This window comes from Streptomyces noursei ATCC 11455, assembly GCF_001704275.1.
Taxonomy (GTDB): Bacteria; Actinomycetota; Actinomycetes; order Streptomycetales; family Streptomycetaceae; genus Streptomyces; species Streptomyces noursei.
Genome location: NZ_CP011533.1, coordinates 7,065,189 through 7,179,245, shown reverse-complemented (window position 1 = coordinate 7,179,245; position 114,057 = coordinate 7,065,189). Strand labels below are relative to the sequence as shown.

Here is a 114,057-nt window from a genome sequence, read left to right as displayed (position 1 = left end):
GCCATCGCCATCAGCGCGATGGCCGCGCAGCGCTGACCGGCCGTCAGCCCGCGGGCCGGGCCGGACCCCCAGCACGCCGCCGCCGCGCCGGCCAGCAGCGCCGCCTCGACCAGCAGGGCCACCGGGAACCACGGCCGCCGACGGGTGGCCAGCACGGACTCCAGCCGGGCCCCGGCGACCGCCCCGACCAGGAACGCGCCGAGCGAGACCACCGTCGCGACCACCGGCAGCCCGCCCTGCCCGGCGATGCCGAAGCCGAGGAAGAGCAGATTGCCGGTCTGGGTCGCGGTGAAGACATGACCGAGGGTCAGGAAGCTGGCGGCGTCGAGCACGCCGGTCACCACGGTCAGGCACACCATGACCACCGTCAGGGCGGCTCCGCTCGGCGGCTCCACGGGATCGGCTCCTTCCACCGGGCACCTCGGATCGGCGTCTGCCAGTCTCCGGAGGGCCGGCGCGGCACCGGGCCCATTGCGCCGTCAGTGGGCGCCCCGCCCGGACGGCCCCTCAGCGGCGGCCGGTGGCAATTGCTCCCCCGGGCGCCGTTCTCGCCCGGGACGCGTCCCGGTGCTCGCCCCCCGCCCCGCACATCACCAGCAGCAGCACCAGCGCGGCTACCCCGACCACCACCGCCACCCCGAAGGCCGTCCCCTGGCGCCCCCGCAGGCGCCCGCCGCTCGCTCGCTCCGGCCCGTCCGGCCGCCCCTGACGTTCCCCACCTCGACGTCGCACGGCGGACCACCCTAGGACGGGTCCGACGGGCGCGCACAGGGCGCGTTCCGGCGCGCGCACCGCCCGCGGACAACCGGTCCGGCGCCGGGCGGGCGGCGTGGCTCGGATAATCCTTGTACGCGGGCGGCCGGTCTGGCGGATCATGCCGGTATGTGTGCCGATCGGGTCCCGTCCTCCCGCGCCGAGGAATCCCTGCCGCTCCGGCTGACGATGGACGACAGCGACTCCCCGTCCGATGTCGTCGACGCGCTCTTCTTGGGCCGGTTCGCCAACGGCGAGCAGCCGTACGCCCGGAGCCGCACGGTCGACCGGGTGAAGTCCGGGCGGACGCTGCTGCCGCCCGGGGTCCGGATCCTGCGCTCGGCCCGGGACGACGACCGCGGCGCCACCCTCGCCGAGGGCGACGGCTTCACGCTGCTGGTCTCCCGCTGGAACCGCGGCGCCGACGTGACGGTCACCGCGGTCACCGACGAACTCGCCGAGAAGGTGCTCGGGCAGGCCACGGAGGGCGCCGAGGACGCCCCCGACCCCCAGCCGGAGAACGTCCCGATGGGCTTTTGGTACTACTCCCCGCGCCGCGGCCCGCACCGCACCACCCGGCAGATCGGCGCCGGGACGTGGGAGGAGATCCGCGCCAACTACACCGCGCCGGTGGCCGCGGAGCTGGACCGGCTGATGACGGTCTCCCCCGAGGAGATCGCCGGGCGGCTGCTGTTGCTGCACGGCCCGCCCGGCACGGGCAAGACCTCCGCGCTGCGCACCCTCGCCCGGTCCTGGCGGGAGTGGTGCCAGGTGGACTGCGTACTGGACCCGGAGCGGCTGTTCGGCGACATCGGCTATCTGATGGACATCGCCATCGGGGAGGACGACGCCACCGGCCGCAGCCGCTGGCGGCTGCTCCTGCTGGAGGACTGCGACGAACTGATCCGCGGCGAGGCCAAGCACGCCGCGGGCCAGGCGCTCTCCCGCCTGCTCAACCTCACCGACGGCCTCCTGGGCCAGGGCCGCAACGTCCTGGTCGGCGTCACCACCAACGAGGACCTGGAGCGGATGCACCCCGCGGTGGTCCGCCCCGGCCGCTGCCTGGCCCGGATCGAGATCGGCCCGCTGACCCGCCCGGAGGCCGTCGCCTGGCTCGGCACCGAGGAGGGCGTCGGCCGCGACGGCGCCACCCTGGCCGAGCTCTACGCCCTCCGCCGCGGCACCCGGCCCGCCGGGCTGCCGACCCAGCCCCGGGGCACGGCGTCGGGGCTGTATCTGTAACGCCGTTACGGGGAGCGGGAGTCGGGCGTCGGTGCCCGCGGCGAGGGCGAGGTCGGCGCCCATCAGCGGGGTGAAGGTGGTGCCGGGCGAGGCGGCGCCGTCCAGTTCGCCGAGGATGACGGTGGCGCGGTGGGCGTCGGGCAGGGCGACCCACAGCCGGGCGCACGGCCCAGGTTGGGCAGCAGACGGCGGACCAGGGTGCTCTCGCCGAGCGGGACCTGTTTGCCGGCCTGGAGTTCGCGGACCGGGCCGGTGTGGCGGTTGCCGCCGCAGCGGGTGGGGGTGGGGCGGAGGTCGAGGTTGCTCATGGGGCGAGGATGCCCGCTGCCGCGTCGCGCGGATGATGTTCCGTCAGCTCCGCTGGTGCGGTGCGCCGCTCACTCCGTCAGTTCGCGCAGGCGCACCGACAGGCAGGTGACACAGCCCTCCCGCTTCTCGAACTCGCTGATGTCGACGGGCACCGGGCGGTAGCCGAGGCGGGTGAACAGCTGGGCGGTCCGGGGTGCGGAGGCGGCCATCAGCAGCGCGTCGCCGCCCAGGAGGACGACGTGCGCCCCGGCCTCCTCCAGGACCGGGCGGAAGTGCGGGAAGACCGACGAGTCCTCGACCAGCGGCGGGTAGCCGATGACGGTGCCGTCGGGGAGGGCGGTGACCGCCGACTTCAGGTGCAGCACCCGGCTGACCGGTACGGCGATCACCCGGGCGCCCAACGGCTCGAAGGCGGCGCGGAGTTGCCGGACCCCGTCGATGTTGGTGCGGCAGCCGCGGCCCACGTACAGGGTGTCCCCGACCTTCAGGACGTCGCCGCCGTCGAGCGTGCCGGGGGCGCGGACCGCGTTGAGGGAGCAGCCGAGCGCCTCGGCGGCCTCGCGGGCGGCCGGGAGCTCGGGTCTGCGGGAGCCGGCGCCGGAGCGGGCGAGCAGGGCGACGTTGCGGAAGACGACCATGGTGTCCTCGACGAAGACCGCGTCCGGGCAGTCGTCGGCGGGCGCCACCTCGGTGGTCCGCCAGCCGTGGTCGTGCAGCACCTGGACGTACGCCTCCCACTGGCGCAGCGCCAGCGCGACGTCCACCGGCCGCCGGTCCATATGGGTGACCAGGCCCTCGGCGAGGCGGGGACCGGGGCGTCGGACGAGGGCGTGCCGACTGGGCATGGGCTCCTCCGGGGCTGGTGCGGGGCTGGTGCGGGCCGGGTCGGCGGGTCGGGGCGGCCCGCCGGGTTTCGGGTGCCGGTGCGGTCAGTCCCCGCTGTCGTAGCTGGCGCGCAGGGCGTCGGTGACGGCGGCGAGCGCGGCGGCGCGGTCCAGGCCCAGGCGCTGGGCGCGGTGGGCGTAGACCGCGGCGGCCGCGGCGGCCTCCTTGGCGGCGGCGTCACCGGCCGCGGCGACGAAGCTGCCGTTGCGGCCGCGGGTCTCGATCACGCCGTCGGTCTCCAGGGCGCGGTACGCCTTGGCGACGGTGTTGGCGGCCAGGCCCAGTTCCTCGGCGAGGCCGCGGACGGTGGGCAGTTTGTGGCCGACCGGCAGGGTGCCGGTCCGGGCCTGGTCGGCGATCTGGGTGCGGACCTGCTCGAACGGGGCCTCGGCCGCCGCCGGGTCGATGGTGATCGTCAGCGTCTGCGGGGACACGGTGGCGCTCCTGGTGCTGGTGGTGGCGCGGTCGGCGGGCGCGCGGGGTGCGCGGATCCGCCGGCGCGGGTGCGCGGTTTTGTCGCATCCATTGTGCGCCAGGAGCGGCCACCGTGCCCGGGGACTGCGGAAGTCCGCGGCCTACAGCTCCAGGGTGGTGCCGGTGGTGCGCAACCAGGCATCCATGCCGAGGACGAGTTCGGCGCCCGGGCGGATGTCCTGGTCGGCGCCGTCGGCGGTGGCTTCGGCGAGCACCCCGGAATCCAGCAGCGGGCGGACCGGGGCGTCGCGGTCGGCGGTCAGTTCCCTGAGTTCGTCGCGCAGCGCCTCGTTGTAGCCGGGGTCCTGGGTGCTGGGGTAGGGGCTCTTGACGCGGTCGGCGACCACGTCGGGCAGCACGTCGCGGGTGGCGGCCCGCAGCAGCGACTTCTCCCGGCCGTCGAACGTCTTCATCGCCCAGGGGGTGTTGAAGACGTAGTCGACCAGGCGGTGGTCGCAGAACGGGACCCGGACCTCCAGTCCGACGGCCATGCTGGCGCGGTCCTTGCGGTCCAGCAGGATCTGCACGAAGCGGGTCAGGTGCAGATAGCTGACCTCGCGCATCCGGCGCTGGTGGCCGATGTCGTCGTCCAGGTAGGGGACTTCGGCGAGCGCCTCGCGGTAGCGGCGGCGCTCGTAGCCGGGCAGGTCGAGCCGCTTGAGCAGGGCGCGGTCGAGCAGCGCCTCGCGGACCGCGTTGCCGCCGGCGAACCGGCCGGAGACTCCCGCGGCGACCCAGGGGAAGGTGTCGGCGTTCACCGACTCCGGGTCGTGGAACCAGCGGTAGCCGCCGAACACCTCGTCCGCTGACTCGCCGGAGAGGGCGACCGTGGACTGCTCGCGGACCGCCTTGAACAGCAGGTAGAGCGAGGTGTCGCCGTCGCCGAACCCGTTGGGCAGGTCGCGGGCGGCCAGGACCGCGGCGCGGTGCGCCGGGTCCATCAGGGCCGTGGTGTCCAGCACGATGTCGTGGTGGTCGGAGCGGACGTGCTCGGCCAGGGCGTGCGCGTACGGCCCGTCGGGGGTGCCACGCAGGTCGTCGGGCTTGAAGTTCTCGGTGTAGCCGGTGAAGTCGACGGCGAACGAGCGGACCGGGCCGCTGCCCTGGGCCCCCAGCGCCTTGGCGGCGAGCGCGGTGATGGCCGAGGAGTCCAGGCCGCCGGAGAGCAGGGTGCACAAGGGGACGTCGGCGATCAGCTGGCGGGCGACGATGTCGTCGAGGAGTTCGCGGACCCGGGCGACGGTGGTGTCGAGGTCGTCGGTGTGCTCGCGGGCCTCCAGGGCCCAGTAGCGGCTGACGTGGACGCCGTTGCGGTCGATGCGCACCAGGTGGCCGGGGCGGACCTCGTGCAGCCCCTTGTAGACGCCGTGGCCGGGGGTCTTGGTGAAGGTGATCAGCTCGGCCAGGCCCTCGGCGTCGACGGCCGGGCGGACGTCGGGGTGGGCGTGCACCGCCTTGGGCTCGGAGCCGAACAGGACGCCGTCGCGGGTCGGGTAGTAGAAGAGCGGCTTGATGCCCATCCGGTCGCGGACCAGCAGGAGTTGCTCGGTGCGCGGGTCCCAGAGCGCGAAGGCGTACATGCCGTTGAGGCGCTCGACGAACGCCTCGCCCCACTGGAGGTAGGCGTGCAGCACGACCTCGGTGTCGCTGTTCGTCCGGAAGGCATGGCCCAGCCGGGTCAACTCGGCGCGGAGTTCGCGGTAGTTGTAGACCTCGCCGCTGTAGGTGGTGACGACCAGGGTGCGGCCGTCCTGCTCGACACTCATCGGCTGCCTGCCGCCGTCGATGTCGATGACGGCGAGCCGGCGGTGCCCGAACGCGGCGTGCGGGGCGAGCCATATGCCGCCGGCGTCCGGACCGCGGCAGGCCATGGTCCGGGTCATCGCCTCAAGGATGGGGCGCTGCGTGGTGAGGTCGTTGTCGTAGGAGATCCATCCGGTGATTCCGCACATGCTCGCGGCTCCTCCTTCGGGTTACGGCGGGCCGCCGCGCTCCCGGCGGCGCCCGGCGCGATCACCGTACGCCCAGGTAGTTGCAGGCACCACCTATACATCTGGGCGACCGTCCGGAATGAGCCACACCCCCACCGCCCACCGGAAGACCGCCGTCAACTCCCTTGTCCCGCACGGCGGAAACCGCCCCCGGTCGCCACCGGCGCCCGGAAATCGGGCGGCGGAACGGACCGCGCCGGCGTACCGTCCGCGCCATGGCCCTCACCCTGCGCGACTTCCGCCCCTCCGACGCGAAGCCCGTCGCCGACCTGCGACGGGCCGCCCTGCGGTTCCTCCTCGCGACCCCACAGGGCGTCGCCTGGCAGATCGCCGCCGCGCCCCCGGCGAAGCGGCTGCGGTCGCTGGTCGCGGTGCGCGACGGACAGGTGATCGGCCAGATCAATGCCTCGCTGCTGCACGACAGCAACCGGCCCGGACAGGGCATGGCCACTCCCCTCGTCCACCCCGACCACCGGGGGCACGGCGCAGGCAGCGCGCTGCTGGCGGCCGGCGAGGAACACCTGGCCGCGGTCGGCGTCGGTCACGCGTACGCCTGGACGGTCGACGAGCCCGGCTCACTGGCCTTCGCCGCCCGGCACGGCTACCGCCCCACCCGCCGCGCCGACTTCCTCCGGCTCGACCTGGCACACACCGCGCTGCCGCCGCTGCCGGCCGCCCTGCCCCCCGGCGTCCGGCTGTGCACCGGCGCGGACTTCGGCGCCGATCCACGCCCCCTGTACGAGGCGGACGCCGAGGCCGGCGCGGACGAACCGGCCGACGTCGCCGCGGACGCCGTCACCTACCCCGACTGGCTCCGCACCACCTGGGAGAACCCCGACCTCGACCTGGGCCTGACCACCGTGGTCACCGTCGACGGCGAGGTCGCCGCGTACACCCTCGCCGCCACCGACGGCCGGGGCCGCTATCTGACCGCGATGACCGGCTGCCGGCGCGCCTTCCGCGGCCGGGGCCTGGCGAAGCTCGCCAAGACCGACGCCCTGCACCGCGCCCGCGACGCCGGCTGCACCGAAGCCTTCACCGGCAACGACACCGACAACGCCCCGATGCGCGCCATCAACCGCGGCTTCGGCTACCGGGGGTGCGGCGGGGAGGTGCGGCATGTGCGGGAGTTGGGGCGGAAGTGATGTCGATCACGCCGGGTGCCGGGGCGCGACACGGACGACCACCGCATACCGCTCGTCGGAGACCTCCCGGCCCCACAGCGTCGGGTCGTCGGAGAGGGGTATCAGCTCCGTGCGGGACGCCAACGGTGCGGTCAGGGCGGTGAGTTCGGCGGCGGTCAGGCCCATCGGGGCGGACTCGCCCCAGCGGCCCTCCACCAGCACCAGTCGGCCGCCGGGGGCGAGCAGTGCCGCCCAGTGGTGCAGGGCCGCCGACGGGTCCGGCAGCGCCCACAGCACGTGGCGCACCAGGACGGCGTCGAACCGGCGCTCCCCCACGGGTGGTTGGGCGGCGTCGCCGACGACGAAGGTGGCGGGCCGCCCGGCGAGCTTCGTGCGGGCGCGGTCGACCATGGCCGGTGAGCGGTCGACGCCGGTGACCCGGTGGCCCTGCTCGGTGGCGAGCAGGGCCAGGCTGCCGGTGCCGCAGCCCAGGTCGAGGACGTCGCCGGGGGCGGCCGGCAGCCAGGTGCGCAGCCGGGCGGCCCAGGCGGCGCGGACCGCCGGGTCGCCGAGGCCGTGGTCGGGCTCGTCGTCGTAGGTCGCGGCGGCGGCCTGCCAGTAGGCGGCGGACGGGTCGGGCAGGGGCGGTGTCGCCGGGGCGGCCGGGGTGTCGGTGCTCATGTCCGTCAGGGTGCCAGCTGCCACTGACAACCGCCGGTGACCTGCGGGAGAGGGCCGCCGGCCGCGGCCGCTGGGCAAGCGCCCCGACAGGTTCCGGGAGTACCGTTGAAGGCGCTGGTGGTACACGGTGGCGAGCCGGTGGCAGGGCCGTCGCGGGGCCTTGCGCCGGCATTGGAACGGTCTTGTATGAGTGCCTCGCCGAGCAACCGCCTCCCCGGAGACGGAGCCTTCGACCTCACCCGGACCGCCGTGGTGATGGCCGATCGGACGGGGGTGGTACGGGGCTGGACCGCGGGCGCCGAGCGGCTGCTCGGTCATCCGGCCTCATGGGCCGTCGGCCGTCCGCTGGCGGAGCTGTTCGCCCCGGCGAACCCGCAGGCGGCGTCCGGGCAGCAGGTCTGGGCGGACCGGCTGGCGGCGGAGGGCGGCTGGAGCGGGCTGGCGGCGGTGCGCGACCGCGCGGGGCAGCGGCTCGACCTGGAGGTGCGGGTGCTGCCGGTGCTGACCGGCCGGGAACCCGCCGCGCGGCTGGTGCTGGCCTCGGAGATGGCCCGGACGCCCTGGACGGGGGCGGCCCGGTCGCTGCTGAACGGCATCCTGGGGGAGTCGCCGATCGGGGTGGCGATGCTCGACCGCGAGCTGCGGTACGTCTGGCTCAACGACGCCCTGGAACGGATGGGCGGCACCGCGCGCCCGGATCGGCTGGGCAGGCGGCTGGGCGAGGTGCTGCCGGGCCTGGCGGTGGAGTCCGTCGAGGCGGAGATGCGGCGGGTGCTGCGGACCGGGGTGCCCTCCCTGGGCTACGAGTACCTCGGGCGCCCGGAGTCCGATCCGCAGCGCGAGCACGCCTACTCGACGTCCTTCTTCCGGTTGGAGGACGAGTCCGGCGGGGTCCTCGGCGTCTGCTACATGGTCCTCGACGTCACCGACGGCTACCGCGCCCGGCAGCGGATGGCGCTGCTCAACCGCGCCGGGGAGCGGATCGGCGGATCCCTGGACGTCTGGCAGACCGCCCAGGAACTGGCGGACGTGGCGGTCCCGGACCTCGCCGACTTCGTCACCGTCGACCTGCTGGAGGCGATGCTCACCGGCGAGGAGCCCGCGCCCGGGCCGATCGATCCCGCCACCCTGTTCACCATGCGCCGGGCCGGTCAGCAGTCCGTGCGGGAGGGCTGCCCGGAGGCGGTGATCGCGGTCGGGGAGCGGGCCGCCTACCCTCCGTCGGCGCCGGTGGTGCTGAGCCTGACCGAGGGCGAGTCGGTGCTGATCCCGGCCCTGGACCTGGACCAGGCCGACTGGGCGGCCGACGATCCGGTCCGGGCCGGGCAACTGCGCGCGCTCGGCTTCCACTCGCTGATGGTGGTGCCGCTGCGGGCCCGGGGCAACTTCCTGGGCGCGGCGGCGTTCGCGCGCTGGCGGCCCACCGGCCCCTTCCACCCCGACGACCTGGTCCTGGCCGAGGAGTTCGTCACCCGCGCGGCGAACTCCATCGACAACGCCCGCCGGTACACCCGGGAGCACGCCGCGGCGCTCACCCTCCAGCGCAGCCTGCTGCCGCGCGACCTGCCCGAACAGAGCGCGGTGGAGGCGGCGTACCGCTATCTGCCGGCCGACTCGCGGTCCGGGGTGGGCGGTGACTGGTTCGATGTGATCCCGCTGTCCGGGGCACGGGTGGCGCTGGTGGTCGGCGACGTGGTCGGGCACGGGGTGCACGCCGCGGCCACGATGGGCCGGCTGCGCGCCGCCGTGCAGGCGCTGGCCGATCTGGACCTGTCCCCCGAGGAGGTGCTGGCCCACCTGGACGACATGGTCAACCGGGTCGCGCACGACGCGCACAGCGACGACGGGGTGGTCGGGGCGACCTGCCTGTACGCGGTCTACGACCCGGTCGGCTGCTCCTGCGTCCTGGCCCGGGCCGGGCACCCCGCGCCGCTGCTGGTCAGTCCGGCGGGCGGCTGCCAGCTGCTGGAGCTGCCGACCGGGCCGCCGCTGGGGCTGGGCGGGATGCCCTTCGAGTCCGTCGAACTGCCGCTGTCCGAGGGCAGTTTGCTGGCGCTCTACACCAACGGGCTGCTGCTGGGGAAGGCGCTCGACCTGGACGGCGGGATCACCCGGCTGCGGACCGCGCTGTCCGATCCGCAGGCCCCGTTGGAGGAGATCTGCGAACGGGTCGTCAACTCCCTGCCCGGCGCCCGGCCGGTGGACGACGTGGCGCTGCTGCTGGCCCGCACCCGGGCGCTGCCGCAGGAGCAGTTGGCCACCTGGGACATCCCCGCGGACCCGTCGGCGGTCGGGGAGGCCCGTCGGTCCGCCGCCGACCAGTTGGCCCGGTGGGGGCTGACGGAGCTGGAGTTCTCCACCGAACTGATCGTCAGCGAGCTGGTCACCAACGCCATCCGGCACGCTTCCGGACCGATCGGGCTGCGGATGATCCGGGCGGAGTCGCTGATCTGCGAGGTCTCCGACGGCAGCAGCACCGCGCCGCACCTGCGGCACGCCCGGACCACCGACGAGGGCGGCCGGGGGCTCTTCCTGATCGCCGGGTACGCCCGGCGGTGGGGCGCCCGCTACACCCCGCAGGGCAAGTTCATCTGGGCCGAACTCCCGCTGGACAACGGCCCGGACGCCGCCGCGGAGGCGTTCGGCGCACTCGCCGACGGCCTCGACGGCCCGCCGACCGGCCCGCGTTCCGGCGCCCCCGCTTAGAGGCTCCTTACCCGCCCCTTAACGGCGCCATAAGGATCCGCCGGATCGGCCTTCGGGCCTCAAATCCGCTGCTCAGGGCGGCTAGCGTCAGCTCCGCACGGCGGGTTCGCGGGCCGGCCGGTGCCGTTCGCCGGAGGGCGGCACCGGTGCCGTTCGCCGCCCGACCCCCCACCGCCCGCCGCCCCTCCGCGCGCGGCGCACCGCCCCGCGCTCCCCCGGAGCGGGGACCCCCTCGGTGCGCCGCGCGCCCGCAACGGACACACCCGATGAAGGAGACCCCCACGATGACCGCTCGCCGCAACGTCACGGTGCTCGCGCTGCTCGGCGTCGCCCCCCTGGCGCTCACCGTGCTCACCGCGACCCCGGCCGCCGCGCACGGGTCGATGTCGGACCCGGTCAGCCGCGTCGCGGCCTGCTACGCCGAGGGCCCCGAGCACCCCACGTCCGCCGCGTGCAAGGCCGCCGTGCAGGTCGGCAGCGCCCAGGCGCTCTACGACTGGAACGCCGTCCGGGACGGCAACGCCGGCGGCAGGTCGAAGGAGCGGATCCCGGACGGCAAGCTGTGCAGCGCCGGCAACGACGAGTACAAGGGGCTGGACCTGCCGCGCGCCGACTGGCCGTCCACCCCGATGAAGGCGGGCAAGCACACCTTCCACTACAAGGCGACCGCGCCGCACAAGGGCACGTTCGAGCTGTACCTCACCAAGGCCGGCTACGACCCGAAGAAGCCGCTGAAGTGGTCGGACCTGGAGGCCCGGCCGTTCGCGAAGGCCACCGACCCGACGCTGACCAACGGGGAGTACGTCTTCGACGGCACCGTGCCCGCCCGGTCCGGCCGCCACCTCGTCTACAGCATCTGGCAGCGCTCGGACAGCCCGGAAGCCTTCTACACCTGCTCCGACGTGGTCTTCGGCAAGGGCAACGGCGGCGCCGGGAGCCCGTCGGCGTCCGCGCCGACCGACCGGCAGATCGCCGCGGGCGCCGACAGGTCCTCGATGGACATGGGCCACCACGACCACGCCATGGGCGGCGACCGGCCGGCCGGCGCCCAGGCCCCGGCTGCCGCGCCCGCGGATGCCGGATCCGGCGCGGGCGGGCCGCACCCGGACGGCGCGACGCGTCCGGTCGGCGGGAAGCACCTGGCCGAGACCGGTGGCGACGGCAGCACCGCGCCGCTGGCCGTCGGGGGCGCCGCGGTGCTCGCCCTGGGTGCCGGGGTGCTGTTCCTGGCCACCCGCCGGAAGGCCGCCCGCCACCAGGGCTGAGGTCGTCCGCCGCTGCCGCCCGTCCGGTCCCGTCAGGGCCGCTCGGGCGGCAGCGGCTCGATGATGTCGTTGGCGACATGCTGGTAGATCACCGAGCTGCGGCAGTCGACGACTTCGCGGCGCTTGAAGATCCGGTCCATCAGCAGGGCGTGCAGCCGGTCCACGTCCGGGACGGCGACGTGCACCAGGAAGTCGTCGCCGCCCGCGACGACATAGACGGTGAGCACCTCGGGCAGGGAGGTCAGGAACGCCTTGAACCGCTCGATCACCTCGCGGTTCATGGGCCGGATCCGGACCGTCAGCAGCGCCTGTACGGGGCGGTTGAGGGCGCGCAGGTCCACGGTGGCGCGGTAGCCGGTGATCACCCCTCGGGCGCGCAGGGCGCGGACCCGCTCCAGACAGGTGGAGGGGGCGATGTTCAGTTTGCCGGCCAGTTCGCGGTTGGTCTGCCGTGCATCGCGCTGCAGTTCCCGGACAATCGCCGAATCAATGTCGTCCATGCCCCCATGGTGCCGGTCGCCGTCGAATTTCGTTCGGCCACAGCCCCGTTTGATCAACTTTCCGGCTAGCGTCTGCGGCCGTGTCCGTACAAGAAACATCTCTCACTGCTGCTGCACGGCCGGATGTACGGCGGCTGGGTATCGGGGGCGGTACCGCGCTGTGCGCCGGCGCCGTCCTGGGGCCCGGTGTGCTGACGCTGCCGTCGCTGGCCGCCGCCGCGGCCGGTCCCGCCTCCCTGCTGGCCTGGGTCGTGCTGCTGGCCATGTGCGTGCCGGTGGCCGCGTCGTTCGCGGCGCTGGGCGCGCGGTTCCCCGACGGCGGCGGCGTGGCGACCTTCGTGCACCGGGCGATCGGGCCGCGGGCCGCGGCGGTGGTCGGGTGGTGGTTCTACGGGGCGGTGCCGCTGGGCGTGGTCTCGGCCTCCTGGATCGGCGGCACGTACGTGGCCGACGCGGCCGGTTGGGGCCGGACCGGCGCGGCCGTGGTCGGCGCCGTGGTGCTGGTCGGCGCGCTGGCCTCCAACGCGGTCGGGCTGCGGATGTCGGGGCGGGTCCAACTGCTGCTCGGCGGGCTGCTGGCGGCGGTGCTGCTGTGCGCGGTGCTGGCCGCCGCGCCGCGGGTGTCCGCGGCGCACTTCACGCCGTTCCTGCCGGGCGGCTGGGCGTCGGTGGGGTCGGCGGCCTCGGTGCTGTTCTTCGCGTTCGCCGGGTGGGAGGCGGCCAGCCACCTCTCCGGGGAGTTCGCCGATCCGGCGCGGGACCTGCCGCGGGTGACCCGCCGTACGCTCGCCGTGATCACCGTGCTCTACCTGGGGCTGGCGGTCACCACCATCGGCGCGCTGGGGCCGGCCGCCGCGCGGACCGACACCCCGCTGACCGCGCTGCTCGCGCAGAGCGTGGGGACCGCGGCCCGCCCGGTGGCGGCAGCGGCGGCGCTGTTCCTCACCTTCGGGGCGGTCAACTCCTATCTGGCCGGGGCCTCCCGGCTCGGCGCGGCGCTCGGCCGGGACGGCGCGGCGCCGCGCTGGCTGGCCAAGGGCGGCGCGCCGGGCGAGGTGCCGCGCCGGGCGCTGGCGGTGCTGGGCGTGGTGGCGGCGGGGCTGGCGGTGCCGGCCGCCACCGGCGCCGCCGACCTGGACCTGCTGATGCGGGCCACCGCGACCTGCCTGGCCGCGGTGACCCTGGCGGGGCTGGCCGCCGCGCTGGTGCTGCTGCCGCGGCGCACCCCGCTGTGGTGCGGCGGGCTGGCCAGTGCCGTGCTGACCGCGGGGGTGCTCGCCTTCTCCGGGTGGCTGCTGCTGATCCCGGCGGCGCTGGCGGTCGCCGCGGTCGGCTTCCTGACGCTGCGTCGGACGGGCCGGGGCACCCGCTGAACCGCGGGCGGGTGCGCCCGGCCCGGGGCCCGGCCCGCGCGCCGACCGCGGGCCGGGACGGCGCAGGGTCCGGCGCGCGGCCGAACGGCCCTAGGGCCTGTCCGATGGGTCAGGCCCTAACTCGCGGCGGAGGCGCAGGTGGTCGGGGTGGCGTGCGCCGGGTCGAGCGCGTTGGCCGTCTCGTGGAAGGCGATCCGGTCGAGGGTCCCGATGGCCACGTGATCGGAGAGGTCGACCGCGCACAGGTCCTGGAGCATGACGTTGTGGACGTCGGGGCCGTTGAGGAACCCGGAGGCGTAGGGCGTGACGACCTCGTCGTACCGGGTGGCGATGACGGTGTAGTGGATGCCGGGGACGGTGTCGCCGCCGGCGTTGAGGCGGTTGAGGAGGTCGGACCCGATGGCCTGGTCGGTCAGGCCCGGGGTGAACTTGTCGAGGTACTGCTTGGCGCCGGGGAAGAGGTCCAGCAGTTTGGTCAGGCCGTCGAGGGTGGTGCCGTGGTTGTCGGGGGCCAGCCCGACCAGCGTGTGCACCTTGTCCGCGCCGCCGTGGAACTTCAGGTAGACCCGCGGCATCATGCCGCCCTGCGAGTGCCCGACGAGGTCCACCTTGTCCGAGCCGGTCGCGGCCCGCACCTGGTCGACGTACGTGGCGAGTTGCTGTGCCGAGGCGTCGATCGGGCCGAGCCCGTGGAAGACCGGGACGCCGGGCAGTTGGCCGTAGTCCAGGGAGAAGACGCAGTAGCCGCGGGCGACCAAGTAGGGTGCGAGGCCGACCCAGTTGTCGATTGCGTTGCCGAAGGTGCCGTGGACGAGGACGACGGGGCGGGGGTGGGCGCTGGAGGGCTTGCAGGAGAAGTCGTTCCATCCGCTGCTGACGGTGGGGGACGCCGCCGCGGGGGTTGCCGTGGTGAGACCCAGGGCCAGGGCGACCGCCGGGAGGGCGGCGCGCAGTCTCGACCAACGCAGCTTCATACGGTGCTCCTTGCGGGGTGAGGGGACTCCGAGGTGCTCGGTGAGCCGTTCACCTGCGATCCGGATCGCAAGGGCCAGCGTGGTGACTTGCAAGTAAGTTACGAGCGGGTAAGCACGGCGTACCAGTGGCGTGACGGTGAAGGAAGACGCACCGGATCCGCACCGCACGACCGGGTGCGCAACTCCGGTTGTGTGTCGGGGAAATGCCGGCCGACGGCGGTGGTGCCTACGAGCGGGCCGGGCGGCGCGGCGGGGTCCGCCCCGGGGCCGGTCCGAACGCCCCGGCGGGACGTACCGCCGTGGCGCCGAAGCGGGCCCGGGCGCGGTCGACGGCCGCTTCGATGCGGTGCGCCTTGTCGTCGACGGGGTCGAAGGTCAGCTGGCGGGCGGCGCGTTCGGCGCGGCACAGGTCCTCGGCCCGCAGGGCCAGCGTGCGCACCCGGGCCCGCTGGAGGCCGAGTGCGGTGTGCAGCGCGTAGGCGGCCGCGGTCAGCGCGGGGCCGTGCGCGGTCGGCGCGTCCAGCCGCCGGGTGCGGGTCGTGGTGGAGCGGTCGGCGTAGCGGACGGTGAGGGTGAGCGCGCGGGCCGCCTGTCCGCTCGCCCGCAGCCGGGTGCCGAGTTCGTCGGCGAGCGAGAGCAGCGCCCGGCGGCGCCGGTCCGGGTCCAACTCGTCGTGGGCGAAGCGGTGTTCGGCGGCGATCGAGCGGGCCGCCGCGTTGGGGGTGACGGGGGTGGGGTCGATTCCGCGGGCCCGCTCGAAGACCGCGCGGCCGGCCCGGGCGCCCAGGATCCGCTGGAGGGTGGCGGGCGGGGCGGCGGCGATCCTGCCGATGCTGTCGAGCCCGTAGGCGGACAGCGCGCGGGCGGCCGACGGCCCGACGCCGTACAGCGCGGAGGCCGGGCGGCGGTCGAGGAAGGCGGCGACGGCCCGGGGGTCGGCGGGCACCGACCGGATCCCGCCGGGCGGGGCGTCCTGGGCCGCGATCCGGGCGAGCTGCGGGTTGTCGCCGACGCCGATGGTGCACCGCACGCCGTGCCAGGCCAGCGCGCGCAGCCGGATCAGCGCGGCGATGCCCGCCGCGTCCCGGTCGAAGTAGCGCAGCGCGCCGCGGACGTCGACGAGCGCGGCGTCCGGCGGCAGCGCCTGCACGACGGGGGTGAACCGGCCTATCAGGCCGAGCAGTTGCTCGTACTGGCGCGCGTCGACGGGCCCGTCGGCGGCGGTCCGGAAACGGACGTACAGCGTGCCGGGCGAGCGCCGGGCGCCGGGCGGGGTCATCCGGCGCTCCCGGGGCTGGCGTGCCACAGCCTGCGGCCGGTGGCGGCGCGTTCACCTGGCGGCCGGAGGTCCGCCCACGGGTGCATCTCGTAGCCGGTCTCCAGGCGGATGGTGCGGCCGGGGCCGGCAAGGGGGGCGGCGTCAGCAGCTCCGGTGATTGGGGCCTCCCCTGTTCGAGCGGATTCGAGAACTTGGGGAACGGCGCCCGCGTCGGACGGCTCCGGCGCGGCGGCGAGCCGGGCGGTGACCGCCTCCAGGCCGCCGGTGCGGCGGAGTTCGGCCAGTTCGGCGAGGTTCCAGGCGGCGCTGCCGACCACGCTGAAGCTGCGCGGGCCGCGCCGCTGGACCGTGCCGCGCACCAGCAGCAGCCAGGAGTGGAAGACGGTACGGGCGCACGCCTCGTGACTGTCTTCGAAGAAGGCGCAGTCGACCAGGCCGGTGCTGTCGTCCAGGGTGGTGAAGATGACCCGGCGGCCGGAGCGGATCGGCGGTGTCTGGGTGGCCGCCTTGGCCCCGGCGACCAGCACCGTCTCGCCGTGCCGGGCGTCGCGCAGCCGCCGGGCCGGCACCGCGCCGAGTTCGGCGAGGAACTCCCGGTGATCGGCCATCAGATGGCGGGAGGTGTCCATGCCGAGGACGCCCAGTTCGGCGCTGAGCCGTTCCACGTCGTCGAGGTCGGGCAGGCCGGCCGGCTCGACCGGCTCGACCCCCGAGTTCCCGGCTCCGCCCGATCGGGGAGGGATCCCCATCGCCCGGTCGTCCAGGTGGAGCGTCAACTGCCCGCCGGGGACGCCGTGTCCGTGCCGGTGCAGTTCGGCGAGGTGCAGCAGCAGGTCCCGGCGGTTGGCGCCGAAGGCGTCCAACGCGCCGACCCGGGCGAGGCGTTCGGCCACCGGGCGGCTCGGCCGGGCCCGCTGCCAGAGGTCCTGGAGCGAGCGGTAGGGCTGGCCGTCCGCGATCCGCCGGGCCTCGACCTGGCTCATTCCGTACACGTCGGAGAGGGCCAGCCGCAGCCCCCAGGCGTCCGGAGCACCCTCCCGACCGGACACCAGTTCGATCCGGTGGGTGACCGCCGACCGGTTCACGTCCAGCGGCAGCACCGGCACCCCGCGCCGCCGGGCGTCGGCGAGCAGCAGCCGCTTGGGGTACATCCCGGGGTCGTGGGTGAGCAGCCCGGCGTAGAAGGCCGCGGGGTGGTGCGCCTTGAGCCAGGCGGACTGATAGGTGGGCACCGCGAACGCCACCGCGTGCGCCTTGCAGAAGCCGTACGCGCCGAACGCCTCGACGATCTCCCAGGTGTGCGCGACGACGTCGGGCGGGTAGCCGCGGCCGCCGGCCCGGCGGGCGAACCAGGCGCGCACCCGGGGCTGCTCCTCCGGGTCGGCCAGGGCGCGCCGCCGCTCGTCCGCCTCGTCCCGCCGGCAGCCGGTCATGATCCGCAGGATCTCGATGATCTGCTCGTGGAACACCACCACCCCGTAGGTCTCGCGCAGCGGTTCCTCCAGGTCGGGGTGCGGGTAGCGGACGGCCGCGCGGCCGTGCCGGGCGTCGATGAAGGGGCGCACCATGTCGGCGGCGACCGGGCCCGGCCGGAAGAGCGAGATGTCCACGACCAGGTCGTGGAAGGTGGCGGGCTGGAGCCGGCCGACCAGGTCGCGCTGCCCGGGCGACTCGATCTGGAAGCAGCCCAGCGTCTCGGTCGAGCGGATCAGGCCGTAGGTGGCCGGGTCGCCGGGCGGCACCTGCGCCGGGTCGTCCAGGTCGAGGCGGACCCCGGTGGCCCGACCGATCTCGGCGACCGCGTGCGCCATCGCGGACTGCATCCGCACGCCCAGCACGTCGAGCTTGAGCAGCCCGAGGGCCTCCACGTCGTCCTTGTCGAACTGGGACATCGCGAGGGGGGTGCCTCCCGTGCCCTTGAGGCCATGGGGGATCTCGCCGCCGGTGGGCACGACGGGGGTGCGGTCCAGCAGCGTGGCGTCGGAGAGCAGCACCCCGCACGGGTGCATGGCCATCCCGCGGGGCAGCGCGTCCAGCGCCTCGACCAGCTGCCACAGCCGTTCGTCGGCGCCCTCCCGCACCCCGCGCAGCTCGGGGAGTTCGGCCAGCGCGGCGCGGGCGTCCCGGGCCCGGATGTGCGGGAACGCCTTGGCGAGGTGGTCCACCCGCGCCGGGTCCAGGCCGAGCGCGGCGCCCACGTCCCGTACGGCGTGCCGGACGCGGTAGGTCTCGGGCATCGAGACGGTCGCCACCCGCTCGGCGCCGAAGCGGTCGAAGATCGCGTGGTAGACCTCCAGCCGACGGGCCGACTCGACGTCGATGTCGATGTCCGGCAGCACGGCCCGCCGCTCGGACAGGAACCGCTCCATCAGCAGCCCGTGTTCGACCGGGTCGGCGTGGGCGATGCCCAGCAGGTGGTTGACCAGGGACCCGGCGCCGGAGCCCCGGGCGGCCACCCGGATCCCCCGCTGCCGGATGTCGTCCACGACCTGAGCCACCGTCAGGAAGTACGAGGGGTAGCCGAGCCGTTCGACGGTGCGCAGTTCGTCGTGCAGCCGGGCCCAGCGGGTGCGGTCGCGGTCGTAGCCGCGCAGCACCATCGCGGCGGCGCAGCGGGAGCGCAGCACCCGGGCGGCGGTGCGGTGTTCGGCGCCGACCAGCCGGGGCTCGGGGAAGTGGATGCGGCCCAGCCCGATGTCGCCCCGGGGGTCCACCAAGCACTCCCCGGCGGTCTGTTCGGTCATGGCGAGCAGCCGGTGGGCGAGGTCCCGCCGGTGGCCGGCCGCCTCGGCGATCCGCTCGGCGGTGCGGCCCATCGCGGCGGCGTCCTTGAGCCAGCGCTCGCCGCTGTCCCAGGTCTCGGGGCGGTGCCGGTCCACCGGCACCAGGCGGCGGGCGGAGTCCAGTACGTCGGCGACCGGGCCCTGGCCGGGGTCGGCGTAGCGGACCGCGTTGGTCAGGACGGCGCGGACGCCCTGGTCGACGGCGAAGCCGAGGGTGCGGGCGGCCAGCCGCGGGGAGCCGGGGCCGCTGCCGGGGCGGTGGTGGTCGACGACCTCCAGGCGGAGCGCGTCGCCGTACCGCTCGCGCCAGGGGGCGAGGAGCTTCGCGGCGTGGTCCGGGCGGCCGGCGGCCAGCGCCCGGCCGACCTCGGAGTCCGGTCCGAGCAGGACGGTCAGCCCGTCGGCGGCGGAGTCCAGGGCGCTCCAGGGGGCGACGGGCCGGGCGGGGCGGGCCGCGTGGGCGGCCGAGACCAGTCGGCACAGGGCGGCCCAGCCGGCGGCGCCGTCCCGGGCCAGGAAGACGGCGCGGGCGGCGGACTCGTCCCGGAAGGCGCCGCCGTGCACCGGGGTGCGGGGACGGATGGCGGGCCGGGGCGCCGGTTCCCGCTCCGCGACGGCCAGTTCGGCGCCGAACAGGGGGCGGACGCCGGCCTCGGCGGCGGCCTTGGCGAACCGTACGGCGCCGGAGAGCCCGTCCCGGTCGGTCAGCGCGAGGGCGTCCATCCCGCGCTCGGCGGCGCGCTCAGCCAGCCGCTCGGGGTGGGAGGCGCCGTAGCGCAGCGAGAAGCCCGAAGCGGTGTGCAGATGCGTGAACCCGGGCATCCGCACCTCCTGCACCTCATACGCCCCCCGGCTGTATTCGCGTCCCTCGTTTCACTTCCTCCACCATAACGCTTCTTTCGAACATCCATGCGAACACACGCCCGGAGATCACGCCGGCCGGGAGATATCGACCGAAAGAGATATAAAACCCCTGAACAGCTGCGAATCCCAGAACGGAGCGGCGCATGGGCACGACCGACGACGGCACCCGCCCCACCCTCGCCGAGGAGGTGAAGAGCGCGGTGACGACCCGGGCGGCGCTCCTGGTGATCGGGGTGCTGGGCCTGATGGTCGCGTTCATCACGTCGTACGCCGGTGCCTTCCACCACCCGAAGCCGGACCGGGTGCCGCTCGGCGTGGTCGCCCCCGCCCAGGTCCGCGCGGAGCTGGTGCGCACCCTCGACCGGCTCCCGGGCGCGCCGCTGGACCCGCGCCCGGTCGCCTCCGAACAGGCCGCCCGGCGCCGGATCGAGGACCGCACCCTCGACGCCGCGCTGCTCGTCGACCCGCGCGGCACCACCGACCGACTGCTGGTCGCCAGCGGCGGCGGCGCCTCGCTCTCACAGGCGGTCGAGGCGGTGGTGACGGCGGCCGAGAAGCAGCGGCAGCGGACCGTGCGCACCGAGGACGTGGTCCCGGCCGATGCCGGCGACGGCCGCAGCCTGTCGTCCTTCTACCTGGTCGTGGGGTGGTGCGTGGGCGGCTACCTGTGCGCCGCGATCCTGGCGATCAGCGCCGGGGCGCGCCCGGCCAACCGGCAGCGGGCGGTCATCCGGCTGGCCGCGCTGGCGCTCTACGCGATCGCCGCCGGGCTGGCCGGGGCACTCGTGGTCGGCCCGGTCCTCGGCGCGCTGCCCGGCAGCCTCTTCGGGCTGTGGGGGCTGGGCGCGCTGACCGTCTTCGCGGTGGGCGCCACCACCCTGGCCTTCCAGGGGCTGCTGGGCATCATCGGCATCGGCCTGGCGATCCTGGTGATCGTGGTGTTCGGCAACCCGAGCGCGGGCGGCGCCTATCCGTATCCGCTGCTGCCGCCGTTCTGGCGGGCGATCGGGCCCGCGCTGCCGCCGGGCGCAGGCACCTGGGCGGCGCGCTCGATCGCGTACTTCCGGGGCCAAGCGCTGACCGGACCGCTGCTGGTGCTCTCCGCCTGGGCGGTGGGCGGCGCACTGGTCACCGTCGTCCTGGCGACGCTGCACCGGACGGCCGACGAGCGGGCCGACGGCGAGCGGGCCGACGACGCGACGGCCGGCGTCGGGGAGCGCCCGCCGGCCTGAGCCCGGGCGCCCGGCACCGACGAGAAGCGCCCCGCGCCTGCCACGCCCCTCCCGACGCGGCACGCACGAGGCGCCGTTGCCCATTCTCCCGCGCGGCCGGCGCGACCCGCGGGTGATCCCCTACGGGCCGTCAGTTCCCGGCCATCGTGGATCCGTCACATGTGCGTGCCACCGTCGATGCGGATCTCGGTGCCGGTGATGAACGCACCGTCCTCCGACGCGAGCATCGCGATCACGCCGGCGACGGTCTCCGGGCCGGCGAAGCCCTGCCCGATGGCCGGGGCGAGCTTCATGAACAGGCTCATGTCGGCGTCCTCGGGCAGCCCCGGGCCGCGGCCGGTGGTCATGTTGCTGGCGATCGAGCCCGGCGCCACGCACACCGCCCGCAGCCCCTGCTTGCTGTACTCGCTGGCGATGGCGTGGGTCATCGACTGGACGCCGCCCTTGCTGGCCGCGTACGCCGCCATGTACGGGTGGGCGAACGAGGCGGAGGTGGAGCTGAAGTTGACGATCACCGGCGCCTGCCCCTCCAGCAGGGCCGGCAGCGCCTCGCGGATCATCAGGAAGGTGCCGGTCAGATTGACCGAGACGACCTTGTTGAAGAACTCCAGCGTGGTCGCGTGGGTGTGCGCGGAGCGCAGGATGCCGGCCGCGTTGACCAGCACGTCCAGCCCGCCCAGGTGTGCCACCGCGGCGGCCACGCCGGACCGCACCCCGGCCTCGTCCGCGATGTCCAGCCGCGCGGTCTCCAGGCGGTCGGCGGTGCCGTCCGCGGCGGCCCGCTCGGCGGTGGCCGCCAGGCCCGCCTCGTCGACGTCCACCGCGACGACCCGGCCGCCCTCGGCGAGGATCCGGTGGACGGTGGCCTGTCCGATGCCCGAGCCGGCGCCGGTGATCAGTGCGCGGCGTCCGTCAAAGCGGTTCATGGTGCTGCTCCGTTCGTGAAGTGTCTCTGGAGGCTGTGCCCGCACCGTACGCCCACTTGGCACGATGTGCCAGATTCGCACTACATGCCGATGCGCCATCGCGCTCCGTAAGCTGGCCCCATGCCCACCGCACCACGCCCCACAGCCGCACCCACCCCCGCGCGTCCCTCCCTCACCGAGCGCCGCAAGGCCGAGACCCAGCTGGAGATCGCCCGCACCGCGGCGGCCCTGTTCGCGGACCGCGGCCCCGGGGTCACCGCCGACGAGATCGCCCGCGCCTCGGGCGTCGCGCTGCGCACCTTCTACCGGTACTTCCGGACCAAGGAGGACGCCGTGGCCCCGCTGCTCGCGGTCGGCGTCCGGCAGTGGATCGGCGACCTGGCCGCCACCACCGCCGGGCCGGGCGCCCCGTCGCCCCGGGTGGCGCTGGAGCGGGCCGCCCGGCGGGCGCTGACCCCCGCCGACGAGCCGGCGAAGGAGGCGCTGCGCTGGACCCGCGGGCTGCTGCGGGCGATGCCCGGCGAACCGGCGCTGCGCGCGGTCTGGCACCGCGTGCACCACGACTCCGAGGAGGAGTTGCGGCCGGTCCTGGCGCGGCTCACCGGCGCCGATCCGCTGGTGGTGCGGCTGGCCGCGGCCGCCGCGAACACCGCGCTGCGGGTGGCGGTCGAGGAGTGGGCCGCGGGCGACGAGCCGGCGGACGGCCCGCACGGCCCCGCCGAGCTGGTCGTCCGCGGGATGCGGGCGCTCACTGCGGGGCTGCCCGAACTGGACGGCCGCCCCGGCGGCCGCGGCGAGGGGGGCGCGGGCGCCCCCGAAGGGCCCGCCCACCCCTGATCCCCTGATCCACCGGGCAAGGCCCCGGGCGGTCCAGGCCCCGGCCTTCGGCCAATCACCGGAGATCGAAGCCCGTCCGAACGGACGGTCGGCGGCCGGATTCACCCCGCCCGGAGGCGCTCCGGGCCCCGCCGGGCGGCTCTCATCCGCGCTGGCCGGGACCGCTCCCGGACGCCCCGCTCCCCCACCCTTCGAACACCTTTCGCGCCATTACCCTCAGCTTTCATCTATCGACCGAAAGTGAACGGGCCGCGTGCGTTTGAGATGCGGTTGGGCCAGACTCCCGTCCGGCATCTTCACCCACGAACAAGGGAGTTCGTCATGCGGCACATCACTGGGGCGATCGCACTCGGCGCGGCGCTGGTCCTGGGCGCGCTGTCCACCACCGCGCACGCCGCCGCCGCGCCGGCCCAACCCGCCCGGACCGGCGGCCTCTACGCACCCACCGAAATGGTCCTGACGATCGGTCAGGGCGACAGCCGCGCGACCACCACGTCACTGCGCGCGGCGACGCTGAGCTGTATGCCGACGGCATCCGGCAGCCACCCGTACGCGAAAGCCGCCTGCGCCCAACTGCGTACGGCCTCCGGCGACTTCAACAAGGTCACCGAGGTCGCGAGCGAGCGGATCTGCAACAAGATCTGGGCCCCCGTCGTGGTCACCGCGGACGGTGTCTGGCAGGGCCGCCGGATCGCGTACACCCACGTCTTCGCCAACTCCTGTGAGATGACGGACGGAAAGGGCTCGGTCTTCGAGTTCTGATCCGGCGAGTCGATGCGTCGACGCAACGACGCGCCGATGCGGCGGAACGGCACCGGCCCCCGGACGAGGAGAGCGTCCGGGGGCCGGTTCGCGCCGTGGGCCGGAGCCGATCGGCCGTGCGGGTCAGCCGATCTGCGTGCCCGTCGCCTGGAGGGCGGCCGGCACCGGCTGGAAGAAGGTCTCGCCGCCGTTGCTGCAGTCGCCGCTGCCGCCGGAGGTGAGGCCGAGGGCGCTCTCGCCGTCGAAGAGGGCGCCGCCGCTGTCACCGGGCTCGGCGCAGACGTCGGTGTCGATCAGCCCTTCGACCGAGCCCTCCTGGTAGTTGACGGTGGCGTTCAGCGCCTTGACGGTGCCGTCGTGCACCTGGGTGGTGCTGCCACTGCGCTGGACCTTCTCGCCGACGGTGGCGTCCGCGGCCTTGGTGATCTTCTGGGTGCTGCCGTTGTAGAGGTCGACCTCGCTGGGGTGGTCGATGCTGGCGCCGTCGGCGTACTTGGCGATCGAGTAGTCGTTGCCGGGGAACTTGGAGGTCTCGGTGGTCGCGATCGTCTGGCCGCCCTGCTGGTCGGACCACTCCTGGACGGCGTTGCCGCAGTGGCCGGCGGTCAGGATGTACGGCTGGCCGCCCTTGGTGACGTTGAACCCGAGCGAGCAGCGGGCGCCGCTGCCCCAGATCGCGTCGCCACCGGCGATGAGGGGCTTGAACGCGCCCTTGGAGTGGCGGATCTCGACGGTGTCGCCGAGGCCCTTGGCGACCTTGGCGAGCCGGTCCAGCTTGGCGCCGGTGACCGTGCGGTCGGCGGTCACCACGACCTTGTTGGCCCTGGGGTCCATGGCCCAGGCGGTGCCGGGGATGGTCGCCTTGGTCTTCAGCGTCTGCCGGGCCGCGTCGAGTTGGGCCATCGAGTGCTGGACGATTCTGGCCTCCGCGCCCTTGGCCCGGACGGCCGCGGCGGACGCCTCGTCCACCACGTTGACGACCAGCTTGTGCGCCTTGGCGTCGTAGAACGCGCCGGCCGTACCGGTCTTGAGCTGCGACGCCAGGGTGGTCGCCGCGGCCGGGGAGAGCGTGGCCGCCGAGGGGGCGGGGGCGGCGTGCGCGTTGGCGAGGGTGACGGTCGCGGTGGCGGCGAGCGCGAGCGCGCCCGCGCTGGCCACTATCGTGCGGCGGCGGGGTATGCGTCGGTGCTTCAACTCAGTGCCTCCCGTGGGGGGATGGGCCCTGACCGTGGGGAGTCGCGCGGGCCCGAGAGTGAGGTGTGAGGTACCGAGCACGGACGGGTCGGCCCCGTGGCAGCCGCCGCAGGGCGTCGCGTCCATGCCAACGAAGCCGAGTATTCCCATCCGCCCCACTCGTGCACAAGACCGGGTTCCGGTCTCAGGTGCGGGAGTTCACGTTTTCGGCACACGTCGTTCACACCGATATCCGCGCGGCCGAGTCCCGAGTGTGGACATCAGAGGGCACGCGGACCACCCCGGAGGCACGCGAAGTGTGAGGGCCACACCTGTCCGGAAAGCGACCCCACCACCGCGAACGGGACCGACGACAGCGGGCCGACGGCACGGGGCCGGCAGCATCGGGCGGCACGGAACCGCCGCGCGGAGGGGCGCGGCGGTCGTCTATGACGGTGTTACAGGGCGGCGAACGCTGCGAACGGGAGAGGGACGGCGGGGCCCACGGGGGCCCGCCGGGGACCTAGGTGAGCTTCTCCGCCTCCGGGAGGTCCTCCAGCGCCGGCAGGGCGTCGCTCACCTGGCCGTTCTCCACCGGGGCCGGGGACGGGGCGGCGTCGCGGGGCGCCGGCCGCTGCGCGCGGACCCGTTCGGTCTCCGCCTCCACCTGCTCGGTCTGCGCCTGGGCCTGGAGTCCGGAGCGCTCCAGGAACCGCAGCAGCTCCACGGGGAAGGGCAGGACGAGGGTGGAGTTCTTCTCCGCGGCGACCGCCACCACGGTCTGGAGCAGCCGCAGTTGCAGCGCGGCGGGCTGGTCGGACATGGCCGCGGCGGCCTCGGCCAGCTTCCGCGACGCCTGGAGCTCGGCATCGGCGTTGATCACCCGGGCCCGGCGGTCCCGGGTGGCCTCCGCCTGCCGGGCCATCGAGCGCTTCATCGTCTCCGGCAGCGAGACGTCCTTGATCTCGACCCGGTCGACGCTCACGCCCCAGCCGATGGCCGGGCTGTCCATCATCAGCTCCAGGCCCTGGTTGAGCTTCTCGCGGTTGGACAGCAGATCGTCCAGCTCGCTCTTGCCGATGATCGACCGCAGCGAGGTCTGCGCCATCTGGGAGACCGCGAAGCGGTAGTCCTCGACCCGGATGACCGCGTCGGCCGCGTCCACGACCTTGAAGTAGACCACCGCGTCGACCCGGACGGTGACGTTGTCCCGGGTGATGCCCTCCTGTGCGGGCACCGGCATCGTGACGATCTGCATGTTGACCTTACGCATCCGGTCGACGGCCGGGATGATCATGGTGAAACCCGGGCTGCGCACCGGGGAGGTCAGCCGCCCCAGCCGGAGCACCACGCCGCGCTCGTACTGCTTGACCACCCGCGCCGCGGCCATCAGATAGACCGTCCCCGCGGAGGCCAGCGCCACTCCTGCCGCCACCAGTTCTCCGACCATCACGGCCCCCTGAAGTGTGCCGTTACGTCGCCCGAGTCGCCTTTGTCTCCCATGGTAGGCCCGGCCCACGGACCGGTCGAGGCTCGCGGCACTGACGTAGGGGCCCCCGCCGGTCGGCGGGGCCCCTACGTCAGTGCGGCCGTTCGGTCCTTCGCCGGTCAGTAGACGCTCACGCCGTACGCGCTGAGCGCCTCGGTGACGGGCTGGAAGAAGGTGGTGCCGCCGCTGGTGCAGTCGCCGCTGCCGCCGGAGGTCAGGCCGAGCGCCTTGGTGCCCGCGTAGAGGGGGCCGCCGCTGTCGCCGGGCTCGGCGCAGACCGTGGTCTGGATGAGGCCGGAGACGATCTCGCCGTTGCCGTAGTTCACCGTGGCGTTCAGGCCGGTGACCTTGCCGCTGTGGACGCCGGTGGTGGAACCGCGGCGGGTGACCGTCTGGCCGACCGTGGGGTTCCCGGCGCTGGTGATGTCCTGGCTGCCGACCGTACCGGCGTGCGCCACCGAGGAGTTGGTGTACTTGACGATGCCGTAGTCGTTGCCGGGGAAGCTGGAGCCGGTGGTCGGCCCGATGCTGGTGCTGCCGGAGGAGTCGGTGTACCAGGGGGGTTTGCCGTCGGTGCAGTGACCGGCCGTCAGGAAGTAATAGGTGCTGCCGCTGCGGACGTTGAAGCCGAGCGAGCAGCGCCAGCTCGGCGCGTAGATGGCGTCGCCGCCGGAGATCAGCTTGCGGATCCTGCCCGCGGTGCGCTCTATCCGGACCGCGCCCGCGGTGCTCCCCGCGGCCTGTCGGATCCTGGCGATCTGGGCCGTGGAGACGGTGCTGTCGGCGGTGACGACCAGGGTGCGGGTCGCCGGGTCCACCCGCCAGGCGGTGCCCGCGACGTCCGCGCCGCGGACCGCGTTGCTCGCGGCGGTGAGCTGGGCGGCGCCGAACGTCGTGGCGGGGGCGGGGGTCTGGGCGCCGGCGGCGGTCGGGATGGTGACGGCACCGAGGGCCACCAGTCCGGACGCCACGGCGATCAGCCGGGTGCGTCTAGCGCCGCTGCGGGGGGTGGTGCGCTCGTTCCTCACTGATTCCTCCGAGGGGGATCGGGGGCCGCCGAGGGGCGGCCGGTGAGGCGCAGCCGAAGGGCACACCGACGCACGAGGGAGGGAACACCCCCGCGTCCTTTGCGTGCCCCTGACAAACGCTCCTGACCGGGAATGTCCGGTGCGCCGACCCCGTGGCGCAAGAGGGCCGCCCCGATTCCACACCCCTCGCACCACCCCGCCGGGCGCCCCCAACGCGCCGCCCCGGAAGCCGAGTTGACGGCTTCCGGGGCGGTGCGCTCCGCGGGCGGGGCGGTCTCCGGCTCAGCGGACGAGTGCGTTCCGCTCCCCCGCCCGCAGGGCGAACGGCAGGGTGTTGCCGGGCGGCGGGAAGGGGCAGATGAAGTGGTCGGCGAAGGCGCAGGGCGGCAGCTGGGTGCGGTTGAGGTCCACCGGCACGGTGCCGTCGGCGGCCGGCGCGGGCGGGCGCAGGAAGCGGAAGCGATAGCTGTCGGTGCCGCTGGTGGCGTCGGCCAGCACCGCCCACAGCGAGCCGTCCGGCTCCACCGCGACCTGGAGGGTGTGCTCGTCGCCGTCGAGGGTGAAGGCCAGCTCCCCGCCGAGGACGAAGCCCCGCTCCTGCCCGTCGGCGTTGGCCACCTGGACGGTCCGCCGCTCGCCGTACGGGCGGAACAGGCCCGGCCGCACCCAGCGCTCCTCGTAGGGGTAGGCGTCGATCCCGGCGAAGGCGCGCCGGGCCGGGGCGTCCGGGTCGAAGTCGCGGACCGCCCACAGCCCCTCGCGGCGCAGCACCACCAGGCGGCGCGCCCCGTGGCCGACCCGGGCCGCCGCCGGCCCGGCGTCCTGGTCGAGCCGGTACGCACCGGCCGCCGGCGCGCCGTCCACGGTGAGCCCGTCCTCGGGCCCGGCCTCCAGGAGCACCGCGGCGCCGTCGGCGGGGACCGTCCAGCGGCCCGGCAGCCCCGCGATCCGGCCGTCGGGGTGGTCGGCGAGCCAGTGCGTGCCGGCGAGCGCGAGCGGACCGTGCGGACCGGTGACCGCGGCCAGGCGTCCCTCGCGCCACTCCTGCCACTCCTGGACGGCGTCCGGCTGCGTTGTGCTGGTCATCTCAGTCCTTCCGTGCGGGGCGCGCCGGATCCGGCAGCCCCAAGTGGGAGCGCAGGGTGGTCCCGGTGTATTCCGTGCGGTGGACGCCGCGCTCCTGGAGCAGCGGAACGACCCGCTCCACGAACGGGTCGAGCCCCTCGGGCGTGAGGTGCGGCACCAGGATGAAGCCGTCGGCGGCGTCGCTCTGCACGAAGTGGTCCATCTCGCGGGCGACGCTGTCCGGGGTGCCGACGAAGGACTGCCGCCCGGTGGTCTCGATGACGGTCTCCCGGATGGACAGCCCCTTGGCGCGGGAGAGCGCCCGCCACCGGTCGGCGACGGCCTGCGGGTCGGCGATCCGGACCCGGCCCTGGGCCAGCTCGCCGTGCGGATCCGGGTCGATGTCCGGCAGCGGCCCGTCCGGGTCGTAGGAGGACAGGTCCACGCCCCAGACCTGCTCCAGGGTGAGCAGCGCGGTCTGCGGGGAGACCTGCTGCCGGCGGATCTCGACGGCTCGCTCCTGGGCCTCGGCGAGGGTGTCGCCGAGGACGAAGGTGACACCCGGCATGATCTTGAGGTCCTCGGGCCGTCGCCCGTACGCCGGGAGCCGGCGCTTGACGTCCGCGTAGAAGGCCCGGCCGGCCTCCGGCCCGCTGTGCCGGGTGAAGATCACGTCGGCGGCGGAGGCGGCGAACTCCCGGCCCTCGGCGGAGTCCCCGGCCTGGATGACGACGGGGTGGCCCTGCGGGCTGCGTGCGACGCCGAACTCGCCGCGGACGGCGAAGTGCCGGCCGCGGTGGTCCACCCGGCGCGGCGGCCCGCCGGCCGGCCCGGAGTCCCACAACGCGTGTGCGGTGGCGAGGAATTCGGCGGCGCGGGTGTAGCGGTCGGCGTGGTCGAGATAGCCGCCGCGCCGGAAGTTCTCCCCGGTGAAGGCGTCGGAGGTGGTGACGATGTTCCAGGCGGCCCGGCCGCCGCTGAGGTGGTCCAGGGAGGCGAACCGGCGGGCGAGTTCGTAGGGCTCGTTGAAGGTGGCGCTGACCGTGCCGGCCAGGCCCAGCCGCTCGGTGACCGCCGCCAGGGCGTTCAGCACGGTGAGCGTCTCGGGCCGGCCGAGCACGTCGAGGTCGTGGATCCGGCCCTTGTGCTCGCGCAGCCGCAGCCCCTCGGCCAGGAAGAAGAAGTCGAACCGGCCGCGCTCCGCGGTCCGCGCCAGATGCACGAAGGAGGCGAAGTCGATCTGGCTCCCGAGGGCGGAGCCGGGCGAAGTCCCTCCTGCCGGGGCGGTGGTCGGACGGAGGGTGGGCGGGTCGGCCCAGACGGTGGTGTTGTTGACGCCGGGGAAGTGCGCGGCGAGGTGGATCTGCTTGCGGGGACGGGGGTCGGGGCTCATCGGGCGGCCTCCCGGGCGAGGGCGTAGATGCTGGCGGGGCGCGGCAGACCGAGGTGCTCGCGCAGGGTCGTGCCCTCGTAGGAGCGACGGAGCAGGCCGCGCTCCCGAAGGAGCGGGACGGTGCCCTCGACGAGCCGGGGCAGGTCCCGGACGGGGTCGGCGAGGCGCAGGTGGAAGCCGTCCGCGACGCCCTGGGCGAACCAGTCGCCGAGCAGGGCGGCGAGCCCGGCGGCGTCGCCGGACGACTCCAGCTCGACGGGCAGCGAGGCCAGCACCAGCGGCCCGCCGGGGGCGCGGCCGTGCGCCCGGGCACGGGCGAGCAGGTCGGCGCGGGCGGCGCCGGCGGTCTGCGGATCCTCGGCCCTGACCAGCGCGACATCGGCCCGGGCGGCGGCCACCTCCCGGCGGGCCGAGGGACCCCGGTCCGGCCCGCCGGTCTCCCCGGTCACCTCGACGACGGTCACCGGGCGGCCCTGCGGCGGCCGGGGGACGATGGACGGCCCGCGGACCGAGAAGGCGCGGCCGGTGAAGTCGACGTGGTGGAGCTTGGCGCGGTCCACGAAGCGGCCGGTGGCCCGGTCGCGGATCTCCGCGTCGTCCTCCCAGCTGTCCCACAGCCGCCCGGCGACGTCGGCGACCTCGCCGGCCTCCGACCAGACCTCGGCGGGCGGAGCTGCCTTGCGGAGCCCGACGAGCGCGGCCTCGGCCTCGGTGGTGGACACCTCCACCGTCCAGCCGGCCCGGCCGCGGCTGACCCAGTCCAGGGTGGCCACGGCGGTGGAGACGTGGAACGGCTCGGTGTGGGTGGTGGTCACCGTGGGGACCAGGCCGATCCGTTCGGTGTCCGGGGCGATCCGGGCGAGCACCGCGAGGGCGTCCGGGCCGGGGCCGCCGAACCGGTCGCCGAGGGTGACGAAGTCCAGGGTGCCGTGTTCGGCGAGCCGGGCGAGGGCGGTGTAGTGGGCGGCGTCGTGGCGGGGCGGGACGCCCGGGGCGTCCAGGGCGACGGCCAACCGCGGCGGGTGGTGCGGTTCGGGCATGGGGTGGGGCCTTCCTGTGCGAGGGGTCGGGGGCGGTCAGGCCCTAGGGCCTGACCCGTCGGACAGGCCCTAGTCGGCGGTCCTGGGCAGGCCGGGCGGATTGATCCGTGAGGTCGTCACGGCCTCGCCGGACAGCCCCCAGCGGGCCAGCACCTTGGCGTAGCGGCCGTCGTCGATGACCTTGCGCAGGGCGGCGGCGTACGCCCCGACCAGGCCGCTGCCCTTGCGGGTGGTGGCGGCGATCTCGCCCCTGAGGTGGGCGCCGCCGCCGGAGAAGGTGCCGGCGCTCTCGGTCCCGCCGGCGGTGGCGACGTGGTAGGCGACGGTCGGGTTGGGGCCGAAGTAGCCGTCGATCCGGCCCGATTGGAGCGCGAGGTAGACGTCCGAGGGCTTCTGGAAGTACTTGACGTCCACCGGCTTGCGGCCGGCCCGCTCGTCCTCCTTGCTCCAGTCGAGCAGGATCTTCTCCTGGTTGGTGCCGGAGCCGACCGCGACGGTCCGGCCCGCCACGTCCGCGGCGCCGCGGACCTTCCAGCCGCTGCCCTTCTTCGTCTCCATGGCCAACTGGTCGAGCCGGTAGGTGGCGAAGTCGTACTTGTCCTTGCGCTCCTCGGTGACGGTGACATTGGCGAAGACCGCGTCGAGCTTGCCGCTGTCCAGGCCGACGAAGAGGTTCTCCCAGGACAGCGGCTCGAAGTGCGGCTTCAGCCCCAAGGTGTCGGCGACGAGGGTGGCCAGGTCCTCCTCGACGCCGATCAGGGTCTTGTCGTCGGTGGCGTAGAAGCTCAGCGGGGGGCTGCTCTCGGCGCCCACCCCGATCCGCAGTTCGCCGGTGCGCCGGACGCCGGCGGGCACCAGCGCGGCGCTCCTGGGGTCCTCGGTGCCGCGGACACGGTGCTGGTCGGGTCCGACGTTGATCTTCGTGCCGGCGTTCCCGACGCCGACCTCCGCGCTCGCCGCGTCACCGCTGCCGCAGCCGGTGAGCAGGGCGGAGCCGGCGGCGAGGGCGAGGGCGGCGGCGAGCGCGCGGCGGATCACGGGGGATCTCCTTCGGAACGGTGCGGGCGGTGACGGGACGGCGGGCGCGGCGGACCCGACGGGGACGGCGGGCACGGTCACAGGACCTTGGAGAGGAAGGAGCGGGTGCGCTCGTGGCGCGGGTGGTCGAGCACCTGCGCGGGCGGGCCCTGCTCGACGATCCGCCCGCCGTCCATGAAGACGACGGTGTCGGCGACCTCGCGGGCGAAGCCGATCTCATGGGTGACGACGATCATGGTGGTGCCCTGGTGCGCCAAGTCCTTGATGACGTCCAGGACTTCCCCGACCAGCTCGGGGTCGAGCGCCGAGGTCGGCTCGTCGAACAACAGCAGCTTGGGTTCCAGGGCGAGCGCCCGGGCGATGGCGACCCGCTGCTGCTGTCCGCCGGAGAGCTGCCGGGGATAGGCGTCCGCCTTCTCCGCCAGGCCCACCCGCGCCAGCAGCCGGCGGGCGGTGGCCTCGGCCTCCTTGCGCGGGCGGCGCTGCACCGCCAGCGGCGCCTCGACGAGGTTCTCCAGCACCGTCAGATGGGGGAAGAGGTTGAAGTTCTGGAAGACGAACCCGATCCCGGTGCGCTGCTTGAGGATCTCCCGCTCCCGCAACTCGTACAGCTTGTCGCCGGACTTCCGGTAGCCGACCAGCGCCCCGTCCACGCTGATCCAGCCGCGGTCGACCTTCTCCAGGTGGTTGATGGTGCGCAGCAGCGTGGACTTGCCCGACCCGGACGGGCCGAGCACCACCGTCACCCGGCCGGCCGCGACCTCCAGATCGATGCCGCGCAGCACCTCGACGGAACCGAAGCTCTTGTGGACGGAACGGATCTCGACCATCGCGCTCATCGCGCTGCCCCCTTGGCGTAGTGGCGTTCGACGTAGTACTGGAGGACGGAGAGCACGGTGGTGAGGAGGATGTACCAGGCGGTGGCGACCATCAGCAGGGGCACCACCCGGCCGTTCCGTCCGTAGACGACCTGGACCTGGTAGAAGAGTTCGCCGATCGCCATCACCGAGACGATCGAGGTGCCCTTGAAGAGGGAGATCACCTCGTTGGTGGCGTTCGGCAGGATCGAGCGCATCGCCTGCGGCAGCACGATCCGGCGCAGTCGGCGGGCCCGCGGCAGGCCGAGCGCGGCGGCGGCCTCCAACTGGCCGGCGTCCACGGCCTGCACGCCGGCCCGGACGATCTCGGCGGCGTAGGCGGCCTGGTGCAGCGCCAGCCCGAGCACCGCCGCGCCCATCGCGCCGACCAGCCCCATGGTGTCGAAGTGGAAGAGGCCGGGACCGAACGGGATCCCGAAGTCCAACCGCTTGTAGAGATAGGCGAGGTTGAACCAGAACAGCAGCTGGACGATGAGCGGGATGGACCGGAAGGCCCAGATGTAGCCGAAGGCCACCCAGCGCAGGAACGGGCTGGCGGACAGCCGCATCAGGGCCAGCACCAGGCCCAGCGCGAAGCCGAGGGCGGTGCCGTAGACGGTGAGTTGGAGGGTGGTCCCGACCGACTTCAGGATCGTTCCGTTGGCGAAGAACCGGGCGAACACCCCCCATTCCCAGGCGGGGTTGGTGATCAGACCGTGCGCGAACTGGGCGAGCAGCACCGCGGTCACCGCCACCCCCGCCCAGCGCCAGGGATGGCGCACGGGGACGACCTTCAGGTCCGCCGGGTCGTCGTCGGCCCCCGGTGGCCCGGCGCGCCGCGGGACGGGGCGGGTGGTCGCGGCCGGTCCGGCGGGGGGATCGCCGGTGACGGCGGGGTCACTGGTCAACGGCATGGTCAGTCCTCGGGGTGAGTGCGGGGACCGGGACCGGTGGGGCGGTGCGGTCGCGGAGGAAGGTGAGCAGGGCCCGCGCGGTCGCGTCGTTCTGCCGGAAGGCGGGCGCGTTGGTGCGGGGGCGGGCGAAGGCCCCGCCGGCGCGGGCGTCGGTGTGCGGGCCGAGGGCGAACCGGCGCGGGTGCGGGCGGCCGGCCCGGTCCAGGATCCGGCCGTCGGCCGGGTCGACGGCCAGCAGGCCGCCGGCCGTGGCACGGGCGCCGTCGGCGTGCAGGGCGTGCAGCAGCCGGTCCCGGGTGCGGGCCACGGACGGTTCCGGCAGCCGCGCCTCCACCAGCGCCCGGGCCTCGGTCCGCTCCCCCGGCACGCTGACGGACTCGGCGCGGAACACCCCGCGGGCCTCGTCGGCGGTGACGGTGAGGCCGGCGCCCAGGAAGCGCACCACCCCGGCCCGGGACAGCGCCAGCAGCTGCCGCAGCCGGGGCCCGGGCGGCCCGGAGGCGAGGAAGCTGAAGAAGCCGTGCCACCAGGGCCCGTGGTCGCCGAGCCGGGTCAGCTGGCCGTAGACCGACAGCAGCGCGAGGAAGACCGCCAGGTCGGGGCTGTGCGCGGGGTCGTGCCGGCGCGCCAGGTCGGCCTCGACGTGGCCGCGCAACCCCGCCTGGAGGGCCGCGCCGTCGGCGTAGCGGATGCCGTCCAGCGGGTGGTCCAGCGCGTCCAGGTCGAGCCGGTCGGCCGGGTCGGGGACGGCGGCGCGGACCAGCGCCTGGAGGGCGGCGCCGCCCGGCTCGCCGGCGGCGTACTCCTCCTCGAAGTCCGGCCACGCCATCCGGGTGCGCGCGGGGTGCGCGGTGAACAGCCGGTGGTAGTGGGCGAAGCCCAACTCCTTGTCGATCAGCGGTCGGACGTCCCGGTCGAAGTCGATCCCCCCGGGGCGGGCGAGCAGCGCCTCGACCTCGGCAGGCCCGAAGAACCGCGGCAGCGGCGGCCGTTCGCCGGACGGCGGGTAGCCGATCTTGGAGTGGTAGGGGACGCCGCGCCGGGACCCGACGTGCAGCACCGGTTCACGGCCGGAGGGGTGGTAGGTCAAGACGCCGTCGCGGCCGGTGGTGTACTTCCCGCCGCGCCCCTCGGTCAGCAGCACCATCAGGTCGACGAAGGCCAGCCCGAAGCCGCGCACCAGCACCGGTTCGCCGGGCCGCAGCGCGCCCAGGTCACTGTCGGCGGTGAACGCCGGCGGCAGGTACGTCAGCCCGTGCCGGGCCGCGAACCCGGCGAACTCCCGGTCCTGTGCGGCGGGTTGGGACTCCAGATGGCCCAGCGTCAGCACCACCAGGTCGGCGAGGAGCGGGGCGCGGCGGCCCGCCAGCCACACCCGCTGGCGCCCCTCGCGCGCCCCGGAGACCCGCAGCGCGGTGGCCCGGTGCTCGTGCACGGCGACCCGGGGCGGCAGCGCGGCCACCGCGTCCTCGTGGACCCAGCGCAGATAGCCGCTGAGCAGCCGCCGGCCGGCGAAGTCCCGCGGGCCCAGCGCCGCCACGGCGTCGGCGAGGCCGGGCGGGGCGGGGCGCTCCCCGTCCCGCACCGCGCGGGCCCACGCGGCGAGCGAGGGGCCGGGCCGCACCGGACCGGCCTGCTCGACGGTCTCGTCGGTGAACATGGTGACGTCCTCGGCCGTGGAGTTCATCCACAGCAGCGGGGACTGCTCATGGCGCCAGATCCGGCCGCCGCCGGGCGGGTGCGGATCGACCAGGTGCAGGTCCAGGGGTGCGTCGCCCCACAGCTCGGGGGCGTTGGCGGCGATCCGCTCCAGCACCCCGGTGCCCCGCGGGCCGGCGCCCACGATCACCACGGACGGCCGGCGGGGGTTCGGCGCGCTCACCGGGCACCGGCCGTCCCGCGGGCGTAGTGCCGCTCGACGTGGCGCTGACCGACGCTCAGGACCGAGGTGACCAGGACGTACCAGAGGGTCGCCACCAGCAGCAGCGGGATGACCTGATAGGTGCGGTGGTAGACCAACTGGACGGAGTAGAGCAGGTCCTGGACGGCGATGACACTGACGATGGAGGTGCCCTTGAGGGTGCCGATCAGCATGTTCCCGGCCGGCGGCACGATCGACCGCATCGCCTGCGGCAGCACGATCCGCCGCAGCCGCCGCCCGGCCCCCAGGCCCAGCGCCTGGGCGGCCTCCAACTGGCCCTTGTCGACGGAGAGCACACCGCCGCGGACCACCTCCGCGGCGTACGCGGCCTCGTGCAGGGTGAGCCCGATGACCGCGACGGCCACCGGCGAGAGCAGATCGACGGTCTTGACGCCGAGGACGACCGGGTACAGCGCCCCGATGTTGAACCAGAACAGCAGCTGCACCAGGATCGGCATCGACCGGAAAAGCCAGACGTAGCCCCAACCGATGCCGCGCAGCACGGGGTTGGCGGACAGCCGCAGGACCGCGAGCAGGGTGCCCAGCGCGAAACCGAGCGCCATCACCACGGCGGTCAGCCAGAGCGTCAGCCCCAGGCCGCGCAGCACGGCGGAGGTCAGGAAGTAGTCGGCGACCACGTCCCACTGGAAGGCGGGGTTGCGGACGACGGAGACGAGGGCCAGCGCCAGCAGGGCGAGGAGGACGGCGGCGGACGCCCACTGGCCGGTGCGGCGGCGCGGCACGATGCGCGGGGCGGCGCGGTCCGGTTCACCGGGCGGCGCCGCGGACACGGCGGGGGCGTCGAGAATGTCGGAAGGCATGCGAAGGCTCCGTGGACGCTTCAGATCGAGCACGGGAGTCGAGCGCCTTCACACAGGCGGAACGGGTCGCGCCCCTCAGCACGACCGGCCTTTGAGGCTATGCGGTGAACACGGCCGGTTGTCAAGGGGTGTTCGGGCGGCGTCCACGCGGTGAGCGATGCGTCACGTCGCGGTTGACGCGGAAACGGATGCCTGTTCCACTTGGTCGCATGTATCCACGGCAGCGGCTGGTCACCCGTGACCACATCGACTTCGGTCGCGTGTGGTCGTCGTCCTGTTGAGCTGACCCCCTGCCCTTGAGGCCCGTCGCCGCAGGCCGGGCCGTTCCCGCGGTTCTCCTTCCTTCCCGCCGCGCGCCTTCACACCTCCACGCGCCGTTCGGCGCGCCCCTCCCCTCGCTCTACGGTTCCACCGTTCCTCGCTGCTCTCCCCTATTCCTCCCTGTTCTCCCTCGTCCATCCGGCGCGCTCGGACGCCCGAGTGTCGCCGCCGGCCACGGAGGCGCCCCGATGACCGCCGCGCCACGGCCGCCCCGCGCGGCCTGCCTGACGATCCATCACACCGCCGTCACCGACCCGCTCGCCCGCCCCCTGCTGGACGAGCTCACCCACGAATACAGCACCCGTTACGGCCGTCCCGTCGACCTGGACCTGGAGTACCCGGCCGCCGAATTCGGCCCGCCCGGGGGCGCGTTCCTGCTGCTCCTGGAGGACGGCGAGCCGGTCGCCGGCGGCGCCTACCGCCGCTACGACCCGGACACCGCCGAGCTCAAACGGATCTGGACGCACCACGCGCACCGCCGCCGCGGGCTGGCCCGCCGCGTCCTGACCGCCCTGGAGCAGCACGCCGCCGGCCGCGGCTACACCCGGCTCTACCTGACCACCGGCCCCCGCCAACCGGAGGCCAAACACCTCTACCTCGCGGCGGGTTACCGCCCCCTGTTCGACCTGACCGCCGACCCGGAGTCGATCGGCCCCCTGCCGTTCGAGAAGCACCTGGAGATTCCGCGCCCATGACCACCACCCGTCCGTCCGCCACCGCGCTGCGCACCGCGGCGCTCCTGGTCACCGCGGCCCTGACGGTCACCGCCTGCGGTGCGGGCGGCGCCGCCCCCGACACCCGGGACGCCGGACCGGCCGCGGCGAGCGCCCGGATCCCCACCACCGACGTGGTCTCCGGCGTGCGCGAGGACCCGGCCGCCGCCGCGCTGCTGCCCGCCGACGTCCGCGCCCGCGGCACCCTCGCCCTGGCCAGCAGCGTCGGCACCCCGCCCGGCGCCACCTACCTGCCCGACGGCAAAACCCTGGCCGGCCAGGACATCGACTTCGCGGACGCGGTCGGCAAGGTCCTCGGCCTGAAACTCACCCGCGAGGTGGCCGGCTTCGAGGCGATCCTGCCGGCGCTGGACAGCGGCAAGTACGACGTGGGCACCGGCAACTTCGGCGTCACCGACGAACGCCGCAGGATCCTCGACTTCGTCACCTACGTCAACGACGGCCAGGGCTTCGCGGCCCGCCGGGACAGCCCGCTGAAGAAGGTCACCACGCTGACCCGGCTGTGCGGCCTGACGGTGGCCACCGGCGCCGGCACCACCTTCGAGACGACCCTGGAGGAGAACAAGCACCGGTGCGCGGACGCCGGCGAGCAGCCCTACGACGTCAAGACCTACGCCGACCAGGGCGCCCTGTGGGTCTCGCTCCAACAGGGCCGCAGCGACGTGGTGATGAGCACCATCAACGGGCTGCGCTACGCGGTGCAGCAACAGCCGGGCCTGCGCTTCCTCAACGAGTTCAAACGGTTGGACGTCGGCTTCGCCTTCAAGAAGGGGACACTGCTGGCACCCGCCTTCCAAGCCGCGGTCAACCGGCTGAAGAAGGACGGGACCTACGACAGGATCCTGAAGAAGTGGGGCACCACCCCCTCGGCCATCGCGACATCGCGGATCAGCCCACCGGAGATCCGCTGACCCCGCACCGCGCCCCGGCACCCGTCGGCGGCCGGGCCCGGATCGCGGCGCCCCGCGCCGGGCCCCCGCCGGACGGGCACGCCCCCCGCGCCCGCGCCACAGGCCCCTCCCCGCCCGACGACGCTCCGCGGGGTCCGCCACCCGGTGATCGGGCGACGTCCACGCCGGTCGCCCGGACCGACATACGCCCTGGTCCCGCCCCCGTACCTCCTCGCGCGTGGGCCCGATCCGGAGCAGTCAACTTGTCGACACCATGACGCGGGTACCTACCGTGATGCCTTTCGTACTGTCAGTTCACCGCCAGGGCACGCGAGCTGACGGCGCACCACCCTCTTTGCACCAGATATGTCACGAACCCCCCGTGCGGCGGCTATCCGCTTGGCACACCCTCGCCCTCATGGACGACGATAGGGAGAACGGAACGCACACGCCGCGGGTGAGAGGAGGCGTCAATGGGATCGGTACGCAAGGCGAGTGCCTGGCTTGGCCTCGTGGACGACAACGATGACGAGCGCTACTACGACGACGACTACGCCGAGGGGCCCGAGTCCGCCGACTCGGGCGGCAACCCCTGGGTGACCGACCCCCGGGTCCAGGTGGCCGACGAGGCCGCCCAGAGCCAGGGCACCCGCATCGCCACGATCACCCCGGCCTCCTTCCGGGACGCCCGCGGCATCGGGGAGCTCTTCCGGGACGGCGTCCCGGTGATCGTCAACCTGACGGCCATGGAGTCCGCCGACGCCAAGCGGGTGGTGGACTTCGCCGCCGGCCTGACCTTCGGCCTGCGCGGCTCCATCGAGCGGGTCGCCACCCGGGTGTTCCTGCTCACCCCCGCCGACTACAAGGTCGTCACCGGCGAGGCCCGCGGCCACCGCAACGGCGGTTTCTTCAACCAGAGTTGAGGAGGGCGCGGGATCCGTTCCGGCCGGGGGCCGGCCGGCGGCAGGGCCGCGGCCGGTTACCGCGTCCCCCGGGAAGCGCCGGGCCCGGCGCCCGGCGAGGGGCTCACCGGAAGGCGTCCAGACCGGTGAGCGCCTTGCCCAGCACCAGTTGGTGCATCTCCGCGGTGCCCTCGTAGGTCAGCACCGACTCCAGGTTGGTGGCGTGCCGCATGACCGGGTATTCGAGGGAGATCCCGTTGGCGCCGAGGATCGTCCGCGCGGTGCGGCAGATGTCGAGCGCCTCGCGGACGTTGTTGAGCTTGCCGAAGCTGATCTGCTCCGGCAGCAGCCGCCGGGCGTCGAACCGCCGCCCGAGGTGGTGGGCGAGCAGCACGCCCTTGTGGAGTTCCAGCGCCATGTCGGCGAGCTTGGCCTGGGTGAGCTGGAAGGCACCGATGGGCTTGCCGAACTGCTCGCGGGTGCGGGCGTAGTCGAGCGCCGCCTCGAAGCAGGACCGCGCCGCCCCCATCGAGCCCCAGACGATCCCGTAGCGGGCGTGGCTCAGGCACCGCAGCGGGCCGCCCAGCCCCCGGGCCTCCGGCAGCAGCGCGTCGGCGGGCAGCCGCACCTCGTCCAGCACCAACTCGCTGGTGACCGAGGCGCGCAGCGACCACTTGTGCTTGATCTCGGGGGCGGAGAAGCCCGCGCTGTCCGTGGGGACGACGAAGCCGCGGATGCCGTCGTCGGTGCGGGCCCAGACCACCGCGACGCCGGCCACCGACCCGTTGGTGATCCACATCTTGCGCCCGGTCAGCACCCAGTCCGTGCCGTCCCGCTTGGCGTAGGTGCGCATGCCCGCCGGGTCGGAGCCGTGGTCCGGCTCGGTCAGCCCGAAGCAGCCGATGACCTCGCCGGAGGCCATCCGCGGCAGCCACTGCCGCTTCTGCTCCTCCGAACCGAAGCGCCAGATCGCGTACATGGCCAGCGAGCCCTGGACGGAGACCAGCGAGCGGATGCCGGAGTCGGCGGCCTCCAGCTCCAGGCAGGCCAGTCCGTACTGGACGTGCGAGGCGCCGGCGCAGCCGTAGCCGGTCAGGGACATGCCCAGGGCGCCGATCGCGCCCAGCTCCCGGGCGAGTTCACGGATGTCGGGGAGTTCGCCGCGCTCGTACCAGTCGGCGATGTGCGGCAGGACCCGGTCGGCGGCCCACTGGCGGACGGTGGAGCGGACCGCGCGGTCCTCGTCGGTGAGCAGGTCGTCCAGGCCCAGGGGGTCACCGGGATCGAACGGCGGAAGCGGGGACGGCGTTGCGGGCATGGCGGGCCTCCGGCGGGTTCAGCGCTCGCGCGAAAAACTAGCAGTGGTAGTTACGCGCGTCCGACGGTACGGTCCCCGGCACCGCCCGGCAAGGGTCCCCGCCGCGCGGTGCGGCGAGCGGGTGCCGCCCGGCTCAGCGGCCGGTGCTCGCGGGAGCCGGCGTCCCCTCGCACCCCACGGCCGGAGCGCTCTCCTCGGCGGCCGTCGCCCCCTCCTCGGCGGCGTCCCGCTCCACGGACTCCGCCGCGGCCCGGCGCGGCAGCCGCAGCGCGATCCCGGCGCCGACCAGCAGCAGCACGGCGCTGGCGACGAGGGTGACCCGCAGGCCGTGGACGAAGGAGTCCCGGGCGGCCACCCGCAGCGCCTCCCGGGCGTGCTCGCCCAGTCCGGCGGCGACCTTGTACGCCTCGCCGAGCGAGTGCGAGGCCGAGCGGGCGGCCCGGTCGGAGACCCCCTCGACGCGGCCCAGCCCCGGCGCGTAGGCGGCGTTCATCACGCTGCCGAGCAGCGCCACACCGATCCCGGCGCCCAACTGGTAGGCGGTCTCGCCGAGCGCCGCCGCACCGCCGGACTGCGCGGCCGGGGCCTCGCTGAGCATCGACTCGTACGCGCCGAACAGCGTGGACTGGAAGCCGAAGCCGAGCAGCACGAAGCCGAGGGACAGCTGCCAGAAGTGGTCCTGGGAACCCAGCGCGGTCAGCGAGAGCACCGCGAGCGCGGTGAGGGTGAAGCCGCCGACGACCATCACCCGCGGGCCGAGGGCCTGGAGCAGCTTGGAGCCGGTCAGGCCGGCGGCCATCGCGGAGAACACCAGCGGCAGCATCCGCAGCCCGGTCTCCAACGGGCTCAGATGCAGCACCAGCTGGAGGTACTGGACGGCGATCAGCTGGAGGCCGACGAGCGCGAGCATGGCGAGCACGATGCAGCCGATGGAGGTGCCGAACGCCGGCCGGGCGAACAGCCGCATGTCGATCAGCGGATGGGCGCGACGCCCCTGCCGACGGACGAAGAGGATCAGCAGCACGACCCCGATGACGATCGGCAGCAGCGTCGTCACCCCGACCACCGGGGCACCGCTGCCCAGCCGCTTGACGCCGAAGACGATGCCCAGCACGCCGAGCGCCGCGATCACCGCGCCGAGCAGGTCCCAGGGACCGTTGCGCTCGCCCCGGGACTCCGGCAGCAGCCAGCGCCCTATCAGGAACATCGCCGCCATCATCGGGATGTTGATCAGGAAGACCGAGCCCCACCAGAAGTTCTCGACCAGGAAGCCGCCGAGCACCGGGCCGACCGCGGCGCCGACCGCGGCCACCGCGCTCCACACCCCGATCGCGACCGCCCGCTCCCGCCGGTCGGGGAAGACCTGACGCAGGATCGACAGCGTCGCGGGCATGATCATGGCGCCGCCGATGCCGAGCAGCGCGCGGGCCGCCATCAGGATCTGCGGGTTGGGCGCGAGCGCGGCGGCGGCCGAGGCCAGGGCGAAGAGCCCGTAGCCGAGCAGCAGGACGCGGCGGCGACCGACGCGGTCGCCCAGCGTGCCGAAGAGGATCAGCAGCGAGGCCGCGATCAGCGGGTAGACGTCGACGATCCACAACAGCTCGACCGGTCCGGGGCGCAGGTCCTCGGTGATGGAGGGCACCGCCACGTAGAGGATGGTGGTGTCCAGCGCGACGAAGAGCAGGCTGACGCAGAGCACGGTCAGCACCGTCCAGCGGTTCACACCGCCGCCTGTGTGCCGGGGAACACCAGCCGTCCGCCCCCTGCCGGACGCGGTCGTCCCTGACATCCAGAACCTCCTGTCATGCGCTCGCCGTGCTGCTCTCGCGGCCCCGGTCCCGGGCGCGACGACACGCCGGCGGAACCGGCGGTACGGGCGAGTTGAGACGTCAGACTACGCGAGTCCCCGTGGGACCCGCGTGGCCCACCTCACGGTGAGACGCTCGTCGCAGCCCCGACGTTCCCGTGGTCGTGCCAGACGGTCGCGTCCGCGCCACCTGGATAATCGACCGGGTGAACGATCTTGCCTCCACCGCCGCACCCGGCCGGGCCCTGTGTCCGCCCGCCGTCCGTGCCGCGCTCCGCCGTGCCGTCCCCGGCCTGGCGGCGTACGCGGCGATCCGGCTGCTGGGGCTGGTCGCGCTCGGGGCGTGGTCGGCCGCCGAGGGCAAGGACTGGCACGTCCTGCTGACCGCCCGTTGGGACTCCCTCTGGTACACCCGGGTCGCCGAACGGGGCTACGGCTACACCGTCCACCTGGCCAACGGCGACGTCCACTCCAACCTGGCGTTCTTCCCGCTGCTGCCCTGGCTGGAGCGGGGCCTGTCGGCACTGACCCCGCTGTCCGCCGCGGACGCCGGGATGGCGGTGGCCTGGCTGGCGTCGCTGGCCGCGGCGCTGGCGCTCTACCTCACCGGGGAGCGGCTGCACGGGCCGCGGGCCGGGGTGCTGCTGGCCGCGCTGTGGGCCGCGCTGCCGGTCGGCGTCGTCCAGTCGATGGCCTACTCGGAGTCGCTGTTCACCGCCCTCGCGGCGTGGGGCGTCTACTGCGTGCTGACCGGCCGCTGGGTGGCGGCGGGCGCGCTGGCCTCCCTGGCCGGGCTGACCCGGCCGGTGGGCGCCGCGGTGGTCGCCGCGGTGTGGATCACCGCGGCGGCGACGGTGGCGAACGAGCGGGCCGGCGGGGTCCGGCCGCGCGCCTTCCTGCGCGGCCGGCACCGGCGGATGCTGCTCGGCGTGCTGCTGGCACCGCTGGGCTGGTGCGGCTACGTCCTGTGGGTCAGCGTCCGCCAGGGGTCGCTCACCGGCTATCTGGACGTCCAGGCCGGCTGGCACAACGGCTTCGACGGCGGGATCGCCTTCGGCACCTTCGTCTGGCACCAGCTCACCGGACCCGCCTTCGCCGCCGGCCTCGGCCTGCTGCTCGGCGTCGCGCTGGTGATCTGGCTGTACGTGCACGGCGTACGGAAGGGCCAGCCGCTGCCGCTGGCCGTCTACGGCGGGACGGTGCTACTGATCGCGCTCACCGCCAAGGGCTATTTCGGGTCGAAGCCGCGGCTGATGATGCCCGCCTTCCCGCTGCTGCTGCCGCTCGCCGCGGGGCTGGCCCGCTGGCGCCCGGTGCGGGCGTGGCTGGTCATCGGGGTGGTGGCGGTCGGCTCGGCGGTCTATGGCGCGTTCTGGCTCAACGGCTCCGGCCCGCCGTGACCGGAAGATCCCGCTCCGTAATCGCCGCCCCGAAGAAAACGCGCTGCGACACCCGTGCGAATGACAGATAAACTCCGCCGGCGAAAAACAGATAAGCGTCTATGGCGGCGACACGCGGATGGCCGGAACGGAATCCAGTACCCAAGAAATTCTCTTCGAAATCCCGGGAACCCGGCCCGGATTGAGACCCATTCCACATCACATCGTCATTACAAAGCGCACGGTTTGACCAAGTGCATACATCACAGGCGGTAACGTCGTTTGAGTGCGTACCGATGACAAGCTCGACCAGATGGAGGAGCGCCTCCCGACCGATCGCGTCAGACCGCCGCGCATGACCCGGACCCGGCTGTGGCTGTTCTGGGGCACGCTGGCGGTGTACGCGGCGATCGTCGTCGGGGTACTGGCCGACACCTCCCTGGTCACGATCGACTGGCAGCTCATGCTGTTCCGGCCGTACAAGCAGTGGCCGGAGATCCATGCCTTCCTCGACTACTTCGTCGTGCTGGGGCAGCGCGGCCCGACCGCGGTGGCGGTCGCGGCGTGGCTGGGCTGGCGCTGCTGGCGGCAGCGCAACCTCCACCCGCTGCTGGTGCTGGGCGCCTCGCTGCTGCTGCTCAACATCACCGTCGGCGCCGCCAAGCTCGGCATGGGCCGCCTCGGCCCGCACTACGCGACGACGGTCGGCTCCAACGAGATGTGGCTCGGCGGCGACATATTCCCCTCCGGCCACACCGCGAACGCCGTCGTCACCTGGGGCGTGCTGGCCTATCTGGCGACCACCCCGCTGCGCCGCCGCACCCTGTCGGTGATCGCCGCGCTGGGCGCGCTGGGCGTCGGGATGACCACGGTCTACCTCGGCACCCACTGGGTCAGCGACGTCCTGCTGGGCTGGGCCGCGGGGCTGCTGGTGCTGCTGGCGATGCCGTGGCTGGAGCCCGGCATCACCTGGGTCGAGGACCGGCTCATGGGCATCCTGCTGCGGCTGTGGCTGCGGCTCCGCCCCGACTCGCTGCGCGGCCCGCTGCCCGCCGGCGCACTGGCCTCCGAGGTCGCCCGGCAGCGGATCGCCCCGGAGGGCGGGGAGGTCCTGGTGCGGGAGGCGGTCGGCGCCGCCACCGGCCCTCGCACCGCGCACGCGCCCGACGGCTGGCCGCACCACCCGCCGCGCCCGCACACCTCGCGCGCCGAGCGCACCCCGGTCACCCCGACGGGCAGCCGCCGGCCGCCGCACGCGGACCGCGTCCCGCGCGGCGCCGCACCGTTCGGCCCGACCGCCGGCCGCCCCCGCAACGGCGCCGGCTGACCGCTCCCGGGGCCCGGTACGCACACCCCGGCCCCGCACGAAGGCCCCGGCCGCTCCACCTCGGAGCGGCCGGGGCCTTCGCCGTGTCGGCAGGGCGGGGGGCGGTCCGTCAGCCCTCCCAGCCGCGTACCACCACGCCGTCCTCGACCTCGAAATTGATCCGGCCGACGAGGTAGTCCATGGTGATCATCGCCCCCGGTGGGACCGCCCGGACGGTGGTCCAGCCCCGGGTCCGGGCCCGCTCCTCGGCCGCTTCCTGGGTCAGACCGGCGTACGTCTCGGGGTCGTCCTGTATTTCCGGCAGGTCGCCGGGAAGGTTCGGTTCGGGTGCCATGGCAGCCACCGTAGGCGCCCGCGGCGGCGCGTGGAAGGCCCGTCACCTGCACATCGCCGTGCCGTGGCGGTCCGTCATTGGTCACACTTCTGTCACAGCGAACGCTCCTGCGTTTGCCGGAACCCCTCACCCTTACGCGCCGTACGTCACCGCGGCCGGGCGGAAAACAAAGCGGCCGGAATTCTCTCTTGATCAGATGCGGAAGGGCGTGTCGACGGTTCGGGCAAGGCCGGACAGCGCGCCGGAATTAATCGTCCGGCTCCTCCGGATTCCCCTTACCCGACGCCCTTTTCCGGCCGTCCAGGAATTGGCGAACGAGACACATTCCACACACATTTCCCGCACATCGCCCCGCGGACCGGGTCACCACCGGACGGATGCCACCGGAACGGACCGGAGCGTCCCCTCGCACTGCGCCCCGCGCCCGAGGATCATGACCGGGCACCGAAACACCCCCGCCGAGCGAGGTGGAGCCGATGGTCAGCGAGATCTCCCGGGAGCACACCAGGCGGCGCCGGACCCGACGCCGCGGGGCGGTGCTGGCGGACTGGCTGTCGACCACCGACCACAAGAAGATCGGGCACCTCTACCTGATCACGTCGTTCGGGTTCTTCCTCGTGGGCGGGCTGCTGGCACTGGTGATGCGGGCCGAGCTGGCCCGCCCCGGCCTCCAGTTCATCAGCGCCGACCAGTTCAACCAGGCGGTGACCCTGCACGGCACGATCATGCTGCTGCTCTTCGCCACCCCGGCCTTCGCCGGCTTCGCCAACGAGATCATGCCGCTCCAGATCGGCTCCCCGGACGTCGCCTTCCCGCGGCTGAACATGCTCTCGTACTGGTTCTTCCTCTTCGGCGGCCTGATGGTGCTGGGCGGCCTGCTCACCCCGGAGGGCGGACCCTCCTACGGGTGGACCGCGTACGCCCCGCTCAACTCCACGGTCCGGATGCCCGGCATCGGCACCGACCTGTGGATCATGGGGCTGGCGTTCGCCGGCTTCGGCACCATCCTCGGCGCGGTCAACTTCATCGCCACGATCATCACCCTGCGGGCGCCGGGCATGACGATGTTCCGCATGCCGGTGTTCACCTGGAACGTCCTGTTCACCTCGGTCCTGGTGCTGATGGCGTTCCCCGTGCTGGCCGCGGCCCTGCTGGTGCTGGAGGCGGACCGGAAGTTCGGCGCGGTGGTCTTCGACGCCCGCTGGGGCGGGGCGCTGCTGTGGCAGCACCTCTTCTGGTTCTTCGGCCACCCCGAGGTCTACATCATCGCGCTGCCGTTCTTCGGCGTGATCACCGAGATCATCCCGGTCTTCTCCCGCAAACCGATCTTCGGCTACGTCACGCTGATCGGCGCGACGATGGCCATCACGGCGCTGTCGGCGATGGTCTGGGCCCACCACATGTTCGCGACCGGCGCGGTGCTGCTGCCGTTCTTCTCCCTGCTGTCGTTCCTGATCGCGGTGCCGACCGGGGTGAAGTTCTTCAACTGGATCGGGACCATGTGGCGCGGCTCGGTCTCCTTCGAGACCCCGATGCTGTGGTCGGTGGGCTTCCTGGTGAGCTTCCTGTTCGGCGGGCTCACCGGCGTCATCCTGGCCTCCCCGCCACTGGACTTCCACGTCACCGACAGCTACTTCGTCGTCGGCCATTTCCACTACGTGGTCTTCGGCACGGTGACCTTCGCGACCTTCGCCGGCTTCTACTTCTGGTGGCCCAAGTTCACCGGCAGGATGCTCGACGAGCGCCTGGGGAAGATCCACTTCTGGATGCTCTTCACCGGCTTCCACACCACCTTCCTCGTCCAGCACTGGCTGGGCGTGGCGGGCATGCCGCGCCGCTACGCCGACTACCTCGCCGCCGACGGCTTCACCGCGCTCAACACCCTCTCCACCGTCGGCGCCTTCCTGCTCGGCGCCTCCACCCTGCCGTTCCTCTACAACGTCTGGCGGACCCGGCACTACGGCGCCCGGGTCACCGTGGACGACCCCTGGGGCTTCGGCCGCTCCCTGGAGTGGGCCACCTCCTGCCCGCCGCCGCGCCACAACTTCGCCGCCCTGCCCCGGATCCGCTCCGAGTCCCCGGCCTTCGACCTGCACCACCCGGAGTTGACCGAACGGGCCGCCGGCATCCCGGCACCCGGGAACTCCAGGGCCTAGGTCGAGTGCCGCAAAGGCCCGACGCGGCGCCTTCTCGGCCTCAGGGCCCGGCGGTCCCCCCGGCTCCGGTCGGCACCCCGGCCCCGAGGCCGGCGACCAGCCAGTCGTGCGCGGCCCCCATCGACGGGGCCTCCGCACCGGCCACCTCGCCGGCGTACCGCCAGTACGCCCGCATCCGCGGATCGTCGCCGGCCGCCAGGGCCGCCCGCAGCCCGGCGCGGAAGGCGACGCCGTCCCGCCGCCGGTACGCACGGGCGTGCGCGGCCACGAAGGAGTCCACCTCGGCCCCGGGCGCCGGCCGGCGGCCCGCGGCGAGCGCCGCCCCGGCCAGCGCGTACGCCTCGCCCAGTCCCTCGTAGAGCACCACCGGATCCGTCTCCCCCGGCAGCGCGGCGGCCGCGCGCACCCGGCGGCAGCGCGCGGCCAGCCCGCCGTCGCGGTCCATGGCGAGCGCGTGGAGCCGGGCGTAGCCGACGACCTGGGCGGGCCGGGGGTCGGCGGGCGGGGCGGGCACCGCGGCCTCGACCACGGCGGCGCGCACCGCGGGCGGCAGCGCACGGGGCAACTGCCGGTGCCAGAACCGGACCAGCGCGTCGCTGGTGGGCGGCTGCGGCAGACCGCCCAGCAGGCGCAGCAGCTCCGGACGACGCTCCTCGGGGGCGGCGGTCAGCGCGCGCAGCGCGGCCTCCCGCCAGCGCAGCGCGGTCAACTGGCCGCCGACGGCGTCGAGTTGGGCGGCCAGGGCATGCTCCAAGGAACCGCCCGCCAGCGCCTGGGCCACGGCGGGCAGCGGCATCCCGACGGCCCGCAGATCGCGGATCCGGTGCAGCCGGTCCAGGTCGTCCAGACCGTAGCGGCGGTGCCCGCCGGCGCTGCGGTCGGCCTCCGGCAGCAGCCCGGCGTCGGAGTAGTGCCGCACGGTCTTGACCGTCACCCCCGCGCGGCGGGCCAACTCCCCGATCCCCAGCGGCGCCGCACCGCACTCCCCTTCCACGGGCCGCCCCTACTCCCGGCCGACCGGACCGGTGACCCGTACGGCCAGGTCGTTGTCGAGCGTGTAGTACGGGCCGATCCTGAGCTCCCCGGCCGGTGCCGGCACCGGCCGCGCCGGATAGCTGAACACCTGCTCCTTCTCCGGGACGTCGTCCAGGAGCCGGGCGATCCGGACCGGCGGCAGGTCCTCGGCGGGGCACAGCCACAGGTCCCAGGGCTCGCTGCCGCGCCGCCAGTGGGCGGCCAACTCCCCGTAGGGGAGGGTGAAGCGGAAGGTCGGTCCCTCGACGGTCAGCGGGACGGCGACCGGGTCCTGGCCGGCGCGGCGGGCGCGGGCCTCCGCATGGGCGTCGGCCGCCGGACTCGCCCCGTACAGGCGGCCGGTGACGGTGATGCCCTCGGGGCCGACCAGGATGTCGCCGGCCTCGGCGTGCGGCCCGCGCAGCCAGCTGCGCAGTGCGAGGTTGCCCAGCTTGGTGGCGTAGGGGATGCGCACGCCGAGTCGGCCGATGGCCGCCAGCGGCCGGCGGTCCACCAGCGACCGCAGATCGTTGACGCCGGGCAGCAGCCGGCGCGGGTCGGCGCCGTCTCCGAGGTCGGCGAAGGCGTGCCAGCGCCCCTCGGCGAGGGCGACGGTGCTGGGCAGGACGGCGCGCAGCCGACCGGGGCCGTTGGGTCCGAGCGGCAGCCGCACCTCGTTGTCGGCGGCGGTGCCGTCCGGGCCGCCGGCGGCGGTGCCGGTGTCGTCGGTACCGGCCCGCAGCCGCAGCACCAGGGCCGCGCTCCAGGTGGTGCCGGTGCCCTGGGGGACGTTCAGATCGAAGGTGAGGCCGCCCGCGGAGTCCGCGATGCAGTCGGCCTTCAGGTCCACGGGCACCGGCGCCCCTCCTCCTGCCGCGGCGGTCCGCCGCGGTCGGTCGGCCGCTCCGGGCCCGGTCACGGGTGACTGCGTCGAGGCGTTCATACCGTCCGCACCCCTCTCACCGCGGCGCGGGCCGCATCCTTGGTGGCGTAGGCGCCGCCGATCAGGGTTCCCCGTACGCGGTGCAGGGAGCCGCGCAGTCCGCTGCCGCGCCGCCGGTCGAGCAGTTCGCCGAAGAGCGCGGCGTGCCGCCCGGCGACCGCGGCCGGGTCGAAGCGGTCGGACGCGGCGAGGGCGGCAGCGCCCATCCGGGTCCGGCGGGCGGTGTCGCCGATCAGCTCCAGCAGGGCCGCGGCCAGCGCCGAGGGGTGGCCGGCGGGCACCAGCCGGCCGGTGACCCCGTCCTCGACGAGCTCGCCCGGCCCGTAGGGGCTGTCGGTGGCGACGGCGGGCAGTCCGCAGCGCAGCGCCTCGGCGAGGACCGTCCCGGCGGGCTCCCGGTCGGCGGGGTCCACGGCGACGGCGCCCTTGGCCCACTCGGACTCCAGCGGGCCGGCCGGCCCCATCAGGAAGACGTGGTTGTAGAGGTCGAGTTCGTCGATCAGGGCGCGCAGCGCGGGCTTCTCCGGCCCGCCGCCGTAGATCCGCAGGCGCCAGTCGGGGCGTTCGGCGACCACCGCGGCGAAGGCCCGGACGAGTACGTCGTAGCGCTTGGCCCGGGTGAGCCGGCCGGCGGCGACCACCCACCGGCCGGTGCCGTCGGCGGGCGCCAGCCGCGGTGCCGGGACCGCGCGGGGCACCGCCGCGACGCGGACGCCGGGCAGCCGCAGCCGGCGCAGGTGGGCGCGGGCGTCCGCCTCCGTGGCGGTGACCAGCGCGTCCAACCGCGGGTAGGCGCCGCGCAGCGCCAACCGCAGCTGCCGGCCGTGGGCGGCCAGGCAGTGCGACTCCTGACCGACCCGGAGCGGCCCGCGGCGGGTCTGCCGGGCGATGTGCACGGTGAGGCCGGGCCGGGTGCCGATCACCACGTCGGCCTCGGTCCGGCGCAGGTGTGCGGCGATCCGGCGGTCGGTGAGCTCGCTGTACTGGCCGAAGCACGGTTCGGCGGCCGGGAAGACCTTGGCGGGCCGGGCGTGCGCCGGGTCCGTCCGGTCCCCGGCCGGGGCGTGCTCGCGGAGGTCCACCAGGTGCCGCAGCGCGACCCGGGGGGCGAGGTCGAGCGCCGGGGCGTCGCGGTGCCGCAGGACGGAGACGATCTCCACGTCGTGGTGGACGGCGAGGGCGTCCGCCAGGCTGAAGGTGGCGCGGGCCGTCTCACCGGCGCCGTAGGCATGGTGAAGCAGGAATGAGATGTGCATCCGTCCCGGTGCCCCCTGGTCCCTCGCGCTCTTCCTGGTCCCCCCGCGATCCGGACGGCCGCCCTGGTGGCGGCGCCCGGCGTCCGGCTGTTGAAAGATAAGACCGCAAAACGGTCTTCGGGGTTGGGGGTATTGGCCAAGTCGTGCCGAAAAAGTTAGGGCATCGGTATGGCGCGGCGGGAACTCTTTCCGGGGAGCGGGGCGCCGTTCCCCGGATGCCGTGCGGGGCTCAGTCGAGCGCGAGCCGGATGCCGACGGTCAGGTGCCTCGGGTCGTCCCCGATGGCCTCCCGGTTCGCCTGGTACAGCGCCCGCCAGCCGCCCTTGACGTGGCGCCGGCGCGCGATCCCGGCGAGGGTGTCGCCGCGGCGGACGACGTGGCCGTGATCGTCGAGATCGTCGAGGAGGCCGTAGCGCCGGGCGCACGTGGGCCAGGCGCCCCAGCCCTGGTCGGCCTGGACCCGCTTGGCGATCTCGATCTGCTCGTCCCGGCTGGCGAGGTCGGCCCGGTCGGCGTACTTCAGGCCGCCGTACCGCTCCCAGGTGGGCTGCCAGAACTGGAGCCCACCGTAGTAGTCGTTGCCGGTGTTGATGTGCCAGTCGCCGCCGCTCTCGCACTCGGCGAGGCAGCCCCAGGGCCACTGGTCTTCGGCGCAGGCGTAGGACGGCCGACCGCCGTCGTCCCCACCGCCGTCCCCGCCCGGCGCCCCGTCGGCGGCGGCACCGCCGGGCAGGCACAGGATCAGTGCGGCGGCCGTCGCGATCAACAGCCCGACGGATTCCACGCGGCGCCGCGGCGCCGAAGAGATGTCCGACATAGCCGGTGACGGTAGGCAGCGGGTCGCCGGGTGCCGGCACGCCGCGCCCTTCCAGGGGACGACCCCACCCCGTCCGGTGTACAGAACGCGGCCACCTGCGCCAAGTTCTGCGCAGGAATTGGCGGTGCGTGACCATCCCGATGACGGCTTTTCACCGGTTCTCCGCCGGGGGCCGCTTGGTTCGATTCTGTTCGCGTCCGCGCGTGACTCTGCCGGGGGTCGCCCGTTGTCCTTGTACGAGCCGGGAGACCGCCCGGCAGCCGCTCATGAAGATCGAGGAGCCACCCGTGCCGCGCATGCTCGACGTCAGCGACGACGTTCGCGCCGAGATCGGCGACGAAGAAGCCGACCGCCTGCTGGCCGGAGAAGACGCCCCCGGCAGCTATGACTGCACCTCGTGCCGCACGCCCGGCAACAGCGAGCAGGAGCGCACCAGCACCGTCCTGTTCGTCGGCGAGGAGACCGCGGTGCTCGCGTTCGCCCATGCCACGTGCATCCCGTCGCAGGTCGTGCCGGTCGCCGAGGAGCAGCTCCGCGGGGCCGTGCGCTCCATCACCGGCGACAACTCCGCCGGTGCCCCGGCCGCCCCGATCCCCACCAACGACCGCCAGGCCACCCTGGGCATCACCTGCGGCCTGGTGCTGATCAGGGACGAGCTGCACCCCGCCCTCGTGGTCGAGCCCAACGGCCCGATCGCCCGCCCGGGTTCGACCAGCCTGGACGACGACTTCCTGCCGCTCCTCCTGGAGCACGGCTTCACCCCGGTGCGGGACATGAACACGCCCCCCGCCCCGATCGAGGGCTGGTCCGCGCTGCTGGCCATGGGCAAGCTGCACGCCGTGCTCCAGCCCGGCACGGCCGGCAGCCAGTCCGCCTGGTGGCAGGCCCATCAGCCGCTGGCCGTCTCGGACGGCTGGCGCACCGCGGCCAACAAGGCCCGGACCGTGCTGATGTACGCCGCGCCCTCGGGAACCATCGGCCATCAGCCGCGCGAGGACCTGATGCGCCAGGCGCTGGAGCAGGCGGCGGCCAAGGGCCTGCTGGTCGCGGCCTCGATGCCGCTGGCCGGAACCTGACCGTCCGGCAATCCGATCGCGGGAGCATGACCGTCCAATGGGGCGGGATTGCGCCCGCGATCGGCCATTTCCTCCCGAAAGCCGCATCCCGGGGGCACCGGGGTCGTTGGCACCTACGTGCACGCATACGAGCCCCCCTCCCGCGCCCCGTTCCCCCACCCCATCCCCGGCATGCGTCCGTCCCGGGAAGCCGCGGCGCCGCGCGGCGTCGACCGCGGTTCGGCCACGCCGATCTATGACGCGCTGTACGCCGAGTACCGCCGCGCCTTCCGGGCGCTGCCCGGGGACCGTACGGACGAGCCGGAGGTGCCGGAAGCGTTGCGCGGCGGCAACTGGGGCGGCGGCGCGGCGGCACCGACGCAGTGGGAGGTGGTGGGCCGGCAGCCGTTCCGGCCGCGGGGGCAGTTGCCGGCGGCGCTGCCGCCGGGGCCGCGGGACGGTTCCCGACGCCACGGCGGCCGCTGACACCGGCCGGGCCGCCGCGGGGTCGGATCGTCGCTGCTACTTCTTCTTGCTGTTCTTGGTGCCGCGCTTCTCGCGCACCCGCACCGAGATGTGGATCGGCGTCCCCTCGAAGCCGAATTCCTCGCGCAGCCGGCGCTCGACGAAGCGACGGTAGCCCGCCTCCAGGAAGCCCGAGGCGAAGAGCACGAAGCGCGGCGGCTTGGTGCCGGCCTGGGTGCCGAAGAGGATCCGGGGCTGCTTGCCGCCGCGGATCGGGTGCGGGTGGGAGGACACGATCTCGCCGAGGAAGGCGTTCAGCCGCCCGGTGGGGATCCGGGTCTCCCAGCCGGCCAGCGCGGTCTCGATCGCCGGCACGAGCTTCTCCATGTGCCGGCCGGTGCGCGCGGAGACGTTGACCCGCATCGCCCACGGGATCTGGACGAGGTCCCGCTCGATCTCCCGCTCCAGGTAGAAGCGGCGCTCCTCGTCGAGGTTGTCCCACTTGTTGTAGGCGATGACCAGGGCCCGGCCGGCCTCCACGGCCATCGTGATGATCCGCTGGTCCTGGACGCTGATGGACTCGCCGGCGTCGATCAGGACAACCGCCACCTCGGCCTTCTCCACGGCCGCGGCGGTGCGCAGCGAGGCGTAGTAGTCGGCGCCCTCCTGGAGGTGCACCCGGCGGCGGATGCCGGCGGTGTCCACGAACTTCCAGGTCTTGCCGCCCAGTTCGATCAGCTCGTCGACCGGGTCGCGGGTGGTGCCGGCGAGCTCGTTGACGACCACCCGCTCCTCGCGGGCGAGCTTGTTCAGCAGCGACGACTTGCCGACGTTCGGGCGGCCGATCAGGGCGATCCGGCGGGGGCCGCCGACGCCGCCGCCGAAGGTCTGCGCGGGCGCCTCGGGGAGCGCGTCCAGCGCCGCGTCGAGCATGTCGCCGGTGCCCCGGCCGTGCAGCGCGGAGACCGGGTACGGCTCGCCCAGGCCCAGCGACCAGAGCATGGCGGCGTCGGCCTCGCCGGACGCGCCGTCGACCTTGTTGGCGACCAGGACCACCGGCTTGCCGGAGCGGCGCAGCAGCTTGACCACGGCCTCATCGGTGTCGGTGGCGCCGACCTTGGAGTCCACCACGAAGACCACCGCGTCGGCGGCCTCGATGGCGAACTCGGCCTGCATCGCGACCGACGCGTCGATGCCGAGGACGTCCTGCTCCCAGCCGCCGGTGTCGACGACCTTGAAGCGGCGGCCGTTCCAGTCGGCCTCGTAGGTGACCCGGTCGCGGGTGACGCCCGGCCGGTCCTCGACGACCGCCTCGCGGCGGCCGATGATGCGGTTCACCAGCGTCGACTTGCCGACGTTGGGGCGGCCGATGACGGCGAGGACCGGGAGCGGGCCGTGGCCGGCCGCGGCGATGTCGCCCTCGACCTCCTCCAGGTCGAAGCCCTCTTCCGCGGCGAGCTCCATGAACTCCGCGTACTCGGCGTCGCCCAGCGCACCGTGCTCGTCGCCGGCGGGGATCTGCTCGTTCATGAAGTCCGTTCCTCGTTCATCCATGTGGTCGGTGGGCCGCTTGGTGGAGGGCCCACTGCTCAAGTGTCGGTCAGCGCCCGGTAAGGCGCCGGGCCTGTGCCAGGTGGGCGGTCAACCGCTCCTGGATCCGTACGGTCGCCTCGTCCAGCGCCTTACGGGTGCGCCGCCCGCTGCCGTCGCCCGCCTCGAAGGCGTCGCCGAAGACGACGTCGATGCGGCCGCGCAGCCGCGGCACGGCCGGGCTGAGCCGGCTGGGGTGGTCGGTGCTGCCGAGCACCGCCACCGGGACGACCTGGGCGCCGGAGCGCACCGCGAAGTACGCGAGGCCGGCCCGCAGGGAGGCGAAGTCGCCCTCGCCGCGGGTGCCCTCCGGGAAGATCCCCAGCACTCCGCCGCCCGCCAGCACGTCGAGCGCGTCGGTGATCGCCTTGCGGTCGGCTGCCTGACGGTCCACCTTCAGCTGGCCGATGCCCCGCAGGAACGGGTCCAGCGGGCCGGCGAAGGCTTCCTTCTTGATCAGGAAGTGCACCGGTCGGGGTGCGGTGCCCATCAGCATCGGGCCGTCGATGCCGTGGGAGTGGTTGACGGCGAGGATGACCGGTCCGGAGGCCGGCACCCGCCAGGCGCCCAGCACCCGCGGCTTCCACAGGCCGTACATCAGCCCGATGCCGATCCGCCGGCCGATCGCGGCCCCGCGGGGGCTCGGCGCCTTGCCGCCGTCGGTCACCGGATGTCCCGCCCCGCCTTCTCGGCGCTGACACCCTCGATGAGGGTGACCACGCACTCGATGACCTGATCCAGCGTCAGGTCGGTGGTGTCGACCTCGACGGCGTCGTCCGCCTTGGCCAGCGGCGAGGTCTTGCGGGAGGAGTCGGCGGCGTCCCGCTTGATCAGCGCCTCGCGGGTGGCGGCCAGGTCGCCGGCCTCCTCGCCCTTGAGCTCGCCGTTGCGACGGGCCGCCCGGGCCTCCGCGGAGGCGGTGAGGAAGATCTTGAGATCGGCGTCCGGCAGGACGGTTATGCCGATGTCCCGGCCCTCGACGACGATGCCCAGCGGCGCCTCGGCGGCAATGCTGCGCTGGAGGTCGGTGATCGCGGCACGCACCTCGGGGACCGCGCTGACCGCGCTGACCGCGGCGGTGACCTCCGCGCTGCGGATCGGGCCTGCGGCGTCCGCCCCGTCCACGGTGATGGTCGGCGCCGCCGGGTCGGTGCCGGAGACGATCACCGGCTTGGCACAGGCGTCGGCCACCGCGACCGGGTCGTTGACGTCGATGCCGTTGGTCAACATCCACCAGGTGATCGCGCGGTACTGCGCGCCGGTGTCGAGGTAGCCCAGGCCCAGCTTGCCGGCGACGGCCTTGGACGTGCTGGACTTGCCCGTGCCTGCGGGGCCGTCGATGGCGACAATCACTGCAGCCGGGGCGGTCCGATCGGCGGTTTCCACGGTGACGAACACCTTTCTTGATACACACGGGGCGCGGTCCAGGGCGCCAGGTCCGGTCGTCGACCGGCGGTCGGGAGAGCCACGAAGAGCCGACGAAGGGGCCGACGAAGGGACTGGGGCCTCGGACAAGGTTACTGGCTCGGCCGCAGCGCGCCGTCCACGGTGTCACTGCCGGATCGACCACCCCCGCTCCCGCAGCTCCGCGGTCAGCGCCGGGACCGCCTGCGGCTCGACCATCAGCTGGATGAAGCCGGCCTGCTGGCCGGTGGCGTGCTCGATGCGGACGTCCTCGATGTTGACCCCGACGCGGCCGGCGTCGGCGAAGATCCGGGCCAGCTCACCGGGCTGGTCGCCGATGTAGACCGCGACGACGTCGTAGACGGACGGGGCGGCGCCGTGCTTGCCGGGGACCCGCTCGCGGCCGGCGTTGCCGCGGCGGAGCACGTCCTCGATGCCGTGGGCGCCGCTGCCGCGCTTCTCGTCGTCGGCGGACTGGAGGGAGCGCAGCGACCGGACCGTGGCGTCCAGGTCGGCGGCGACCTCGGCCAGGACGTCGGCGACCGGGCCGGGGTTGGCGGAGAGGATGTCGATCCACATCGCGGGGTCGGAGGCGGCGATCCGCGTCACGTCCCGGATGCCCTGGCCGCAGAGCCGGACGGCGGTCTCGTCGGCGCCCTTGAGGCGGGCCGCGACCAGGCTGGAGACCAGCTGCGGGGTGTGCGAGACCAGGGCGACGGCGCGGTCGTGCGCGTCCGCGTCCATCACCACCGGGACGGCCCGGCACAGCGCGACCAGCTCCAGGGCGAGGTTGAGCACCTCGGTGTCGCCGCCGGGGGACGGGGTGAGCACCCAGGGGCGGCCCTCGAAGAGGTCGGCCGTCGCGGCCAGCGGGCCGGAGCGCTCCTTGCCGGCCATCGGGTGCGTGCCGAGGTAGCCGGACAGGTCGCAGCCGAGCGCCTCCAGCTCGCGGCGCGGGCCGCCCTTGACGCTGGCGACGTCGATGTACGCCCGGGCCGCACCGCGCCGGATCGCCTCGGCGAGCGCCGCCGCGACGTGCGCCGGTGGCACGGCCACGATGGCGAGGTCCACGGTGTCCTGCGGCGGCTCGGCGGTGCCGGCGCCGAGCGCGGCGGCCGTCAGGGCCTGGGCGTGGTCGTGGTCCGCCAGGTGGACCTGCACGCCGCGGGCGCTGAGCGCGAGGGCGGCCGAGGTGCCGATCAGGCCCGTTCCGATGACGAGTGCGGTTCTCACTGGGCGATGTCCTTCCGGAGCGCCGCGGCCGCGCCGAGGTAGACGTGGGCGATCTCGGGCTTGGACCGCCCGGTCTCGACGTGGGCGAGCACCCGCACCACCCGTGCCATGGCACCGGCCACGTCCAGCTCCTGGGCGCAGAGCAGCGGGACGTCCGTGATGCCCAGGGCGCGCGCGGCGGCGGCCGGGAAGTCGCTGTGCAGATCGGGGGTGGCGGTGAACCACATGCTGATCAGGTCGTCCGGCGCCAGGCCGTTGCGCTCCAGTAGCGCGGTGAGCAGCGCGCCGACCTGCTCCCGCATGTGCTCCGCGTCGTCCCGCTCCAGCTGGACGGCCCCGCGCACGGCCCGTACCGCCACGTCCCTGCTCCCCTGCGTCGTGTGCCGCGTACACGTCCGCGTACGCACTGCTCAGCGTAACCAGCGCCACCGACAACCGTGTCCCGAGCTCTTGGGAATCCGGTGGCCCCCGGCGCCCCCGCCCGGCGACAATCCCCGACATGTCGACCGCTCCTCCCGCCCCCTCCGGTCATGAACTCGTCACCGGGCACACCGTCTATGCGTGTGTGATGGGCTCGCGCGCCTTCGGTCTGGCCACCGAGGCCAGCGACACCGACCGGCGCGGGGTCTATCTCGCGCCCACCGCCCTCTTCTGGCGGTTCGAGAAGCCGCCGACGCACGTGGAGGGGCCGCGCGAGGAGGAGTTCTCCTGGGAGCTGGAACGGTTCTGCGGGCTGGCGCTGCGCGCCAACCCCACCGCCCTGGAGTGCCTGCACTCCCCCCTGGTGGAACGCGCCGACGCCACCGGCCGCGAGCTGCTCGCGCTGCGCGACGCGTTCCTCTCCCGCGAGGTGCACGGCACCTATGTCCGCTACGCCACCGGCCAGTTGAAGCAGCTGCGGTCCGACCGGGCGCGGCACGGCGCACCCCGCTGGAAGCAGGCGATGCACCTGCTGCGCCTCCTGGCCTGCGCCCGTGACCTGCTGCGTACCGGCGAGCTGACCCTGGAGGTCGGCGCGGCCCGGGAGGAGTTGCTGGCGGTGCGCCGCGGCGAGGTGCCCTGGGAGACGGTGGAGCGCCGGCTGGCGGTGCTGTCGGCGGAGGCGGAGGCGGCGCTGCCCGGCTCGCCGCTGCCCGCCGGGCCGGACCGGGCCCGGGTCGCGGACTTCCTGCACCGGACGCGCCGGACCTCGGCGCTGCGCGGCTGACGCCGCCGTCCGTACGGACCGTGCCAGTCGGTCGAACCGGTCGATCGGGCCGGTCAGTCGGTCGGGCCCGTTCAGCCGCCGGCCGCGGCACCGTCCAGCCGGGCCCGCACCACCAGGTCGTGCAGCGCGTCCCGGCCGGCCGGCGCGTCCGGCAGGGCGGTGGCGGCCTGCGCGGCGTCCAGCCGGGCGTGCAGCGCCTCGATGTCGGCGCGCAGCCGGTCCGGGGGCACCAGGTCGCCGGTCGGCCCGTGTTCGGCCGCCTCCTTGGCCGCGACCAGTTCCGGCACGTAGGCGGGGGCGTCCGGCCCGCCGGCCAGGGTGGGCAGGTGGGCCACCAGCCGGCCGGTGGCCATGAGGTGGATGCCGGTCAGCAGGACCCGCAGCGTGTACAGCAGCGGCTTCAGCTCGCCGGTCTTCTCGAAGAGCCGCCACTGGGTGCCCGCGAAGCCCCGGTAGTGGTGGGCGTGGTGGGAGGTGAACAGGCCGGGGGCGAGCGCGACCAGCTCCTCGTGGACGGGCGTGCTGTGCACGACCAGAGGGGAGAGCAGCTGCTCCAGGACGTAGCCGTTGCGGCGCAGCAGCAGCCGAACGAACTTCCGCAGGTCGTGCGTGACGAGATCCGTCTCGACGCCGTCGTGCTCCCCCATCAGCGTCCTGGTCTCCGCCGGCTCCCGCAGCCCCACGAGGTCGGCCACCGGCAGCAGGTGGACGCCGCGCAGGTCCACGTCGGAGTCGCGGGAGGGGAAGCCGTACAGGTGCGCGCCGGAGACCGTGGCGAAGAGCAGCGGATCGCGCTGCCGCGCGAGGAGGGCGTCCAGGTCGACGGCGGGGATTCCGGCGGCCCGCAGGACCGCGTCCCGGCCGGCGGCGGGGGCCACGGACGTCTCAGGCATCCCAGGCCGCCCCGAGGGCGAGGAGTTCCGCGCGGTACTCGATGCGGGCGGCCCACTCCTGCGGCCAGGCGCCGGCGCCGAGCGCGGCGCCCGCGAACGCGCCGGCGAGGCAGGCGAGCGAGTCGGAGTCCCCGGAGCTGCAGGCGGCCCGGCGCAGCGCGGTGACCGGCTCGTCGGGGAAGAGCAGGAAGCAGAGCAGGCCGGTGGCCAGCGCCTCCTCGGCGATCCAGCCGGCGCCGGTGGCCAGGCACGGGTCGGCCTCCCGGTCCGGTGCGGCGAGCGCCGCGTCGAGCCGGTCCAGGACGCCCAGGCAGTCGTCCCAGCCGCGGGCGATGAACGCCGTCGGGGACGGGTCCTGGGAGCGCCGCCAGAGGTCGCCGAGCCAGTCCTCGCGGTAGGTGGTGCGCTGGGCGTGGGCGTGGGCCCGCAGCAGGCCGGGCAGTTCGGCGGGGCGGGCGCCGTCGGCGAGGACGCGCACGGCGTACGCGGTGAGGTCGCTGGCGGCGAGCGCGGTGGGGTGTCCGTGGGTCAGCGCGGACTGGAGCTGGGCGGCGCCGGAGCGCTGCTCCGGGGTCAGTCCGGGCACCAGCCCGAGGGGCGCCACCCGCATGTTGGCGCCGCACCCCTTGGACCCGATCTGGCTGGCGTCGGCCCAGGGCCGGTGCTCGTCGCTGAGGAGTTGGCAGGCACGAAGACAGGTGAAGCCCGGTGCCCGGTTGTTCTCGGGCGAGCGCCACCAGGCCACGTACGCGCGCCGGACCGGCGGTTCGAGCGTGGCGGCGGTCAGCTCGCCGCCGTCCAGGGCGGTGCGCAGTCCGTGCCCCAGGGCCAGCGTCATCTGGGTGTCGTCGGTGACGAGGGCGGGCTCGGGCAGGTCCATCTCCCGCCAGGGACCGCACTTCGCGAGGATCGCCGGTACGTCGTTGAACTCCATCGGGAAGCCGAGCGCGTCACCGAGCGCCAGCCCGACCAGCGATCCGGTCGCCGTCATCGATGCCCCCATGAAAACCACCCCTTAATCGTCACGATGACATTAAGGGGTGGTGGCCGGCCACCGCAAGCGACGGCCGGCCCGGACGGACCGCGGCGGGCCGGACCTTAGAGGTCCACCTCGCGCATCAGCATCCCGACCTCGGTGTTGGTCATCCGGCGCAGCCAGCCCGACTTCTGGTCGCCCAGGGCGATCGGGCCGAAGTGCGTCCGGACCAGCTTGTCCACCGGGAAGCCGGCCTCGGCCAGCATCCGGCGCACGATGTGCTTGCGGCCCTCGTGGAGGGTGACCTCGACGAGATAGTTCTTGCCGGTGTTCTCCACGACCCGGAAGTGGTCGGCGCGGGCGTAGCCGTCCTCCAGCGGGATGCCGTCCTTGAGCCGCTTGCCCAGGTCGCGCGGGAGCGGGCCCTGGATGGCGGCCAGGTAGGTCTTGGTGACGCCGTAGCGCGGGTGCGTGAGGCGGTGGGCCAGCTCACCGTGGTTGGTGAGCAGGATGATGCCCTCGGTCTCGGTGTCCAGCCGGCCGACGTGGAACAGCCGGGTCTCCCGGTTGGTCACGTAGTCGCCCAGGCACTGGCGGCCGTCCGGGTCCTCCATCGTGGAGACCACACCGGCGGGCTTGTTCAGCGCGAAGAAGAGGTACGACTGGGTGGCGACCGTCAGGCCGTCGACCTTGATCTCGTCCTTCTCCGGGTCGACCCGGACGCCCTGCTCCATGACGATCTTGCCGTTGACCTCGACCCGGGCCTGGTCGATCAGCTCCTCGCAGGCGCGCCGGGAGCCCATACCTGCCCTGGCCAGCACCTTCTGCAGCCGCTCGCCCTCCTGGTCACCGAAGGTCTTGGGGGTCTTGACCTGCGGCTTGTTCTCGTAGCGGGCGCGGTTGCGCTCCTCGATCTTGGCGTCGTACTCGCGGGGCCGCGCGGGGGCCTGGCCGCGGCCGCGCTGCTGACCGCCCGCGCCACCGGCGCCGCCCGGCCGCCCGCCCCGGGACGCGCCCGTGCGGGGGCCGCCCTTGGCGCCGCCGCGGGCCGCCTCGCCCCGGGCGCCGCTCTTGCCGCCGCTCCGGCGCTCGTCGCCGCCCTGGGACCCGCCCACGTCGTAGCGGCGCTCCTCGGGACGGGGGCGGCCCGTGCGCTGCTGCTTCTCGTCCCGCTTGTTGCCCGCGCCGCGGTAGTTGCCCCTGCCGCCGCCGCTGCCCCTGCTGTTACTACCGCTGCTTCGCATCAATGATCCGTCTGAGAGTTGCCGCTGTCGTCTACGTCGAACGACGGGATGCCTTCCGCGGAGTCGCCCTCGACCGCGTCCGCCTCCGGGAGGAACGGTGCGAGCTCAGGGAGCTCGTCAAGGCCGCGCAGGCCCATCCGCTCCAGGAAGTAATTCGTCGTCCTGTACAGGATCGCACCTGTTTCAGGTTCCGTCCCCGCCTCCTCCACCAGGCCGCGCTGCAGAAGCGTGCGCATCACGCCGTCGCAGTTGACCCCGCGGACGGCCGAGACGCGGGAACGGCTGACCGGCTGACGGTACGCGACCACGGCCAGAGTCTCCAATGCGGCCTGGGTCAGCCGGGCCTGCTGGCCGTCCAGGACGAAGCCCTCCACCGCGTCCGCGTAGGCCGCCCGGGAGTAGAACCGCCAGCCACCGGCCACCAGCCGCAGGTCGAAGCCGCGGCCCTGGCGGGTGTAGTCCTCGGACAGCTCGCGCAGCGCCAGCGCCACCGCCCGGCGGGACCGCTGGAGCACCCTGGCCAGGTGCTCCTCGGTCGCCGGCTCGTCGACGACCATGAGGACGGCCTCCAGCGCGGGCTTCAGCTCCAGGTCGGCCACGCCCAGCGCGCCGGCCGGCGGCTCCTGGGGCGCGCGGTGCTCCCCCGGCCCCTGCTCGGTGATCTCGTATCCCGTGCCGCTCACGCCGGCTCCTCCTGTTCCTCCGCCTCCGGGCGGTCCGTCGCGTCCGCGCCGGCGTCCTTGTCGGCCCCTTCGCCCGGTTCCCGGTCGAACTCGTCGGTGACCTGTGGGGCGGCCCCCTCCGCGCCCGTCCAGCGGGCCGTCAGCGTCCCCAGCGCCTCCTCCTGGTCCAGGGCGACCACCCGCTCCCGGTAGAGCTCCAGCAGGGCCAGGAAGCGCGCGACGACGGTGAGGGTGTCGGGGGCGTCGGCGACCAGTTCCCGGAAGTCGGCGGCGCCGGTCGTGCGCAGCCGGGCCACCACCACCTCGGCCTGCTCCCGGACGCTGACCAGCGGCGCGTGGATGTGGTCGACGTAGACCTGCGGCTTCGCCCTGGGCTGCATCGCCCGCACCGCGAGCCGGGCGAACCCCTCCGCCCCGATCCCGAGGACGACCTCGGGCAGCAGCTCCGCGTGGTGCGGCTCCAGCCCCACGGTTCGGGGATGGCAGCGCGTCTCCTCGGCCAGCCGCCCGCTGAAGATCTCCGCGATCCGCTTGTACGCGCGGTACTGGAGCAGACGGGCGAAGAGCAGGTCGCGGGCCTCCAGGAGGGCGAGGTCGGCCTCGTCCTCCACTTCGGCGACGGGCAGCAGCCGGGCCGCCTTGAGGTCGAGCAGGGTGGCCGCGACGACCAGGAACTCGGTGGTCTGGTCGAGGTCCCAGTCCGGCCCCATGGCCCGGATGTGCGCCATGAACTCGTCGGTCACCTTGGACAGCGCGACCTCGGTGACGTCCAGCTTGTGCCGGGAGATGAGCTGGAGCAGGAGGTCGAAGGGCCCCTCGAAGTTGTCCAGCCGGAGCGTGAACCGGCCGTCCCCGGGGGGCGCCGCGGCGGCCCCGCCACCGTCTGCCTCCGGCCTCTCCGCCGTCTCCACGGCCTCGTCCGCGGTCGCCCCCGCGGCCTGCTCGACCGGAGCCGGGGCGGCGTCCACCACGTCCATCACGTCCGGCGCGGGGGCCTCCAGGGCGCTGTCCGGCCCCCGCCCGAGAGCGCGGCGGGTGCGGCGCGGGGCGGGGACGGTCTCGTCGGCGGCGTCGGTCGGCATGGCGGTCCAGTGTGCTGCGGTCCCGCGCCGGGGCGGCGGGTCGGTCACGGGCGGGACACCCCGCCGAAGAGGCAGGCTATCCCGCCACGCGCCGGGGACCGGCCCCCAGGGCGTGTCGGGCGGCCTAGCGGCCTGTCCGATGGGTCAGGGTCGGCAAGGCCGCGGCGTCTGGTGCGGTGCGTCGCAAGGCGCCGGAGCGGCTCGATAGCGGAGCTATTGGGGCGTTTCGGCAACGCCGCGAGGGGCCGTACCAGACGCCGCGGACCCGGCCATGATCCACATCGGACAGGCCCTAGCGGCCGCGGAGCCGCCGGACCAGGATGCTGGCGTCCCCGCGCGACTCCAGGTCGGCGAGGACCACGGCCACCGCCTCGCGGACGATCCGGCCGCGGTCGACCGCCAGGCCGTGCTCGCCGCGCAGCACCAGGCGGGCGTGTTCGAGGTCCATGAGCTCCTCGGCGGAGACATAGACGGTGATCTTCTCGTCGTGCCGTTCCCGGCCGCTGGGACGGCGGTTGGCGCCGCGCCCCCGGCGGCGGCCCGACGCACCGGCCGGCGCCGCGGCCTCCCGCTCGGCGCGGGCCGCCCGGCCGGCCGTCGTCCGGTGCCCGGCGGAAGCCTCCGACTCCGCCTCGCGGCCGCCGTGCTCGGCCGACGCCGTGCGCGCCGCGCCCGCGGCACCGTCGTCGGCCGCCGGGGCATCGGCGTCCGCGCCGGCCCCGGCCCGCGACCGGCGCGCCCCGGGGGTGTCCTCGGCCGCGTCCGACGTGGGGTCCGACTCGCCGGCCGGGGCGGGCACCCGGACGTCCTCGCCGCCGGCCGGACCGCCGTTCGTACGGCGGGGAGTGGACGACTGCAGGCCCACTCCCCCGGTGGTGCGGAACAGTTCGTCGGCTCCGGGCAGACTCACTCGGCGTGACACCGGGCGAGCACCTCCCTGGCGAGCTGGCGATAGGCCGCGGCCCCCACGGAGTTGGAGGCGTAGGTGGTGATCGGCTCACCGGCGACGGTGGTCTCCGGGAAGCGGACCGTACGGCCGATGACGGTGTGGTAGACGTGATCGTCGAACGCCTCGACGACGCGCGCCAGGACCTCGCGGCTGTGCACGGTGCGGGAGTCGTACATCGTCGCCAGGATGCCGTCCAGCTCGAGGTCGGGGTTGAGCCGCTCCTGGACCTTCTCGATCGTCTCGGTGAGCAGCGCGACCCCGCGCAGCGCGAAGAACTCGCACTCCAGCGGCACGATGACCTTGTGAGCGGCCGTCAGGGCGTTGACGGTCAGCAGGCCGAGCGAGGGCTGACAGTCGATGACGATGTAGTCGTAGTCGGGCAGCAGGGGCTTCAGGGCCCGCTGGAGGGTCGACTCGCGGGCGACCTCGCTGACCAACTGCACCTCTGCCGCTGACAAATCGATATTGCTGGGCAGCAGGTCCATGTTGGGGACCGCGGTCTTGAGCAGAACCTCGTCGGCCGACATGCCCCGCTCCATGAGCAGGTTGTAGACCGTCAGGTCCAGTTCCATCGGGTTGACGCCGAGTCCGACGGACAGGGCACCCTGCGGGTCGAAGTCGACGAGCAGCACCCGGCGGCCGTATTCGGCGAGTGCGGCACCCAGGTTGATGGTCGAGGTGGTCTTGCCGACCCCGCCCTTCTGGTTGCACATCGCGATGATCTTCGCCGGGCCGTGTTCCGACAACGGTCCCGGGATGGGGAAGTAAGGCAGCGGGCGTCCGGTCGGGCCGACCCGCTCACGGCGCTGGCGCGCCGCGTCCGGCGCGAGCGTCGCCGCGTATTCGGGGTCCGGCTCGTACTCGGCGTCCGGGTCGTAGAAGTGCCCTTCGGGCAGGTCGTCGTAGTCGGCGAGACGGGCGGGCTCTCCACTGCCCCGGTCGCCGGCCATGGCGTTCACGTGTTGGCCGTCCATGCTCTGGTGGGCTGTCGTGGAAGTGCTCTGGGGGGCTGCGAAGGGGTGGACCGCTACGGAGCCGACAGCCTCGCGCCCCGAGGGACCCTGGCCCCGTGCAACCGCTCCTGGCCGACCTCCTCCGGGAGTAAATGTCGACTCATTCACAAGTCGTCTTACCTCCTTGGATGTGACCAGGAAACTTATCGATAGGTCAGCGTGGCACCATGCCGACGGTTGGCGACTCTATGGCGTGTCGGGCGTCCGCAGCAACACAATCCGCCGGACCCGGCCCGATGTGTCGGTAATGGAAGCCCCCGATGTCAAGAGTGCACAGCGCACAAGACGGATGTTTCGGGGGTGCGCGAATAGGTTAAAGGGTTACGTTCACGGCGAGTTGAGAGTTGGCCGCCGGGAGCCGCTCCCGGGACGCGTCGCACATGCGACCGGCCGGGCCCTGTAGAGAGGGCCCGGCCGGTCGTGCGGCGCTTGACGCGTGCGGTTGACGCCCTTTAGCCGAGGAGGGTGCGCAGCTCCACGTACTCCAGACCGTGGGCCTGGGCGACCTCGGGGTAGACGACCTTGCCGTCGTGGGTGTTCAGACCCTTGGCCAGCGCGGGGTCACGGCGCAGCGCCTCGACCCAGCCGCGGTTCGCCAGCTCCACGATGTAGGGCATCGTGGCGTTGGTGAGGGCGTAGGTGGAGGTGTTGGGCACCGCGCCGGGCATGTTGGCGACGCAGTAGAAGACCGAGTTGTGGACCTGGAAGGTCGGCTCGGCGTGCGTGGTCGGCTTGGAGTCCTCGAAGCAGCCGCCCTGGTCGATCGCGATGTCGACAAGGACACTACCGGGCTTCATCTTGGCGACCAGCTCGTTGGTGACGAGCTTGGGGGCCTTGGCGCCCGGGATCAGGACCGCACCGACGACCAGGTCGGCCTCGACGACGGCCTTCTCCAGCTCGTAGGCGTTGGAGACGATCGTCTGCACCTTGGTGCCGAAGATCTTGTCGGCCTCGCGGAGCTTGTTGATGTCCTTGTCGAGCAGGGTGACGTGGAAGCCGAGGCCCACGGCGATCTGCACCGCGTTCCAACCGGAGACGCCACCGCCGATGACGACGGCCTTGCCGGCCTGGACACCGGGGACGCCACCGGGCAGCACGCCGCGGCCGCCGGCCTGGCGCATCAGGTGGTAGGCGCCGACCTGCGGGGCGATCCGGCCCGCGACCTCGGACATCGGGGCCAGCAGCGGCAGCGCGCGGTTGGCGGTCTCGACCGTCTCGTAGGCGATGGCGGTGGTGCCGGACTCCAGCAGGGCGTCCGTGCACTCCTTGGACGCGGCCAGGTGGAGGTAGGTGAACAGGGTCTGGTCCTTGCGGAGGCGGTGGTACTCCTCCGCGATCGGCTCCTTGACCTTCAGCAGCAGGTCGGCGGTGCCCCAGACCTCGTCGGCGGTGTCGAGGATGGTGGCGCCGGCGGCGACGTACTCCTCGTTCGTGATGGACGAGCCGAGACCGGCGTCCTTCTCAATGACGACCTGGTGGCCGTTGCGGACGAGCTCGTGGACTCCGGCGGGCGTGATGGCCACGCGGAACTCGTTGTTCTTGACCTCGCGGGGGATGCCGACCTTCACGTCGATCACGGTCCTTGAATGAGAGCTTGCAGAAGGAATTATCCCTCATGCGATGCATGACGGAACTGACCGCGCCGTACGCGGCCTGACCAGTCTATTGAAGGACGTCACGTTGTCTAGCCTTGCAAAGACATAATTTTCCGGAAGGCCACTACCGATTTCGTAGGTCACTCGGGGTGCTCCTCCCGTCGCCGCTCCCCCGCCGCCCGATGCAGCCGTGCCGCTGCTGGGTCGCCGAGCCGGTCGAGGATCTCCGCAATCCGCAGCTGGAGGCGCACCTCCAGCGCCCCGTCGGCCGCCGCACGGGCGAAATCGAGGGCCTCCAGCAGGCTGCGCAGCGCCCCGTCGAGCTGCCCGACGTGCTCGTGGACGTCCGCCGCCACCTCCGCCGCACGCGCCTGACCTGCGGCATCGCCGAGCCTGCGGGAGGTCCGGGCGGCCGCCCGGCAGTCCTTCAGCGCCTGCTCATGGCGGCCGGCGCGGCCGTGCGCGGCACCGATCCGGGCGTGCAGCCGGGCCGCGTCGGCCCGCTCGCCCCGGGCCAGCCGCAGCTCCAGCGCCCGCCCGTACCAGTCCGCGGCCCGGACCCAGTCGCCCAGCTCGGTGTAGGTGTCGCCCAGCGACTCCAGCGCCCGGCCGGTGGCCAGGGGATCCTTGACCGCGCGAGCCGACTCCAGGGCCCCCCGGTAGCGGGTGAGCGCCTGCTCCTGTCGGCCGGCCCCGGCGTCCAGGTCGCCGAGGTTGAGCAGGGCGGCGGCCCGCTCGCGCGGCAGGGCGCGCCGCTCGGCGACCTCAAAGAGCAGCGCATGCAGGGTGTAGAGGTCGGGCGCGGCGGCCTCGGGGCCGTAGTGGGCGAGCAGGGCGCGGGTCAGCGAGGTGATCAACCGCCGGTCCAGCGTGTCGAGTTGGCCGTCCGCGACGGCCATCCGGGCGGCGTCCAGCAGGGCGCCGCGGCGGGTGTGCAGCCAGTGCGCGGCGGCGGCCCTGGTGGCGAAGCGCAGCGAGCGGGGCAGCTCCCCGGCCCTGCGGCGGGCGGGCGAACCGGATGGTTCGGCGGCCGCCCGGCACGACTGGACCAGTCGCACCGTCCGCTCCAGCATCCGGGCCCGGGCCAACTGCACGTCGGCCGGCCGCTCTTGTCCGTGGATCAGTTCCCGGGAGAACGGCACGAGGCAGCCGGGGAGCCGGTAGCGGGGACCGATCGCGGCGTCGGCGGGCGGGACGTGCGGGCCGTCGTCCTCGGGGACCGGCCGCACCAGGCCGAGCGCGGCGAAGTCGTGCAGCACCGCGGCGGCGGCCGGGACCGTGCAGCCGCCCAGCGCGGCGGCGGTGTGCGGATCCACCAGGCCGTCCGGCGCGAGCGTGGCCAGGCGCAGTATCCGGGCGGCGGGTTGGGGCAGCGCGTCGTAGGTGAGGCGGAAGGCGCGGTGCAGGGGGCGGTCGCCGGCCGGCAGGTCCGGCGGCAGCGGGACGGCGAGCAGCGCCTGGCGCAGGTCGGCGACGGAGAGCTTGGGACGGGCGGCGAGCCAGGCGCCCGCCAGTATCAGCGCCGCGGGCTGGCCGCCGCACTCCTCGGCGACGGCCTCCGCGGTCCGCGGATCGACGGTGACCCGGGTCGGTCCCGCGTAGTGGCACAGCACCTCGACGGCGGCCGCGGTGTCCAACCCGCCCAGGGCGCAGGGCCGGACGTCCGGGATGCCGGTCAACGGGCCCTGCGAGACCACCACGACCAGGCAGTCCGGGGCGTCCGGGATCAGCGGTTCGACGTGCTCGGCGCCCGGCGCGTCGTCCAGCAGGAGCACCGTCCGCCGCCCGGCCAGCGCGGTGCGCACCGCCTCGGCCAGTTCGTCCTCGTCGGCGCCCGGCGGGGCGTCGGCGCCGAGCTCGGCGAGCAGGTCGCGGGCGGTCCGGGCGAGGCCCGTCGGGGCGGCGTCCCGGCCGGTCAGGACGGCGCGCAGCACCCCGTCCGGGTACTCGTCGGCGATCTCCCGCAGCAGCGCCTCGGCCAGGGTGGTGCGGCCGGAGCCGGGGCGGCCGGCGATCAGCAGGACGCGGCTGCGGGCGCCCCGGCGACCGGTGAGGGTGTCCAGGCCGGCCCGCCCGATGTCGGCGCGCAGCGCCTTGAGTTCATGGCGGCGGCCGGCGAATCCGGGGAGGCCGGAGCGGGCGGCGGCAGCGTCCTGGCGGGGCAGCGTCGCCCGCCGTTCCCGGGCCGCCGCGCCGGGCCCGCGCGCCGCGTCCGGCGCACGGTGCCCCCCGTCCACCGCCTGGTCCGTCACCGGTCACCCTCCCGTCCGCCCGCGCGCTTGGGTTCCCGTCGCGGGCGCGTACGGGAACCCTGTCGAGCGTAGTTCACGATCCGTCACACACCGTGCGGAGCAGGGCTGTTGGGTCACTCGATCGGATCGGCCGATCATCCGACCGGGAGACGGAGGGGCCCCGGGCCGGGGCGGCGGCACCCGGCCCGGGGTCAGGCCGCGAAGGGACGGGCTGGCCAGGGCGCGTCGGCCGGCCGGAGGGCGTCCAGGCCGTCGCCGGCGCGTGCCGCGGTGAGCGCCAGCACTCCCACGACCAGGCAGTTGTTGTGCAGCTCGCCGGCGAGCACCCCGCGGACCAGCTCGTCCGCCGACACCCGCGCCAGCTCCATGTCGGCCTCCTCCTCGGAGACCTCGAAACGCTCGCCCTCGGCCTCGGACAGCCCGCGGGCGAGGAAGATCCGCACCGCCTCGTCGCAGCCGCCCGGGGTGGTGTAGACGTCGGTCAGCACCCGCCAGTCCTCGGCCTCGACGTGCGCCTCCTCGTACAGCTCGCGCTGTGCGGCGTGCAGCGGGTTCTCCCCGGGGACGTCGAGCAGGCCGGCGGGGATCTCCCACAGCTTCTGCCGCACCGGATGGCGGTACTGGCGCAGCACCAGCACCTGGCCGGCGTCGTCGAGGGCGAGGACCGCCACCGAGCCGGGGTGGACCTGGTAGTCGCGGGTGGCGGTGGAGCCGTCCGGCATCACGACCCGGTCGGTGCGCACGCTCGTCTTCGCCCCGGTGAACGGCGTGGTGGTCCCGGTGACCGTCCATTCCTCCGGGGTGTCCTTGATCGCCATGCGCGTCCTCCTGTAGGTGCCTGTGCCACAACGGAAACCGGGGTACCGCCCCACGAGGTGAGGCCGTACCCCGGCAACCGTATCCGGCGTGTCGGCGCCTACTTCTTGGCGCCCGGCTTCCGGGCCGCCTGCTGCCGCTCGACGGCTGCCTTCACCAGGCCGGCGAAGAGCGGGTGCGGACGGGTCGGGCGGGACCGCAGCTCCGGGTGCGCCTGGGTGGCGACCAGGTAGGGGTGGACCTCGCGCGGGTACTCGACGTACTCGACCAGCTTGTTGTCCGGGGAGGTGCCGGAGAACTGCAGGCCGGCCTTCTTCTCCAGCTCGCCGCGGTAGGCGTTGTTGACCTCGTAGCGGTGGCGGTGGCGCTCCTCGACGTAGGGCTCGCCGCCGTAGACCTCGCGGACGATGGAGCCCTCGGCGAGCTTGGCCGGGTACATGCCCAGCCGCATGGTGCCGCCCATGTCGCCCTCGCCGGCGACGATGTCCATCTGCTCGGCCATCGTGGAGATCACCGGGTGGGTGGCGGCCGGGTCGAACTCGGTGGAGTTGGCACCCTCGATGCCGGCGAGGTTGCGGGCCGCCTCGATCACCACGCACTGCAGGCCCAGGCAGAGGCCGAGCAGCGGGAGCTTGTTCTCGCGGGCGTAGGTGATCGCGCCGACCTTGCCGTCCACGCCGCGGTCGCCGAAGCCGCCGGGGACGCAGACCGCGTCGCAGTCGGAGAGCTGCGCACGGGCGCCGGCCGGGGTCTTGCAGTCGTCGGAGGTGACCCACTTGATCTTGACGCGGGCCTTGTTGGCGAAGCCGCCGGCGCGCAGCGCCTCGGTGACCGAGAGGTAGGCGTCGGGCAGGTCGATGTACTTGCCGACCAGCGCGATCTTGACCTCGTGGTCAGGGTTGTGGACGCGGTCGAGCAGGTCCGCCCACTGGGTCCAGTCCACGTCGCGGAACGGCAGGTCCAGCTTGCGGACGACGTAGGCGTCCAGGCCCTCGGCGTGCAGGACCTTGGGGATGTCGTAGATCGAGGGGGCGTCGATGGCGGCGACCACCGCGGCCTCGTCGACGTCGCACATCAGCGAGATCTTGCGCTTGATGGCGGTGGGCACCTCGCGGTCGGCGCGCAGCACGATCGCGTCGGGCTGGATGCCGATGTTGCGCAGCGCGGCGACCGAGTGCTGGGTCGGCTTGGTCTTCAGCTCGCCGGACGGGCCGATGTAGGGGAGCAGCGAGATGTGCACGACGAAGACGTTGTCCCGGCCGACCTCGTGGCGGACCTGGCGGACGGTCTCCAGGAACGGCAGCGACTCGATGTCGCCGACGGTGCCACCGACCTCGGTGATCACGACGTCGACGTCCTCGGTCGCCATCCGCCGGATGCGGTGCTTGATCTCGTTGGTGATGTGCGGGATGACCTGCACGGTGTCACCGAGGTACTCGCCGCGCCGCTCCTTGGCGATCACGGTGTTGTAGACCTGGCCGGTGGTGACGTTGGCCGAGCCGTCGAGGTCGACGTCGAGGAAGCGCTCGTAGTGGCCGATGTCCAGGTCGGTCTCGGCGCCGTCGTTGGTGACGAAGACCTCACCGTGCTGGAACGGGTTCATCGTCCCGGGGTCGACGTTGAGGTAGGGGTCGAGCTTCTGCATCGTGACCCGCAGACCGCGCGCCTTCAGGAGCGCACCCAGGCTGGAGGCGGTGAGCCCCTTGCCGAGCGAGGAGGCGACGCCCCCGGTGACGAAGAGGTGCTTGGTCGTCGTGGATTTGGGCGGCATGGCCAAGAGGGGGCTCCCGTGGTCGCGAGGTGGAGAGGTGCGATGCGGCGCCGACCCTGGGATTCAGGGGGTGCCTTCGCTGCGGTTCGGGGGTGCCGCATTTCTGCTGGGGCCCACCGGTCCACGGGGTACCAGGCTATCAGCGACCGGGCATGGTCGCGTCCGGCCACGCACCGGAGGGGGTTGTTCCGCAGGCCACCCTTTCGGAGCACCCCCACTCGACGTGAGCGTCGCGCGCAGCACTCCCCTGCGTCGTATCCTGCTCGGACACTCGCTACGAGCCGTCCGGGAAGGCACCACCCTGCCCCAGCCACCGCTGGGTGGGGGTGCCCCCAGCGATAGCTGGGGGAGTGCCCCCAGCCCGATTTCCGGTCCCGCTGCTCGGCGACGTTTCATGGGCAGGACGGACAGCACACAACGTCCCATGGGGGGCGTGACTCCAGTTCGACGGGAGATGCACGTGGCCGGGCGCATCGAGGACTACGCACTTATCGGTGATATGCAGACCGCCGCTCTCGTGTGCCGGGACGGCACGGTCGACTGGCTGTGTCTGCCGCGTTTCGACTCACCGGCGGTCTTCGCGGGGCTGCTGGGCACCGAGGAGCACGGCTTCTGGCGGATGGGCCCGGCCGGTGGGGACGGCGGCCCGCGGGCCGCGGACCGGCGGCGCTACCGAGGGGATTCACTCGTCCTGGAGTCCGAGTGGGACACTCCGCGCGGTACCGTCCGGGTGATCGACTTCATGCCGCCGCGGGACGGCGCGCCGCAGGTGATCCGGATCGTGGAGGGCGTCAGCGGTCGCGTCCCGATGCGGTCGGAGCTGCGGATGCGGTTCGCGTACGGCTGGGTGGTGCCCTGGGTCCACAAGGTCGACGGCCGGACCGTGGCGGTCGCCGGGCCGGACGCGGTGTGGCTGGACACCTCCGCCGAGACCTACGGCAAGGACCTGACGACGTACTCGGACTTCACGGTGTCGCCGGGCGAGCGGATCGCGTTCACGATCAGCTGGCAGCCCTCGCATCAGGAGCCGCCGGCCCTGGCCGAGCCGGAGCAGTCGCTGGAGGCGACCGAGGACTTCTGGCGGGAGTGGGTCGAGCACTGCACCTACCACGGGCCCTACCGGGACGCGGTGGTGCGCTCGCTGATCACGCTCAAGGCGCTGACGTACGCGCCGACCGGCGGGATCGTGGCGGCCCCGACGACCTCCCTGCCGGAGTGCATCGGCGGGGTCCGCAACTGGGACTACCGCTTCACCTGGCTGCGGGACGCGGCGATCACCCTGTCGTCGCTGCTGCGCACCGGCTACCGCGAGGAGGCCCGGGCGTGGCGCGAGTGGCTGCTGCGGGCGGTGGCCGGCGACCCGGAGAACCTCCAGATCATGTACGGCATCGCCGGTGAGCGGGAGCTGGGCGAGACCGAGCTCAAGTGGCTGCCCGGGTACGAGGATTCGCGCCCGGTGCGGGTCGGCAACGGCGCCGCCGGCCAGCTCCAGCTGGACGTCTACGGCGAGGTCACCGAGGCGCTGCACCTGGCGCACATGACCGGGCTGGCCCGCAACGACTACGCCTCGCTGCTCCAGATCAAGTTGATCGAGTGGGTGGAGAAGCACTGGGACGAGCCGGACGAGGGCATCTGGGAGGTGCGCGGACCGCGCCGGCACTTCGTCCACTCCAAGGTCATGACCTGGGTCGCGGTCGACCGCACGGTCAAGCTGATCGAGTCCGGGGACGTCGACGGCCCGCTGGAGCGCTGGAAGGACCTGCGGGAGACCATCCACCGGGACGTCTGCGAGAAGGGGTACGACAAGGAGCGGAACACCTTCACCCAGTCCTACGGGTCGGAGGAGCTGGACGCGTCGCTGCTGCTGATCCCGCAGGTGGGGTTCCTGCCGCCGGACGACAAGCGGGTGATCGGCACCATCGAGGCGATCCAGCGGGAGCTGTCCACCGAGGACGGGTTCGTGCTGCGCTACCCGACGGCCGGCGAGGGGCTCGGCGTGGACGGCCTCGAAGGCGACGAGGGGGCGTTCCTGGCCTGCTCGTTCTGGCTCGCCGACGACCTGGCGATGATCGGCCGGGTGGAGGAGGCCCGCAAGCTCTTCGAGAAGCTGCTCTCGCTCCGCAACGACCTGGGGCTGCTCGCGGAGGAGTGGGATTCCCGGCTCCAGCGCCAGGTGGGGAACTTCCCGCAGGCGTTCAGCCACGTTCCGCTGATCGACACGGCGCTGCGGCTGACCGCCAGCGGGGCGTACGGAGGTTAGTGCCCCCTTCGGGGCACCAACCTCCCGGCGGTCTTCGCTGCCGTCGGGGTCCGGCTGCCCGTGGTTCAGAACGGCGTCAGGGTGAGGGTCAGCTCCTTGGGGGCGCGGTCCTCGATGTAGGAGGCGAAGCCGGCGACGTCGTCGAAGGCGAAGCCGTACGCCTTGCCGTCCGACGTCGCGGCGTGCATGGCGCGGGCGTAGTGGTTGGTGAGCGGCTGCTGGTAGAAGGCGGCCGGGTCGGTGACGGGCTGGGCGGCGTGGGTCGCCAGGGTGGAGCGGTTGAGGGCGGCGCCCAGGACGGCGGCCACCGGGCCCCGGGTGCCGTCGTTGGGGGCGGCCAGGGTGCCGTCGCAGAAGAGGACGTCGCGGGTGGACGGTTTGTCGAAGGCGACCGTGCCGACGGGGGCACCCCCACCCCGGCCCTTGGGGCCTTGGGGGCCGGTGAAGGTGAGCCGGCCGCCGTCGGTCCGGCCGGTGAAGGTGCCTGCGGCGGTGGTGACGGTCAGGTCCTTGGCGGCGTACGCGGACCAGGCGGCGTCGACGGCGGGGGCGAAGTAGTCGGCGGCGAACAGGCCGCTGTCCAGGCCGTGGCCGGGGGCGATCACCCGCCGGTCGCCGACGACCAGGCGGTCGAAGCCCGCGGCGGCCCCGACGTCGGCGAAGATCCGGGCCCGGGCGCCGTCCTTGAGCGTGCCGGTGGTCTGGTCGGCGGCGCCGGTGAGCCGCAGGGCGAGCGGGACGCTGAACATGTCGACCATGGTGGTGTTGCAGTACATCCCGCCGGAGGTGTGGGTGAACTCGGCGCAGTCGTGCAGGACCTCGTAGTTGGGGTCGGTGGCGACCCAGCCCGCCGGGTAGGCCAGCGCGGGCCGGCCGCTGCCGTCGGCGACCGCCTTGATCTTGAGCTTGGCGCCCAGGCTGACGTAGATCCGGCCGGACATCGGGGGCAGCCCGAGGGTGGTGGGGCCGTTGGCGGCGAGCGGTATCGCGTAGTCGGTGTAGCCGTCCGGGCCGTTGTCGGCCAGGGCGACGGGGGCGGGGCGGCCGTCCGGGGTGACCCGGATCTGCTGGGTGCCGTCGTTGCCGAGGATGTAGATCCAGACGGAGCCGTTGGCGTAGGAGCCGGAGTTGTTGACGACGTGCAGCGGGAGGGGTGCCGCGGCGGGGCGGGCGGGGGCGCCGGCGGCGCGGCCGGCGAGGGCGGCGGCGGCAACGGTGGCGGCGCCGGCGGTGAGTCCGCCGAGCAGGGTGCGACGGGTGATCATGAGGCGGCTCCTTGTGGGGGGGTGGGGTGAGCGCTCTCGGTGGGACGTGCGGGCACCCTGCCCAGTTGTCGCCGATCTCGTCAAGTGGGCTGGCGGGGGCGGGAGTTGCGAAGCGCGCCGGGTGGGTCGGGGCGGCCCTTCCCCGGAGCCGCCGGGGACCATCCGGATCACATTCCTCCGGATGGTCGTACTCGCGGTAGCGTTCGCGCCATGGGGCCGTACGCGAGGACCGACGCCGACATCACGGTGCGCAGGGCGCTGGAACTGCCGGCGCTGCGGCGCGGCCTGCCGGAGGTGCTGGCCGGCGAGGACCGGCTGGGTCGGCCGGTGCGCTGGGTGCACGCCGGCGAGGTCCCGCACATCGCCTCGCTGCTCAAGGGCGGCGAGCTGCTGCTGACCACCGGCCTCGGAGTGGGCACCCGGCCGTCCGAGCAGCGCGCCTTCATCCGCAAGCTCGCGGACCGGGACGTCGCCGCGCTGGTCGTGGAGCTGGGCTCGCGGTTCGACGCGCTGCCGACTGCGCTGATCGACGCCGCGCGGGACTGCGGGCTGCCGCTGATCCAACTGCACCGCGAGGTCCCGTACGTCACGGTCACCGAGGAGATCCACACCGAGATCATCAACAGCCACTACAGCCTGCTGCGGCGCGCCGACGAACTGCTGCGGCGCTGCACCGGCGTGCTGCTGCGGGGCGGCGGCGCCCCGGAGGTGCTGCGGCTGCTCGCCGTCTTCACCGGCAATCCGCTGTGCCTGGAGGCACCCGACGGCAGCCCGCTGTACGCGGCCGGGCCGGAGGGCGAAGACGGCGGCGCGGACGCCGACCCCCTGCTGGCCTGGGAGGGGCTGCGGGAATCCGGCCTGCGGATCGAGGTGCCCGGCGGCGGGCACGGGCCCGACACGGTACGCGCCCGCCTGGTGCTGCTCCCGGTGAACGGGCCGCTGGAGCCGGTGCACCGGATCGCCGCCGAGCGGGCCGCCGATCTGCTGGCCGTGGTGATGCTCCAGTCCCGGCAGGAGGAGGTGCTGGCCGCCCGGGGCCGCGGGGACTTCCTCGCCGAGCTCGCCGAGGGCCGGATCTCCGCGTCCGAGGCGCCGGCGCAGGCCCGTCTGCTGGGATTCCGGCCGGGCGCCGACCCGGTGCTGCCGGTGGTGATGCGGCTGCCGGCCGCGCTGCCCTCCCCCGGCAGCTGGGCGGTGCTCGCCCAGGCGCTGCGCGAGGAGCTGGCCGCCCCCGGCGTGCCGGTGCTGCTCGGCGTGCGGCCCGTGGAGGGCCGGGTGCCGCTGCTGGTGGCGCTGCGGGCGGGCCAGGACCGGGCGGCGCTGGCCGACCGGGTCGCCGAGGCACTGCGGGCCGGGGTCGTCCGGGCCGGCCTGGACCGGCCGTCCGCGCACCGCCCGGTGGTGGTGGTCGGCACGGCGGGCGACTGGGCGGCGGCCGGCCCCGGGCTGCGGCACGCGGCGGAGGCGGCGGCCGCGGCCCAGGGCCTGCCGGAGGCGTCCTGGTACGACGCCCGTCGCCTGGACATCGAACTGCTGCTGTGGCGGATGCGGGAGCACGGCGAGCAGGGGGTGCTCACCGACTTCGTCGAGCGCGCCATCGGCCCGCTGCTGGCCCACGACCGGGGCGCCCGCCAGCCGCTGCTGCCGACCCTGGAGGCGTATCTGGCCAGCGCCGGCCGCAAGGCGGAGACCGCCCGCGATCTGAACGTCAACCGGCAGACCCTCTACGACCGGCTGGCGCGGATCGCCCAGCTGCTGGGGACCGACCTGGACGATCCGCAGACCGTGCTGGGGCTGCGGCTGGCGCTGCGGGCACGGCGGCACACCGAGCGGTAGGGCCCGTGCCGCCCGGCGGCCGGGGTCAGGCCGACCGTTCCGCCGACCGCGGCTGGGTCAGCTCGTCGTAGACGCTGAGGACCTGGGTGACGGTGTCGTTCTCGCTGGGCCAGCCGGCGGCCTGGGCGCGGCCGGCCACGGCCAGCGCGTCCCGGCGCACCGGGTCGGCCAGCAGGTCGAGGACCGTGTGGGCCAGGGCGGCGGCGTCGCCGTAGCGGACCAGGGCGGCGGCCCGGCCGACCAGTTCGGGGGTGCCGCCGGTGTCGGTGGCCACCAGGGGGACGCCGGCGCGCAGCGCCTCCTGGGCGATCAGCGAGCGCGCCTCCCAACGGCTGGGCAGCACCACCAGGTCGGCGGCGGCGAGGAGTGCGGGCACGTCGTCGCGGCGGCCGAGCAGTTGGACGGGCAGCCGTTCGCTGTCGATCCGGCGCTGCAGCGCGGCCCGTTGGCCGCCCTCGCCGGCGATGGCGAGCAGCGGCTGGGGGTCGAGCCCGCACCAGGCGTGGGCCGCGTCCAGCAGCAGGTCATGGCCCTGGGCGGGGTCGAGCCGGCCGACCGCGAGCAGCAACGGCCGGTCCACCACGCCCAGTTCGGCGCGCTCCTTGTCGCGGCTGCGGTCGGGATCGGCGGCGGCGGCCCGGCCGGGCCGGGGGCGCGGGATGGCGACCGGCGCGAGGCGGGCGTCCCGGGCGCCCCGTTCGCGCGCCCGGTCGACGAGGTCGGAGCAGACGCCCAGGACGACCGCCGCGGCCCGCGCCACCCGCCGCTCCATCAGGTGCACCAACCCGGCCCGCGCGCCCTCGGTGTGCGCCTTGGTGTGCCAGGTGATGACGAGCGGGACCCTCCCGCCGCGCGGGCCGCGCAGCCCGCGCAGCGCCATCGACGCGCGCAGCCCCGCCCGCAGGCCGTGCGCATGGACCAGGTCGGTGTCCCAACAGGCGCCGCGCAGGGCGGTCATGCTCGCCGGGTCCATCCGCGTGGCGACCGGCACGAACCGGGCGCCCGCCGCGGTGAAGCGGTACGCCTCCTCGGCCTCCGGTGGGGCGCACACGGTCACCCGGACCCCGCGGGCGGCCAGCCCCTCGGCCAGCGAACGGACGTGGGCGGCGCTGCCGGCTCCGCCGTGGCCGAGCACCTGGACCGTGCGCAGCGGCGCGAGCCCGTGCGGCGGGGTCGGGGTGCTGATCACGACGTCGGGCTCCTGGGTCGGGGGTGCGGTACGGACCGTACCGGCGGGGCGGTTTGGCACTGCGAGGTGCTGCGATGTGCCGGATCGGAGCGACGCACCGGCCTGCGGACAGGTCGGGGCGGGCACGCTCCGGCACCGCGCACCGCGCCCAGGATGCCAGTCCGGCGGCGTCAATTCGGCACCGTGCGGACGCCGTTCCGGTGGGAAGTCTCACCCGCCGTTCCCCGGATTCACCCACATGGGCGACCCGGTGAGTGAGCGGACCGCAGCCCGAAAGGGGTGAAGCCACCCTTCCGGTCCACCTCCGGCGCTGTCCGGAACCCGCCCTTCACTGTCCGGATCGGGTCGCTCCGGATCTTCCGCGGGCCCTAGCGGCACCGGCGCTCTGACCGGGCCCGGTCAGAGCGCCCCGGCCAGCCGGCTGATCCGGTCGCCGGCGGCCGCCGCGGCGACCAGCGCGGCGGCGTGCGCGGCCAGCCCCGCGCGGCCTCCCCCGCTCTCGGCTCCGCTGGAGCGGGGGGACCCCCATCCCGCGACGGCGGCCACCCCCAGGGCGGCGCCGAGCGCATGCGCCCCGGCGTCCCCGAGCATCGTCCGCTCCCGGAGGTCGTCCGCGACGACCGCGGCGGCGGCGCCCATGGGGACGGCGGAGAGCGGACCGGCCGGCCCGCGGCGCAGCAGCCCCGGTGCGGCCAGGGCCAGCGCGGCGCCGGCGGCCCGGCCCGGCCGGACGTCCAGGAGGTTGACCAGGTGGGCCGAGCCGGCGATCACCACGCCGGCCAGCAGCTTGTCGGCCGGGCGGTCCTTGAGCAGGGCGCCGGCGGCGAGCCCGGCGGCGCCGATCCCGAAGAGCTTGACCGCGCCGCTGGTGACCTCGCCGTGCCGCAGCGCGGTCAGGTGTGCCCGGAAGCCGCGCCGCGGGTCCCCGGCGCCGGCGATGTCGTCGTAGGCCCCGCAGCCACCGGCGGCCAGGACGGCCAGCGCCGCCGCGCCACGGGCCCGGGCGGGCAGCCCCGGCGCGCCGGCCGCGGCCAGCGCGACGCCGAGCGCGGCGGCCGGGCCGGCGTGCAGGGTGACCGTCCGGCCCGCGTAGTTCTTCCGCTCCCACCGGGCGGCGCCGCCCGGTGGCCGGCGCCGCAGCGCCCCGTAGACCGCCCGGGTCGCGCCGGCCGCCGCGACCAGCGCCGCGCTCCGGGCCGGCGTCCCGCCGCCCGCTCCCATCGTCATCGTCCCTCCCCTTCTCGCCGTACCGGCGCCGCTACCGGCTGGTGCGGGCGGTCTCCAGCAGTTCCTCGGCGTGCGCGCGGGCCGTTTCGGAGTCCTCCTGGCCGGCCAGCATCCGGGACAGCTCGCGGATCCGGTCCTCGCCCTCCAGGACGGTGACGCCGCTGCGGGTCACCGACCCGTCGTTGGTCTTCTCCACCAGCAGCTGCCGGTCGGCGAACGCGGCGACCTGCGGGAGGTGGGTGACCACCACGACCTGCGCCGACTTCGCGAGCCTGGCCAGCCGCCGGCCGACCTCGACGGCCGCCTTGCCGCCGACGCCCGCGTCCACCTCGTCGAAGAGATAGGTCGGCACCGGGTCCGAGCCGGCGAAGACGACCTCCACGGCCAGCATCACCCGGGAGAGCTCACCGCCGGAGGCGCCCTTGGCGATCGGCCGGGGCGGGGCGCCCGGGTGCGGGGCCAGCAGGATCTCGACCTCGTCGGCGCCGGCCGGGCCGTAGGCCACGGTGCGGCCGTTCACCTCGATGCCGTCGGCCTCGTCGGCGTCCTCGGCGAGTTCGGCCTGGTGCAGGGCGACGCTCACCCGGGCGTGCGGCATGGCCAGTTCGCCCAGTTCGGCGGTGACCGCGTCCGCGAAGCGCTCCGCGGAGGCGGCCCGGGCGTCGGTCAACTGCTGGGCCAGTTCGCCCAGTTCGGCGCGGAGGGCGTCGCGCTCGGTGGTCAGCTCGGCGATCCGGTCGTCGTCGCCGTCGAGTTCGGCGAGCCGGGCGGCGCTCTGCTCGGCCCAGGCCAGCACCGCGGTGATGTCCTCGCCGTACTTGCGGGTGAGGTGGTTCAGGGCGGCGCGGCGCTCCTGCACGGCGGCCAGTCGCCGCGGGTCGGCGTCCAGGCCGTCCGCGTAGCCGGCGAGTTCGGTGGCGACGTCGGCCATCAGGATGCCGATCTCGCCGAGCCGGTCGGCCAGTGCGGCCAGGTCGCGGTCGTGGCCGCGGACCGACTCCAGGGCGCGGTGGGCGCCGGCGACCAGGGTGGTGGCGTCGACGCCCTCGGGGTCCTCGGGGTTGCCGGCCAGCGCGGCGTGCGCGGCGACCGCGGCGGACGCCAGCGCCTCGGCGTGGCCGAGCCGTTCGGCCTCGGCGGCGAGTTCGGTGTCCTCGCCGGGCAGCGGCTCGGTGGCGGCGATCTCGTCCAGGCCGAAGCGGAGCAGATCGGCTTCCTGGGCGCGCTCGCGGGCCCGGGTGGTCAGCTCGTCCAGCTCGGCGGCGACGGTGCGCAGCCGGCGGTGCGCGGCGGTGTACTTGGCGAGCGGGACGGCGACCGCGTCCCCGGCGTAGCGGTCCAGGGCCTGGCGCTGGCGGGCCGGCCGCAGCAGGCCCTGCTGGTCGGTCTGGCCGTGCACCGCGACCAGGTCGTCGGCGAGTTCGCCGAGCACCCCGACCGGTACCGAGCGGCCGCCCACATGGGCCCGCGAGCGGCCCTCGGCGGAGACCGTGCGGCTGATCAGCAGCGCACCGTCGTCCAGCTCCGCGCCGGCCTCCTCGGCCCGCACGGCCGCGGGGGACGAGGAATTGAGGACGATCCTGCCCTCGACCACCGCCGCCCGGGCGCCGATCCGCACCAGGGCGGGGTCCGCGCGCCCGCCCAGCAGCAGGCCGAGGCTGGTGACGACCATGGTCTTGCCGGCGCCGGTCTCGCCGGTCACCGCCGTGAAGCCCGGGGACAGCTCGACGACCGCGTCGTCGATGACACCCAGGGACCGGATCCGCATCTCCTCCAACACGGGTATGACCTTACGAGGTCCCGGGGCCGCCCCGCGACGGCCTCCCCCACACCGCTTCCCGGCTCCGGCCCCCGTCCCGCCCGGTCCGGACCCCTCGCAGGCCCGGGACGTGCGGAAAACCGCACCATGGAACGGGGTGGCCGCCGCAGTGCGCCCGGCCGGGCCCGAACGGCACGCTGACACAGCACCGCGGCCCGCGCCGCACTCCGCTCCGACTTCCCCGAGGTACTCCCATGAGTGACCCGGCAGCGCCCCGTCCGGCCCGCCGCCCGCGCACCGCCGTCCTCCTGGCCACCACGCTGGCCACCGTCACCGCGCTCACCGCCTGTGCCGCCCCGGCGGCCCCGGCCCGCGCCGCGGGGGCCGCCGCGCCCTCCCTGGACGGTGTCTGGCGGACGGACGGCTACGGCACCCTCGTCACGATCGAGGGCCGCACCCTGAAGACGTACCAGACCACCGCGATCAGCTGCCTGCCGGGCGCGGTCACCGGCAGCCGGGCCGGCGCCCCCGGCGCGGACGACACGCTCCGCTTCGCCGTGCCGGACTCCGCGCCGCTGACCGTGACCCCGGCGGGCCCCGACCGCGCCCGGACGGCCTTCGAGGACAACGTCGGCCACCACGCGCTGCGCCGGGCCGGGGCGCTGCCGAAGCGCTGCGGTGCCCGGCCGGCCCGGGACCCGCGGGCGGTCTTCGACGTCTTCTGGCAGACGTACGCGGAGAACTACCCGTTCTTCCGGGCGAAGGGCATCGACTGGAACGCGGTCCGGGACCGCTACCGCCCCCGGATCACCGCCACGACCACGGACGCCGAACTCTTCGCGGTGCTGCGCGCGATGATCGAGCCGCTGCACGACGCGCACACCCGGGTCGTCGCCGGACCGGACCGGTGGTTCGCCGGCAGCCGTCCCGGCACCGTGCTGCCCACGCCCGGGTTCACCGCCCGCGTCGACCGGGCGGTCGCCGCGAACCTCGGGCCGGGCGCCGTCCGGCGGCACTGGGCCGGCGGCCGGCTCTCCTACGCCGATCTGCCCGGCCGGATCGGCTACTTCCGGGTCACCCAGTTCGCGAAGTACACCGAGCAGGGCGACTACGCGGGGGACGTCGCCGAGCTCGACCGGGCGCTGGACGCGATCTTCACCAGGGCCCGCACCGAGGGCCCCACCGCGCTGCGCGGACTCGTCCTGGACCTGCGGCTCAACGGCGGCGGCTCGGACGCCCTGGGCCTGCGGATCGCCTCCCGGCTCTCCGACCGGCCCTACACCGCGTACCGCAAGCGGGTCCGGAACGACCCGCGGCACCCGGGCGGGTTCACCGCGCCGGAGCCGATCACCGTCCGTCCGCACCGCGGCCCGCTCTACACCGGACCGCTGGCCGTGCTCACCGGCCGGCTGACGATCAGCGCGGGCGAGACCTTCACCCAGTCCCTGATGGGCCGCTCCCCCGCGCCCACCCGGATCGGCGAGAACACCCAGGGCGTCTTCTCCGACGTGCTGGAGCGGGCGCTGCCGAACGGCTGGAGCTTCGGCCTGCCCGACGAGGAGTTCCTGACGGCCGACGGCCGGACCTTCGACGGCCCCGGCATCCCGCCCGCCGTCCGCACCCCGGTGTTCACCGACGCGGAACTGACCGCCGGGCACGACACCGCCCTGGCCCGGGCGCGGGAGCTGCTGGCGCGCGGCACCGGGGCGGCGTCGTCCTGACGAGGCCCTGTCGGGTCAGTGGGGCGCGCCCCGCCAGCCGGCCACCGGGAGGGCGAACTTGGCGACCAGCCGGTCGGTGAAGGAGGCGTGGTGCAACCGGGCCAGACGGACCGGGACCGCGCCGCGGCGGACCTCGACCCGGGCGCCGGCGGGGAGTTCGACGCTGCGCCGGCCGTCGCACCACAGCACCCCGTGCGGGGTCTTGGGCTGGACCTCGACGGCCAGCACCGAGGTCGGCGAGGTGACCAGCGGCTTGGCGAACAGCGCGTGGGCGCTGATCGGGACCATCAGCAGCGCCTCGACCTCCGGCCAGACGACCGGGCCGCCGGCCGAGAAGGCGTACGCGGTCGAGCCGGTCGGGGTCGCGCAGACCACCCCGTCGCCGCCGAAGCGGGAGACCGGCCGGCCGTCCACCTCGGTGACGACCTCCAGCATCCGCTCGCGGGCGGCCTTCTCCACGGACGCCTCGTTGAGCGCCCAGTCGGTGTGGACCACGGCGCCGTTGTTGCGCACCAGGACGTCGAGGGTCATCCGCTCCTCGACCTCGTAGGAGCGGGTGACTACCCGGTCGACGACCTTGTCGAGGTCGTCCCGCTCGGCCTCGGCGAGGAAGCCGACCCGGCCGAGGTTGACGCCGAGCATGGGCACGCCGGACGTCCGGGCGAAGTCGGCGCCGCGCAGCAGCGTGCCGTCCCCGCCGAGGACGACCAGCAGTTCGCAGCCCTCGGCCGCGCAGGGCTCGGTCTCCACGCGCTCGACCGGGTCCGGCAGCGGCAGGTCGGTGGCCTCCTCGGCCAGTACCCGCACTCCGATCCCGCTGCGCAGCAGCCCCTGGACGACGAGTTCGGCGCTGCGGATGGCCGCCGGGCGCCCGGTGTGCGCGAGCAGGAACACCGTCCGCCCGGCGCCGCTCTGCGGTGCTGCGCTGCCTTCAACTGCCTGGGTAGTGGTCAACTGGGCCCCTCCGCCACTGCACGGTCGACATCCGCCGGGTCGAGTGCAGGCGCCCCGGCGCGCAGCCACAGAAAGTACTCGACATTGCCCGAGGGACCGGGCAACGGGCTCGCGGTCACGCCGAGGACGCCCAGCCCCAGCCCGGCCGCGCGGTCCGCGACGCCGCGCACCGCCTCGGCCCGCAGCGCCGCGCTGCGCACCACGCCGCCGCTGCCCAGCCGCTCCTTGCCGACCTCGAACTGCGGCTTGACCATCAGCACCAGGTCGGCGTCGGGCGCCGCGCAGCGCACCAGCGCGGGCAGGACCAGGCCCAGCGGGATGAAGGAGAGGTCGCCGACGACCAGGTCGACGGGCCGGTCGTCGATCTGATCGAGGGTCAGCTCGCGGACGTTGGTGCGGTCCTTGACGGTGACCCGCTCGTCGCTCTGCAGCTGCCAGGCGAGCTGTCCGTAGCCGACGTCCACCGCGACGACATGGCCGGCGCCGGACCGCAGCAGGACGTCGGTGAAGCCGCCGGTGGAGGCGCCGGCGTCGAGCGCCCGGCGGCCCTCCACGCGCAGCCCGCGCGGGACGAAGGCGGCCAGCGCCCCGGCGAGCTTGTGACCGCCGCGCGAGACGTACTCCGGGTCGCTCTCGTCCGCCCGGACGACCAGGGCCGCGCTGGTCTCCACCTGGGTGGCCGGCTTGGTCGCGGTCGCCCCGCCGACGGTCACCCGGCCCGCGGCGATCAGCTGGCTCGCGTGCTCCCGCGAGCGGGCCAGCTTGCGGCGCACCAGCTCCGCGTCGAGACGGCGTCGTGCCACTCCTGCCACCTGTGGTTCAGCTCCTACTGGTCGGGACGGTCGTGCGTCGGGGACGGGGACGGGGCGGGCGGCCCGGGGTGCTGGTCGAGGCCGGCCAGCACGTCGCGCAGTCCACGGTGGACATCCTCGTACATGTCCAGGTGGCCGCTCACCGGGAGGTGGTCGGCTTCGGCCAGGCGCCGCAGGCCGCCGTCGACCGCGGCCTGGCCGGTGGGGGTCACCGCCGGCCCGAGCGGCCGCGGGCCGGCCGGCTCGGCGGGCTCCGTGACCTCGGGGGCCTGCTGGGGGGCCGGCTCCGGTGCGGCGTCCGGGGTGTCGGGGGCCGCCTGCACCGGGCCGTTCGTCGGGTCTGCCATGCCCCCGACGCTACCTCGGCCGTGCGCCCCCGGCCGTCCGTGACCTGGCGTATCGTCGGGCCCGATGGCAACTCTCGACCAGTGCCGCGCCGCGCTCGACCGGCTGGCCCACAACCTTGCGTCGGCGGACGGCGAGGTGCGCAGCGCCACGGCGCTCGACCGCTCCGTCAGCTGCCGCATCACCGACCTCGACACCACCTTCGTCGGCCGGCTGGCCGACGGCAGCCTGCGGGACGTGATCTGCGTCGCCGGACCGCCGCCTCAGAAGGCCGAGATCCGGCTGGCGATGACCGGGGACGACCTGGTCGCGCTGGTGGACGGCCGGCTCAACTTCGCCCGGGCCTGGGGCAGCGGCCGGGTGAAGCTGGAGGCCGGCCTGCGCGACCTGCTGCGGCTCAGGTCGCTGCTGTAGCCGACGCCGCCGCGGCGGCCTCCCGGGGCCGGCGGGCGGCCGGCACGACCAGCGGGGTGCCGGTCTCGGGGTCGTCGATGATCCGGCAGTCGATGCCGAAGACCCGGCCCACCAGGTCGGCGGTGACGATGTCCGACGGCGCGCCCTCGGCGATCACCTCGCCGTCCTTCATCGCGATCAGGTGGGTGGCGTAGCGGGCCGCCTGGTTGAGGTCGTGCAGCACCGCGACCAGGGTGCGGCCCTGCTCCTCGTGGAGGGTGGCGCACAGGTCCAGCACCTCGATCTGGTGCTGGATGTCGAGATAGGTGGTCGGCTCGTCGAGGAGGAACAGCGGGGTCTGCTGGGCCAGCGCCATGGCGATCCAGACCCGCTGCCGCTGCCCGCCGGAGAGCTCGTCGACGTAGCGGTCGGCCAGCGCGGCCACGCCGGTCGCGGCCATCGACTCCTGGACGATCCGCTCGTCCTCGGCCGACCACTGGCGCAGCAGTCCCTGGTGCGGGTAGCGGCCGCGGGCCACCAGGTCGGCGACGGTGATGCCGTCGGGGGCGACCGAGGACTGCGGCAGCAGGCCCAGCGTGCGGGCGACCTGCTTGGCCGGCAGCGAGGAGATCGTCTGGCCGTCGAGCAGGACCGCGCCGGCGGTCGGCTTGAGCATCCGCGACAGCGCGCGCAACAGCGTGGACTTGCCGCAGGCGTTGGGGCCGACGATGACGGTGAAGGAGTGGTCGGGGATGGCGACCGAGAGGTTCTCGGCGATGGTCCGCTGGTCGTAGGCGAGGGTGAGGCCCTCGGCCGTGAGACGGCTCACTGGATGGCTCCTGAGGTGATGGGGGTGGTCGGATCGCTGGGGTCGCCGGGGGCCGCGATGACGGGCGGCCGGCCGCTCACACCCGTCCCGCCTTCCGCTCGGCGACCAGCAGCCACAGCAGATAGCCGCCGCCGAGGACGCCGGTCAGCACGCCGACCGGCAGTTGGTCGGCGCCGAAGAGCCGCTGGGCGGCCCAGTCCGCGCCGACCAGCAGCGCGGCGCCCATCAGCGCGGCGGGCAGCAGGTTGGGGCCGGGCGCGCGGGTCAGCCGGCGGGCGAGTTGGGGTGCGGTGAGGGCCACGAAGGAGATCGGGCCGGCCGCGGCGGTACCGGCCGCGACGAGGACCACGGCGACCAACAGGACGGTGATCCGCACCCGTTCGGTGCGGACGCCCAGCGCGGCGGCCGCGTCGTCGCCCATCTCCAGCATCCGCAGCGGCCGCCCGCACAGCAGCGCCACCGGGACCAGCACCGCGCAGACCGCGGCCAGCGGGCCGACCTGGCTCCAGTCGCGGCCGCTCAGCGAGCCGGTCATCCAGAGGGTGGCCCGGGCCGCGTCGTAGAGGGTGGACTTCGTCAGGAGGTAGAGCACGACGGCGTAGAGCATGGCGGCGGTGCCGATGCCGACGAGGACGAAGCGGTAGCCGTGGACGCCGCGCTTCCAGGCGAGCAGGAAGATGGCCAGGCCGGTGACCACGCCGCCGACGACCGCGCCGGCGGCCACCGCGCGGGGCTCGCCGTGGAACCACACGAGGACGACCAGCGCACCGACCGAGGCGCCCTGGGAGAGTCCGAGCATGTCCGGGCTGCCCAGCGGGTTGCGGGAGACGGCCTGGAAGGCCGCGCCGGCGATCCCGAAGGCGGCGCCGACCAGCAGCCCCACCAGCACCCGCGGCAGCCGCAGTTCGTGCACGATGAACTCCTGGCCGGTGGTGCCGCCGCCGGTCAGGGTGGTGAGCACCTCCGAGGGGGTCATCGGGTAGTCGCCGGAGCCGATCAGGGCGACGGTGGCGGCCACCGCGACGGCCAGCAGCAGCGCCCCGGACAGGACGGCGCGCAGGTCCAGGCGGAGCGAGAACCCGCCCGCGGTCCGCACCACCCGGGTCCGCCGGCCGACCGGCGCCCCGCTCCGCGGCCCGGCCGCGGCGGTCTCCCCCGGCCGTCCCGCGGTCCCGGACCCGTCCGACCTCACTGTCGCGTGCATTTGCACTGCCTCTCCTCGCTCGCCGCGTCCGCTCACAGCGCACCCCCGCTCGCTTCTCCGCCCGCGCGGCGCAACAGCGCGCCTCTCGTACCCGTCAGCAGCCCGGCGGCCGCGCGTGCGACGCTCACAGCGCACCCCCGCTCGCTTCTCCGCCCGCGCGGCGCAGCAGCGCGCCTCTCGTACCCGTCAGCAGCCCGGCGGCCGCGCGTGCGACGCTCACAGCGCACCCCCGCTCGCTTCTCCGCCCGCGCGGCGCAGCAGCGCGCCTCTCGTACCCGTCAGCAGCCCGGCGGCCGCGCGTGCGACGCTCACAGTTGGGCCATCCGCCGGCGTCGGACGAGGAGGACGAAGACCGGGCCGCCGAGGACGGCGGTGACGATGCCGACCTGGAGTTCGCCGGGCCGGGCCAGCACGCGCCCGAGCACGTCGGCGCCGACCAGCAGCACCGGCGAGAGCACCGCCGAGTACGGCAGGATCCAGCGCAGGTCCGGCCCGGTGAGGACGCGGACCGCGTGCGGCACCATCAGGCCGAGATAGACGATCGGGCCGCAGACCGCGGTGGCCCCGCCGCACAGCAGGGTGACCGCGAGCATGGCCAGCACCCGGGTGCGGGTCAGGCGGGCGCCCAGTGCCCGGGCCTGGTCGTCGCCGAGCGCAACGGCGTTGAGCGGGCGGGCGAGCAGCAGCGCGAGCAGCGCGCCGACGGCCAGGAACGGCGCGATCCGCGTCACCGTCGGCAGGGTCGCGTTGGCCAGCGAGCCGACCGTCCAGAACCGCATCCGGTCCAACGCCGCGGAGTCCATGAGGTTGACGGCGTTGAGGTAGCCGGTGAGGACGGCGGTCAGCGCGGTGCCGGCCAGCGCGAGCCGGACCGGGGTGACGCTGCGGGTGCCGCCGAGCACGTGGACCGCGACGGAGACCAGCGCGGCACCGGCGAAGGCGAACCACACATAGCCGGTCAGCGAGGTGACGCCGAGGAAGCTGATGGCGGAGACCACCGCGGCCGAGGCGCCGGCGTTGATGCCGAGGATGCCGGGGTCGGCGAGCGGATTGCGGGTGAGCGCCTGCATGACGGTGCCGGCCAGGCCGAGCGCGGCGCCGACCAGCAGTCCGAGGAGCGTGCGCGGCAGCCGTACATCGCGGATGACGACGTCGGTGTCGGAGCCGGAGTAGTGGAACACCCCGTGCCAGACCTGGTCGACGGGGATCGCCTTGGCGCCGACGGCGATGCCCAGGACGGCGACGACGGCGAGGAGCACGAGGCAGGCGGCCAGTCCCGCGGCGCGGGCGGCAGGCCGCCGCCGGGGTGCGGTGGGGGCCGTCGCCGCGTCGGTGGGACTGTCGACGGGAGGACTGTCAACCAACACGCCAGTTAGGTTAGCCTACCCTCACAAGCAGTCGATCTACCGGCCCTTGTGGTTCGGCCCGTCCGCCATGCCCGTTGGGGCGCTCCGCCTCCAGAGAGAAGCACGCACGTCATGAGAACCCCCCGAAGCGTATCCCCGTCCCGACGCGGTGTCCTGGCCGCCGGCGGTGCCCTCGGCATCGGTGCGCTGCTCGCCGCCTGCGGGGGGAGCAAGGGGTCGGGAGGGTCCGGGGGTTCCGACGGCGGCGGCAAGGGCGGCCCGTGGTCCTTCACCGACGACCGCGGGCGGAAGGTCTCGCTGCCCCGGACACCGCACCGGATCGTCGCCTTCACCGGCAGCGCCGCGGCCCTGCACGACTTCGGGATCGACGACCGGATCGTCGGCGTCTTCGGCCCCACCAAGCTGCCGAACGGCAGGCCCGACCCGCAGGCCGGCGACCTCGACGTCGACAAGGTCACCATCCTCGGCAACGCCTACGACCAGTTCAACGTCGAGAAGTACGCCGGCCTCGGCCCCGATCTGCTGGTCACCAACATGTACGAGCCGGACGCGCTCTGGTTCGTCCCGGACAGCAGCAAGGACAAGATCACCAAGCTGGCCGGGTCCGTGGCCCTCACCGCGTCGCGGGTGCCGCTGGACCGGATCATCGGGCGGTACGCGGAGTTCGCCGCGTCGCTCGGCGCGGACCTGAAGGCCAAGAAGGTCACCGACGCCAAGGCCCGCTTCGAACAGGCCGCGGCACGGCTGCGCAAGGCCGCCGCCGCCCACCCGGTCAAGGTCCTCGCCTGCTCCGGCAGCGCCGACTTCTTCTACGCCTCCAACCCCGGCATCAGCGCGGACCTGATGTACTTCAGATCCCTCGGCGTGGACCTGATCGTCCCCGACCACCTCGACAAGGGCGGCTACTTCGAGAGCCTGAGCTGGGAGAACGCCGACAAGTACAAGGCCGACGTCCTCCTGCTGGACAACCGGACCGCCACCCTCCAGCCCAAGGACCTGGCCGCCAAGCCGTCCTGGGCCGGACTGCCCGCCGTGAAGGCCGGCCAGATCACCCCCTGGGCCAGCGAGCCGCGCTTCTCCTACGCCGGCGCCGCCCCGCTCCTGGAGTCGCTCGCCCAGGCCATCGAGCACGCGAAGAAGGTCAACTGACGCACCGCCGGGCCGGCTTCGCCGCCGGCCCGGTCACCCCACCCCGCCCCGCACCGTCCCGGGAGGTTCCCGAATGACCGCGACCGCCACCCCCACCACCGCGCCGTTCCGCTTCTTCGACGTCCAGGTCGCCCGCACCCGGCGACTGGGCCCCTCCATGGTCCGGATCACCTTCACCGGCGAACGGCTGGAGGAGCTGGTGTCCGGCGGCCGGGACCAGCGCTTCAAGCTGTTCCTCCCGCAGCCCCACCAGACCGCGCCGGTCTTCGACGACATGGGGGACGGCTGGTACACCGCCTGGCGGGCGCAGGACCCGGCCGAGCGCCCGGTGATGCGCTCGTACACGATCCGCGAACAGCGCCCCGCCCCTTGCGAGTTCGACGTGGACTTCGCGCTGCACGGCGCCGACGAGCCGGCGTCGCCCGCCCTCGCCTCCGGCGGGCCGGCCAGCCGCTGGGCGCTCCGGGCCCGGCCGGGCGACCGGCTGACCGTCCTCGCCCCGGCCGTCGAGGACAACGGCGGCGTGGACTTCCGGCCGCCGCCCGGCACCGACTGGATCCTGCTGACCGGCGACGAGACCGCCCTGCCGGCCATCGCCGGGATCCTGTCCTGGCTCTCGCCCGGCACGGTGGCCAAGGTGTGGATCGAGGTAGGGCACGAGGACGACCGGCAGCCGCTGCCGACCTTCGCCGACGTCGAGGTCACCTGGCTGGTCCGCCCCCACGGCCGCGACGGCGCGGACGGCGGGCCCGTCCTGGACGCGCTGCGCGCCGCCGACCTGCCCGAGGGCACCCCGTACGCCTGGATCGCCGGCGAGGCCGGCACCGTCAAGGCGACGCGCCGGCATCTCGTCGGGGAGCGCGGATTCGACCGCCGCGCGGTGAAGTTCACCGGCTACTGGCGGCGCGGCGCCACCGAGGAGGACCTGATCGCGGAGCTGACCGCGGCCGCCACGGCCGCCGCCGGCAAGGAGTGACCTGCCGGCCCGCCGGTCCCCCGCACGGGCCCCGCCGCTCCTCGCGACGGGGCCCGTCGGCCCTCCGACCCGGGCCGCAAGTTATGTGACGTGTCGTCACATACCGAGCGTGCGCAGGGACTTGGCTGCGTCCACCGGGCAACTCCCGGTGCCCGCCGCGGTCCAGGCCGCAGCGCACAGCGCCCGCAGCCCGTCCAGCGGCTTCCCCGCGCCGTCCAGGACCAGTTCGTCGCCGGCCGCCTCGGCCCGCCAGTCGCCGCAGCGGAAGCCGGCGCCGTCCGCCGCCACCTCCGGCTGCGGACGCAGCAGCCCCCGCAGATCCGCCGCCACGTACGTCGGCCGGTGCTCGGGCGGCGCGGCCAGCAGGGCCGCCGGGGTGGTGACGCCGGTGAGCACCAGCAGGGAGTCCACGCCGCCGTTCCAGGCGCCCTCGATGTCGGTGTCGAGCCGGTCCCCGATCACCAACGGCCGCCGCGCGCCGGTCCGCAGCACCGTCTCGCGGTGCATCGGCGGCTGCGGCTTGCCCGCGACCTGCGGCGTCCCGCCGGCGGCGATCCGCACCACCTCCACCAGCGCGCCGTTGCCCGGCGCGATCCCGCGCTCCTTGGGGATGGTCAGGTCGGTGTTGGAGGCGAACCACGGCACCCCCCGCTGCACCGCGTACGCGGCCTCCGCCAGCCGCTCCCAGTCCAGCGCCGGGTCGAAGCCCTGGACCACCGCCGCCGGGTCGTCGTCCGCCGACGCCACCGGCACCAGCCCGCGCTCGCGCAGTGCCACCCGCAGCCCCTCGCCCCCGACGGCCAGCACCCGGGAGCCGGCCGGCACCTGCTCGGAGATCAAGCGGGCCACCGCCTGCGCCGAGGTGATCACGTCCTCGGCGGTCGTGGGGAGACCGAATCCGGACAGTTGGCCGGCCACCGCCTGCGGGGTCCGGGAAGCGTTGTTGGTCACATACGCGAGGTGCATGCCGCCCTCCCGCGCCGTGGTGAGCGACGCCACGGCGTGCTCTATGGCCCGTCCGCCGGCATAGACGACCCCGTCCAGATCCAGCAGCGCCGTGTCGTACGCCTCGCTCAGCGCGCGCCGGCATCCGTCGGGCCGCCTGCGAACCTCTTCCATGCCGTCCTGCTCCTCGCTCCTCCGTGCCGCACGGAGGCTCGCCCCGCACTCCGTGCGCGGGCCGTCCGGCACCCCCCGGGCCGGTCCCTGCGCCGTCGCGCGGCCGCCGATGATTCCGGCCGATTCACGGCCGCTCCCCCGATCATCCCGCACCGGCTCCCGGCATAGCATTCTTCAATGACCAGTACCGACGGCCTCCGCCTCCTCCCGTTCCGCGGCCTGCGCTACGCCCCGGACCGGGTCAGCAGCCTCACCGCGGTCACCTCCCCGCCCTACGACGTCGTGGTCCGCCCGGACGGGGTCCGCGAGTTGGAGACCTCCGATCCGTACAACATCGTCCGGTTGATCCTGCCGCACACCGCGGACCCCACCGCCCGCCACCGCCAGGCCGCCGAGACCCTGCGGCGCTGGCGCGACGAGGGAATCCTCACACCGGATCCGGAGCCCGCGCTCTACGTCTACGAGCAGCGCGGCGGCGACACCCTCCAGCGCGGCCTGATCGGCGCGCTCCGACTGGACGGCCCGGTACTGCCCCACGAGGACGTCATCCCCGAGGTGGTCGAGGACCGGGCCGCGCTGATGGGCGCCGCGGCGGCCAACTTCGAGCCACTGCTGCTGTCGTACCGCGGCCAGGGCACCGGGAACGGCGCCACCGCGGTCATCGAGCGCACGGTCCAGCACGCCCCGCTGCTGGCCACCACCACCGAGGACGGCTTCGCGCACCGCCTGTGGGCGGTCACCGACCCCGCCGAGCTGGCCGCCATCGACGCGGACCTGGCCCAGCGGCAGGCGCTGATCGCCGACGGCCACCACCGCTGGGCGACCTACCAACGGCTCCACGAGCAGCGGCCGGAGGCCGGCCCGGACTCCCCGTGGGCATCCGGGCTGGTGCTGCTGGTCGACACCGCCCGCTATCCGCTCCAGGTCCGGGCGATCCACCGGGTGCTGCCGCACCTGTCGCCCGGCAAGGCACTGGCGGACGTGGCCGGCGCGTTCCGGGTCAGCCGGCTGCCCGACGACCCGGCCGCCGCCCTGGAGGCACTGGCCGAAACGCCCGGAACCGCCTTCGTGCTGTCCGGCGGCCCGGACTCCTTCCACCTCCTGGACCGCCCCGACCCCGGCCTGCTGGACCGGGCGATCCGCACCGACCGGCCCGATGCGTGGCGGCGGCTGGACGCGACGGTGCTGCACTCGGTGCTGCTGGACGAGGTCTGGCGGATCCCGGACCACCCGTCGGACATCGGCTATCTGCACCACACCGAGGCGGCGGTGGCGCAGGCCGCCCGGCACGGCGGGACGGCGGTCCTGATGCGCGCCACGTCGGAGGAGACGGTCCGTCAACTCGCCCAGCAGGGCGTGACGATGCCCCGCAAGTCCACCTCGTTCGGTCCCAAGCCGGCGACCGGTCTGGTGCTGCGCACCCTGGACGACGAAGGGAGCTGACCCTCCGCGGGGACCCGTCCCGGACGGCACCCCGCACCCACCCGGTGATCCAGTTAGGTTAGGCTTACCTCACTGCGTCACCGGGCGGGTCCCCCTGCCCCTGTGCACACCTCCGCACCCTGCACAGGACGCGGTTGACCCCGCACCAGGGAGGGCACTTCATGAGTCGCCTCGAGCACCCCGCCGAGGACCCGGCCGACAGCCGCACCTATCTTCTCAACAGCCGTACCGCCGAACGGTATCGCTCCGCCGTCACCGAGAGCGTCACCCGGCTCAGCGACCGGTTCGCCACCACCGAGCGCCCCTTCACCGGCGTCTCCGTCGACGAGCTGGCGCCCACCGTCGCCGCCGTCGACCTCGACGCCCCGCTCCACGACCCGGCCGCCGCCCTCGACGAGCTGGAACGGGTCTACCTCCGCGACGCGATCTACTTCCACCACCCGCGCTACCTCGCACACCTCAACTGCCCGGTGGTGATCCCGGCCCTCGTCGGCGAGGCGGTGCTCTCCGCCGTCAACTCCTCCCTCGACACCTGGGACCAGAGCGCCGGCGGCACCCTCATCGAGCGCCGCCTGGTCGACTGGACGGCCGAGCGGATCGGCCTCGGCCCGACCGCCGACGGCATCTTCACCAGCGGCGGCAGCCAGTCCAACCTCCAGGCCATGCTGCTCGCCCGGGACGAGACCTGCCGCCGCGAACTGGCCCGCCCGGAGTCCCCGGAAGGCACCCGGCTCACCGACCTGCTCCCCCGGCTGCGCATCCTCACCTCCGCCTGCAGCCACTTCAGCATCCGCAAGTCCGCCACCCTGCTCGGCCTGGGCGCGGAGGCCGTCATCGCCGTCCCCGCCGACGCCACCAAGCGGATGCGCACCGACGCGCTCGCCGCCGAACTGGAGCGCTGCCGCCGCGACGGCCTGATACCCATGGCGGTCGTCGCCACCGCCGGCACCACCGACTTCGGCTCCATCGACCCGCTCCCGGAGATCGCCGACCTGGCCGCCCGGCACGGCGCCTGGATGCACGTGGACGCCGCCTACGGCTGCGGCCTGCTGGTCTCCCGCCGCCGCGACCTGCTCACCGGCATCGAGCGCGCCGACTCGGTCACCGTCGACTACCACAAGTCCTTCTTCCAGCCGGTCAGTTCCAGCGCCGTCCTGGTCCGCGACCGCGCCACGCTCCGGCACGTCACCTACCACGCGGACTACCTCAACCCGCGCCGGATGGTCGAGAAGCGGATCCCCAACCAGGTCGACAAGTCACTCCAGACCACCCGCCGCTTCGACGCCCTCAAACTCTGGCTGACCCTGCGCATCATGGGCGCCCAGGCCATCGGCGAACTCTTCGACGAGGTCATCGACCGGGCCGCCGACGCCTGGAAACTGCTGCACGACGACCCGCGCTTCGAGGTCGTGGTCGAGCCCCAGCTGAGCACCCTGGTCTTCCGCTACCTCCCCGGCGGCCCCCAGGACCCCGAGCTCACCGACCGGATCAATCTGCACGCCCGGGAGGCCCTCTTCGCCTCCGGTGACGCGGTCGTCGCCGGCACCAAGGTCGACGGCCGGCACTACCTCAAGTTCACCCTGCTCAACCCGGAGACCACGCTCGACGACATCGCCACCGTCCTCGACCTGATCGCCGAGCACGCCGGCCGCTACCTGGCCGAGCAGCCCGTCGTCGACCGCCCGGCACCCGCCCTCAGCGCCCCCTGACCTCCCCACCGACCGACCATCTCCGAAGAGAGCCCCCGTGACCGTCCCCCACGATGCCCCCTACGACTTCCTCGCCATCGGACTCGGCCCGTTCAACCTCGGCCTGGCCTGCCTGACCGCCCCCATCGACGAACTCGACGGCCTCTTCCTCGACGACCGGCCGGGCTTCGACTGGCACCCCGGCATGATGCTGGACAGCACCCACCTCCAGGTGCCGTTCATGGCCGACCTGGTCACCCTGGCCGACCCCACCTCGCCCTTCTCCTTCCTCAACTACCTGAAGGAATCGGGCCGGATGTACTCCTTCTACATCCGCGAGAACTTCTATCCGCTGCGCGCCGAGTTCAACGACTACTGCCGCTGGGCCGCCGGCAAGCTCGACACCGTCCGCTTCTCCCACAAGGTCACCACCGTCGAGTACGACGAGCGTGCCGAGGTCTACCTCGTCCACGCCGACCACCAGGGCGAACGGCACACCTTCCGGGCCCGCAGGCTCGTCCTGGGCACCGGCACCCCGCCGCACCTCCCCGACGCCTGCCGGGACCTGGGCGGCGACGCCCTGCACAACGCCGGCTACCTGGACGCCAAGACCACCCTCCAGGCCAAGGACAGCATCACCATCGTGGGCAGCGGCCAGAGCGCCGCCGAGATCTACTACGACCTCCTCCAGGACATCGACACCCACGGCTACCACCTGACCTGGGCCACCCGCTCCCCCCGCTTCTTCCCCCTCGAATACACCAAGCTCACCCTGGAGATGACCTCCCCGGAGTACGTGGACTACTTCCACGCCCTCCCCGCCGCCACCCGCGACCACCTCAACGCCACCCAGAAGCACCTCTACAAGGGCATCGACTCGGAGCTGATCAACGACATCTTCGACCTGCTCTACCAGAAGCGCCTGGCCGGCCCGGTCCGCACCCGTCTGCTGACCAACTCCGCGCTGCGGGAGGCCCGTTACGACGAGGCCACCGGCACCTACACCCTCGGCCTGCACCAGGAGGAGCAGGGACGGGACTTCACCCTCGCCACCCAGGGCCTCGTCCTCGCCACCGGCTACCGCTACCGCGTCCCCGACTTCCTGGACCCGGTCCGCGACCGCATCGCCTGGGACGCCGCCGGCCGCTACGACGTCGCCCGCAACTACAGCATCGACACCACCGGCCAGGGCATCTTCGTGCAGAACGCCGAGCTGCACACCCACGGCTTCGTCACCCCCGACCTCGGCATGGCCGCCTACCGCAACTCCTGCATCGTCCGCGAGCTGCTCGGCCGCGAGTACTACCCGGTCGAGAAGGCCATCGCCTTCCAGGAGTTCGCCGCCCCGGCCGGCCCGCACGACCCGATGGAGATATCCGCATGAACGCCCCCGTCTTCACCCGCACCGACCCCGCGCTGGGGGAGTTCGCCCTGCGGCCCGTCGACCCCGCCGCCGACGCCCCCGTCCTGCACTCCTGGGTCACCCACCCCAAGGCCGTCTTCTGGCTGATGCAGGACTGCGACCTGGCCGGGGTCGAGAAGGAGTTCACCCGGATCGACGCCGATCCGCACCACGACGCCCTCCTCGGCCTGCACGACGGCGCCCCCGCCTTCCTCATGGAGCGCTACGACCCCGCCCACCGCGAACTGGTCGGCATCCACGCCGCCCGGCCCGGCGACGTCGGCATGCACTTCCTGACCGCCCCCACGGACGCCCCCGTCCACGGCTTCACCCACGCCGTGATCACCACGGTCATGGAGAGCCTCTTCGCCGACCCCGACGTCCGGCGCGTGGTCGTCGAACCCGACACCCGCAACACCGCGGTCCACGCCCTCAACAAGGCCGTCGGCTTCGAGGTCGTCCGCACCGTCTCGCTCCCGTCCAAAGACGCCTACCTCAGCACCTGCACCCGCGAACAGTTCCTGGCCACCCGAGGAGACCGCTGATGACCGCCCCCACCGCCCCGGAGCAGCCCGCCCAGGACGCCGTCGCCCACCTCACCCCGGAACTGTGGGCCCGCGCCAACCGCGCCCTGGTCCGCAAGGCCCTCGCCGAGTTCGCCCACGAACGCCTGCTGACCCCCGAGCCGCTGGCCGAAGACGGCCGCTACGCCGTCCACAGCGACGACGCCACCACCAGCTACCGCTTCACCGCCCGCAGACAGGCCCTCGACCACTGGCAGATCGACGCCGAGAGCATCACCCGCCACCGCGAAGACGCCGAACTCCCGCTGGACGCCCTGGACTTCATCACCGAGTTCCACACGTCCCTGGGCCTGTCCCCGGACGTCCTCCCGGTCTACCTGGAGGAGATCAGCTCCACCCTCTCCGGCACCGCCTACAAGCTCGCCGGCAAGGCCCCCACCGCCGCCGAACTCGCCACCGCCGACTTCCAGGCCGTCGAGACCGGCATGACCGAGGGCCACCCCTGCTTCGTCGCCAACAACGGCCGCCTCGGCTTCGGCATCCACGAGTACCACGCCTACGCCCCCGAGGCCGCCGCCCCGCTGACGCTCCTCTGGCTGGCCGCCCACCGCGACCACAGCACCTTCACCGCCGGCGCCGGCCTCGACTACGACACCCTCGTCGACGCCGAGCTCCCCGCCGCGACCCGGGCCCGCTTCACCGCCACCCTCACCGACCTCGGCCTCGACCCGGACGCCTACTACTTCTTCCCCACCCACCCCTGGCAGTGGTGGAACAAGCTCTCCGTCACCTTCGCCGCCGAGGTCGCCCAGCGCCGCCTGGTCTGCCTGGGCCCCGGCGACGACCAGTACCTCGCCCAGCAGTCCATCCGCACCTTCTTCAACACCACCCAGCCCGCCAGGCACTACGTCAAAACCGCCCTGTCGGTCCTCAACATGGGCTTCATGCGCGGCCTGTCCGCCTCCTACATGGAAGCCACCCCGGCCATCAACGACTGGCTGGCCCGCCTGATCGACGCCGACGACACCTTCCGCGCCGCCCGCTTCTCGATCATCCGCGAGCGCGCCGCCATCGGCTACCACCACCGCCAGTACGAGGCCGCCACCGACAAGGGCTCCCCGTACCGCAAGATGCTCGCCGCCCTCTGGCGCGAGAGCCCGGTCCCCACCCTCGAACCGGGCCAGCGGCTGGCCACCATGGCCTCCCTCCTCCACGTGGACCGGGACGGCGACTCCTTCGCCGCCGCCCTCGTCGCGGAATCCGGCCTGGCCCCCGAAGCCTGGCTCCGCCGCTACCTCGACGGCTACCTCACCCCGGTCCTGCACGCCTTCTACGCCTACGACCTGGTCTTCATGCCGCACGGCGAGAACGCCATCCTGGTCATCGAGGACGGCGCGGTGGCCCGCGTGATCTTCAAGGACATCGCCGAGGAGATCGCCGTGATGTCCGCCGACGCGGTCCTGCCGCCCACCGTCGAACGCATCCGCGCCGACGTCCCCGACGACAAGAAGCTGCTCTCGGTCTTCACCGACGTCTTCGACTGCTTCTTCCGCTTCCTCGGCGCCACCCTCGCCGACCGCGGTGTCCTCGACGAGGACACCTTCTGGCGCACCGTCGCCGCCACCGTCACCGACTACCAGGCGGCCCACCCCGAACTCGCCGACAAGTTCGCCGAGTACGACATGTTCGCCCCCGAGTTCGCCCTCTCCTGCCTCAACCGCCTCCAGCTGCGCAACAACCAGCAGATGGTCGACCTCCAGGACCCGGCCGGCGCCCTCCAGCTCATCGGCACCCTGCAGAACCCCATCGCCCCCTACGCCCCCTGACCCCACCCCCGCACGACATTCCCCCACGCCACATACGAAGAAGGGCGGACCCGCACCGGGTCCGCCCTTCTCTCGTCACTCAGCTACTCGGTCTTCTCCGACCCGCCACCGGACTGCGCCTCACCGCCGGCCTCGGCCTCGGCCTCGGCCTCGTCCTCGACCAGCGCATCGGTGAACTGCACGCCGTCCATCTCGGCCAGCCGGTCCGAGGCATCCGTGGTGCCGGCCTGATCGGCCTCCAGCGCCTTGGCGAACCAGTCCCGCGCCTCGCCCTCGCGCCCGACCGCCAACAGCGCGTCCGCGTACGCGTACCGCAGCCGCGCGGTCCACGGGTGCACCGCGTTCGACGCCAGCTCGGGGCTCTGCAGCGTCACCACCGCGGCGTCCGCCTGCCCCAGGTCCCGCCGGGCCCCGGCCGCGACCAGCCGCATCTCGACCTGCCCGGCCCGGTCCAGCTTCTGCACCTCGGGCTCACCGGCCATCGCCAGCGCCTTCTCCGGACGACCGAGGCCCCGCTCGCAGTCCGCCATGAGGGGCCACAGCTCCGCGCTGCCGGTCATCCGCCGCGCCGCCCGGAACTCCTTCAGCGCCTCGGCGTACTTGCCGGTCCCGTACGCCGCGAAGCCGGCGGCCTCGCGCACCGCCGCGACCCGGGACGCCAGCCGCAGCGCGACCCGCGCGTACCCGTACGCCCTCTCCGGCTCCTCGTCGAGCAGCCGCGCGACCATCACCAGGTTCTTGGCGACGTCCTCGGCCAGCGTCTTCGGCAGGCTCTGCAGCTCCTGCCGCACCGCCTTGTCGATCTCCTCGCCGGTCACGTCCTCCGGGATCGGCAGCCGCTTGATCGGCTCCCGGTCCCGGTCGTAGTCCCGACGGTCGTCCCGACGCTGCCCGTCCCTACGGTCGTCCCGGCCACGCCCACCGCCGTACGGCCGCCGCGCCCCGCGCTCATCGTCCCGCCGGAAACCACCACGGTCGTCCCGTCGCGGCCCTCGATCGTCCCGCCGGAAACCGCCGCGCTCATCATCGCGCCGGAACCCGCCGCGCTCGCCCCGGTCGTCCCGACGCTCGTCGCGCCGGAACCCACCGCGCTCGTCGTCCCGACGGAAGCCACCGCGCTCGTCGTCGCGACGGAAGCCACCGCGCTCATCGTCCCGCCGCGGCGCCCGCGAACGGTCATCCCGCCGGAACCCACCGCGATCATCCCGCTCGTCCCGCCGGAACCCACCACGGCCCCCACCACGCTCGTCCCGACGGAACCCGCCACGGTCGCCCCGGTCGTCGCGACGCTCGTCACGCCGGAACCCACCACGGTCGTCCCGCTCATCACGCCGGAATCCGCCACGGTCGTCGCGACGCTCGGGCCGCTCGTCACGCCGGAAACCGCCCCGGTCGTCACGCCGCTCGAAGCGGTCGTCCCGACGGAACCCGCCGCGGTCACCCCGGTCGTCGCGACGCTCGTCACGCCGGAAACCGCCCCGGTCGTCACGCCGCTCGCCACCGCCACGCTCATCCCGACGGAACCCGCCCCGGTCACCCCGGTCACCCCGGTCGTCCCGACGCTCGTCGCGCCGGAAACCGCCCCGGTCGTCGCGACGCTCGCCACCGCCACGCTCGTCCCGACGGAACCCACCGCGGTAGCCGCCCCGGTCACCGCGCTCGCCCCGCTCACCGCGGTCGTCGCGACGGTAACCACCGCGCTCACCACCACGGTTGTCCCGGCTGTCGCGGTTGTCCCGGCTGTCGCGCCGCGGCCCACGGTCGTCCCGCCGGAAACCACCACGGTCACCGCCGTCGCGCCTCGGCCGGCGCTCCGAACGATCGTCGGAAGGGTTGGTGGACATCGACGTGACTCCTGTCTTCGGTACTGCATTCATTCTCACGCACCGACCCGTTCGGCGCGCTTCGGCAAAACAAAAGGACCCTTGGTCCCAGCGTGAACGCTGGGACCAAGGGTCCTTGAAAAATTGTTCGGCGGCGTCCTACTCTCCCACAGGGTCCCCCCTGCAGTACCATCGGCGCTGAAAGGCTTAGCTTCCGGGTTCGGAATGTGACCGGGCGTTTCCCTAACGCTATAACCACCGAAACCCATTCGGGTTCAAGCGAACAAGCACACTCTTCAATTTAAGAAGTGCAACTGTCACCCCGCGAAAGCGGGATATCAGCCAGTTCACCGATGCTGCGACTGTTCGCAACCCGGGAACCACACAGTGGACGCGAGCAACTGAGGACAAGCCCTCGGCCTATTAGTACCAGTCAACTCCACACCTTACGGCGCTTCCATATCTGGCCTATCAACCCAGTCATCTACTGGGAGCCTTACCCCATCAAGTGGGTGGGAGCCCTCATCTCGAAGCAGGCTTCCCGCTTAGATGCTTTCAGCGGTTATCCTTTCCGAACGTAGCCAACCAGCCATGCCCTTGGCAGAACAACTGGCACACCAGAGGTCCGTCCGTCCCGGTCCTCTCGTACTAGGGACAGCCCTTCTCAAGACTCCTACGCGCGCAGCGGATAGGGACCGAACTGTCTCACGACGTTCTAAACCCAGCTCGCGTACCGCTTTAATGGGCGAACAGCCCAACCCTTGGGACCGACTCCAGCCCCAGGATGCGACGAGCCGACATCGAGGTGCCAAACCATCCCGTCGATATGGACTCTTGGGGAAGATCAGCCTGTTATCCCCGGGGTACCTTTTATCCGTTGAGCGACGGCGCTTCCACAAGCCACCGCCGGATCACTAGTCCCTACTTTCGTACCTGCTCGACCCGTCAGTCTCACAGTCAAGCTCCCTTGTGCACTTACACTCAACACCTGATTACCAACCAGGCTGAGGGAACCTTTGGGCGCCTCCGTTACCCTTTAGGAGGCAACCGCCCCAGTTAAACTACCCACCAGACACTGTCCCTGATCCGGATCACGGACCCAGGTTAGACATCCAGCACGACCAGAGTGGTATTTCAACAACGACTCCACACCAACTGGCGTTGGCGCTTCAAAGTCTCCCACCTATCCTACACAAGCCGAACCGAACACCAATATCAAGCTATAGTAAAGGTCCCGGGGTCTTTCCGTCCTGCTGCGCGAAACGAGCATCTTTACTCGTAATGCAATTTCACCGGGCCTATGGTTGAGACAGTCGAGAAGTCGTTACGCCATTCGTGCAGGTCGGAACTTACCCGACAAGGAATTTCGCTACCTTAGGATGGTTATAGTTACCACCGCCGTTTACTGGCGCTTAAGTTCTCAGCTTCGCCCCACCGAAATGGAGCTAACCGGTCCCCTTAACGTTCCAGCACCGGGCAGGCGTCAGTCCGTATACATCGCCTTACGGCTTCGCACGGACCTGTGTTTTTAGTAAACAGTCGCTTCTCGCTGGTCTCTGCGGCCACCCCCAGCTCACCGTGTAAAACGGATCACCAGAAATGGCCCCCCTTCTCCCGAAGTTACGGGGGCATTTTGCCGAGTTCCTTAACCATAGTTCACCCGAACGCCTCGGTATTCTCTACCTGACCACCTGAGTCGGTTTAGGGTACGGGCCGCCTTGAAACTCACTAGAGGCTTTTCTCGACAGCATAGGATCATCCACTTCACCACAATCGGCTCGGCATCAGGTCTCAGCCTTAACGTGTGACGGATTTGCCTACCACACGGCCTACACCCTTACCCCGGGACAACCACCGCCCGGGCTGGACTACCTTCCTGCGTCACCCCATCGCTTACCTACTACAAGTCTGGTCCGTCGGCTCCACCACTCCCCTCAACTCCGAAGAGATCAGGGCGGCTTCACGGACTTAGCATCGCCTGATTCAGTATTGGGCGCTTCAAAGCGGGTACCGGAATATCAACCGGTTGTCCATCGACTACGCCTGTCGGCCTCGCCTTAGGTCCCGACTTACCCTGGGCAGATCAGCTTGACCCAGGAACCCTTAGTCAATCGGCGCAAGAGTTTCCCACTCTTGTATCGCTACTCATGCCTGCATTCTCACTCGTGAACCGTCCACAACTCGTTTCCACGGCTGCTTCACCCGGCACACGACGCTCCCCTACCCATCACAACAGGCGTTAGCCCTCATGCTGCAATGACACGACTTCGGCGGTGTACTTGAGCCCCGCTACATTGTCGGCGCGGAATCACTTGACCAGTGAGCTATTACGCACTCTTTCAAGGGTGGCTGCTTCTAAGCCAACCTCCTGGTTGTCTCTGCGACTCCACATCCTTTCCCACTTAGCACACGCTTAGGGGCCTTAGTCGATGCTCTGGGCTGTTTCCCTCTCGACCATGGAGCTTATCCCCCACAGTCTCACTGCCGCGCTCTCACTTACCGGCATTCGGAGTTTGGCTAAGGTCAGTAACCCGGTAGGGCCCATCGCCTATCCAGTGCTCTACCTCCGGCAAGAAACACACGACGCTGCACCTAAATGCATTTCGGGGAGAACCAGCTATCACGGAGTTTGATTGGCCTTTCACCCCTAACCACAGGTCATCCCCCAGGTTTTCAACCCTGGTGGGTTCGGTCCTCCACGAAGTCTTACCTCCGCTTCAACCTGCCCATGGCTAGATCACTCCGCTTCGGGTCTTGAGCATGCTACTCCAACGCCCTATTCGGACTCGCTTTCGCTACGGCTTCCCCACACGGGTTAACCTCGCAACATACCGCAAACTCGCAGGCTCATTCTTCAAAAGGCACGCAGTCACGACCACACAGCAAGCTGCATGGCGACGCTCCCACGGCTTGTAGGCACACGGTTTCAGGTACTATTTCACTCCGCTCCCGCGGTACTTTTCACCATTCCCTCACGGTACTATCCGCTATCGGTCACCAGGGAATATTTAGGCTTAACGGGTGGTCCCGCCAGATTCACACGGGATTTCTCGGGCCCCGTGCTACTTGGGTGGCTCTCAAGCAAGCCGCTGACATTTCAGCTACGGGGGTCTTACCCTCTACGCCGGACCTTTCGCATGTCCTTCGCCTATATCAACGGTTTCTGACTCACCGACCGGCCGGCAGACCGATCAAGAAAGCTCCCACAACCCCAACCACGCAACCCCTGCCGGGTATCACACGTGACTGGTTTAGCCTCATCCAGTTTCGCTCGCCACTACTCCCGGAATCACGGTTGTTTTCTCTTCCTGCGGGTACTGAGATGTTTCACTTCCCCGCGTTCCCTCCACACTGCCTATGTGTTCAGCAGCGGGTGACAGCCCATGACGACTGCCGGGTTTCCCCATTCGGACACCCCCGGATCAAAGCTCGGTTGACAGCTCCCCGGGGCCTATCGCGGCCTCCCACGTCCTTCATCGGTTCCTGGTGCCAAGGCATCCACCGTGCGCCCTTAAAAACTTGGCCACAGATGCTCGCGTCCACTGTGCAGTTCTCAAACAACGACCAGCCACCCACCACCCCAACCCGAAGGCTGAGTTCACTGGGACCGGCATCCCGAAGGCTCAGACCATAAGTCCGCACCCTCAGACACCCAACAGCGTGCCCGACACCCAGACCCGACCCGATCCGCGTTCCACGCCCGAAGGCAGTACTAGCGTCCCGATCGATCTCTGTGTGCCGAGTAGTCAACGTTCCACCCATGAGCTAACCACCGTCGAACATTCGCCGACGTAGTGGCTCTGGACAATCTTGCGACCGTCTAGATGCTCCTTAGAAAGGAGGTGATCCAGCCGCACCTTCCGGTACGGCTACCTTGTTACGACTTCGTCCCAATCGCCAGTCCCACCTTCGACGATTCCCTCCCACAAGGGGTTGGGCCACCGGCTTCGGGTGTTACCGACTTTCGTGACGTGACGGGCGGTGTGTACAAGGCCCGGGAACGTATTCACCGCAGCAATGCTGATCTGCGATTACTAGCAACTCCGACTTCATGGGGTCGAGTTGCAGACCCCAATCCGAACTGAGACCGGCTTTTTGAGATTCGCTCCACCTCGCGGTATCGCAGCTCATTGTACCGGCCATTGTAGCACGTGTGCAGCCCAAGACATAAGGGGCATGATGACTTGACGTCGTCCCCACCTTCCTCCGAGTTGACCCCGGCAGTCTCCTGTGAGTCCCCATCACCCCGAAAGGCATGCTGGCAACACAGAACAAGGGTTGCGCTCGTTGCGGGACTTAACCCAACATCTCACGACACGAGCTGACGACAGCCATGCACCACCTGTACACCGACCACAAGGGGGGCACTATCTCTAATGCTTTCCGGTGTATGTCAAGCCTTGGTAAGGTTCTTCGCGTTGCGTCGAATTAAGCCACATGCTCCGCTGCTTGTGCGGGCCCCCGTCAATTCCTTTGAGTTTTAGCCTTGCGGCCGTACTCCCCAGGCGGGGAACTTAATGCGTTAGCTGCGGCACGGACGACGTGGAATGTCGCCCACACCTAGTTCCCAACGTTTACGGCGTGGACTACCAGGGTATCTAATCCTGTTCGCTCCCCACGCTTTCGCTCCTCAGCGTCAGTATCGGCCCAGAGATCCGCCTTCGCCACCGGTGTTCCTCCTGATATCTGCGCATTTCACCGCTACACCAGGAATTCCGATCTCCCCTACCGAACTCTAGCCTGCCCGTATCGAATGCAGACCCGGGGTTAAGCCCCGGGCTTTCACATCCGACGCGACAAGCCGCCTACGAGCTCTTTACGCCCAATAATTCCGGACAACGCTCGCGCCCTACGTATTACCGCGGCTGCTGGCACGTAGTTAGCCGGCGCTTCTTCTGCAGGTACCGTCACTCTCGCTTCTTCCCTGCTGAAAGAGGTTTACAACCCGAAGGCCGTCATCCCTCACGCGGCGTCGCTGCATCAGGCTTTCGCCCATTGTGCAATATTCCCCACTGCTGCCTCCCGTAGGAGTCTGGGCCGTGTCTCAGTCCCAGTGTGGCCGGTCGCCCTCTCAGGCCGGCTACCCGTCGTCGCCTTGGTGAGCCATTACCTCACCAACAAGCTGATAGGCCGCGGGCTCATCCTTCACCGCCGGAGCTTTCCACACGGAGATCATGCGACCCCGTGTCATATCCGGTATTAGACCCCGTTTCCAGGGCTTGTCCCAGAGTGAAGGGCAGATTGCCCACGTGTTACTCACCCGTTCGCCACTAATCCCCGACCGAAGCCGGTTCATCGTTCGACTTGCATGTGTTAAGCACGCCGCCAGCGTTCGTCCTGAGCCAGGATCAAACTCTCCGTGAATGCTTTCCGGACTGCGTTTAATGAAAAACTGCCGGTATCAACACTCGCGTTGAGCGGAACCACAAGGAGGAATAATCCTCGCGGTTCACAGCGTCCTCGCTGTGTGCCTCCCAAAGCTATTAGAAGGACTTTTCAAAGGAACCTCATCTCCATGATGGAGACGGGGTATCAACATATCTGGCGTTGACTTTTGGCACGCTGTTGAGTTCTCAAGGAACGGACGCTTCCTTCGGCCACCCTCTCGGGCTTCCTCCGGGCGCTTCCCTTCGGTCTTGCGTCTCCGACTCTATCAGATCCTTTCGGCTCCGATTTTCGCCGGTGCGATTCGGCCTTTCGGCTTCCTCGCGGCTCCGACTTTATCAGATCCTTTTTCGTTTCCGGGCCGCTTCCCGAGGGGCGCTACCGGCTTCGAATTCGGTTCCGATTTTCGTCGGAGGGGTTCGCCTTTCGGCGTGGTCACTACTTTAGCGGCTTTTCCTGACGGCTCATAATCGAGCCGAGCGGGGTGAATTTCGGCAACGCCGAAAGAAACCCGCCAGGGAGTCGTTCGAAGTAGTGGTGGTGCCGCCTCGGGTGTGCAGATAGCACTGCCCGGGTTCAGCGGCTCGGGACACGTTAGGCGTTTGGCGGGACAGAGTCAAGTCGTCGTGGCGGTGCGTCGCCTGGGCGTGTGGGGGCGGTAGGGGCTGACGGTGGGGTCACCGTCGATCCAGTAGCGCCACGGGTGGTCGGCGCCGTCGCCGCCGACGCCGGTGCGGGGCCCATTGCGCACCCGATCGCGCGGGGCGGGGGTGCCGTGGAGGATCGTGAGCGGGCCGTGGGCCGGGGCGCAGACGTCTACGCCGTCCAGGGAGCGGTCGATGTCGAGGGCGGTGGCCAGCCGGGCCGGGCCCTTGGCGAGCTCGTCGGTGTTGCGGGCCTTGGGGCGGCGGCCGGCGGCCAGGGGTGCGCCGGTGAGGATCTCGCCGGCGCGCAGCAGGACCGCGCCGGCCTTGCCCTCGGGCCCGCAGACCAGGTTGATGCTGAACCACATGCCGTAGATGAAGTAGACGTACGCGTGGCCGGGCGGGCCGTACATCGTGGCGTTGCGGGCGGTGCGGCCGCGGTAGGCGTGGGAGCCGGGGTCGGCCTCGCCGTCGTACGCCTCGACCTCGGTGAGGCGGAGTGCGATCGGGCCGGCGGGGCTGTGACGTACCAGGGTGCGGCCGAGCAGGTCCGGGGCGACGTCCAGGACGGGGCGGTCGAAGAAGTCGCGCGGGAGGGGGACGTGGCCCGGTACGTCGGTCATGGATCCCGAGCGTAGTGGAGGGGCACGGGTGGGCGGCGGGGCGGTTTGGGCGGTTGTGGAAACGGAATTGGGCCGATCGGTTCGGGGTGCGTAAGGATCGGGCCACGATCGGCCGGCTGTACGGGGCGCGGATTGCGTCAGGGGAGGGCGAGCATGGGGTTCAAGAAGTTGCTGGCGAGTCTGGGGGCCGGGGGCGCGTCCGTGGAGACGGTGCTCTTCGAGGAGAACGTGGTGCCCGGCGGGGTGGTGCAAGGGGAGGTCCGGCTCCAGGGCGGGTCGGTGCCGCAGGCGATCCAGGGGCTGTCCGTCGGGCTGCAGGCGCGGGTGGAGGTCGAGCGCGGGGACGAGGAGGTCAGGCGGGACGTCGAGTTCGCCCGGCTGCGGTTGGGCGGGGCGTTCGAGGTGCAGGCGGGGGCCGTGCACACGGTGCCGTTCGGGCTGGAGATCCCCTGGGAGACGCCGATGACCACCTTCCCGGGGCATCCGCTGCCCGGGGTGAGCGTGGGGGTGACGACCGACCTGGCGATCGCGCGGGCGGTGGACTCCAGTGATCTCGACCCGGTGCAGGTGCACCCGCTGCCGGCACAGCAGGCGATCCTGGACGCCTTCGGGCGGCTCGGGTTCCGGTTCAAGACCGCGGATCTGGAACAGGGGCGGATCCACGGGACGCGTCAGCAGCTGCCCTTCTACCAGGAGATCGAGTTCTCGGCGCCGCCGCAGTACCGCGGGCTGAGCGAGGTCGAGGTGTCCTTCGTGGCCGACGACCGGGAGATGGACGTGGTGCTGGAGATGGACAAGAAGCCGGGGCTGTTCAGCGAGGGGTCGGACACCTACCGGTCGTTCACGGTCGGGCTGCACGACTTCGAGGGGACCGACTGGCCCGGTTATCTCAACCACTGGCTGGCCGAGGTCGGCGGGCGGCGCAACTGGCTCTAACCTGGCCGGACAGAGTGTCAGCAAGCGACCAGGAGGTCCGAGGTGTCCGAGCTGAAGCGGCGGCCGCTCCCGCACGATTTCCACCCGCCGGTGGCGGAGTTCACCGTGGTGAGCGAGGAGGTGGAGCCGGGCGGCACGCTGCGGCCCGAGCAGGTCCACGCGGCGGGGAACCGCTCTCCTCAGCTGCGGTGGGAGGGTGCTCCCACGGGGACCAGGAGCTATGCCGTCACCTGCTACGACCCGGACGCGCCGACCGGCAGCGGGTTCTGGCACTGGGTGCTGTTCGACATCCCGGCGTCGGTGACGGAGCTGCCGGCCGGGGCGGGCAGCGGTGACATGAAGGGGCTCCCCGAGGGGGCCGTGCACGTCCGCAACGACTACGGGACGCGGGACTTCGGCGGTGCGGCGCCGCCGCCCGGTGACGGTCCGCACCGCTATGTGTTCACCGTGTACGCGGTGGACCAGGAGAAGTTGGGTCCGGACGCGGACGTCTCGCCCGCGGTGGTCGGCTTCAACCTGCGGTTCCACACGATCGGGCGGGCTCAGCTGATCGGCGAGTACGAGGTGCCCGCCGCCGGCTGACGCCGGTGCCGGCCGGGCCGTCGGGCCCGGGAGAAATGCGTTGCGCCCCGGCGCTCCCCGCGCGCACAGTGGTACGCGTGCCGCCGCCTCCACGAGGCGGCGGGCAGCTGGTACCACAGTGGGCGGGAGTGCTGGGGCGCAGGTGTGTTCGCCCCCTCCCCCCGTGCCTCAGGAGCACGGGTGGGTGCCCCGTCCGGAGTCCGCACGCGCCGGACGTCCGTACCGGCTGTCGTTCGCTCCGGGTTCCGTGCGTCACGGGGGACGGGACTCGGAGCGCACCCTTTCGTGTGCCTCCGCGGCGTCCCCGCCGTCGCCGCGGCACACCTCTTCTTCACCCTGCCCTCACCTGCCATTTCCCTTGTGGCACACGGAAATTGCGTTGTCCGGGAAATACCTGCCCCTGCACAGTGGAGCCACTTCGCCACGACGGCGATCAGGGTCCGGGAGGTGGACGGGATGCGCGAGACGCTGGTGCTGAATGCGAGCTTCGAGCCGCTGGCGACGGTGTCGCTGCGGCGTGCGGTGGTGCTGGTGATGCAGGACAAGGCGGTCGTCGAGCACGCCCACCCGGGGATGCGGATCCGGGCGGCGTCGGTGGACGTACCGGTGCCGCGGGTGATCAGGCTCAGCCGGTACGTCCGGGTGCCGTTCCGAAGACAGGCATCGTGGTCCCGGCGCGGAGTACTCGCCCGTGACCAGCACCGATGCGCGTACTGCGGGAAGCGGGCGACGACCGTGGACCACGTGCTGCCGCGGTCGCACGGCGGTGGGGACACCTGGCTGAATACCGTCGCTTCGTGTGCGGAGGACAACCACCGCAAGGCGGACCGGACGCCGGAGCAGGCGGGGATGCGGCTGCTCCGGCGGCCCTTCGTGCCGACGCCGGCGGACGCACTGGTGTCGGCCCTGGGGGTGTCCGCGCGGGACGAGCTGCCGGAGTGGCTGGGAGCGCTCCCGGCGTAGCGCCGCGGACGGCTGGCAGACCGGCGGACCGGCATCCAACTCCTCCTACTTCAGGAGGAGTTGGACGATGGCCAGCAGTCCCACCGCGACGATCACGGCACGCAGGGCGGTCGGCGGGAGGCGTCGGCCGATCGTGGCCCCCACCTGGCCGCCGAGGGCGGAGCCGATCGCGATCAGGGCGACGGCTGTCCAGTCGAAGTCGGCGACGAAGAGGAAGAAGATCGCCGCGACGCCGTTGACGAGGGCGGCGAGGACGTTCTTGAGCGCGTTGATGCGCTGGAGGTCGTCGCTGAGCAGGACGCCCATCAGGGAGAGGTAGATGATGCCCTGGGCGGCGCCGAAGTAGCCGCCGTAGACGCTGGCCAGCAGCAGGCCGGCGAAGAGGGCGAGGCCGCCGTCGCGGTGGGCGGCGGTGCCGTTGCGGGCACGGCGGGCGCGGACCGCGGCGGCGAGCCGGGGCTGCGCGACGACGAGCACCAGGGCGACGGCGATCAGGGCCGGGACGACCGTGTCGAAGGCGCTGGAGGGCAGGGCCAGCAGCAGGACGGCACCGGTCAGGCCGCCGATGAGGGCGGCGGTCGCGAGGCGCAGCACCCGGCGCCCCTGGCCGCGCAGTTCGCGGCGGTACCCTATTGCGCCGCTGATCGAACCGGGCACCAGGCCAAGGGAGTTGGAGACGTTGGCGGTCACCGGCGGGAGGCCGACGGCGAGCAGGACGGGGAAGGTGATCAGGGTGCCGGAACCGACGATGGTGTTCATGGTGCCGGCGCCCAGGCCGGCGACGAAGACTGCGACTGCTTCCCAGAGGGACAAGCCCATCTCCTCACATGATCAGGGTTGCCTCCCCGCCATTGAGGTCGAGGGGCAACCCTGATCATGCACGAGGGGTGTCGCGGCGTCAGTCGATCGGGGGCGCCTGGCGCTCGGGGCCGCCGGGCTTGGGGATGTTGGCGCCGCCCGCGGGGTTGAAGCTGCCGATGGCGCCGCCGAGGCCCTTGAGCGCGTCGCCGATCTCGCTGGGGACGATCCAGAGCTTGTTGGCGTCGCCCTCGGCGATCTTCGGGAGCATCTGGAGGTACTGGTACGACAGCAGCTTCTGGTCCGGGTCGCCGGCGTGGATGGACTCGAAGACCACCCGGATCGCCTGGGCCTCGCCCTCGGCGCGCAGGGCCGCGGCCTTGGCCTCACCCTCGGCGCGGAGGATCGCGGACTGCTTCTGGCCCTCGGCGGTGAGGATCTCGGACTGCCGGACACCCTCGGCCTGGAGGATGGCGGCGCGCTTGTCGCGGTCGGCGCGCATCTGCTTCTCCATCGAGTCCTGGATGGAGGTGGGCGGCTCGATCGCCTTGAGCTCGACGCGGTTGACGCGGATGCCCCACTTGCCGGTGGCCTCGTCCAGGACGCCGCGCAGCGCCGCGTTGATCTCCTCGCGGGAAGTCAGGGTGCGTTCGAGGTCCATGCCGCCGATGATGTTGCGGAGGGTGGTGACGGTGAGCTGCTCGATCGCCTGGATGTAGCTGGCGACTTCGTAGGTGGCGGCGCGGGCGTCGGTGACCTGGTAGTAGATGACCGTGTCGATGTTGACGACGAGGTTGTCCTGCGTGATCACCGGCTGCGGCGGGAACGGCACGACCTGTTCGCGCAGGTCGATGCGGTTGCGGATGGTGTCGATGAACGGGACGACGATGTTCAGGCCCGCGTTGAGCGTGCGGGTGTAGCGGCCGAAGCGCTCGACGATGGCGGCGCTGGCCTGGGGGATGACCTGGATCGTTTTGAGGAGTGCGATGAAGACGAGCACCACCAGGATGATCAGGACGATGATGATATCCACAGCGGCTCCCGTTGCCCTTCGTTGCTGGCCCGTCCGGCCGCGGCCGGCTTTCTGTTGATCAGTCTTTCAGAGGTGCGGGGCGTCGTGCACCGGGTTCGGTCAGATGACGAGGGCGGTGGCACCCTCGATTTCCACCACGTCGACCTGTTGGCCCGGTTCGTAGACCCGGTCGCCGTCGAGGGCACGGGCGGACCAGACTTCTCCGGCGAGTTTGATGCGGCCGCCGCTCCCGGCGTCGACCCGTTCGAGGACCGTGGCGGTCCTGCCCTTCAGGGCGTCGATGCCGGAGGCGAGGCGCGGGCCCTGGCCGCGGTGGCGGTTGGCGATCGGCCGGACGACGGCGACCAACGCCACCGACACCACCACGAACACCAGGAATTGTGCGACGGTGCCGCCACCGAGCGCTGCGGTGACGGCACCGGCGACGGCGCCGACCGCGAACATCCCGAATTCGGGCATCGCGGTCACGACGAGCGGAATGCCCAGTCCTACGGCGGCGATCAGCCACCACACCCATGGATCCACGGCCTCATGGTAGGTCCGGCGGGCGGCCCGGGGACAGGGCGCGATCGGTCAGCGACCGGTTGCCGCACCGTGCGAAGCGCGTCCACTCGGGCGGTGGCGGCTACTTGAGGGGCAGCCCCTGCGCGGTCCAGCGGTCGGCGCCGTTGCGCTCGACGACGAGCGGGAGGCCGAAGCAGTGCGAGAGGTTGCTGGAGGTCAGCTCCAGGTCGAGCGGGCCGGCGGACAGCACCTTGCCCTGACGGATCATCAGGACGTGGGTGAAGCCCGGCGGGATCTCCTCGACGTGGTGGGTGACCATGATCATCGAGGGCGCGTAGGGGTCGCGGGCGAGCCGGCCCAGGCGGCGCACCAGGTCCTCGCGGCCGCCGAGGTCGAGGCCGGCGGCGGGCTCGTCCAGGAGGAGCAGCTCGGGGTCGGTCATCATCGCCCGGGCGATCAGGGTGCGCTTGCGCTCACCCTCGGAGAGGGTGCCGAACTTCCGGTCCAGGTAGGCGTTCATCCCGAGGCGGTCGAGGAAGGCCCGGGCGCGCTGCTCGTCGACCTCGTCGTAGTCCTCCCGCCAGCTGGCGGTCATGCCGTAGGCGGCGGTGAGGACGGTCTGCAGCACCGTCTGGCTGCGCGGCAGTTTGTCGGCGAGCGCGATGCCGGCGATGCCGATGCGCGGCCGCAGGTCGAAGACGTCGACCCGGCCCAGCTGCTCACCGAGGATCCGGGCGGAGCCGGCGCTCGGGAAGAGGTAGCTGGAGGCGAGGTTCAGCAGGGTGGTCTTGCCGGCGCCGTTGGGGCCGAGGATCACCCAGCGTTCCCCCTCCTTCACCGACCAGGAGACCTGGTCGACCAGAGCCCGTCCTTCGCGGACCACGGATACGTCCACCAGCTCCAGCACATCGCTCATGAGCGCACTGTCTCCCATTGCTTCTCGGTCGTCGTGTGCGCCTGTAGGCGCAGCCCCCCTGCAAACCTACGCCACTCGATGTCAGTGCCGTTCCCTAGGCTGGGGACCATGCTCGACGAACCTCGCTCAGGACGGCTGGCGGCATGGGGAAATGCTCTTTTGGCCGGATTTGTCTCACCTGATGATGCCGCGCACCGGATCGCCGGCGACGACGCGGTGCACCGCGTCTCGGGCCTGCCCGGGGAAGACGCCCCGGTCGGCCTGACGCTCGCCCTGGGGCGGCTGCGGACGCTCGGCGCGATCGGCCTGCGGGTGGCACTGCCGGTGCCGGGGCACCCGCTGGGGCTCAGCGGCCCGCCGGAGTTCAATGCGCGGGCGCTGGAGGCCGAGGAGGCGGTGGTCGCCCAGGGCGCCGGTCTGGGCCTGGTCCCGGAGGTGTTCGAGGCGGGCCCCGAGGGCGCGGCCGGCCCCGATGTGCATGTCGAGGTGGTCTGGCACTGCCTGCCGGCGCGCGAGGCGCCGCCGGCCGACGTGCCCTCGCTGGGCGAGGCCGAGCGGGAGCTGGCGGAGGCCCTGCGGGAGGCGACGGAGGTGCTCTCGCGGCTGGACGTGGCCGGATCCGGCCCGGTGGCGGACGCCGCGCTGGCGGCCTACCGGGCGCGGGCGGAGGCCGGCCGGCAGGTGTTGGCGCCGGGCTATCCGCCGCGGGCGGTGCGGGTGCTGGAGCTGGCCCAGCGGGTCGGCGTCTTGATCGACATCGCCCGGAGCGCGGGCGGGGACGGCCGGGAGCACGGCGCGGCGGTCAGTTCGTCGGAGATCGCGGCCCGCGCCGAGGCGCTGCGGCCGGTGGAGCGCACGGCCCGCCGGGCACAGGTGGCGGCGTACAACTCCGCGGTGGAGGAGCAGAAGCGCCGCCGGGGGTGAACGGGGAAGGTCCCGCCGGCCATGGCGCGGCCGGCGGGACCCACAGGAGAGCCGGGCTGAAGTGCCCTGGACGGCCCGGGAGTTGGCCCCGGGCCGGCGGCGTCAGTTGTTGACGGCCGGGTTGCCGAAGGCGGAGTTGAGCACGCCCACGACGTTGGTGCTGTTGCCGCTGATGTTCACGGGGACGTGCACCGGCGCCTGGGTGACGTTGCCCGAGAGGACGCCCGGGGAGGTCACGGCCTCGCCCTGGGCGTGCCCGCCGTCGTGGGCGAACGCCGAACCGGCGGCGGCACCGACGGCGAGACCGGTGGTGGCAAGGACAAGGGCGGCCTTTTTGACGCTGTTCATGGTGGCGTGTTCCTCACGTGGTGGCACAGGGCCGGAATGACGGTGACTGTGGAGAGCGGACCGGCCGCACGGCCAGGGCTGGCGGGGCCGGTCCGGGTGACCCGCGCGGGCCGGCGGGCGGCCCGGCGCAGGGGTCGGGTGGTCGGAGCGGACGCTCCGACGATC

At 73.1% G+C, this 114,057-nt stretch carries 96 protein-coding genes, 3 rRNA genes and 2 pseudogenes (2 of these 101 running past the window's edge); 32 read left to right on the top strand and 69 right to left on the bottom strand.

Features of this window, described 5'->3' with window-relative positions; genetic code table 11:
* Together SNOUR_RS30465 and SNOUR_RS47010 are read right to left on the bottom strand one after the other, a co-directional pair.
* Positions 1–395: the 5' portion of a YoaK family protein gene (locus SNOUR_RS30465; RefSeq protein ID WP_067353368.1), read on the bottom strand. 313 nt of this gene lie to the left of the window's left edge; 395 of the gene's 708 nt are visible here — the first part of the coding sequence; the start codon lies at positions 393–395; its stop codon lies beyond the left edge, outside the window.
* Positions 396–507: 112 nt separating this feature from the next.
* Complete coding sequence (locus SNOUR_RS47010) at positions 508–732, bottom strand: hypothetical protein (protein ID WP_162494989.1); 225 nt, start codon at positions 730–732, stop codon at positions 508–510.
* A gap of 150 nt (positions 733–882) precedes the next feature.
* Between SNOUR_RS47010 and SNOUR_RS30460 the strand changes: the two genes are divergently transcribed.
* On the top strand, positions 883–1,995 hold the full coding sequence (locus tag SNOUR_RS30460) for a DUF5925 domain-containing protein (protein WP_067353366.1): 1,113 nt from the start codon (positions 883–885) through the stop codon (positions 1,993–1,995).
* Between the two features lie 12 nt (positions 1,996–2,007).
* On the opposite strand, the pseudogene SNOUR_RS43460 reads toward SNOUR_RS30460, so the two are convergent.
* The 4 genes and pseudogenes from SNOUR_RS43460 to asnB form a co-directional block, all read right to left on the bottom strand.
* Positions 2,008–2,303: pseudogene (locus tag SNOUR_RS43460) on the bottom strand (hypothetical protein); the annotation flags it as partial.
* A gap of 69 nt (positions 2,304–2,372) precedes the next feature.
* Positions 2,373–3,149, bottom strand: a complete 777-nt coding sequence (ddaH, locus tag SNOUR_RS30455) for a dimethylargininase (protein WP_067353363.1) — start codon at positions 3,147–3,149, stop codon at positions 2,373–2,375.
* Positions 3,150–3,233: 84 nt separating this feature from the next.
* On the bottom strand, positions 3,234–3,623 hold the full coding sequence (locus SNOUR_RS30450) for a GntR family transcriptional regulator (RefSeq protein WP_039637723.1): 390 nt from the start codon (positions 3,621–3,623) through the stop codon (positions 3,234–3,236).
* A gap of 141 nt (positions 3,624–3,764) precedes the next feature.
* Positions 3,765–5,615, bottom strand: a complete 1,851-nt coding sequence (gene asnB, locus SNOUR_RS30445; RefSeq protein WP_067353360.1) for an asparagine synthase (glutamine-hydrolyzing) — start codon at positions 5,613–5,615, stop codon at positions 3,765–3,767.
* Positions 5,616–5,869: 254 nt separating this feature from the next.
* On the opposite strand from asnB, the gene SNOUR_RS30440 reads away from it, so the two are divergent.
* The gene (locus tag SNOUR_RS30440) at positions 5,870–6,799 is read left to right on the top strand and encodes a GNAT family N-acetyltransferase (RefSeq protein ID WP_067353359.1); all 930 of its coding nucleotides are present in this window, start codon (positions 5,870–5,872) and stop codon (positions 6,797–6,799) included.
* A 6-nt stretch (positions 6,800–6,805) separates the two neighbouring features.
* On the opposite strand, the gene SNOUR_RS30435 is transcribed toward SNOUR_RS30440, so the two are convergent.
* A complete protein-coding gene (locus SNOUR_RS30435; RefSeq protein WP_079142967.1) occupies positions 6,806–7,459 on the bottom strand; it encodes a class I SAM-dependent methyltransferase in 654 nt (217 codons plus the stop codon).
* A 186-nt stretch (positions 7,460–7,645) separates the two neighbouring features.
* On the opposite strand from SNOUR_RS30435, the gene SNOUR_RS30430 reads away from it, so the two are divergent.
* Together SNOUR_RS30430 and SNOUR_RS30425 are read left to right on the top strand one after the other, a co-directional pair.
* The gene (locus tag SNOUR_RS30430; RefSeq protein ID WP_067353356.1) at positions 7,646–10,165 is read left to right on the top strand and encodes a SpoIIE family protein phosphatase; all 2,520 of its coding nucleotides are present in this window, start codon (positions 7,646–7,648) and stop codon (positions 10,163–10,165) included.
* Positions 10,166–10,449: 284 nt separating this feature from the next.
* Positions 10,450–11,430, top strand: a complete 981-nt coding sequence (locus SNOUR_RS30425) for a lytic polysaccharide monooxygenase auxiliary activity family 9 protein (RefSeq protein WP_067353354.1) — start codon at positions 10,450–10,452, stop codon at positions 11,428–11,430.
* Between the two features lie 32 nt (positions 11,431–11,462).
* On the opposite strand, the gene SNOUR_RS30420 is transcribed toward SNOUR_RS30425, so the two are convergent.
* Positions 11,463–11,930: an Lrp/AsnC family transcriptional regulator gene (locus SNOUR_RS30420; RefSeq protein ID WP_067353352.1), complete on the bottom strand. Its 468-nt coding sequence runs from the start codon at positions 11,928–11,930 to the stop codon at positions 11,463–11,465.
* 80 nt (positions 11,931–12,010) lie between these two features.
* Here SNOUR_RS30420 and SNOUR_RS30415 point away from each other — a divergent pair, with 80 nt between their 5' ends.
* Positions 12,011–13,303, top strand: coding sequence for an APC family permease (locus tag SNOUR_RS30415; protein WP_067353350.1), 1,293 nt, complete (start codon positions 12,011–12,013; stop codon positions 13,301–13,303).
* Positions 13,304–13,419: 116 nt separating this feature from the next.
* Here the strand turns inward: SNOUR_RS30415 and SNOUR_RS30410 are convergent, their stop codons facing one another.
* The 3 genes from SNOUR_RS30410 to SNOUR_RS30400 all read right to left on the bottom strand — a co-directional run bounded on the left by SNOUR_RS30410 (position 13,420) and on the right by SNOUR_RS30400 (position 19,161).
* Positions 13,420–14,277 (bottom strand): esterase/lipase family protein, encoded by an 858-nt coding sequence (locus SNOUR_RS30410; RefSeq protein ID WP_067353349.1) that lies wholly within the window; start codon positions 14,275–14,277, stop codon positions 13,420–13,422.
* 226 nt (positions 14,278–14,503) lie between these two features.
* Positions 14,504–15,556, bottom strand: a complete 1,053-nt coding sequence (locus SNOUR_RS30405) for a DNA polymerase Y family protein (protein WP_067358930.1) — start codon at positions 15,554–15,556, stop codon at positions 14,504–14,506.
* Positions 15,553–19,161: a DNA polymerase III subunit alpha gene (locus SNOUR_RS30400; protein ID WP_067353346.1), complete on the bottom strand. Its 3,609-nt coding sequence runs from the start codon at positions 19,159–19,161 to the stop codon at positions 15,553–15,555. Before SNOUR_RS30400 ends, SNOUR_RS30405 begins: the two co-directional genes overlap by 4 nt.
* A 185-nt stretch (positions 19,162–19,346) precedes the next feature.
* On the opposite strand from SNOUR_RS30400, the gene SNOUR_RS30395 reads away from it, so the two are divergent.
* A complete protein-coding gene (locus SNOUR_RS30395; RefSeq protein WP_067353343.1) occupies positions 19,347–20,435 on the top strand; it encodes a YhgE/Pip domain-containing protein in 1,089 nt (362 codons plus the stop codon).
* 155 nt (positions 20,436–20,590) lie between these two features.
* Here the strand turns inward: SNOUR_RS30395 and SNOUR_RS30390 are convergent, their stop codons facing one another.
* On the bottom strand, positions 20,591–21,361 hold the full coding sequence (locus SNOUR_RS30390; RefSeq protein ID WP_067353341.1) for an SDR family NAD(P)-dependent oxidoreductase: 771 nt from the start codon (positions 21,359–21,361) through the stop codon (positions 20,591–20,593).
* Between the two features lie 120 nt (positions 21,362–21,481).
* On the opposite strand from SNOUR_RS30390, the gene SNOUR_RS30385 reads away from it, so the two are divergent.
* Positions 21,482–22,198: a TetR/AcrR family transcriptional regulator gene (locus SNOUR_RS30385; protein WP_067353338.1), complete on the top strand. Its 717-nt coding sequence runs from the start codon at positions 21,482–21,484 to the stop codon at positions 22,196–22,198.
* Positions 22,199–22,519: 321 nt separating this feature from the next.
* Positions 22,520–22,960, top strand: a complete 441-nt coding sequence (locus SNOUR_RS30380) for a subtilase-type protease inhibitor (RefSeq protein ID WP_067353336.1) — start codon at positions 22,520–22,522, stop codon at positions 22,958–22,960.
* A gap of 123 nt (positions 22,961–23,083) precedes the next feature.
* Here the strand turns inward: SNOUR_RS30380 and SNOUR_RS30375 are convergent, their stop codons facing one another.
* The 11 genes from SNOUR_RS30375 to SNOUR_RS30325 all read right to left on the bottom strand — a co-directional run bounded on the left by SNOUR_RS30375 (position 23,084) and on the right by SNOUR_RS30325 (position 35,699).
* Positions 23,084–24,154, bottom strand: coding sequence for a S1 family peptidase (locus SNOUR_RS30375; RefSeq protein ID WP_067353333.1), 1,071 nt, complete (start codon positions 24,152–24,154; stop codon positions 23,084–23,086).
* A 502-nt stretch (positions 24,155–24,656) separates the two neighbouring features.
* Positions 24,657–25,583: a slipin family protein gene (locus SNOUR_RS30370; RefSeq protein ID WP_067353331.1), complete on the bottom strand. Its 927-nt coding sequence runs from the start codon at positions 25,581–25,583 to the stop codon at positions 24,657–24,659.
* 158 nt (positions 25,584–25,741) lie between these two features.
* Positions 25,742–26,650, bottom strand: a complete 909-nt coding sequence (locus tag SNOUR_RS30365) for a S1 family peptidase (RefSeq protein ID WP_067353328.1) — start codon at positions 26,648–26,650, stop codon at positions 25,742–25,744.
* A gap of 282 nt (positions 26,651–26,932) precedes the next feature.
* Positions 26,933–27,736 carry a DUF1684 domain-containing protein gene (locus SNOUR_RS30360; RefSeq protein ID WP_067353324.1) on the bottom strand — a complete coding sequence of 268 codons (804 nt, stop codon included), beginning with the start codon at positions 27,734–27,736 and terminating at the stop codon, positions 26,933–26,935.
* A 1-nt stretch (position 27,737) separates the two neighbouring features.
* Positions 27,738–29,108: an LLM class flavin-dependent oxidoreductase gene (locus tag SNOUR_RS30355; protein WP_067353323.1), complete on the bottom strand. Its 1,371-nt coding sequence runs from the start codon at positions 29,106–29,108 to the stop codon at positions 27,738–27,740.
* On the bottom strand, positions 29,105–30,148 hold the full coding sequence (locus tag SNOUR_RS30350) for an LLM class flavin-dependent oxidoreductase (RefSeq protein WP_067353320.1): 1,044 nt from the start codon (positions 30,146–30,148) through the stop codon (positions 29,105–29,107). The genes SNOUR_RS30355 and SNOUR_RS30350 overlap by 4 nt, the downstream gene beginning before the upstream one ends.
* 69 nt (positions 30,149–30,217) lie before the next feature.
* Entirely contained in the window at positions 30,218–31,186 is a 969-nt protein-coding gene (locus SNOUR_RS30345; RefSeq protein WP_067353319.1) for an ABC transporter substrate-binding protein, read from the bottom strand.
* 77 nt (positions 31,187–31,263) lie between these two features.
* Complete coding sequence (locus tag SNOUR_RS30340) at positions 31,264–32,025, bottom strand: amino acid ABC transporter ATP-binding protein (protein ID WP_067353316.1); 762 nt, start codon at positions 32,023–32,025, stop codon at positions 31,264–31,266.
* Positions 32,022–32,957, bottom strand: coding sequence for an amino acid ABC transporter permease (locus SNOUR_RS30335; RefSeq protein WP_067353314.1), 936 nt, complete (start codon positions 32,955–32,957; stop codon positions 32,022–32,024). Before SNOUR_RS30335 ends, SNOUR_RS30340 begins: the two co-directional genes overlap by 4 nt.
* Positions 32,941–34,839 carry an FAD/NAD(P)-binding protein gene (locus tag SNOUR_RS30330; RefSeq protein ID WP_067353311.1) on the bottom strand — a complete coding sequence of 633 codons (1,899 nt, stop codon included), beginning with the start codon at positions 34,837–34,839 and terminating at the stop codon, positions 32,941–32,943. The genes SNOUR_RS30335 and SNOUR_RS30330 overlap by 17 nt, the downstream gene beginning before the upstream one ends.
* Entirely contained in the window at positions 34,836–35,699 is an 864-nt protein-coding gene (locus SNOUR_RS30325) for an amino acid ABC transporter permease (RefSeq protein ID WP_067353309.1), read from the bottom strand. The genes SNOUR_RS30330 and SNOUR_RS30325 overlap by 4 nt, the downstream gene beginning before the upstream one ends.
* Positions 35,700–36,208: 509 nt before the next feature.
* On the opposite strand from SNOUR_RS30325, the gene SNOUR_RS30320 reads away from it, so the two are divergent.
* The 3 genes from SNOUR_RS30320 (at position 36,209) to SNOUR_RS30310 (ending at position 38,567) form a co-directional block, all read left to right on the top strand.
* Entirely contained in the window at positions 36,209–36,715 is a 507-nt protein-coding gene (locus tag SNOUR_RS30320; RefSeq protein WP_067353306.1) for a GNAT family N-acetyltransferase, read from the top strand.
* Positions 36,712–37,665 carry an ABC transporter substrate-binding protein gene (locus SNOUR_RS30315; RefSeq protein WP_067353305.1) on the top strand — a complete coding sequence of 318 codons (954 nt, stop codon included), beginning with the start codon at positions 36,712–36,714 and terminating at the stop codon, positions 37,663–37,665. The genes SNOUR_RS30320 and SNOUR_RS30315 overlap by 4 nt, the downstream gene beginning before the upstream one ends.
* Before the next feature lie 452 nt (positions 37,666–38,117).
* Positions 38,118–38,567 (top strand): cell division protein SepF, encoded by a 450-nt coding sequence (locus tag SNOUR_RS30310; protein ID WP_067353302.1) that lies wholly within the window; start codon positions 38,118–38,120, stop codon positions 38,565–38,567.
* Between the two features lie 103 nt (positions 38,568–38,670).
* Here the strand turns inward: SNOUR_RS30310 and SNOUR_RS30305 are convergent, their stop codons facing one another.
* Positions 38,671–39,864, bottom strand: coding sequence for an acyl-CoA dehydrogenase family protein (locus tag SNOUR_RS30305; protein ID WP_067353299.1), 1,194 nt, complete (start codon positions 39,862–39,864; stop codon positions 38,671–38,673).
* Positions 39,865–39,997: 133 nt separating this feature from the next.
* On the bottom strand, positions 39,998–41,653 hold the full coding sequence (locus SNOUR_RS30300; RefSeq protein ID WP_067353296.1) for an MFS transporter: 1,656 nt from the start codon (positions 41,651–41,653) through the stop codon (positions 39,998–40,000).
* Between the two features lie 224 nt (positions 41,654–41,877).
* On the opposite strand from SNOUR_RS30300, the gene SNOUR_RS30295 reads away from it, so the two are divergent.
* Both SNOUR_RS30295 and SNOUR_RS30290 read left to right on the top strand, forming a co-directional pair.
* Positions 41,878–43,071, top strand: coding sequence for a glycosyltransferase family 39 protein (locus tag SNOUR_RS30295; RefSeq protein ID WP_067353293.1), 1,194 nt, complete (start codon positions 41,878–41,880; stop codon positions 43,069–43,071).
* Positions 43,072–43,336: 265 nt separating this feature from the next.
* Complete coding sequence (locus SNOUR_RS30290; RefSeq protein ID WP_067353290.1) at positions 43,337–44,377, top strand: phosphatase PAP2 family protein; 1,041 nt, start codon at positions 43,337–43,339, stop codon at positions 44,375–44,377.
* A 109-nt stretch (positions 44,378–44,486) separates the two neighbouring features.
* Here the strand turns inward: SNOUR_RS30290 and SNOUR_RS30285 are convergent, their stop codons facing one another.
* Positions 44,487–44,711 (bottom strand): I78 family peptidase inhibitor, encoded by a 225-nt coding sequence (locus SNOUR_RS30285; protein ID WP_067353287.1) that lies wholly within the window; start codon positions 44,709–44,711, stop codon positions 44,487–44,489.
* Between the two features lie 476 nt (positions 44,712–45,187).
* Here SNOUR_RS30285 and ctaD point away from each other — a divergent pair, with 476 nt between their 5' ends.
* A complete protein-coding gene (gene ctaD, locus SNOUR_RS30280; RefSeq protein WP_067353284.1) occupies positions 45,188–46,867 on the top strand; it encodes an aa3-type cytochrome oxidase subunit I in 1,680 nt (559 codons plus the stop codon).
* Between the two features lie 40 nt (positions 46,868–46,907).
* Here ctaD and SNOUR_RS30275 read toward each other — a convergent pair whose 3' ends face one another.
* From SNOUR_RS30275 to SNOUR_RS30260, 4 genes are all read right to left on the bottom strand, one after another.
* The gene (locus SNOUR_RS30275) at positions 46,908–47,861 is read right to left on the bottom strand and encodes a helix-turn-helix domain-containing protein (RefSeq protein ID WP_312634155.1); all 954 of its coding nucleotides are present in this window, start codon (positions 47,859–47,861) and stop codon (positions 46,908–46,910) included.
* Between the two features lie 9 nt (positions 47,862–47,870).
* Entirely contained in the window at positions 47,871–48,737 is an 867-nt protein-coding gene (locus SNOUR_RS30270) for a hypothetical protein (protein WP_067353281.1), read from the bottom strand.
* An 83-nt stretch (positions 48,738–48,820) separates the two neighbouring features.
* Entirely contained in the window at positions 48,821–50,080 is a 1,260-nt protein-coding gene (locus tag SNOUR_RS30265) for a glycosyltransferase (RefSeq protein ID WP_067353278.1), read from the bottom strand.
* Between the two features lie 229 nt (positions 50,081–50,309).
* On the bottom strand, positions 50,310–50,897 hold the full coding sequence (locus SNOUR_RS30260; protein WP_067353276.1) for a LysM peptidoglycan-binding domain-containing protein: 588 nt from the start codon (positions 50,895–50,897) through the stop codon (positions 50,310–50,312).
* Positions 50,898–51,184: 287 nt separating this feature from the next.
* Between SNOUR_RS30260 and SNOUR_RS30255 the strand changes: the two genes are divergently transcribed.
* Both SNOUR_RS30255 and SNOUR_RS30250 read left to right on the top strand, forming a co-directional pair.
* Positions 51,185–51,973, top strand: a complete 789-nt coding sequence (locus SNOUR_RS30255; protein WP_067358928.1) for a DUF8842 C-terminal domain-containing protein — start codon at positions 51,185–51,187, stop codon at positions 51,971–51,973.
* 171 nt (positions 51,974–52,144) lie between these two features.
* On the top strand, positions 52,145–52,438 hold the full coding sequence (locus tag SNOUR_RS30250) for a hypothetical protein (RefSeq protein ID WP_312634154.1): 294 nt from the start codon (positions 52,145–52,147) through the stop codon (positions 52,436–52,438).
* A gap of 36 nt (positions 52,439–52,474) precedes the next feature.
* Here the strand turns inward: SNOUR_RS30250 and der are convergent, their stop codons facing one another.
* The 5 genes from der to aroH all read right to left on the bottom strand — a co-directional run bounded on the left by der (position 52,475) and on the right by aroH (position 57,003).
* Positions 52,475–53,947, bottom strand: coding sequence for a ribosome biogenesis GTPase Der (gene der / locus SNOUR_RS30245; protein WP_067353271.1), 1,473 nt, complete (start codon positions 53,945–53,947; stop codon positions 52,475–52,477).
* 70 nt (positions 53,948–54,017) lie between these two features.
* Positions 54,018–54,674: a lysophospholipid acyltransferase family protein gene (locus tag SNOUR_RS30240; RefSeq protein ID WP_067353269.1), complete on the bottom strand. Its 657-nt coding sequence runs from the start codon at positions 54,672–54,674 to the stop codon at positions 54,018–54,020.
* On the bottom strand, positions 54,671–55,405 hold the full coding sequence (gene cmk / locus SNOUR_RS30235) for a (d)CMP kinase (protein ID WP_067353266.1): 735 nt from the start codon (positions 55,403–55,405) through the stop codon (positions 54,671–54,673). The genes SNOUR_RS30240 and cmk overlap by 4 nt, the downstream gene beginning before the upstream one ends.
* Before the next feature lie 153 nt (positions 55,406–55,558).
* Positions 55,559–56,644, bottom strand: a complete 1,086-nt coding sequence (locus tag SNOUR_RS30230; RefSeq protein ID WP_067353263.1) for a prephenate dehydrogenase — start codon at positions 56,642–56,644, stop codon at positions 55,559–55,561.
* Positions 56,641–57,003: a chorismate mutase gene (gene aroH / locus SNOUR_RS30225; RefSeq protein WP_067353262.1), complete on the bottom strand. Its 363-nt coding sequence runs from the start codon at positions 57,001–57,003 to the stop codon at positions 56,641–56,643. Before aroH ends, SNOUR_RS30230 begins: the two co-directional genes overlap by 4 nt.
* A 140-nt stretch (positions 57,004–57,143) precedes the next feature.
* On the opposite strand from aroH, the gene SNOUR_RS30220 reads away from it, so the two are divergent.
* Positions 57,144–57,851 (top strand): nucleotidyltransferase domain-containing protein, encoded by a 708-nt coding sequence (locus SNOUR_RS30220; protein WP_067353259.1) that lies wholly within the window; start codon positions 57,144–57,146, stop codon positions 57,849–57,851.
* A 71-nt stretch (positions 57,852–57,922) separates the two neighbouring features.
* Here the strand turns inward: SNOUR_RS30220 and SNOUR_RS30215 are convergent, their stop codons facing one another.
* From SNOUR_RS30215 to pyrG, 11 genes are all read right to left on the bottom strand, one after another.
* Entirely contained in the window at positions 57,923–58,744 is an 822-nt protein-coding gene (locus SNOUR_RS30215; protein WP_174717915.1) for a nucleotidyltransferase domain-containing protein, read from the bottom strand.
* On the bottom strand, positions 58,737–59,735 hold the full coding sequence (locus SNOUR_RS30210; RefSeq protein ID WP_312634152.1) for an ADP-ribosylglycohydrolase family protein: 999 nt from the start codon (positions 59,733–59,735) through the stop codon (positions 58,737–58,739). Before SNOUR_RS30210 ends, SNOUR_RS30215 begins: the two co-directional genes overlap by 8 nt.
* 107 nt (positions 59,736–59,842) lie before the next feature.
* Entirely contained in the window at positions 59,843–60,964 is a 1,122-nt protein-coding gene (locus SNOUR_RS30205; protein ID WP_067353253.1) for a pseudouridine synthase, read from the bottom strand.
* A complete protein-coding gene (gene scpB / locus SNOUR_RS30200) occupies positions 60,964–61,647 on the bottom strand; it encodes an SMC-Scp complex subunit ScpB (protein ID WP_067353251.1) in 684 nt (227 codons plus the stop codon). The genes SNOUR_RS30205 and scpB overlap by 1 nt, the downstream gene beginning before the upstream one ends.
* Complete coding sequence (locus tag SNOUR_RS30195; protein ID WP_067353248.1) at positions 61,644–62,729, bottom strand: segregation and condensation protein A; 1,086 nt, start codon at positions 62,727–62,729, stop codon at positions 61,644–61,646. The genes scpB and SNOUR_RS30195 overlap by 4 nt, the downstream gene beginning before the upstream one ends.
* A 292-nt stretch (positions 62,730–63,021) precedes the next feature.
* Positions 63,022–63,651, bottom strand: coding sequence for a hypothetical protein (locus SNOUR_RS30190; protein ID WP_312634151.1), 630 nt, complete (start codon positions 63,649–63,651; stop codon positions 63,022–63,024).
* Complete coding sequence (locus SNOUR_RS30185) at positions 63,636–64,652, bottom strand: ParA family protein (protein WP_067353241.1); 1,017 nt, start codon at positions 64,650–64,652, stop codon at positions 63,636–63,638. Before SNOUR_RS30185 ends, SNOUR_RS30190 begins: the two co-directional genes overlap by 16 nt.
* Before the next feature lie 491 nt (positions 64,653–65,143).
* Positions 65,144–66,259 carry an alanine dehydrogenase gene (ald, locus tag SNOUR_RS30180; protein WP_067358926.1) on the bottom strand — a complete coding sequence of 372 codons (1,116 nt, stop codon included), beginning with the start codon at positions 66,257–66,259 and terminating at the stop codon, positions 65,144–65,146.
* A 167-nt stretch (positions 66,260–66,426) separates the two neighbouring features.
* Positions 66,427–68,538, bottom strand: a complete 2,112-nt coding sequence (locus tag SNOUR_RS30175; protein WP_067353239.1) for a tetratricopeptide repeat protein — start codon at positions 68,536–68,538, stop codon at positions 66,427–66,429.
* Between the two features lie 191 nt (positions 68,539–68,729).
* The gene (locus SNOUR_RS30170; protein ID WP_067353236.1) at positions 68,730–69,356 is read right to left on the bottom strand and encodes an NUDIX domain-containing protein; all 627 of its coding nucleotides are present in this window, start codon (positions 69,354–69,356) and stop codon (positions 68,730–68,732) included.
* Positions 69,357–69,454: 98 nt separating this feature from the next.
* Complete coding sequence (gene pyrG / locus SNOUR_RS30165; protein ID WP_067353235.1) at positions 69,455–71,125, bottom strand: CTP synthase; 1,671 nt, start codon at positions 71,123–71,125, stop codon at positions 69,455–69,457.
* A gap of 454 nt (positions 71,126–71,579) precedes the next feature.
* On the opposite strand from pyrG, the gene SNOUR_RS30160 reads away from it, so the two are divergent.
* Positions 71,580–73,385 carry a glycoside hydrolase family 15 protein gene (locus SNOUR_RS30160; protein WP_067353232.1) on the top strand — a complete coding sequence of 602 codons (1,806 nt, stop codon included), beginning with the start codon at positions 71,580–71,582 and terminating at the stop codon, positions 73,383–73,385.
* Between the two features lie 65 nt (positions 73,386–73,450).
* Here the strand turns inward: SNOUR_RS30160 and SNOUR_RS30155 are convergent, their stop codons facing one another.
* A complete protein-coding gene (locus SNOUR_RS30155; RefSeq protein WP_067353229.1) occupies positions 73,451–74,650 on the bottom strand; it encodes a beta-1,3-glucanase family protein in 1,200 nt (399 codons plus the stop codon).
* Between the two features lie 210 nt (positions 74,651–74,860).
* Here SNOUR_RS30155 and SNOUR_RS30150 point away from each other — a divergent pair, with 210 nt between their 5' ends.
* Positions 74,861–76,486 carry a PucR family transcriptional regulator gene (locus SNOUR_RS30150; protein ID WP_067353227.1) on the top strand — a complete coding sequence of 542 codons (1,626 nt, stop codon included), beginning with the start codon at positions 74,861–74,863 and terminating at the stop codon, positions 76,484–76,486.
* A gap of 25 nt (positions 76,487–76,511) precedes the next feature.
* Here SNOUR_RS30150 and SNOUR_RS30145 read toward each other — a convergent pair whose 3' ends face one another.
* The 3 genes from SNOUR_RS30145 to recN form a co-directional block, all read right to left on the bottom strand.
* Positions 76,512–77,675: a glycosyltransferase family 4 protein gene (locus SNOUR_RS30145; RefSeq protein WP_067353224.1), complete on the bottom strand. Its 1,164-nt coding sequence runs from the start codon at positions 77,673–77,675 to the stop codon at positions 76,512–76,514.
* Positions 77,676–78,074: 399 nt separating this feature from the next.
* Positions 78,075–78,902 carry a hypothetical protein gene (locus tag SNOUR_RS30140; RefSeq protein WP_067353222.1) on the bottom strand — a complete coding sequence of 276 codons (828 nt, stop codon included), beginning with the start codon at positions 78,900–78,902 and terminating at the stop codon, positions 78,075–78,077.
* A 31-nt stretch (positions 78,903–78,933) separates the two neighbouring features.
* Entirely contained in the window at positions 78,934–80,670 is a 1,737-nt protein-coding gene (gene recN, locus SNOUR_RS30135; protein ID WP_174717984.1) for a DNA repair protein RecN, read from the bottom strand.
* A 245-nt stretch (positions 80,671–80,915) separates the two neighbouring features.
* On the opposite strand from recN, the gene SNOUR_RS30130 reads away from it, so the two are divergent.
* Complete coding sequence (locus SNOUR_RS30130; protein ID WP_067353217.1) at positions 80,916–82,382, top strand: S41 family peptidase; 1,467 nt, start codon at positions 80,916–80,918, stop codon at positions 82,380–82,382.
* Positions 82,383–82,397: 15 nt separating this feature from the next.
* On the opposite strand, the gene SNOUR_RS30125 is transcribed toward SNOUR_RS30130, so the two are convergent.
* From SNOUR_RS30125 to SNOUR_RS30115, 3 genes are read right to left on the bottom strand one after another with little or no spacing between them, the layout of a single operon-like run.
* Positions 82,398–83,276, bottom strand: a complete 879-nt coding sequence (locus tag SNOUR_RS30125; RefSeq protein WP_067353215.1) for an NAD kinase — start codon at positions 83,274–83,276, stop codon at positions 82,398–82,400.
* A 56-nt stretch (positions 83,277–83,332) separates the two neighbouring features.
* Positions 83,333–84,148 carry a TlyA family RNA methyltransferase gene (locus SNOUR_RS30120; protein ID WP_067353213.1) on the bottom strand — a complete coding sequence of 272 codons (816 nt, stop codon included), beginning with the start codon at positions 84,146–84,148 and terminating at the stop codon, positions 83,333–83,335.
* Between the two features lie 14 nt (positions 84,149–84,162).
* Positions 84,163–84,495 carry a hypothetical protein gene (locus SNOUR_RS30115; protein WP_067353211.1) on the bottom strand — a complete coding sequence of 111 codons (333 nt, stop codon included), beginning with the start codon at positions 84,493–84,495 and terminating at the stop codon, positions 84,163–84,165.
* A 64-nt stretch (positions 84,496–84,559) separates the two neighbouring features.
* Here SNOUR_RS30115 and SNOUR_RS30110 point away from each other — a divergent pair, with 64 nt between their 5' ends.
* Positions 84,560–84,907, top strand: a complete 348-nt coding sequence (locus SNOUR_RS30110; protein WP_067353208.1) for an SCP2 sterol-binding domain-containing protein — start codon at positions 84,560–84,562, stop codon at positions 84,905–84,907.
* On the opposite strand, the gene SNOUR_RS30105 is transcribed toward SNOUR_RS30110, so the two are convergent.
* From SNOUR_RS30105 to SNOUR_RS30095, 3 genes are all read right to left on the bottom strand, one after another.
* Entirely contained in the window at positions 84,891–85,715 is an 825-nt protein-coding gene (locus SNOUR_RS30105; protein WP_067353206.1) for an ABC transporter ATP-binding protein, read from the bottom strand. The two genes, SNOUR_RS30110 and SNOUR_RS30105, sit on opposite strands and share 17 nt — an antisense overlap.
* Before the next feature lie 76 nt (positions 85,716–85,791).
* A complete protein-coding gene (locus SNOUR_RS30100; protein ID WP_079142965.1) occupies positions 85,792–86,919 on the bottom strand; it encodes a FecCD family ABC transporter permease in 1,128 nt (375 codons plus the stop codon).
* Positions 86,920–87,227: 308 nt separating this feature from the next.
* Entirely contained in the window at positions 87,228–88,286 is a 1,059-nt protein-coding gene (locus SNOUR_RS30095; protein ID WP_079142964.1) for a FecCD family ABC transporter permease, read from the bottom strand.
* A gap of 111 nt (positions 88,287–88,397) precedes the next feature.
* Here SNOUR_RS30095 and SNOUR_RS30090 point away from each other — a divergent pair, with 111 nt between their 5' ends.
* Both SNOUR_RS30090 and SNOUR_RS30085 read left to right on the top strand, forming a co-directional pair.
* Complete coding sequence (locus tag SNOUR_RS30090; RefSeq protein WP_067353204.1) at positions 88,398–89,435, top strand: ABC transporter substrate-binding protein; 1,038 nt, start codon at positions 88,398–88,400, stop codon at positions 89,433–89,435.
* Positions 89,436–89,508: 73 nt separating this feature from the next.
* Entirely contained in the window at positions 89,509–90,411 is a 903-nt protein-coding gene (locus SNOUR_RS30085; protein WP_067353201.1) for a siderophore-interacting protein, read from the top strand.
* Positions 90,412–90,507: 96 nt separating this feature from the next.
* On the opposite strand, the gene SNOUR_RS30080 is transcribed toward SNOUR_RS30085, so the two are convergent.
* A complete protein-coding gene (locus SNOUR_RS30080; protein WP_067353199.1) occupies positions 90,508–91,530 on the bottom strand; it encodes an HAD-IIA family hydrolase in 1,023 nt (340 codons plus the stop codon).
* Between the two features lie 177 nt (positions 91,531–91,707).
* On the opposite strand from SNOUR_RS30080, the gene SNOUR_RS30075 reads away from it, so the two are divergent.
* The 5 genes from SNOUR_RS30075 to SNOUR_RS30055 all read left to right on the top strand — a co-directional run bounded on the left by SNOUR_RS30075 (position 91,708) and on the right by SNOUR_RS30055 (position 98,413).
* A complete protein-coding gene (locus SNOUR_RS30075; protein WP_067353184.1) occupies positions 91,708–92,973 on the top strand; it encodes a DUF1015 family protein in 1,266 nt (421 codons plus the stop codon).
* A 161-nt stretch (positions 92,974–93,134) separates the two neighbouring features.
* Positions 93,135–94,682: a pyridoxal phosphate-dependent decarboxylase family protein gene (locus SNOUR_RS30070; RefSeq protein ID WP_067353181.1), complete on the top strand. Its 1,548-nt coding sequence runs from the start codon at positions 93,135–93,137 to the stop codon at positions 94,680–94,682.
* A gap of 37 nt (positions 94,683–94,719) precedes the next feature.
* A complete protein-coding gene (locus tag SNOUR_RS30065) occupies positions 94,720–96,045 on the top strand; it encodes a lysine N(6)-hydroxylase/L-ornithine N(5)-oxygenase family protein (RefSeq protein ID WP_067353178.1) in 1,326 nt (441 codons plus the stop codon).
* Positions 96,042–96,608 carry a GNAT family N-acetyltransferase gene (locus SNOUR_RS30060; RefSeq protein WP_067353175.1) on the top strand — a complete coding sequence of 189 codons (567 nt, stop codon included), beginning with the start codon at positions 96,042–96,044 and terminating at the stop codon, positions 96,606–96,608. The genes SNOUR_RS30065 and SNOUR_RS30060 overlap by 4 nt, the downstream gene beginning before the upstream one ends.
* A complete protein-coding gene (locus tag SNOUR_RS30055; RefSeq protein ID WP_067353172.1) occupies positions 96,608–98,413 on the top strand; it encodes an IucA/IucC family protein in 1,806 nt (601 codons plus the stop codon). Before SNOUR_RS30060 ends, SNOUR_RS30055 begins: the two co-directional genes overlap by 1 nt.
* 83 nt (positions 98,414–98,496) lie before the next feature.
* Here SNOUR_RS30055 and SNOUR_RS48545 read toward each other — a convergent pair whose 3' ends face one another.
* From SNOUR_RS48545 to SNOUR_RS30030, 6 genes and pseudogenes are all read right to left on the bottom strand, one after another.
* A complete protein-coding gene (locus SNOUR_RS48545) occupies positions 98,497–99,249 on the bottom strand; it encodes a tetratricopeptide repeat protein (RefSeq protein ID WP_067358923.1) in 753 nt (250 codons plus the stop codon).
* 18 nt (positions 99,250–99,267) lie between these two features.
* A pseudogene (locus SNOUR_RS48540) lies at positions 99,268–100,083 on the bottom strand (hypothetical protein); the annotation flags it as partial.
* Between the two features lie 299 nt (positions 100,084–100,382).
* Positions 100,383–100,499: ribosomal RNA gene (gene rrf, locus SNOUR_RS30045) — 5S ribosomal RNA — on the bottom strand.
* A 140-nt stretch (positions 100,500–100,639) separates the two neighbouring features.
* Positions 100,640–103,761, bottom strand: a 23S ribosomal RNA gene (locus tag SNOUR_RS30040).
* 310 nt (positions 103,762–104,071) lie between these two features.
* Positions 104,072–105,600, bottom strand: a 16S ribosomal RNA gene (locus SNOUR_RS30035).
* The 16S, 23S and 5S rRNA genes sit together here, the layout of an rRNA operon.
* 637 nt (positions 105,601–106,237) lie before the next feature.
* A complete protein-coding gene (locus tag SNOUR_RS30030) occupies positions 106,238–106,888 on the bottom strand; it encodes a DNA-3-methyladenine glycosylase (RefSeq protein WP_067353170.1) in 651 nt (216 codons plus the stop codon).
* A gap of 153 nt (positions 106,889–107,041) precedes the next feature.
* Here SNOUR_RS30030 and SNOUR_RS30025 point away from each other — a divergent pair, with 153 nt between their 5' ends.
* From SNOUR_RS30025 to SNOUR_RS30015, 3 genes are all read left to right on the top strand, one after another.
* Entirely contained in the window at positions 107,042–107,824 is a 783-nt protein-coding gene (locus SNOUR_RS30025; protein WP_067353167.1) for a sporulation protein, read from the top strand.
* A 42-nt stretch (positions 107,825–107,866) separates the two neighbouring features.
* The gene (locus SNOUR_RS30020) at positions 107,867–108,406 is read left to right on the top strand and encodes a YbhB/YbcL family Raf kinase inhibitor-like protein (protein ID WP_067353164.1); all 540 of its coding nucleotides are present in this window, start codon (positions 107,867–107,869) and stop codon (positions 108,404–108,406) included.
* 456 nt (positions 108,407–108,862) lie between these two features.
* Positions 108,863–109,369 (top strand): HNH endonuclease, encoded by a 507-nt coding sequence (locus tag SNOUR_RS30015; protein WP_067353161.1) that lies wholly within the window; start codon positions 108,863–108,865, stop codon positions 109,367–109,369.
* Between the two features lie 45 nt (positions 109,370–109,414).
* Here SNOUR_RS30015 and SNOUR_RS30010 read toward each other — a convergent pair whose 3' ends face one another.
* The 4 genes from SNOUR_RS30010 to SNOUR_RS29995 all read right to left on the bottom strand — a co-directional run bounded on the left by SNOUR_RS30010 (position 109,415) and on the right by SNOUR_RS29995 (position 112,620).
* Complete coding sequence (locus SNOUR_RS30010; RefSeq protein ID WP_067358922.1) at positions 109,415–110,182, bottom strand: sulfite exporter TauE/SafE family protein; 768 nt, start codon at positions 110,180–110,182, stop codon at positions 109,415–109,417.
* A gap of 85 nt (positions 110,183–110,267) precedes the next feature.
* Complete coding sequence (locus SNOUR_RS30005; RefSeq protein WP_067353159.1) at positions 110,268–111,200, bottom strand: SPFH domain-containing protein; 933 nt, start codon at positions 111,198–111,200, stop codon at positions 110,268–110,270.
* Positions 111,201–111,299: 99 nt separating this feature from the next.
* The gene (locus tag SNOUR_RS30000) at positions 111,300–111,713 is read right to left on the bottom strand and encodes an NfeD family protein (RefSeq protein ID WP_067353156.1); all 414 of its coding nucleotides are present in this window, start codon (positions 111,711–111,713) and stop codon (positions 111,300–111,302) included.
* A gap of 112 nt (positions 111,714–111,825) precedes the next feature.
* The gene (locus tag SNOUR_RS29995) at positions 111,826–112,620 is read right to left on the bottom strand and encodes an ABC transporter ATP-binding protein (protein ID WP_067353153.1); all 795 of its coding nucleotides are present in this window, start codon (positions 112,618–112,620) and stop codon (positions 111,826–111,828) included.
* A gap of 108 nt (positions 112,621–112,728) precedes the next feature.
* Between SNOUR_RS29995 and SNOUR_RS29990 the strand changes: the two genes are divergently transcribed.
* Positions 112,729–113,544 (top strand): Rv1486c family protein, encoded by an 816-nt coding sequence (locus SNOUR_RS29990; RefSeq protein WP_067353151.1) that lies wholly within the window; start codon positions 112,729–112,731, stop codon positions 113,542–113,544.
* Between the two features lie 102 nt (positions 113,545–113,646).
* Here SNOUR_RS29990 and SNOUR_RS29985 read toward each other — a convergent pair whose 3' ends face one another.
* Both SNOUR_RS29985 and SNOUR_RS29980 read right to left on the bottom strand, forming a co-directional pair.
* On the bottom strand, positions 113,647–113,892 hold the full coding sequence (locus SNOUR_RS29985; RefSeq protein WP_067353148.1) for a chaplin: 246 nt from the start codon (positions 113,890–113,892) through the stop codon (positions 113,647–113,649).
* Positions 113,893–114,055: 163 nt separating this feature from the next.
* Positions 114,056–114,057, bottom strand: partial view of a chaplin gene (locus SNOUR_RS29980; RefSeq protein ID WP_067358921.1) — a 2-nt sliver only. The gene runs 208 nt beyond the window's last position; just 2 of its 210 coding nucleotides fall inside the window; the start codon falls outside the window, past its right edge; only part of the stop codon is in view: it crosses the right edge, with 2 bases visible at positions 114,056–114,057.

Excerpts from the sequence above, each read along its gene's own strand:
- SNOUR_RS30460 (WP_067353366.1), top strand. The coding sequence starts at position 883 with ATGTGTGCCGATCGGGTCCCGTCCTCCCGCGCCGAGGAATCCCTGCCG.
- ddaH (WP_067353363.1), bottom strand. The coding sequence starts at position 3,149 with ATGCCCAGTCGGCACGCCCTCGTCCGACGCCCCGGTCCCCGCCTCGCC.
- asnB (WP_067353360.1), bottom strand. The coding sequence starts at position 5,615 with ATGTGCGGAATCACCGGATGGATCTCCTACGACAACGACCTCACCACG.
- SNOUR_RS30440 (WP_067353359.1), top strand. The coding sequence starts at position 5,870 with ATGGCCCTCACCCTGCGCGACTTCCGCCCCTCCGACGCGAAGCCCGTC.
- SNOUR_RS30435 (WP_079142967.1), bottom strand. The coding sequence starts at position 7,459 with ATGAGCACCGACACCCCGGCCGCCCCGGCGACACCGCCCCTGCCCGAC.
- SNOUR_RS30430 (WP_067353356.1), top strand. The coding sequence starts at position 7,646 with ATGAGTGCCTCGCCGAGCAACCGCCTCCCCGGAGACGGAGCCTTCGAC.
- SNOUR_RS30425 (WP_067353354.1), top strand. The coding sequence starts at position 10,450 with ATGACCGCTCGCCGCAACGTCACGGTGCTCGCGCTGCTCGGCGTCGCC.
- SNOUR_RS30420 (WP_067353352.1), bottom strand. The coding sequence starts at position 11,930 with ATGGACGACATTGATTCGGCGATTGTCCGGGAACTGCAGCGCGATGCA.
- SNOUR_RS30410 (WP_067353349.1), bottom strand. The coding sequence starts at position 14,277 with ATGAAGCTGCGTTGGTCGAGACTGCGCGCCGCCCTCCCGGCGGTCGCC.
- SNOUR_RS30405 (WP_067358930.1), bottom strand. The coding sequence starts at position 15,556 with ATGACCCCGCCCGGCGCCCGGCGCTCGCCCGGCACGCTGTACGTCCGT.
- SNOUR_RS30400 (WP_067353346.1), bottom strand. The coding sequence starts at position 19,161 with ATGCCCGGGTTCACGCATCTGCACACCGCTTCGGGCTTCTCGCTGCGC.
- SNOUR_RS30395 (WP_067353343.1), top strand. The coding sequence starts at position 19,347 with ATGGGCACGACCGACGACGGCACCCGCCCCACCCTCGCCGAGGAGGTG.
- SNOUR_RS30390 (WP_067353341.1), bottom strand. The coding sequence starts at position 21,361 with ATGAACCGCTTTGACGGACGCCGCGCACTGATCACCGGCGCCGGCTCG.
- SNOUR_RS30385 (WP_067353338.1), top strand. The coding sequence starts at position 21,482 with ATGCCCACCGCACCACGCCCCACAGCCGCACCCACCCCCGCGCGTCCC.
- SNOUR_RS30380 (WP_067353336.1), top strand. The coding sequence starts at position 22,520 with ATGCGGCACATCACTGGGGCGATCGCACTCGGCGCGGCGCTGGTCCTG.
- SNOUR_RS30370 (WP_067353331.1), bottom strand. The coding sequence starts at position 25,583 with ATGGTCGGAGAACTGGTGGCGGCAGGAGTGGCGCTGGCCTCCGCGGGG.
- SNOUR_RS30360 (WP_067353324.1), bottom strand. The coding sequence starts at position 27,736 with ATGACCAGCACAACGCAGCCGGACGCCGTCCAGGAGTGGCAGGAGTGG.
- SNOUR_RS30355 (WP_067353323.1), bottom strand. The coding sequence starts at position 29,108 with ATGAGCCCCGACCCCCGTCCCCGCAAGCAGATCCACCTCGCCGCGCAC.
- SNOUR_RS30350 (WP_067353320.1), bottom strand. The coding sequence starts at position 30,148 with ATGCCCGAACCGCACCACCCGCCGCGGTTGGCCGTCGCCCTGGACGCC.
- SNOUR_RS30340 (WP_067353316.1), bottom strand. The coding sequence starts at position 32,025 with ATGAGCGCGATGGTCGAGATCCGTTCCGTCCACAAGAGCTTCGGTTCC.
- SNOUR_RS30335 (WP_067353314.1), bottom strand. The coding sequence starts at position 32,957 with ATGCCGTTGACCAGTGACCCCGCCGTCACCGGCGATCCCCCCGCCGGA.
- SNOUR_RS30325 (WP_067353309.1), bottom strand. The coding sequence starts at position 35,699 with ATGCCTTCCGACATTCTCGACGCCCCCGCCGTGTCCGCGGCGCCGCCC.
- SNOUR_RS30320 (WP_067353306.1), top strand. The coding sequence starts at position 36,209 with ATGACCGCCGCGCCACGGCCGCCCCGCGCGGCCTGCCTGACGATCCAT.
- SNOUR_RS30315 (WP_067353305.1), top strand. The coding sequence starts at position 36,712 with ATGACCACCACCCGTCCGTCCGCCACCGCGCTGCGCACCGCGGCGCTC.
- SNOUR_RS30310 (WP_067353302.1), top strand. The coding sequence starts at position 38,118 with ATGGGATCGGTACGCAAGGCGAGTGCCTGGCTTGGCCTCGTGGACGAC.
- SNOUR_RS30305 (WP_067353299.1), bottom strand. The coding sequence starts at position 39,864 with ATGCCCGCAACGCCGTCCCCGCTTCCGCCGTTCGATCCCGGTGACCCC.
- SNOUR_RS30300 (WP_067353296.1), bottom strand. The coding sequence starts at position 41,653 with ATGTCAGGGACGACCGCGTCCGGCAGGGGGCGGACGGCTGGTGTTCCC.
- SNOUR_RS30285 (WP_067353287.1), bottom strand. The coding sequence starts at position 44,711 with ATGGCACCCGAACCGAACCTTCCCGGCGACCTGCCGGAAATACAGGAC.
- ctaD (WP_067353284.1), top strand. The coding sequence starts at position 45,188 with ATGGTCAGCGAGATCTCCCGGGAGCACACCAGGCGGCGCCGGACCCGA.
- SNOUR_RS30265 (WP_067353278.1), bottom strand. The coding sequence starts at position 50,080 with ATGCACATCTCATTCCTGCTTCACCATGCCTACGGCGCCGGTGAGACG.
- SNOUR_RS30260 (WP_067353276.1), bottom strand. The coding sequence starts at position 50,897 with ATGTCGGACATCTCTTCGGCGCCGCGGCGCCGCGTGGAATCCGTCGGG.
- SNOUR_RS30250 (WP_312634154.1), top strand. The coding sequence starts at position 52,145 with ATGCGTCCGTCCCGGGAAGCCGCGGCGCCGCGCGGCGTCGACCGCGGT.
- der (WP_067353271.1), bottom strand. The coding sequence starts at position 53,947 with ATGAACGAGCAGATCCCCGCCGGCGACGAGCACGGTGCGCTGGGCGAC.
- SNOUR_RS30220 (WP_067353259.1), top strand. The coding sequence starts at position 57,144 with ATGTCGACCGCTCCTCCCGCCCCCTCCGGTCATGAACTCGTCACCGGG.
- SNOUR_RS30215 (WP_174717915.1), bottom strand. The coding sequence starts at position 58,744 with ATGCCTGAGACGTCCGTGGCCCCCGCCGCCGGCCGGGACGCGGTCCTG.
- SNOUR_RS30210 (WP_312634152.1), bottom strand. The coding sequence starts at position 59,735 with ATGACGGCGACCGGATCGCTGGTCGGGCTGGCGCTCGGTGACGCGCTC.
- SNOUR_RS30205 (WP_067353253.1), bottom strand. The coding sequence starts at position 60,964 with ATGCGAAGCAGCGGTAGTAACAGCAGGGGCAGCGGCGGCGGCAGGGGC.
- SNOUR_RS30195 (WP_067353248.1), bottom strand. The coding sequence starts at position 62,729 with ATGCCGACCGACGCCGCCGACGAGACCGTCCCCGCCCCGCGCCGCACC.
- SNOUR_RS30185 (WP_067353241.1), bottom strand. The coding sequence starts at position 64,652 with ATGGACGGCCAACACGTGAACGCCATGGCCGGCGACCGGGGCAGTGGA.
- SNOUR_RS30170 (WP_067353236.1), bottom strand. The coding sequence starts at position 69,356 with ATGGCGATCAAGGACACCCCGGAGGAATGGACGGTCACCGGGACCACC.
- pyrG (WP_067353235.1), bottom strand. The coding sequence starts at position 71,125 with ATGCCGCCCAAATCCACGACGACCAAGCACCTCTTCGTCACCGGGGGC.
- SNOUR_RS30160 (WP_067353232.1), top strand. The coding sequence starts at position 71,580 with ATGCACGTGGCCGGGCGCATCGAGGACTACGCACTTATCGGTGATATG.
- SNOUR_RS30155 (WP_067353229.1), bottom strand. The coding sequence starts at position 74,650 with ATGATCACCCGTCGCACCCTGCTCGGCGGACTCACCGCCGGCGCCGCC.
- SNOUR_RS30150 (WP_067353227.1), top strand. The coding sequence starts at position 74,861 with ATGGGGCCGTACGCGAGGACCGACGCCGACATCACGGTGCGCAGGGCG.
- SNOUR_RS30140 (WP_067353222.1), bottom strand. The coding sequence starts at position 78,902 with ATGACGATGGGAGCGGGCGGCGGGACGCCGGCCCGGAGCGCGGCGCTG.
- recN (WP_174717984.1), bottom strand. The coding sequence starts at position 80,670 with ATGCGGATCCGGTCCCTGGGTGTCATCGACGACGCGGTCGTCGAGCTG.
- SNOUR_RS30130 (WP_067353217.1), top strand. The coding sequence starts at position 80,916 with ATGAGTGACCCGGCAGCGCCCCGTCCGGCCCGCCGCCCGCGCACCGCC.
- SNOUR_RS30115 (WP_067353211.1), bottom strand. The coding sequence starts at position 84,495 with ATGGCAGACCCGACGAACGGCCCGGTGCAGGCGGCCCCCGACACCCCG.
- SNOUR_RS30110 (WP_067353208.1), top strand. The coding sequence starts at position 84,560 with ATGGCAACTCTCGACCAGTGCCGCGCCGCGCTCGACCGGCTGGCCCAC.
- SNOUR_RS30100 (WP_079142965.1), bottom strand. The coding sequence starts at position 86,919 with ATGCACGCGACAGTGAGGTCGGACGGGTCCGGGACCGCGGGACGGCCG.
- SNOUR_RS30090 (WP_067353204.1), top strand. The coding sequence starts at position 88,398 with ATGAGAACCCCCCGAAGCGTATCCCCGTCCCGACGCGGTGTCCTGGCC.
- SNOUR_RS30085 (WP_067353201.1), top strand. The coding sequence starts at position 89,509 with ATGACCGCGACCGCCACCCCCACCACCGCGCCGTTCCGCTTCTTCGAC.
- SNOUR_RS30080 (WP_067353199.1), bottom strand. The coding sequence starts at position 91,530 with ATGGAAGAGGTTCGCAGGCGGCCCGACGGATGCCGGCGCGCGCTGAGC.
- SNOUR_RS30075 (WP_067353184.1), top strand. The coding sequence starts at position 91,708 with ATGACCAGTACCGACGGCCTCCGCCTCCTCCCGTTCCGCGGCCTGCGC.
- SNOUR_RS30070 (WP_067353181.1), top strand. The coding sequence starts at position 93,135 with ATGAGTCGCCTCGAGCACCCCGCCGAGGACCCGGCCGACAGCCGCACC.
- SNOUR_RS30060 (WP_067353175.1), top strand. The coding sequence starts at position 96,042 with ATGAACGCCCCCGTCTTCACCCGCACCGACCCCGCGCTGGGGGAGTTC.
- SNOUR_RS30055 (WP_067353172.1), top strand. The coding sequence starts at position 96,608 with ATGACCGCCCCCACCGCCCCGGAGCAGCCCGCCCAGGACGCCGTCGCC.
- SNOUR_RS30030 (WP_067353170.1), bottom strand. The coding sequence starts at position 106,888 with ATGACCGACGTACCGGGCCACGTCCCCCTCCCGCGCGACTTCTTCGAC.
- SNOUR_RS30025 (WP_067353167.1), top strand. The coding sequence starts at position 107,042 with ATGGGGTTCAAGAAGTTGCTGGCGAGTCTGGGGGCCGGGGGCGCGTCC.
- SNOUR_RS30015 (WP_067353161.1), top strand. The coding sequence starts at position 108,863 with ATGCGCGAGACGCTGGTGCTGAATGCGAGCTTCGAGCCGCTGGCGACG.
- SNOUR_RS29995 (WP_067353153.1), bottom strand. The coding sequence starts at position 112,620 with ATGAGCGATGTGCTGGAGCTGGTGGACGTATCCGTGGTCCGCGAAGGA.
- SNOUR_RS29990 (WP_067353151.1), top strand. The coding sequence starts at position 112,729 with ATGCTCGACGAACCTCGCTCAGGACGGCTGGCGGCATGGGGAAATGCT.
- SNOUR_RS29985 (WP_067353148.1), bottom strand. The coding sequence starts at position 113,892 with ATGAACAGCGTCAAAAAGGCCGCCCTTGTCCTTGCCACCACCGGTCTC.